Source organism: Microcoleus sp. N9_B4 (assembly GCF_036701635.1).
Taxonomy (GTDB): domain Bacteria; phylum Cyanobacteriota; class Cyanobacteriia; order Cyanobacteriales; family Microcoleaceae; genus Microcoleus.
The window spans coordinates 18,795-123,993 of record NZ_JAUBRC010000019.1 but is presented as its reverse complement, the minus strand read 5'-3'; the positions used below and the strand labels follow the sequence as shown (position 1 = coordinate 123,993).

91 protein-coding genes, 2 tRNA genes and 2 pseudogenes are annotated in these 105,199 nt (G+C 44.9%); 53 read left to right on the top strand and 42 right to left on the bottom strand.

What is annotated here, in order from left to right:
• Positions 1-712 precede the first annotated feature (712 nt).
• The 12 genes from QUA43_RS14955 to QUA43_RS14900 all read right to left on the bottom strand — a co-directional run bounded on the left by QUA43_RS14955 (position 713) and on the right by QUA43_RS14900 (position 17,470).
• On the bottom strand, positions 713-6,205 hold the full coding sequence (locus QUA43_RS14955) for a response regulator (RefSeq protein WP_333374912.1): 5,493 nt from the start codon (positions 6,203-6,205) through the stop codon (positions 713-715).
• Complete coding sequence (locus QUA43_RS14950) at positions 6,205-6,459, bottom strand: hypothetical protein (RefSeq protein ID WP_333374911.1); 255 nt, start codon at positions 6,457-6,459, stop codon at positions 6,205-6,207. The genes QUA43_RS14955 and QUA43_RS14950 overlap by 1 nt, the downstream gene beginning before the upstream one ends.
• Before the next feature lie 295 nt (positions 6,460-6,754).
• Positions 6,755-8,197, bottom strand: a complete 1,443-nt coding sequence (locus tag QUA43_RS14945; RefSeq protein WP_333374909.1) for a hypothetical protein — start codon at positions 8,195-8,197, stop codon at positions 6,755-6,757.
• Positions 8,198-8,221: 24 nt separating this feature from the next.
• Positions 8,222-9,448, bottom strand: a complete 1,227-nt coding sequence (locus tag QUA43_RS14940) for an acyltransferase family protein (RefSeq protein WP_333374907.1) — start codon at positions 9,446-9,448, stop codon at positions 8,222-8,224.
• Positions 9,449-10,256: 808 nt separating this feature from the next.
• The gene (gene hemB / locus QUA43_RS14935; protein WP_333374906.1) at positions 10,257-11,291 is read right to left on the bottom strand and encodes a porphobilinogen synthase; all 1,035 of its coding nucleotides are present in this window, start codon (positions 11,289-11,291) and stop codon (positions 10,257-10,259) included.
• Between the two features lie 33 nt (positions 11,292-11,324).
• On the bottom strand, positions 11,325-11,681 hold the full coding sequence (hisI, locus tag QUA43_RS14930) for a phosphoribosyl-AMP cyclohydrolase (RefSeq protein ID WP_333374904.1): 357 nt from the start codon (positions 11,679-11,681) through the stop codon (positions 11,325-11,327).
• A gap of 188 nt (positions 11,682-11,869) precedes the next feature.
• On the bottom strand, positions 11,870-12,520 hold the full coding sequence (gene folE, locus QUA43_RS14925; RefSeq protein ID WP_333374903.1) for a GTP cyclohydrolase I FolE: 651 nt from the start codon (positions 12,518-12,520) through the stop codon (positions 11,870-11,872).
• 241 nt (positions 12,521-12,761) lie between these two features.
• Positions 12,762-13,838 carry a GTP-binding protein gene (locus QUA43_RS14920; protein ID WP_333374901.1) on the bottom strand — a complete coding sequence of 359 codons (1,077 nt, stop codon included), beginning with the start codon at positions 13,836-13,838 and terminating at the stop codon, positions 12,762-12,764.
• Between the two features lie 247 nt (positions 13,839-14,085).
• Positions 14,086-14,655 (bottom strand): Crp/Fnr family transcriptional regulator, encoded by a 570-nt coding sequence (locus tag QUA43_RS14915; protein ID WP_333374899.1) that lies wholly within the window; start codon positions 14,653-14,655, stop codon positions 14,086-14,088.
• 102 nt (positions 14,656-14,757) lie between these two features.
• Positions 14,758-15,486: a metallophosphatase gene (locus QUA43_RS14910; protein ID WP_333374897.1), complete on the bottom strand. Its 729-nt coding sequence runs from the start codon at positions 15,484-15,486 to the stop codon at positions 14,758-14,760.
• 392 nt (positions 15,487-15,878) lie between these two features.
• Positions 15,879-16,694 (bottom strand): metallophosphoesterase family protein, encoded by an 816-nt coding sequence (locus QUA43_RS14905; protein ID WP_333374896.1) that lies wholly within the window; start codon positions 16,692-16,694, stop codon positions 15,879-15,881.
• A 5-nt stretch (positions 16,695-16,699) separates the two neighbouring features.
• Complete coding sequence (locus QUA43_RS14900; RefSeq protein WP_333374895.1) at positions 16,700-17,470, bottom strand: GTP-binding protein; 771 nt, start codon at positions 17,468-17,470, stop codon at positions 16,700-16,702.
• A gap of 278 nt (positions 17,471-17,748) precedes the next feature.
• On the opposite strand from QUA43_RS14900, the gene QUA43_RS14895 reads away from it, so the two are divergent.
• Entirely contained in the window at positions 17,749-17,967 is a 219-nt protein-coding gene (locus QUA43_RS14895) for a chlorophyll a/b-binding protein (protein WP_333374893.1), read from the top strand.
• A gap of 227 nt (positions 17,968-18,194) precedes the next feature.
• Here QUA43_RS14895 and QUA43_RS14890 read toward each other — a convergent pair whose 3' ends face one another.
• Entirely contained in the window at positions 18,195-19,067 is an 873-nt protein-coding gene (locus QUA43_RS14890) for an alpha/beta hydrolase (RefSeq protein ID WP_333374892.1), read from the bottom strand.
• A gap of 108 nt (positions 19,068-19,175) precedes the next feature.
• On the opposite strand from QUA43_RS14890, the gene QUA43_RS14885 reads away from it, so the two are divergent.
• Positions 19,176-19,670 carry a GAF domain-containing protein gene (locus QUA43_RS14885; RefSeq protein ID WP_333374890.1) on the top strand — a complete coding sequence of 165 codons (495 nt, stop codon included), beginning with the start codon at positions 19,176-19,178 and terminating at the stop codon, positions 19,668-19,670.
• A gap of 37 nt (positions 19,671-19,707) precedes the next feature.
• Here the strand turns inward: QUA43_RS14885 and QUA43_RS14880 are convergent, their stop codons facing one another.
• The 6 genes from QUA43_RS14880 to QUA43_RS14855 form a co-directional block, all read right to left on the bottom strand.
• The gene (locus QUA43_RS14880; protein ID WP_333374889.1) at positions 19,708-19,836 is read right to left on the bottom strand and encodes a hypothetical protein; all 129 of its coding nucleotides are present in this window, start codon (positions 19,834-19,836) and stop codon (positions 19,708-19,710) included.
• A 97-nt stretch (positions 19,837-19,933) separates the two neighbouring features.
• Positions 19,934-20,491 (bottom strand): DUF6429 family protein, encoded by a 558-nt coding sequence (locus tag QUA43_RS14875; RefSeq protein WP_333374887.1) that lies wholly within the window; start codon positions 20,489-20,491, stop codon positions 19,934-19,936.
• A 234-nt stretch (positions 20,492-20,725) separates the two neighbouring features.
• Positions 20,726-23,686 carry an excinuclease ABC subunit UvrA gene (gene uvrA / locus QUA43_RS14870; RefSeq protein ID WP_333374885.1) on the bottom strand — a complete coding sequence of 987 codons (2,961 nt, stop codon included), beginning with the start codon at positions 23,684-23,686 and terminating at the stop codon, positions 20,726-20,728.
• A gap of 73 nt (positions 23,687-23,759) precedes the next feature.
• Positions 23,760-24,203: a retroviral-like aspartic protease family protein gene (locus QUA43_RS14865; protein ID WP_333374884.1), complete on the bottom strand. Its 444-nt coding sequence runs from the start codon at positions 24,201-24,203 to the stop codon at positions 23,760-23,762.
• Between the two features lie 224 nt (positions 24,204-24,427).
• Positions 24,428-25,054 (bottom strand): 7-carboxy-7-deazaguanine synthase QueE, encoded by a 627-nt coding sequence (locus QUA43_RS14860; protein ID WP_333374883.1) that lies wholly within the window; start codon positions 25,052-25,054, stop codon positions 24,428-24,430.
• A 358-nt stretch (positions 25,055-25,412) separates the two neighbouring features.
• A complete protein-coding gene (locus QUA43_RS14855; RefSeq protein ID WP_333374881.1) occupies positions 25,413-26,111 on the bottom strand; it encodes a class I SAM-dependent methyltransferase in 699 nt (232 codons plus the stop codon).
• A gap of 721 nt (positions 26,112-26,832) precedes the next feature.
• Between QUA43_RS14855 and QUA43_RS14850 the strand changes: the two genes are divergently transcribed.
• On the top strand, positions 26,833-27,603 hold the full coding sequence (locus QUA43_RS14850; RefSeq protein ID WP_333374880.1) for a hypothetical protein: 771 nt from the start codon (positions 26,833-26,835) through the stop codon (positions 27,601-27,603).
• A gap of 318 nt (positions 27,604-27,921) precedes the next feature.
• A complete protein-coding gene (locus QUA43_RS14845; protein ID WP_333374878.1) occupies positions 27,922-28,368 on the top strand; it encodes a hypothetical protein in 447 nt (148 codons plus the stop codon).
• A 221-nt stretch (positions 28,369-28,589) separates the two neighbouring features.
• On the opposite strand, the gene QUA43_RS14840 is transcribed toward QUA43_RS14845, so the two are convergent.
• Both QUA43_RS14840 and QUA43_RS14835 read right to left on the bottom strand, forming a co-directional pair.
• Entirely contained in the window at positions 28,590-29,144 is a 555-nt protein-coding gene (locus tag QUA43_RS14840; protein WP_333374877.1) for a cyclic nucleotide-binding domain-containing protein, read from the bottom strand.
• Between the two features lie 330 nt (positions 29,145-29,474).
• Positions 29,475-30,458, bottom strand: coding sequence for a DUF1517 domain-containing protein (locus tag QUA43_RS14835; protein ID WP_333374875.1), 984 nt, complete (start codon positions 30,456-30,458; stop codon positions 29,475-29,477).
• A gap of 440 nt (positions 30,459-30,898) precedes the next feature.
• Here QUA43_RS14835 and hemB (QUA43_RS14830) point away from each other — a divergent pair, with 440 nt between their 5' ends.
• The gene (hemB, locus tag QUA43_RS14830; RefSeq protein WP_333049296.1) at positions 30,899-31,882 is read left to right on the top strand and encodes a porphobilinogen synthase; all 984 of its coding nucleotides are present in this window, start codon (positions 30,899-30,901) and stop codon (positions 31,880-31,882) included.
• Positions 31,883-32,519: 637 nt separating this feature from the next.
• The gene (locus QUA43_RS14825) at positions 32,520-33,008 is read left to right on the top strand and encodes a GNAT family N-acetyltransferase (protein ID WP_190656314.1); all 489 of its coding nucleotides are present in this window, start codon (positions 32,520-32,522) and stop codon (positions 33,006-33,008) included.
• Between the two features lie 190 nt (positions 33,009-33,198).
• Here the strand turns inward: QUA43_RS14825 and QUA43_RS14820 are convergent, their stop codons facing one another.
• The 7 genes from QUA43_RS14820 to QUA43_RS14790 all read right to left on the bottom strand — a co-directional run bounded on the left by QUA43_RS14820 (position 33,199) and on the right by QUA43_RS14790 (position 38,011).
• A complete protein-coding gene (locus QUA43_RS14820; RefSeq protein WP_333374873.1) occupies positions 33,199-34,134 on the bottom strand; it encodes a sensor histidine kinase in 936 nt (311 codons plus the stop codon).
• Positions 34,135-34,159: 25 nt separating this feature from the next.
• Complete coding sequence (locus QUA43_RS14815; RefSeq protein WP_333374872.1) at positions 34,160-34,753, bottom strand: L-threonylcarbamoyladenylate synthase; 594 nt, start codon at positions 34,751-34,753, stop codon at positions 34,160-34,162.
• A gap of 60 nt (positions 34,754-34,813) precedes the next feature.
• Positions 34,814-35,794: a HemK/PrmC family methyltransferase gene (locus QUA43_RS14810; protein ID WP_333374870.1), complete on the bottom strand. Its 981-nt coding sequence runs from the start codon at positions 35,792-35,794 to the stop codon at positions 34,814-34,816.
• 127 nt (positions 35,795-35,921) lie between these two features.
• The gene (locus QUA43_RS14805) at positions 35,922-36,740 is read right to left on the bottom strand and encodes a Tic22 family protein (protein ID WP_333374869.1); all 819 of its coding nucleotides are present in this window, start codon (positions 36,738-36,740) and stop codon (positions 35,922-35,924) included.
• A gap of 152 nt (positions 36,741-36,892) precedes the next feature.
• Positions 36,893-36,966 (bottom strand) — tRNA-Pro (locus QUA43_RS14800).
• 182 nt (positions 36,967-37,148) lie between these two features.
• Positions 37,149-37,475, bottom strand: coding sequence for a hypothetical protein (locus QUA43_RS14795; RefSeq protein ID WP_333374868.1), 327 nt, complete (start codon positions 37,473-37,475; stop codon positions 37,149-37,151).
• The gene (locus QUA43_RS14790; RefSeq protein ID WP_242725747.1) at positions 37,460-38,011 is read right to left on the bottom strand and encodes a GNAT family N-acetyltransferase; all 552 of its coding nucleotides are present in this window, start codon (positions 38,009-38,011) and stop codon (positions 37,460-37,462) included. The genes QUA43_RS14795 and QUA43_RS14790 overlap by 16 nt, the downstream gene beginning before the upstream one ends.
• Positions 38,012-38,257: 246 nt before the next feature.
• On the opposite strand from QUA43_RS14790, the gene QUA43_RS14785 reads away from it, so the two are divergent.
• The 12 genes from QUA43_RS14785 (at position 38,258) to QUA43_RS14730 (ending at position 53,451) form a co-directional block, all read left to right on the top strand.
• Entirely contained in the window at positions 38,258-38,434 is a 177-nt protein-coding gene (locus tag QUA43_RS14785; protein WP_190274376.1) for a hypothetical protein, read from the top strand.
• 85 nt (positions 38,435-38,519) lie between these two features.
• Positions 38,520-39,245 carry a hypothetical protein gene (locus QUA43_RS14780; protein WP_006631881.1) on the top strand — a complete coding sequence of 242 codons (726 nt, stop codon included), beginning with the start codon at positions 38,520-38,522 and terminating at the stop codon, positions 39,243-39,245.
• A 1,056-nt stretch (positions 39,246-40,301) separates the two neighbouring features.
• Positions 40,302-41,171, top strand: a complete 870-nt coding sequence (locus QUA43_RS14775) for an alpha/beta hydrolase (protein ID WP_333374867.1) — start codon at positions 40,302-40,304, stop codon at positions 41,169-41,171.
• 224 nt (positions 41,172-41,395) lie between these two features.
• Positions 41,396-42,538 carry a heat-inducible transcriptional repressor HrcA gene (gene hrcA, locus QUA43_RS14770; protein ID WP_445301973.1) on the top strand — a complete coding sequence of 381 codons (1,143 nt, stop codon included), beginning with the start codon at positions 41,396-41,398 and terminating at the stop codon, positions 42,536-42,538.
• 420 nt (positions 42,539-42,958) lie between these two features.
• On the top strand, positions 42,959-43,093 hold the full coding sequence (locus QUA43_RS14765; protein ID WP_333374865.1) for a hypothetical protein: 135 nt from the start codon (positions 42,959-42,961) through the stop codon (positions 43,091-43,093).
• 280 nt (positions 43,094-43,373) lie between these two features.
• Positions 43,374-44,981 (top strand): methionine--tRNA ligase, encoded by a 1,608-nt coding sequence (gene metG, locus QUA43_RS14760; protein ID WP_333374864.1) that lies wholly within the window; start codon positions 43,374-43,376, stop codon positions 44,979-44,981.
• A 90-nt stretch (positions 44,982-45,071) separates the two neighbouring features.
• Complete coding sequence (locus QUA43_RS14755) at positions 45,072-45,677, top strand: LabA-like NYN domain-containing protein (RefSeq protein WP_006631885.1); 606 nt, start codon at positions 45,072-45,074, stop codon at positions 45,675-45,677.
• Between the two features lie 197 nt (positions 45,678-45,874).
• Entirely contained in the window at positions 45,875-47,071 is a 1,197-nt protein-coding gene (gene lptC / locus QUA43_RS14750) for an LPS export ABC transporter periplasmic protein LptC (RefSeq protein WP_333374863.1), read from the top strand.
• Between the two features lie 85 nt (positions 47,072-47,156).
• Complete coding sequence (locus QUA43_RS14745) at positions 47,157-47,459, top strand: Uma2 family endonuclease (RefSeq protein ID WP_333374862.1); 303 nt, start codon at positions 47,157-47,159, stop codon at positions 47,457-47,459.
• A 3-nt stretch (positions 47,460-47,462) separates the two neighbouring features.
• Complete coding sequence (locus tag QUA43_RS14740; RefSeq protein WP_333374861.1) at positions 47,463-47,738, top strand: Uma2 family endonuclease; 276 nt, start codon at positions 47,463-47,465, stop codon at positions 47,736-47,738.
• 1,011 nt (positions 47,739-48,749) lie between these two features.
• Positions 48,750-51,545, top strand: coding sequence for an ATP-binding protein (locus QUA43_RS14735; RefSeq protein ID WP_333374860.1), 2,796 nt, complete (start codon positions 48,750-48,752; stop codon positions 51,543-51,545).
• Between the two features lies 1 nt (position 51,546).
• On the top strand, positions 51,547-53,451 hold the full coding sequence (locus QUA43_RS14730) for an EAL domain-containing protein (protein ID WP_333374859.1): 1,905 nt from the start codon (positions 51,547-51,549) through the stop codon (positions 53,449-53,451).
• Positions 53,452-53,624: 173 nt separating this feature from the next.
• Here QUA43_RS14730 and QUA43_RS14725 read toward each other — a convergent pair.
• Positions 53,625-54,331, bottom strand: a pseudogene (locus tag QUA43_RS14725) (IS1 family transposase).
• A 598-nt stretch (positions 54,332-54,929) separates the two neighbouring features.
• On the opposite strand from QUA43_RS14725, the gene QUA43_RS14720 reads away from it, so the two are divergent.
• The 3 genes from QUA43_RS14720 to QUA43_RS14710 all read left to right on the top strand — a co-directional run bounded on the left by QUA43_RS14720 (position 54,930) and on the right by QUA43_RS14710 (position 57,626).
• Positions 54,930-55,724, top strand: coding sequence for an ABC transporter permease (locus tag QUA43_RS14720; protein WP_333374858.1), 795 nt, complete (start codon positions 54,930-54,932; stop codon positions 55,722-55,724).
• 224 nt (positions 55,725-55,948) lie between these two features.
• Positions 55,949-56,812: an aldo/keto reductase gene (locus tag QUA43_RS14715; RefSeq protein ID WP_333374857.1), complete on the top strand. Its 864-nt coding sequence runs from the start codon at positions 55,949-55,951 to the stop codon at positions 56,810-56,812.
• Positions 56,813-56,948: 136 nt separating this feature from the next.
• Positions 56,949-57,626, top strand: coding sequence for a GIY-YIG nuclease family protein (locus tag QUA43_RS14710; RefSeq protein ID WP_333374856.1), 678 nt, complete (start codon positions 56,949-56,951; stop codon positions 57,624-57,626).
• Positions 57,627-57,778: 152 nt separating this feature from the next.
• Here QUA43_RS14710 and QUA43_RS14705 read toward each other — a convergent pair whose 3' ends face one another.
• Positions 57,779-58,627, bottom strand: coding sequence for a DUF3598 family protein (locus QUA43_RS14705; protein ID WP_333374855.1), 849 nt, complete (start codon positions 58,625-58,627; stop codon positions 57,779-57,781).
• Between the two features lie 18 nt (positions 58,628-58,645).
• Here QUA43_RS14705 and QUA43_RS14700 point away from each other — a divergent pair, with 18 nt between their 5' ends.
• A complete protein-coding gene (locus tag QUA43_RS14700) occupies positions 58,646-59,446 on the top strand; it encodes an SAM-dependent chlorinase/fluorinase (protein WP_333374854.1) in 801 nt (266 codons plus the stop codon).
• Positions 59,447-59,462: 16 nt separating this feature from the next.
• Here the strand turns inward: QUA43_RS14700 and QUA43_RS14695 are convergent, their stop codons facing one another.
• The 3 genes from QUA43_RS14695 to QUA43_RS14685 all read right to left on the bottom strand — a co-directional run bounded on the left by QUA43_RS14695 (position 59,463) and on the right by QUA43_RS14685 (position 64,050).
• The gene (locus tag QUA43_RS14695; RefSeq protein ID WP_333374853.1) at positions 59,463-60,350 is read right to left on the bottom strand and encodes an alpha/beta hydrolase; all 888 of its coding nucleotides are present in this window, start codon (positions 60,348-60,350) and stop codon (positions 59,463-59,465) included.
• Between the two features lie 71 nt (positions 60,351-60,421).
• Positions 60,422-62,980 carry a leucine--tRNA ligase gene (gene leuS, locus QUA43_RS14690; protein ID WP_333374852.1) on the bottom strand — a complete coding sequence of 853 codons (2,559 nt, stop codon included), beginning with the start codon at positions 62,978-62,980 and terminating at the stop codon, positions 60,422-60,424.
• Positions 62,981-63,348: 368 nt separating this feature from the next.
• Complete coding sequence (locus QUA43_RS14685; protein WP_333374851.1) at positions 63,349-64,050, bottom strand: Uma2 family endonuclease; 702 nt, start codon at positions 64,048-64,050, stop codon at positions 63,349-63,351.
• A gap of 406 nt (positions 64,051-64,456) precedes the next feature.
• On the opposite strand from QUA43_RS14685, the gene QUA43_RS14680 reads away from it, so the two are divergent.
• Together QUA43_RS14680 and QUA43_RS14675 are read left to right on the top strand one after the other, a co-directional pair.
• Positions 64,457-64,819 (top strand): papain fold toxin domain-containing protein, encoded by a 363-nt coding sequence (locus QUA43_RS14680; RefSeq protein WP_333374850.1) that lies wholly within the window; start codon positions 64,457-64,459, stop codon positions 64,817-64,819.
• A gap of 32 nt (positions 64,820-64,851) precedes the next feature.
• Positions 64,852-65,235: a hypothetical protein gene (locus QUA43_RS14675; RefSeq protein ID WP_333374849.1), complete on the top strand. Its 384-nt coding sequence runs from the start codon at positions 64,852-64,854 to the stop codon at positions 65,233-65,235.
• On the opposite strand, the gene QUA43_RS14670 is transcribed toward QUA43_RS14675, so the two are convergent.
• Both QUA43_RS14670 and aat read right to left on the bottom strand, forming a co-directional pair.
• Positions 65,221-66,783 (bottom strand): HEAT repeat domain-containing protein, encoded by a 1,563-nt coding sequence (locus QUA43_RS14670; RefSeq protein WP_333374848.1) that lies wholly within the window; start codon positions 66,781-66,783, stop codon positions 65,221-65,223. The two genes, QUA43_RS14675 and QUA43_RS14670, sit on opposite strands and share 15 nt — an antisense overlap.
• Positions 66,784-66,852: 69 nt before the next feature.
• Positions 66,853-67,431, bottom strand: a complete 579-nt coding sequence (gene aat, locus QUA43_RS14665) for a leucyl/phenylalanyl-tRNA--protein transferase (RefSeq protein ID WP_333374915.1) — start codon at positions 67,429-67,431, stop codon at positions 66,853-66,855.
• A gap of 64 nt (positions 67,432-67,495) precedes the next feature.
• On the opposite strand from aat, the gene QUA43_RS14660 reads away from it, so the two are divergent.
• The gene (locus tag QUA43_RS14660; RefSeq protein ID WP_190740107.1) at positions 67,496-67,825 is read left to right on the top strand and encodes a hypothetical protein; all 330 of its coding nucleotides are present in this window, start codon (positions 67,496-67,498) and stop codon (positions 67,823-67,825) included.
• 199 nt (positions 67,826-68,024) lie between these two features.
• On the opposite strand, the gene rpsN is transcribed toward QUA43_RS14660, so the two are convergent.
• From rpsN to rseP, 3 genes are all read right to left on the bottom strand, one after another.
• Positions 68,025-68,327, bottom strand: a complete 303-nt coding sequence (gene rpsN, locus QUA43_RS14655) for a 30S ribosomal protein S14 (RefSeq protein WP_333148712.1) — start codon at positions 68,325-68,327, stop codon at positions 68,025-68,027.
• A gap of 321 nt (positions 68,328-68,648) precedes the next feature.
• Positions 68,649-69,293 carry an endonuclease III gene (gene nth / locus QUA43_RS14650; protein ID WP_333374847.1) on the bottom strand — a complete coding sequence of 215 codons (645 nt, stop codon included), beginning with the start codon at positions 69,291-69,293 and terminating at the stop codon, positions 68,649-68,651.
• Positions 69,294-69,569: 276 nt separating this feature from the next.
• A complete protein-coding gene (gene rseP, locus QUA43_RS14645; protein WP_333374846.1) occupies positions 69,570-70,664 on the bottom strand; it encodes an RIP metalloprotease RseP in 1,095 nt (364 codons plus the stop codon).
• A 255-nt stretch (positions 70,665-70,919) separates the two neighbouring features.
• On the opposite strand from rseP, the gene QUA43_RS14640 reads away from it, so the two are divergent.
• The 6 genes from QUA43_RS14640 (at position 70,920) to QUA43_RS14615 (ending at position 78,281) form a co-directional block, all read left to right on the top strand.
• Positions 70,920-71,597, top strand: coding sequence for an ATP-dependent Zn protease (locus QUA43_RS14640; protein ID WP_333374914.1), 678 nt, complete (start codon positions 70,920-70,922; stop codon positions 71,595-71,597).
• A gap of 226 nt (positions 71,598-71,823) precedes the next feature.
• Complete coding sequence (locus QUA43_RS14635; RefSeq protein ID WP_333374845.1) at positions 71,824-72,378, top strand: hypothetical protein; 555 nt, start codon at positions 71,824-71,826, stop codon at positions 72,376-72,378.
• A 58-nt stretch (positions 72,379-72,436) separates the two neighbouring features.
• Complete coding sequence (locus QUA43_RS14630) at positions 72,437-72,589, top strand: hypothetical protein (RefSeq protein WP_333374844.1); 153 nt, start codon at positions 72,437-72,439, stop codon at positions 72,587-72,589.
• Positions 72,555-72,998, top strand: coding sequence for a Uma2 family endonuclease (locus QUA43_RS14625; protein ID WP_333374843.1), 444 nt, complete (start codon positions 72,555-72,557; stop codon positions 72,996-72,998). Before QUA43_RS14630 ends, QUA43_RS14625 begins: the two co-directional genes overlap by 35 nt.
• 454 nt (positions 72,999-73,452) lie before the next feature.
• A complete protein-coding gene (locus tag QUA43_RS14620; protein WP_333374842.1) occupies positions 73,453-74,883 on the top strand; it encodes an MFS transporter in 1,431 nt (476 codons plus the stop codon).
• 1,040 nt (positions 74,884-75,923) lie between these two features.
• Entirely contained in the window at positions 75,924-78,281 is a 2,358-nt protein-coding gene (locus QUA43_RS14615; RefSeq protein WP_333374841.1) for a polysaccharide biosynthesis tyrosine autokinase, read from the top strand.
• 393 nt (positions 78,282-78,674) lie between these two features.
• On the opposite strand, the gene QUA43_RS14610 is transcribed toward QUA43_RS14615, so the two are convergent.
• On the bottom strand, positions 78,675-81,134 hold the full coding sequence (locus tag QUA43_RS14610; RefSeq protein ID WP_333374840.1) for a CBS domain-containing protein: 2,460 nt from the start codon (positions 81,132-81,134) through the stop codon (positions 78,675-78,677).
• Positions 81,135-81,401: 267 nt separating this feature from the next.
• On the opposite strand from QUA43_RS14610, the gene QUA43_RS14605 reads away from it, so the two are divergent.
• From QUA43_RS14605 to QUA43_RS14535, 15 genes are all read left to right on the top strand, one after another.
• Positions 81,402-82,076, top strand: coding sequence for a HEAT repeat domain-containing protein (locus QUA43_RS14605; protein ID WP_333374839.1), 675 nt, complete (start codon positions 81,402-81,404; stop codon positions 82,074-82,076).
• A gap of 177 nt (positions 82,077-82,253) precedes the next feature.
• On the top strand, positions 82,254-82,508 hold the full coding sequence (locus QUA43_RS14600; protein ID WP_333330615.1) for a hypothetical protein: 255 nt from the start codon (positions 82,254-82,256) through the stop codon (positions 82,506-82,508).
• 99 nt (positions 82,509-82,607) lie between these two features.
• Positions 82,608-82,967 carry a metalloregulator ArsR/SmtB family transcription factor gene (locus tag QUA43_RS14595; protein ID WP_333374838.1) on the top strand — a complete coding sequence of 120 codons (360 nt, stop codon included), beginning with the start codon at positions 82,608-82,610 and terminating at the stop codon, positions 82,965-82,967.
• 116 nt (positions 82,968-83,083) lie between these two features.
• Entirely contained in the window at positions 83,084-84,112 is a 1,029-nt protein-coding gene (locus QUA43_RS14590) for a PstS family phosphate ABC transporter substrate-binding protein (RefSeq protein WP_333374837.1), read from the top strand.
• Between the two features lie 68 nt (positions 84,113-84,180).
• Entirely contained in the window at positions 84,181-84,891 is a 711-nt protein-coding gene (locus QUA43_RS14585; protein ID WP_333374835.1) for an MIP/aquaporin family protein, read from the top strand.
• A 7-nt stretch (positions 84,892-84,898) separates the two neighbouring features.
• Positions 84,899-85,567: an arsenical resistance protein ArsH gene (gene arsH / locus QUA43_RS14580; RefSeq protein ID WP_333374834.1), complete on the top strand. Its 669-nt coding sequence runs from the start codon at positions 84,899-84,901 to the stop codon at positions 85,565-85,567.
• Positions 85,568-85,603: 36 nt separating this feature from the next.
• Positions 85,604-86,671 carry an ACR3 family arsenite efflux transporter gene (gene arsB / locus QUA43_RS14575; RefSeq protein WP_333374832.1) on the top strand — a complete coding sequence of 356 codons (1,068 nt, stop codon included), beginning with the start codon at positions 85,604-85,606 and terminating at the stop codon, positions 86,669-86,671.
• 43 nt (positions 86,672-86,714) lie between these two features.
• On the top strand, positions 86,715-87,110 hold the full coding sequence (arsC, locus tag QUA43_RS14570) for an arsenate reductase, glutathione/glutaredoxin type (protein WP_333145636.1): 396 nt from the start codon (positions 86,715-86,717) through the stop codon (positions 87,108-87,110).
• 297 nt (positions 87,111-87,407) lie between these two features.
• A complete protein-coding gene (arsS, locus tag QUA43_RS14565) occupies positions 87,408-88,394 on the top strand; it encodes an arsenosugar biosynthesis radical SAM (seleno)protein ArsS (RefSeq protein ID WP_333374830.1) in 987 nt (328 codons plus the stop codon).
• Complete coding sequence (locus QUA43_RS14560; protein WP_333374828.1) at positions 88,391-88,552, top strand: hypothetical protein; 162 nt, start codon at positions 88,391-88,393, stop codon at positions 88,550-88,552. The genes arsS and QUA43_RS14560 overlap by 4 nt, the downstream gene beginning before the upstream one ends.
• Positions 88,549-89,274, top strand: a complete 726-nt coding sequence (locus tag QUA43_RS14555) for a TVP38/TMEM64 family protein (RefSeq protein ID WP_333374826.1) — start codon at positions 88,549-88,551, stop codon at positions 89,272-89,274. The genes QUA43_RS14560 and QUA43_RS14555 overlap by 4 nt, the downstream gene beginning before the upstream one ends.
• Before the next feature lie 288 nt (positions 89,275-89,562).
• Positions 89,563-92,121, top strand: coding sequence for an ATP-binding protein (locus QUA43_RS14550; protein WP_333374825.1), 2,559 nt, complete (start codon positions 89,563-89,565; stop codon positions 92,119-92,121).
• 237 nt (positions 92,122-92,358) lie between these two features.
• The gene (locus QUA43_RS14545) at positions 92,359-93,258 is read left to right on the top strand and encodes a methyltransferase domain-containing protein (protein ID WP_333374824.1); all 900 of its coding nucleotides are present in this window, start codon (positions 92,359-92,361) and stop codon (positions 93,256-93,258) included.
• 92 nt (positions 93,259-93,350) lie between these two features.
• On the top strand, positions 93,351-94,079 hold the full coding sequence (locus QUA43_RS14540; RefSeq protein ID WP_333374822.1) for an HAD family phosphatase: 729 nt from the start codon (positions 93,351-93,353) through the stop codon (positions 94,077-94,079).
• 120 nt (positions 94,080-94,199) lie between these two features.
• A tRNA-Ala gene (locus tag QUA43_RS14535) sits at positions 94,200-94,272 on the top strand.
• Between the two features lie 68 nt (positions 94,273-94,340).
• On the opposite strand, the gene QUA43_RS14530 is transcribed toward QUA43_RS14535, so the two are convergent.
• From QUA43_RS14530 to QUA43_RS14520, 3 genes and pseudogenes are all read right to left on the bottom strand, one after another.
• A complete protein-coding gene (locus tag QUA43_RS14530; protein WP_333374820.1) occupies positions 94,341-96,248 on the bottom strand; it encodes an ATP-binding protein in 1,908 nt (635 codons plus the stop codon).
• A gap of 148 nt (positions 96,249-96,396) precedes the next feature.
• A complete protein-coding gene (locus QUA43_RS14525; protein WP_333374819.1) occupies positions 96,397-97,287 on the bottom strand; it encodes a phosphate/phosphite/phosphonate ABC transporter substrate-binding protein in 891 nt (296 codons plus the stop codon).
• Between the two features lie 69 nt (positions 97,288-97,356).
• Positions 97,357-97,506: pseudogene (locus QUA43_RS14520) on the bottom strand (7-cyano-7-deazaguanine synthase); the annotation flags it as partial.
• A 76-nt stretch (positions 97,507-97,582) separates the two neighbouring features.
• Between QUA43_RS14520 and QUA43_RS14515 the strand changes: the two are divergent.
• From QUA43_RS14515 to urtE, 7 genes are all read left to right on the top strand, one after another.
• Positions 97,583-97,711 carry a hypothetical protein gene (locus tag QUA43_RS14515; RefSeq protein WP_333374817.1) on the top strand — a complete coding sequence of 43 codons (129 nt, stop codon included), beginning with the start codon at positions 97,583-97,585 and terminating at the stop codon, positions 97,709-97,711.
• A 502-nt stretch (positions 97,712-98,213) separates the two neighbouring features.
• Positions 98,214-99,530 carry an urea ABC transporter substrate-binding protein gene (urtA, locus tag QUA43_RS14510; RefSeq protein WP_333374815.1) on the top strand — a complete coding sequence of 439 codons (1,317 nt, stop codon included), beginning with the start codon at positions 98,214-98,216 and terminating at the stop codon, positions 99,528-99,530.
• A gap of 549 nt (positions 99,531-100,079) precedes the next feature.
• A complete protein-coding gene (locus QUA43_RS14505; RefSeq protein WP_333374813.1) occupies positions 100,080-101,234 on the top strand; it encodes an ABC transporter permease subunit in 1,155 nt (384 codons plus the stop codon).
• A gap of 27 nt (positions 101,235-101,261) precedes the next feature.
• Positions 101,262-102,404 (top strand): urea ABC transporter permease subunit UrtC, encoded by a 1,143-nt coding sequence (gene urtC, locus QUA43_RS14500; protein WP_333374811.1) that lies wholly within the window; start codon positions 101,262-101,264, stop codon positions 102,402-102,404.
• A gap of 190 nt (positions 102,405-102,594) precedes the next feature.
• Positions 102,595-103,317, top strand: coding sequence for a TIGR00266 family protein (locus QUA43_RS14495; protein WP_333374809.1), 723 nt, complete (start codon positions 102,595-102,597; stop codon positions 103,315-103,317).
• A 133-nt stretch (positions 103,318-103,450) separates the two neighbouring features.
• Complete coding sequence (urtD, locus tag QUA43_RS14490) at positions 103,451-104,197, top strand: urea ABC transporter ATP-binding protein UrtD (RefSeq protein WP_333374807.1); 747 nt, start codon at positions 103,451-103,453, stop codon at positions 104,195-104,197.
• A 79-nt stretch (positions 104,198-104,276) separates the two neighbouring features.
• A complete protein-coding gene (urtE, locus tag QUA43_RS14485) occupies positions 104,277-104,975 on the top strand; it encodes an urea ABC transporter ATP-binding subunit UrtE (RefSeq protein WP_333374806.1) in 699 nt (232 codons plus the stop codon).
• Positions 104,976-105,199: the final 224 nt, after the last annotated feature.

The window sequence follows — 105,199 nt, the reverse complement described above, 5'->3', positions numbered from 1 at the left end:
TCTATCCTTGCTCTTCGCTGTGCCTATCTCAACGGTCAACTTTCAATTTGATGTATTTGCCAAAGTGAGATGCACCCAATAGATGTTTGCTTACTTGGTATTTTAATTGTTAGTTTGGCATACCAAGTAAGGAAGAACCTTTTATTTTATCCAGAGTGATGAAAGAGCGATAGTTGCATCAATCTTGCTGGGTCTGGTCTACAATCTTGCAGGGCCTCGTAGACGCTCGACCACTCACGTCGAAACAAAGGACTGAGGGCAAAATCTCCTAAACATGAGACATGGCGGGTCGTCATCACTGCATCTACCAGCTCAAATGTGGCATATGCAGGCGTTGCCGAGGCATTGATAAGCAAGTTGACGAAATTCGTATAATTGTTCAAACAGAGATTGCAGGTAGATTTGAGATTTTTTGCTGAATTCTCAATTTTCTACCCTTACGCTGTCTGTTGAAACTATCGCAGACAGTTTTTTTCTCGAATTGCAAGTCTCCGAGAACGTCAACGGTCGCTGGCATCTATCGAGCGGGTTGAGTCTGATAGCTTGTCGCCAGCGACCATTGCCGTTTTTGAGAACTGTTCGCTAGTCTCACAGCGATCGCGCTTTTTGATCTGCTTAGTCTAAACTCCAATGGTAATCGGTAATCGGTAATCGCTAACGGCAATTCCCAATTGGCAATTTCCATTGGCAATTACCAATTACCAATTAGAAATTACCCTATTTGCGATCGCAACTTCCCCGTTTCCAATTCCGTCTCAAAAGCCGCCCGCACCTTTTCCCACTCCGCTTGAGCTTCCAAGAGACGATCGCGCGCCGTACTCACATCAAAAACCTGTTCCCCTCCAGACTCAACCGCCAGGCGACCCATATACTCCAACTCCTTACAAACAGCAGAAAAAGACACGGCTCCTAAATTGGCGCTGCTCGACTTCAGCGTGTGAGAAGCCAGCTTCAAACTATCAGCATCGCCGAGAAAAATAGCCTCCTTAATAGTTTCTAAATGTTGCGGTGCGTCTACCAAATATATCTTAATCAGCTCCCCCAAAAAATCGGGGTCTTCATCATCGTCTAGCTCGCGGAGATTTTGCAAAATATGAAAATCAATCGGCGAATCGGCTCCCGGTTGAACGCTCGAAGATCCCGCAGCATCACTGTCAACTTGATCGGAAATATCTTGATTTTTTTCCTCTGTTACCGCATCCAATTCATCCCGAATCAGAGGTGAGCACTTGCTCAAGGCGATCGCCAACTCTTCCCGGCGCACCGGCTTAGTAATATAATCGTCCATACCTGCTTCCAGGCACTTTTCGCGATCGCCCTGCATCGCATTAGCAGTCATCGCAATAATTCTGGGCTTCTTGTTAGCAGGCCATTCCTGACAAATGCGGCGCGTCGCTTCCAACCCATCCATATTCGGCATCTGCACATCCATCAGCACAACATCGTAAGATTGCCGCTTCAGGGCCTCCAAAACCTCCAACCCATTAGCCGCAATATCAGCCCGATATCCTATCCTGTCGAGTAAATGCGTAGCGACTTTTTGATTCACCACATTGTCCTCAGCCAGCAAAATCCGAATCTGACTAGAATTAGTTCCATCCTGTCCGGCAGAATTCGCCGCAACCTGCCTCAAAACAGCAGGCGTCCGCTGCACGCGGTGCTGTTCTTGAGAATTTTCAAAATACTTCAATCCCGAAGTCAAAGTCACCACATTTGAAAGTTCTCCCCTGCCACTTCTGCCAGTAACATATCCAAAAACTTGCAGCAACACATTATAAAACTGGGACTGTTTTAAAGGCTTAGTTAAAAAAGCAGAAAAATGTACCTCTGTAGTTTCAAGTTTTTTCCAAACTTCCGCCTTACTTAAATAAGTAAACAGCACCAAAGGTAGTGCTATTTTGCGAGGGTTTTTAACTTTGATGCCATTCGGATTTAGACCCTCGTCGTCCGACAAATTGCTTAGCTCAAATTTCCGAATCTCCACAGCCAAAGCCACACCGTCCATATCTGGTAGATTCATCGCCAAAATAGCTAAATCGAGCGGCGAGTTTCCTTTGATGATTTCCAAAGCCTCAGCACCCGAAGTTACAGCCACGGGTATCATTCCCCAAGACTCTGCCTGACGGATCAAAACTTGCCGATTAATGGCATGATGCTCAACAATTAACAAGCGCTTACCAGCGGCAAATTCGGGTCTTTTTTCTTCAGCCCGGATGTCATTCGCTTCAGCAGTCACCGTGAAATAAAAAATCGAACCCGAACCCGATATCAACGGCGGAGTAAATTCTGCAGGCGACCTTCCAGCGATACTTTGTCCGATCGCAGAAACTCCCGGTTGAGACTTAGAACTTCCCGGAGTAACCTGGCTGACAACCCACATTGTACCGCCCATCATATCGCTCAAACGCTGGCTGATAGCAAGTCCCAAACCCGTCCCGCCGTAATGTCGCGTTGTCGAAGCATCCACCTGCGAAAAAGCTTTAAACAGGCGATCCATCCGGTCTGGCGGAATGCCAATTCCCGTATCTTGGACAGCAAATTGAATCTCGTATTGTCTGCTACGTGCCAACTCTCTCTGGTTAATTGCTAGCGGTTGTGGCGCTAAAATATTAATTTTATCTGGTGAATTATTAGCAGCTACCTGTTCAATTTGCCTAGCCGTACAGCACACCACAATTTCTCCAGATTCTGTAAACTTAACTGCATTGCCCAGCAGATTTACCAAAATTTGGCGCAGTCTCGTGACATCTCCTAAAATATTTTTCGGAACAGAATCATCAATAAAGTAAGCCAGCTCTAAACCTTTTTCTGATGCTCTCGGAGCCAGTAACTCTAGAGATTCTTCTATACAGTTTTGCAGCTCGAAGGGGCTGCGTTCCAAATCCAATTTTCCAGATTCAATCTTGGAAAAGTCGAGAATATCGTTAATAATAGTCAGCAAAGCATCGCCGCTGGTACGAATTGTCTCCACAAAATCCCGCTGTTCAGGAGTTAGTTCCATATCCAGCAGCAAGCCAGTCATCCCGATTACCGCATTCATCGGAGTGCGGATTTCGTGACTCATAGTCGCTAAAAATTCGCTCTTAGCTCTATTAGCAACTTCCGCCGCTTGTCGCGCTTGATCCAAAGCTTCATTTTGCTCTGCTAACTGTCGCTGTCGCTGAACTTCGGTTTCTAAAAGTTCTGCTTGAGCTAAGGTAATGCCAACTTGAGCGGCAACATCTTCTAATAGTTCAATTTCGTCGGGATTCCACTGGCGAGTTGCATCGCACTGGTGCAAAGTAATAATTCCATTCGGTTCTCCTTGATAGGAAGTGCGAACAGCCAACATAGATTTTAATCCGATGCGGCGGCACATCGGCCCCGAAGATTCGAGCAAAGGATCGGCAAACACATCGGGAGATGCCAAGGCTATATCTTCAGCGAGGAGTTTTTCTGTGTAGGGGTTATAAGTGACAGAAAGTTCTAAATCTAAAGCCGATTCATGCCCGGGTTCTAAGTATTCCGCGACGCAAGGAAGGTGGGGATAAGGTTCGGAAAGATAGGTGTGAATTGTACAGCGATTGACACCAAATACGCGGCCGATTTGGGTGGCGGTAGTTTGAAAAATTTCTTGAGTGTCTAAGGTCGATCGCACTTTTTGAGTAATTTGTTTGAGTAGTAAAACGCGCTGGTACTGACGTTGCAAAGTTCGCTCTCGCTCTTCGCGGGCAATTTCTGCGCCGATGTAATTGCCCATCAACTTTAAAATCTCAAAATTCAGCGGTTTAAAAGGAGATTTAGTGGTGCGGGAAGTAAAGCTCAAAGTGCCAAAAATTCGCCCTTGCACTATTACCCTCGTCCCCACAAAAGCCTCCAACTTGCGGACGCTGTAAGCGGGGTGGTTGCGCCACTCAGTAGTGCCGGCTGATTCGACAGAAATAGGTTCGCTCGATCGCAAAACCTCTCGCTCAAAGGTTCTGCTCAAAGCAAAACCGTCTCCTTTAGCAAATCCAAAGGGAAAATCTTCCGGTACATAAGCCGCAATCACTTCGTAGCGATCGCCCAAAACCCTGCCCAACAGCCCGATATCCATCCCAAACTGACTGCAACCCATTGCCAGCAACCGGATCGTTCGATCGTCAAAAGAGCCTTCCGAGGTCACCATTACCTCGTAGAGCGATCGAATTGCCCGCTCGCTTTCCCGCAGTTCCTCCACTCCTTCGAGGCGGTTGCAGACATCGTGCAAAGTCCCGAAAATTCCCGCTATTTCGCCTTGGGAATTCCGCCGGACTTGGGCAAACATTTCCACGGAAACAAAGCCAGAATCACTGTGAATTCCCAAGGAGTTTTTCCCCGAAACCGACTTGGACTTAAATCGCAGTTCTCGCCGTTCAAATTCCGACTTCCCGGACAGCAAAGACTCCAATAAATTTGCACATTGGTCCCGCTCATCTGGATGCACCCACTCTAAAAAATTAGTTTGCAAACTTTCGGAAACCGCATAATTAGTAATTTCCGTCCAAGCGCGGTTGAGGAATTTCCAAACCCCCGCCGCATCTATGTGGAAAATTACTGTTGCTTTCAAAGAGTCAAATAGTTGGAATTCTTCTCGATCGCGATCGCGGTTTTTGACTTCAAACTCCTTGTTTAGAGTAATATCTGTATGAGTTCCTACTACCCGCAGCGGTTTGCCGGTAGCGCTGCGTAAAACTTGACCCCGGTTCAGCACCCAGACAGTGCTGCCGTCTTTACAGTACATCCGATATTCTGCTGCAAAATCCGGTGTTTTTTGGGCGAAGTGTTCTTCTAAAGCTGCCTTTACCGAGTCAATATCATCTCGGTGGATGCGACTCCACCATTCCGATCGGCGATTCGAGATTTCCCCTTCTTGGTAGCCGAGCATTTCTTGCCACCGCGCCGAATAAAAAAACTCATCTGTTTCGAGATTCCAGTCCCAAATCCCCTGATTGTTGACTGCAGGGGGGAGATTTGACCGCTCTACGAAACTGTGGTGAGAAATTTCAGCCATCTCGTGGCTATTTGCTGCTGTCCGCTGTATTTCTGCTGAGAGTTTTTTGTATTGAGCGTTGCTAGATTCTAGCTGGCGCTGCACAGCAATTAAGCCAGAATGCAGAGATTTTGAATCCAGCGCTTGTAAAAGGATAGTTTTAGGATTGATAATCCCGATCGGGTGATTGGTTTCGTTGATGACTAATAAAGGCAACTGGCAGTAGTGTTTTTGCAGCAGCGTGACGGCTGCTTCGAGGCTAGAGTGCGATCGCACCAGCGGCGGCGAACTGCTGCAAATTGCTCCCGCTTTAATTTTGTTAGAGTCTCTTCCCAGGGCTTGTAACTGCACAATATCCCGCGAACTTACCACCCCAACCAGTTTGTGAATGTTGGGATTTGTAAATTTGGAATTGTGAGCCGCACCAGTCGAGTGTTGATCGGGGGTTTCAGTGATTAAGACATAACTAACATTGTGTCTAAACATCAGTTGCGCCAAATAGCGAACCGAAGAATTAGAAGGAGCGTGAATTATTCTTGAAGCTGCTATTTGAGGGATTTGATAAAGTTTAATTAAACTTGCGGGCAGCTCTAATTTCTGATGCACAATTGGCAGCGGCGGAGGGAACGCGAAAGCCGCAGGTGGCGAAGTGCTGCTAATTGCTTTTGGTGTCGATTCCCCAATTCCCTGCAACATTTGCACCAAGCTTTGAGAGCTAATTAAACCGACAAGTTCTTCAGCCTCGCTGACGACGGGCAAATGGCTGATCTGATTTTTCTCCAGCAGATTTGCTAAGGCAAAAAAGTCGGGAATTTCCGATTCTCGGGCTACAGTTACGGTTCTGATCATGATTTGCTCGATCGCAAATCCCCTCAAAGCAGCGCCGATCGAATTTAGCTGTACGATATCTCGCGCTGTAAAAATCCCCAGCACTGTCTGGCTGCTCGGATAGAGAGCTTTTGAGCCGTTGAGAGGCAGCCCGTTGCCTCCTGCGTGTAGCGCACGCGGTACACCGTAGAAACCCGACTGTTCCCGCGATTGTGGGGAAGTCCCGTTCGTGGGATTTCCGAGTTGAGAATTCCCGCGCGGTTCTACCACGAGGACGTAACTGGCTCCTGTGCTACTCATCAGCTCGATCGCCTTTTCTACGGGCGTCTCAGGGGTGACGGTGAGGGGATTGCGGTTGATGACCTGACTGAGGGAGGGAATAAACATCAGGGGGCATAAAAGTGATATTTGTTGGAAAAACCCGATCGCGAGCAGGAGGTTGATTGAGAGGCTTTACCCGCGAGATTTCCAAGCGCCCTCAAAGTTTCTGTACGATTAGACTCACCCATACTTCCAGCATCTTGGCATTTAAAATTAATTCCGTGCCATATCCTGATAATTGACGGCTTCTGACTTTCAGAACCAATGCTATCTGCCAGAGGGCGGACATGAAGGCTGGCGGGCAATTCCTCGCTTAGCATAACTGCTGCGGGTTTACGAGCAAGAATTTCTGCGATTGTCTAGACTGCACCCTACTTTCTCGCCCTCAACGGAACTCTCGCTCGCATTCTGTTTGAGGCAAGATACCTGCACGCTACCAATTTACCAGCGACAGGAGGGGAATCACAACAGGACGACTTAGGAATGGCAACTGTGCAATTAGGGGTTCGAGGGTTCAAGGGTTCCAGGGTTCCAGGGCCAAACAGGCAGAAAATAAATAATTCTGAGCATAACTAATTCTATCGTATCGCAATTATGACCAAGAGGATTTGAGCTTCAATTCTGGCGATCGAACTTGATGAGAATAGCGCTGTTCCCCGCCAGTGCAAAACTCGCATTACCGCCCTTCAGCCTTAAGCTACCCACAACCTCATCCATTGTTTTATAACTGAACTCCCACACCGTGCCATTACCAGTTTTTATCAGCTCCGAAATATCAGCATTAACAGTGTAAGATGTTGCTTGGTCATTGACAACCAGCAAGTAAACATTCTTGCTAGCATCAAGAGTTGCAACTGTCATTAAATCCGAACTGTTAGTGATAGGAAAAAAGGTAGCTTTCCCGCCCTGCAAAGCCCTAATTCCCATCCGCAAAGCATAGTAGCCCGCGCGGCGTTTTCCCCCGTCCCCTAACAAACCTTCCGCCAGTCCCAGCTTTCCCCAGTCGTACAAACAGAATATGTGACTGCCGTCAATATAATTATCCCCCGGTTGGGAACCTCGAATCAAATTCTTAATCAAATTTAAAGCTAAAGATAAATCGCCGTAGCTAATTTCGTAAGTTCCCCATTCTCCTACCCAAAGCTGCGAGTTAGCGCGGACAGTACCGTTCATCCAGCCGCGCACTTTGCGGGTGTAGTTAGAAATATCTGCATCGTAGTTGTGGACATTGACTGTATCGAAATAATTCGGTATTTCCTGCAAAGCACTAGCCGGCCAATTGCTGCCGCCTACGGTTTTTGGGCCGTGGATGCGATAAGTGCGATCGGGCAAATAAGTTTTATAAACAAAGTCGATCGCATCTTTTGCCACCTTAACCAATTCAAAATAGTCAGCCCTAGTCCCGCCCCAACCCTGATCGCGATTATCCGGTTCGTTGTGAATTTCCCAATCATCAACGCGGTAATCATTGCGAACATTCAGCCAATAAACCGTCGCAAAAACGTGTTCCCACCACTCGTTCCAATCTTCTCCTGTGCGCGGCGGATTCAGTTGCAGCGCCCAACTCGGATTCCAGCTATTATCAACATTCCGAATACTCACCACCGGGCGAATATTTGCTTGTTTAAGAGTATTAAAAATAGTCCTGGCATTGCCTTGCCAAACCGTACCGGGTTGTCCCGACCACCAATAATCGCTACCCTGGGGCGGATTAGTCATAATCCGATCCCAGTGCGCCCAATTAATTATATTGGGATTTGTCTTAATTTCGTCAATAGATGGCCAACCGTATTTACCGTCGTCGTCTTCGGCTTCCCACCGCGACATCCCGCCGTAAATGCGGTAGGTATTAATTCCCAAATCTTGCAAATCTTTGATGTCGAAATTGATATTGCCCTCGACTGCACCGATATAGCGAGTGCTGACACCCGCAGCAGTACCGGAAATTTTAATTGTTTCGATGTTTTGAGCAAAAGTTGTCGTTCCGATGAACAACTCTAGGCTGAGGGCAATTAAAAGGCCTAGGAACAAATTCAGAATTCTAGTTTTTGATAACACTTGATTATTAACTACTAATTTAGGTTATTTTCTGCCCGATGTAAAGAGACCCATCGCTAATCTAACTCGACGGGCGATCGAGTTTGTTAGCTGTTGTAATAAAAAAGCATTAACTATACCAATTTCAATAATTAATACATAAAGTAAAATAGCACGGGTAGCACTCAAAAGTGAAGGTTCACCTCGAACAACCACAGTAAAATATTTCGGTATAACAATTAACCCTATAAATTGCGTTAAATATAGTTCATAGGACATATTAGAAATCCCTGTTAAAAATTTCGTTATTAAATCCGACAATGTTATTAAATTTCTACAAACATTAAAAACAATTACAAATATGCCAAATCCAATAAAAGCATCATAAAAAGACAGTCCAAAAGGTAAAATCACACCTAAAAATTTTATTTCATTTGAGAATGTGAAGGAACCCATAATACCCAATATTTCAAAAATTATTGCTAGGGCTATTGTGACGGGCTTAGTTAGGTAATTAATTAATAGAGTAGGATTACTTGCATAAATCTTCGCCATTTCCATTCCTAAACAAAACTCAAATAACCTTGAAATTGCTAAATAGCCGGGATAAATCATGTCGCCCAATATTGGTTTAAACAGGTTAAATCCTAACAGTAAAACTAAAAATGTATAGGTGAATTTAATGAAAAAAGAAGTTAAAATAAACTGTTTAATAGAAAGTTTTTCTAAAAATTTAAATATCAAAAAGAAACACAAATAAAATTGGATGAGGGGAAACATAAACCAAGAAAATGGTATGGCTTTATCGAGAATTATCCAACTTCTCCAAAATGACCACCAATCAAAATAGCCATAAAATAAATCCGCTCTTAACCGAGGAATTATCAAAGATACAGCTAAAAGTATCCAGTAGGTAGGGTAGAGCCGGAAAAATTTTTTCCTCATAAAATTAATCCAGCTTTCATCAGGTTTTAAAATTCTTGAATAAGCCAGTCCAAAACCACTGAGAATGAAAAAGATATGAACTCCCTGATATCCAAGCAAGAAAAATATATTCACTAAATCAAAAACTATATTGCCTACACTATTAAAGGGTAGGGGAAAAAACTTAGCAATCGTCGAGGCTGGACCTACTACTTTTGCATACTCGAAAAAGTGGTTGTATCCAAAAAAAGGAGGCAAGAAATTGAAATACCAAAAATGAACCCCCACTACCCAGCAGGCAGCAAAGCCTCTCATCATATCTAATTCTTGAAATCGATTATACTTCATAAATAAAAATATCCGTTTAACTCAAACTTATAGCAACAGTCAAAAAATTTACAAGGTCAAGCCTAGGACGTACTCGATCGCTCTTAGGATGCGGCGCGGCAAAAATTCTACTCTATGTTATAAGCGCCAGCCCTGTCAAGGTGGTGCAGAAGACCCTCAAACCCTTGAAATATCGAAGGCTGCGATCGTTAAATCTTCTTCTTTTAACAGGTGATTAAGAAGAAACTAGGTTTATTGCCGATCGCCAGTCGGTAGGATGAGGTAAAGTCGATCGATCGCACCAATACGCTATGAGGGGCAGTGTTCACCCACAAACTACGAGATTTCAAGCGTTGGAGGGAGTTATAGACCAGGCTCGGTACTTACGCCAGACAGGGCGGCTCATCAGCGTCAAGCCGATCGCATTTGCCGCATAACCGCAGCGTGAACCATCCCTAAATTGCGCGCTGCGGTTATGCGGCGATGTTTTTTGATCACGGATTATATCTGGTGTCAGAGGAGTAAATGTTGAGATTTATTTGGCTGTTCAGTCGTCTTTAGACGAATGCGAGCTGTGAGGCGGGGGTTTGATCACCCGACGGGCTATAGCAAAAAGGGCGTTGCTTAATACAGGGATGAATTGAATAGTTCGGAATTGCCATCAGCCAAGTATGGTGAGTTTTGTAACTTCCGACAAAATTTGGTTCATACCGTTAATCAGCAACGCCGCAAAAAGTTCTTTGCCGTGTAACTGGTCCCCAGGCTCTTCCTAGGGACGAGGAAAAATATCTGCGTTAATCTGCGTGCATCTGCGGTAAAAAAAACTCCCTTATTTCAACATTAAAGCAACTTCCTTAGCAAAATAAGTCAAAATCAAATCAGCACCAGCTCGTTTGATACTCGTCAAAGTCTCCAAAATAATCCGCTTTTCATCAATCCAACCTAACTGTGCCGCCGCTTTTACCATCGCGTATTCACCGCTGACATTATAAGCAGCTACGGGCAAATTAGTTGCTTCGCGCACTTGGCAGATAATATCCAGATAAGCCAAAGCAGGTTTTACCATCACAATATCTGCACCTTCTGCTATATCCAAAGCAACTTCTTTCAGTGCTTCTCGTGCATTAGCAGCATCCATTTGATAAGTCTTTTTGTCTCCAAATTTTGGGGCAGAATCGAGGGCATCTCGAAACGGGCCATAATAAGCAGAGGCATACTTTGCTGAATAAGCCAGGATTGCTGTATCGATGTATCCTGCGGCATCTAAGGCTTTGCGAATTGCGCCGATTCTGCCGTCCATCATGTCGGAAGGTGCTACCATATCCGCACCGGCGGCGGCTTGAGAAACTGCCATTTTTACTAAAACTTCAACAGTCGGATCGTTGAGAATTTTACCAGTTTCGTCAACTAAACCGTCGTGTCCGTGTGATGTGAAAGGGTCGAGGGCTACGTCGGTAATTACTACTATTTCGGGAATGTTTTGTTTGATGGCTTTGACTGTTTGTTGGACTAATCCTTCTGGGTTGTAGCTTTCGGTTCCGGTGTCATCTTTTTTGCTGTCTGAGATGACTGGGAAAAGGGCGATCGCACATATCCCCAAATTCCAACATTCAGCTATTTCTTTTAGCAATAAATCCAAGGAATAGCGATAACAACCCGGCATAGAAGCAATCTCAACTTTTTGCCCTTCCCCTTCCATCACAAACATCGGATAGATGAGGTCGTCAACTGTCAGGTGATTTTCCCGTACCATCCGCCGCAAAGCTGGTGTACGGCGGAGGCGGCGGGGACGGATGGTTGTGAGGGAGGGATTTTGATCGCTTGGAGTGGGAACGGCGGACTCGACGTTATTTACAGATGACATAGGAACTGGGTGCGATAATGATAATCATTATTATTACATTATTGCACCCAGTGGTAGCGCCACGGAATTGAAAAAACAACTCCTCACGCCTGTGTGACAAGCTATTTCACCAATCTGTTCTATTTTCAGCAGAATAGTATCGGCGTCGCAATCGTAAAATATTTGTTTGACTTTTTGGATGTGCCCGGATGTCGCGCCTTTGTGCCAAAATTCAGAGCGCGATCTGCTCCAATAGTGTGCTTCTCCTGTAGCTAGAGTCTGCTCGATCGACTCTTTGTTCATCCAAGCCATCATTAAAATGGTACCATCTCGATCGTCCTGGGCGATCGCCGGAATCAAACCTCGATCGTTAAATTTTAAAGCTTCAATCCATAAATATTTTTGATCCATATTCAGTTTACAGGAGTTGTATTTTCTCAAGTAAGATTTTTTACCGCAGATGGCGCAGAGGGCGCAGAGGGAGGAAAGGGAAAGAAAAGAGAGATAACAGGATGGAAATCAAATTCTGACTCTCTTTTCTTTTGTCAGCGCGGGCGGACGAAAGTTTGTATATCAGCGAATTTTATTCGCAGATGATTCTAGTGAAAGCTTGATTTGTGCGCGATTAAACTCATAAATTCTTGACGAGTTCTGGAATCTTCAGCGAACACGCCACGCATTGCTGAAGTCGCAGTCCAAGAACCTGGTTTTTGCACACCGCGCATTACCATACACATATGAGTTGCTTCGATTACAACTGCTACACCTTGAGGTTTTAGCAATCCTTGAAGTGCATCCGCAATTTGTGCAGTTAAGCGTTCTTGTACTTGCAATCTGCGGCCGTACATTTCACAAATTCGAGCAACTTTTGACAGTCCAATTACTTTCCCGTTGGGGATGTACGCAACGTGTGCTTTGCCAATAATTGGCAGGATGTGATGTTCGCAGGAACTGAAAATATCAATGTCCCGCACTAACACCATTTCGTTAGCATTTTCTGTGAATACTGCTCCGTTGAGCAGTTCGTCGAGAGATTGACGATAACCTCCAGTTAAGAACTGCAAGGCTTTCACAACTCGTTTCGGTGTATCTCGTAACCCTTCACGGTCTGGGTCTTCTCCCAATCCTAGCAGCAATGTACGCACTGCTTGTCTCATTTCTTCATCTGAAACAGGGGGTTGAGATTGGGTAGGAATTGATGACACTACACCATTTGGAGAAGTCAGTTCGGGGCGAGTAGATAAAGTCATGCTTGCAGTTTGTGAAAATCTTTAACAGTGGCTGTGGACTTTTTTTTGCCATTTGATTATAACAAAATTTAAAAAATCAAACATTAAAATATTTAGATTTTTTAAATGATTTTATAGATGAATATATGAAATTAACCGTTGGTAGTTACACGGTTTTTGCTGTCAAGAACTGCAACTACTAACGGCGTAGTTAAATCTAAAATCTCTTGGCTATGGACGTGATACTGAGATTGACGAAATCTTAAACTAAACAACTGTTAAGTTGTTCTCGAATTTGAGCGGTATCTAAGTTGCGACCGATGACTACGAGTTGATTCTTAGGTGGAGTCAACCATTCGTAAGCATTTAGTTCATAGCGCGCGCCGCTAAGTTGAAAAATGTGTCTCATCGGACTTTCTTTAAACCAGAGAATGCCTTTTGCCCGAAATACATCTAAGGGCATTTCTTCGGTGAGAAATTCTTGGAATTTGTGGAGATCAAAAGGTCGATCGCTCTGAAATGATAGTGAAACAAATCCGTCATTATCTAAGTGAGTCGAGTGATGTCCGTGATGGTGATGTTCATGATGATGCTCGTGTTCGTGATGATGCTCGTGATGGTGATGTTCGTGATGATTTTCGTGTTCGTGATGCTCGTGTTTTTCCTCAGTTTCAAAACTATCGAAAAGATCGGCTTGGGTCAAACCCACACCCAAAATTAAGGGTAAAGGAACTTCACCATATTCAGAGTGTAAAATTCTCGCTCCTTCTTTCACAGTGCGAATGTAAGCTTCTAATTCTTCTACTTTTTCTGAAGGAGCTAAATCGGTTTTGTTCATCAGCACGATATCTGCAAATGCTACTTGTTTTAAAGCTGCTTCGCTGTCAAAATGGTCGGTGGTGAATGTTTCGCTATCGACTACAGTGAGTACAGAATCTAGACTGGTTAAATCCCGCAATTCCGTGCCGAGAAATGTCAATATAATCGGCAGTGGATCGGCAACTCCGGTGGTTTCAATTACCATGCAATCGATGCGGTCTTCCCGTTCTAAAACTCGGTATACTGCATCAACTAAGCCTTCATTGATGGTACAACAAATACAGCCGTTGCTCAGCTCTACCATGTCATTTTCGGTAGAAATTAAAAGCTGGGAATCGATGTTAATATCGCCAAATTCGTTAACTAAAACTGCTACTTTTAAATCTTGGCGATTTTTGAGGATTTGATTGAGTAAAGTGGTTTTTCCGCTGCCGAGAAAGCCGGTAATTATGGTTACGGGCATTCCTCTTTTGGGAAAATCGGAAACTAAATCTGGGGTTTGTACAGTGAGATTAGTCATTGTCCCTCCTTGATTAATTGTAGAAGCCCTGCTGTCAATTTGGAACGCCGCTAAGCATCCCAAAGCTCTTGTGGATAGCACTTCCTAGCCAAAATTTAGGTGCGATCACCTGTATCGCACTGGATCAACTATGATAATCATTATCATAATTTAGATGTGCTTTAAGCGCAAGCCCTAGAATTATTGCTCAGCTAGCTGATGACTCATAAACACTTCACTGTCATCCCTTTTCCAGATCAATCCCATGTTACAAACGGGAATTTAAAACAATGTATTGAGGGCGAGTGCGATCGATAATTCCCTCCTCCTCCAGCCGACACATCAGGCGCGTCACCGTAATCCGCGTAATTCCCATCGCCTCAGAAATCTCCTGGTGAGTCAATCTCAGATCGATCAAAACTCCTTGTGCTACTTCCCGACCAAATTTTTTTGCCAACCAAGCTAATAGTTGCAACAGTCGATCGCGCAGACATTCGCTGCGAACAATGCAGAAAAATTCTTGAGTTTGCTGAAGATGTCTGAAAACTTCATCTAAGGATTGATAGCACAAATTTTGAGGAATGTAACTAATTTCTACATGAGTTTTGCTCTCAATTTGATAAGGTTGAACGCCTGACAACGAGTGACCGAGTACGTCTCCAACTCCCCAATATCCGAGGGTTATTGGTGTTCCCTGTTCGCTCCAAGTCATGGTTCGGACGGTTCCCCGCTCAACTCGCAGTAAGCCGTTAAAGGGCATGGGTACCAACTGACGGCAGGTGAAAGTCTGCTGTCTGAGATTAGGGTACAAGGCAGGAGTGTAGGTTAAAAGAGTCATAGGATTTAGGTTTAGCGTCACCGCTACTTTGGATAGAACGTACAGCTTAAGCTAATTGATAATCTATGTCAACTAGCTGGAAGTAATTGCAATGCCCGACTGCTAAGCTTGAAACCCTTTGCGCGTGGTGTAAGAGACGTTTCGGAACTTGACAGTATCCGTGTTTGGGTCGTAGAGAGTATAATTTGCTTGTCCGCTGAGCCGACCCACATTCCCGACTCCGATCGCCCTTCGCGCTGTTGCAGACACGGTTGCAGGCGGCTCTTGAGAGTCCAGAGTCTGCACCCAGTTATTGATAATACTTGGCTGTAGTTGATACTCAAATGCTAAGCCCGATCGCCCGCAAAACAAAGTATTGGCATCAGCGCGGATAACGCGATCGAGCATCACAGGCGGCGGAGTCTCCGGGGTAAGCTCATCAGACGCGCTAACCGTACTCCCGTGAATCAACAAACAATCCAATTCATGAAAACCAAAATTCAAAGAGCGCAACCACTCTACAGTTTTCCGGCTGACAGAATCCCAGAGCAACTTAATCGTATCTGCGCCGTATTTTTGTCGCAATTCTGCCGCATCAGGGCTAGAACCTATTCCGTGTAAGTTGAAACACTGTTCTTCCCACCACCCGATACAAATTTGAGGTTCGATTTCTCCTCGTTTGGGCGATCGGACTCGCTGCACTAATTTTTCGCAATCGGGATTCGGGCCGACTAAATCACCCAATATATACAACTCCTCAACACGAATTCTCAGGCGCTTGATGTCAGCTAGTACAGCTTCATAAGCAGCCAGATTTCCTTCGATTCCAGTTAGCAATGCCCAGTTTTTCATACTTTTTAATTGTTAGTAATGCTCAAGGTTTTTGCCTGGTGAGTTTGGATGTTTTTTTTCGGAGCGTGTTTTGAACGGATATCTTACACCCATGTCAAAAACTTGTAGGAGCGGGTTCACCAACAATAATCGCCAAAAACCAATAATCTTATAAACCCGCCCCCACCCAACGGTAAACCGCAATTTACCTCTTTAATGAACAGAAGTTGTTTTGAACTGATATCTTATACCAATATCAAAAAATTGTAGGGGCCGGTTTTACCAACAATAATCGCCAAAAACCAATAATCTTATAAACCCGCCCCCACCCAACGGTAAATCACAATCTACCTCTTTATTGAACAGTCAACAGTTAACTGTCTACTGTCTACTGTCTATTGTCTACTGTTTATCTATCTTTCACAAACATGAGTCGGATCGTCGGCTCTTTCTGCATATTCCAAACCTCTAGCCAAACGCCAAGCAAAAATCGGAGGTAAACCTTTTTCAATAATTGCAGCGCAAGTGGCTTGATAGTCATATTCGACTTCTCGCAATATCACTTGTTGAGCGTCAACATCGTAAATCACGTAGGTAGCATTCGGCCTCCCGTGGCGCGGTTCTCCCACGGAACCGACATTCACAATCCGCTTTAAAGGAACAGTAAAACTTAAATTTTTGTCTCCTTCGATGCTTGATCCACTGACTCGAACCTGCATATTTCCAGCATCTAAAGTGCGAACGTAGGGAACGTGAGTGTGACCGCAAAACAGCAGGTCAGCATCGGCAGAAAATACCCGCTCTAAGGCAGAAAAAGCATCCATGGTCGGCAGCAAATACTCATGATTGCTGTGAGGGCTACCGTGGACAAAACACATATTGTCTTCTCGCAAACTGTGCGGCAAAGTGGCTAAATATTCCCGCGTTTCCGGGAATATTTGACTGTTCGTCCATTCGTGAGCTAATTTGCCTCTTTTTTCGGCTAAAACTGAGGGATAGCTGCATTCGCAGGAGTTCAAACCTTCGACAATATCTTCGTCCCAGCAGCCGACGCAAGTGGGAATGTCGAGGGAGCGAATCATTTCTACTACGGCGTGGGGATGCGGGCCGTAACCGACTAAATCTCCAAGGCAAAAGATTTTTTCTGCTTGTTGTTCGTCAATGTCTGACAAAACGGCATTTAAGGCTTCGTAGTTGCCGTGAATGCAGGACATAACTGCTATTTTCATTCGGTTTATTCTTCTCCTAATAATAGTGCTTGTTTGACTTGCTGTTGGTAATTCAACAGAATTGTTTCGGACAGACAGCAATCTTCTAGGGTTTGTCCTAATGCTGTTTCATCGAGATTTTCGCCGACAATTTCTATGCCGCTAAATCTTTGGGGGCGGCCTTCGAGCCAGCGGGGAAGTGGCAATTCTTCGTGGGCGGTTTCTTTGAATTCGGCAGAGAAATCGAAGTAAAAAGATCGACCGTCGGCTATGTCAAAAATGCCTTTGGCTCTGTGAACCTTGCCGTAGGCTCCTTGGGTCATTTCTTGGTACCAAAACAGATCGAGGCTGGCTGGATCGAGGACTTGTCCGCTAGCGGGGCTGCGCCAAATTGATAGTTTTTCCGATTCGCCGCTAACGGCTATTCCCTCGACAATTACATCTGCCCATTGATGCCATTCGGTGTCTTTGATTTCTGGCGGCACTACAGCAAATCGGCGGCTGGGAAAGCTTTGGAGTAGGTTTTCTACTGCTGTCAGTTGCAGGTAAAATCCCAGTTCGATGTAGGCTGAAACGCCGTTGTTCAGGTGCTTCGCGAGCTCGGATTCTTGCCCGTCTGTCAGGGTGGTGATTTGCCCAAATTCGGCGGCGATGCACGTTTGGTCGATCGGCACATTGCCGCTTCCGGGGCAAAAATACAGCAGGGGCGGGGTTTGGGCTGCTAGCTGCTGTCGAATCCAGGTTGTTTTGCCGCTTCCGGGCGGGCCCGCTACGGCGGTGATGGTAGGTTGACTCATAAATATAATGATAATCGTTATCACCCAAGTTGGCTCTTATATATTTAGATTTAAGGTTTTGAACGGGCATCCTGCCCGCTCCACTCTTCGTGGCTATGCCTCTGGAACCAGTTACCGTGCAAGTTAGATCAGCGACAGCTTAGCGTTTCGAGGCCGCCCAAGTCTTAGTGCCAACGTTTGTGACTAGCATCACAAACTTTTATGCGCCCAATCACTGTAATATAAGTTAACAATTTGTTACATTTATTTACATAAAGCAACAAAACAAGGAAAAACACATGACTTCACGTAACATGATGGTCGATGACCAAGGTCTGCTCAACAACTTCGCGATCGAGCCCACGATGTATGTAGACGCCAACGTCAGCACCGGATTTACCGAGTATGCAGAGAAAGTTAACGGACGTTTTGCGATGATCGGATTTGTTTCTGTGCTGGCGATCGAAGTTTTGACTAAACAAAGCTTTATCGGCTTCATCAAAGATATTTTAGGATAGGGCGATTTATCAGCTTGAGATTTTATTCAGAAATAGGACAACTTTTCACCTACAGTCTAGCCGCCGTTGCTGTAAGAATTGCTTTCTGACTGTATATTTTAAAACTGTTTTAAATACAACTAATTAGATAATAAAGTCTCAGCAATTGTTGAGGCTTTATTTGTTACTTTTACATCCGTTACATCTTGTACACTGCTCGTTGCGGAACTTCCTTGTCCTATATTAATTCAAACAGCTTTGCTTGCCAAAAAATCTCTCATGTACCGATTCACTAACTGCGGCTGTTCCTGCTGCACCCAGTGGCTGCAATTAGGAATGTAATGAATCTGAAAATCCCGCACATAATCTGCGGTTCCATAGGTTAACTCTTTACCGAGGGCGACATCATTTTCTCCCCAAATCATCAGCGTGGGAACTTCCAGAACCCTCCAATTCTGGCGATCGACAAATCCGCGAGCAATATTTCGGTAATAATTGATAGTAGCAGTCAGAGCGCCCCGTTTGGCAGCGGCATCTTTGTAAGCTTCGATATCTGAGGGGCTAAAGGTGCTTTTGTTAACTGCCATACCTTCCAAAGCAGCAGAAATGGCTTGATAGTCGTCCCACTGAATTAACAACTCCGGCAAAACTGGCAACTGAAATAAAAAGATGTACCAACTTTTCAACAATTGTTGGGGAGTGCGTAACCCTTCAGCAAATTTGGCAGGATGCGGTAGATTCATCACTATTAATTTATCCACCATTTGGGGATAAGCATAAGCAAAGTTCCAGGCGATCGCGCCTCCCCAGTCGTGACCAACTAAGACGCAACTTTCGTATCCCAAACCCTGAATAATGCCCTTGACATCTTGCACAAACTCTGCCATCACGTAAGCAGATTGATCGTGAGGTTTGTCGCTGTCGTTGTAACCCCTGAGATCTACAGCGACGACTTGATAATCTGATGCAAATTCCGGGATTTGATGCCGCCAAGAATACCAAAATTCTGGAAACCCGTGCAGCATCAGCATCAGCGGGCCTTGGCCTTGAGTGACATAGTGCAGTTTGATGCCGTTTGTAGGGATAAATGCGTGTTTCCAAGCAGATTCTAGCACAGACATATTTGATGCTTCCTCTAGCTGTAAAGTTATCCTAGCAGTTGTTACCTTTAATAAAGCTAAACTTAAGACAGATATCAGTCAAAACTAGGAACTTAAGGAGTCTATACCATGTCTGGCGATCGCCTGCAAAACATTGTTAACCGCTTGACAGATCGTCTAAAGCGCGATGTATTAGTTGAACAATCCCTCTACGACATTCGAGAAGTTGTGCAGAGCGATCGCGCGGTGCTTTATCATTTTTACAAGCAGTGGCAGGGTCGAGTGACTTACGAGATGTTGAGTGCGATCGAACTCTCTATCTTGGGTTCAACGGGGCCAGACGAGTGTTTTAACGGCGAATACGCTGCTTTGTACGAAGCCGGCCGAGTTAGAGCAATTGCAGATATTGAAGTAGAAGCAATTAACCCATGCCACCGAGATTTTCTGCGTAGCCTGAAAGTTCGCGCCAATTTAGTCGTGCCAATTTTAACGAACAAAGGACTGTGGGGGCTGTTAATTGCTCATCAGTGCAGCGGGCCCCGCACTTGGTCGCGCTCGGACATTGAATTTATGCAGACACAAGCGCACCATATGGCAATGTCTCCGACAATTCAAGAGAGTTAATATCGCATCTACTATTAGTACATAATATACCAGGATTTCACCCTCGAATTACTGTAATCGATCGCCCCATTGGAGTAGTATGAATCTCAGTGTTCAACCGTTCTTCGAGTTCCGGTGCATTCTCGCGGCGATCGAATATTACCAACCAACCCGAATCTTGCCCCAATCGAGCTAGATATCCATCTAATTTTCCCCAACCTTTACTGAGAGGAGATGTTGTCAGAATGGCGTTCTATGGTTAAGCGGGGGTTTGTAGCGAATTCTTACTTTTCATCACCAAAATGCTCTTGATATTGTTCTAATCCATCGATTAAATCGTCGCGATTTTCCTGAGTCTGAAGAAACTCTTCAATACCCCCTAAATTCAAATTTTTCAGAATGTGCCTTGCTTGTTTAATACCTTTTGGTGTCAAAACTACTGATTTAATCTGCTGGGGATGACGTTGCTCCTCTAATAGACCATCTTCAGTCAGAAGATCCAAAATTTCAAAATCATGCCCCTTCCCAGCACGTCTGCCTCTAAAGCGAGATTGATGACCTAACTCGTATTCCTCATCCGATCCACATACATATAATAACGCAAGTGTCAGAGGTATAGCAATCCTATTGTATCGATTAGTTCGTTCTTCTTTAATTGCACGAGCTACAAGGTTGTAACCCTGTTGCCAAGCAGACCCTTTGTCATTACAAATTTCTGTACATAAAATAGTACCATTGGGCGAAATACACTCTGTATAAAACCCTACTGTTTCTGAGCCAACATAAATGGTTACAGACCAATTACAATAATTTCGAGTTTCTGGTTTGAAAGGTTTAGCCATAGAGCGCTCTCTTTCCTTGATTTCTTGAACGTCTGCTGTTTTTTTGCCAGTTCCTATTTTGAATCTGCCAATCGTTGTTGCTTTGCGATTTTGGCGATCGATCTGTGCTGTCTACTGTCCCAACTCAGTATTTTAATTGTATGGTGCGTCAGGTGAGTTTCTTAAACGATTATTGAAGGTTTAAATATCTGACGCACCTTACTAATTATGAGAATTGCGTAATTCCTGTTAGTATTAACTAGCAGCTACAGCCTCCCCCAAAGGATGCTGCTGCAAAACAGCTTGCAAATATTTCCCAGTATAAGAACGAGGATTTGCCGCCACATCCTCCGGCGTCCCCGCCACAATAATTTCGCCGCCCTTGTCTCCCCCTTCAGGCCCCAAATCGATCGCCCAATCGGAGCACCGAATCACATCTAAATTGTGTTCGATTACCAAAATTGAATTCCCCTTGTCCACCAATCTTTGCAGCACGTTTAACAAATGGTGAACATCATAAAACGACAAACCCGTCGTCGGTTCATCAATCAAATAAAGCGTTTTCCCAGTAGCGCGGCGCGACAGTTCCGTTGCCAATTTTACCCGCTGCGCTTCGCCCCCAGAAAGCGTCGGCGCCGGCTGTCCCAACTGAATGTAACCCAAACCAACATCAACCAAAGTTTGCAGTCTGACGCCAGCCCTGGGAATATTTTTAAACATCCCCAAAGCTTCCTCGACAGTCATATTCAAAACATCAGAAATCGACTTGCCTTTGTACTTCACTTGCAGCGTTTCCCGGTTGTAGCGCGCCCCCTTGCAAACCTCACACTGCACGTAAACATCCGGCAGAAAATTCATCGAAATCACATTCACGCCTTGGCCGCCGCAAGCTTCGCATCTTCCCCCTTTCACATTAAAAGAAAACTGCCCCGCTTTGTAACCTCTTGCCTTCGCTTCAATGCTTTCGGCAAACAAATCCCGAATCACATCAAAGACTCCCGTGTAAGTCGCGGGATTAGAACGCGGAGTACGGCCGATGGGAGATTGATCTATGACAATTACCTTATCAACCACATCCTCTAGAGAGCGTTCGCCCTTTGTTTTGAGGGCGTCCATATCGGGTGGTAAAGGCACTTTTTTGGTGATATAATGTTGCAGCGACGGGTACAGCAATTCATTGATTAAAGTTGATTTTCCAGAACCGGAAACCCCCGTCACGCAGACGAGTTTTCCGAGGGGAATTTCCACATCGATATTTTTTAAATTGTTGCGCGTCGCATTTATGATTGACAGAGCTTTGCCGTTGCCTTTTCTCCTTTCATTAGGCGTTTCAATTACTCGCTTTCCCGACAAATAAGCACCAGTCAAAGATTCCTCTGCCTTTAGCAAATTTTCTAAACTTCCTTCCGAGATAATTTTGCCACCGTGAACGCCGGCACCTGGCCCGATATCGACAATATGGTCGGCCGCTCGCATGGTTTCTTCATCGTGTTCTACGACAATCAAAGTATTGCCTAAATCGCGCAATTTTGTTAAGGTTTGCAGCAGGCGAAAGTTGTCTCTTTGGTGCAGTCCGATGCTCGGTTCGTCCAAAACGTAGAGCACGCCCGTCAAACCAGAACCGATTTGAGTCGCTAGCCGAATTCGCTGCGCTTCTCCGCCAGAAAGCGTCATTGCCGCGCGGTCTAAAGTCAAGTAATCTAACCCGACATCGAGCAAAAATTGCAGCCTTGCTTTGATTTCTCTCAGGGCTAAATCGGATATTTGGAATTGCCGATCGCTCAATCCCAAATTATTGACTCTTTCGCGGCATTCGCGTATCGAAATACTGGTTAAATCCACAATTCCGTACTGTCCCAACCGCACCGAAAGCGCCTCGGGTTTCAAGCGTTTGCCGTGACAAACCTCGCAAGAGCGATCGACCCGATACTGTTCCAACTTCTGCTTGATAAGATCGGAACCAGTATCGTCGTACTGGCGCTGCAACATGGAAATCACGCCATTAAAATCTCTCCTCAAATCAGTGCTGCCGTCGCGCTTTTTACTTTCTGCGCTGCGCTTTTGCTCATTGCCGTACAAAATTACCCGCTGGTGTTCGGGCTTTAATCGATACCAAGGAGTGTCGATATCAAACCCGCAAGTATCAGCAATACTGCAAAGCAAAGAAAGATAATAAGAATTGTCTTTGTCAGACCAAGGTGCGATCGCACAATAAAGAGGCGCTTTCTCGTCGGGAACTACCAACTCCGGCGCAAAAGTCCGCAAACTCCCCAAACCGTGGCAGTTCTGGCACGCGCCGTAGGGCGAATTAAACGAAAATAACCGGGGGGAAAGTTCTTCCATTACTGCGCCGTGTTCGGGACAAGCAAAGTTTTCGGAAAATACGATCGGCGGATTTGGTTCTGGATTTTCGTCTGTTGGTAATTCTTCAATTATCGCAATTCCCTCAGAATGGCGCAAACAAGTTGCCAGAGAATCAACTAAACGTTCTTCTAAACCGGGTTTTTTAATTAACCGATCGACAACTATCTCGATATTGTGCGTATGATTTTTATCTAATTCGATATTTTCCGACAGTTCTAAAATTTCTCCGTTAACTTTAACGCGAATAAATCCTTCGGAAGCTAAACTCGACAATAATTTGCGGTGAGTGCCTTTTTTTCCGCGCACAACTGGTGCCAGAAGATGAAAGCGAGTGCCGTCGGGAAGTGCCATGACTCGATCGCACATTTCATCAATTGTCTGCGGCGCAATGCAGCGATCGCAAATCGGACAGTGCGGTTCGCCAGCTCTGCCGTAGAGTAATCTGAGATAATCGTAAATTTCTGTAACAGTGCCAACAGTCGATCGCGGGTTGTGAGAAGTTGACTTTTGGTCGATCGAAATAGCCGGACTCAAACCTTCGATCGCGTCCACATCCGGTTTGTCCAACTGTCCCAAAAACTGGCGCGCGTAAGCGCTGAGAGACTCGACGTAGCGGCGCTGTCCCTCGGCAAAAATTGTATCGAAAGCTAGGGAAGACTTACCAGAACCGGAGACCCCAGTAAAAACGATCAGGCGATCGCGCGGCAGTTCCAGATCGATATTTTTCAGGTTGTGCTGTCTCGCACCGCGAACCCGAATCGTATTTTGGTTGTGAGAGTGAGCATTTGTCACATTATGCCCGTTGCGGGATGCACTTGGCTGGCTGTTTGAGGTTTCGGCGCGTTGGGACATGAGAGTAGTGCAAAACAGTGCTTAACCATCTTAGCGCTGCAGATCGAATAGCTGGCATCCAAACTCAAGAATATCAAAGAATTGTCAAATAAGTTTCCGTCGGCCCGTCGGGCAAAACCTTCAATCTTTGATTTTTCAAATCGACTTCAATTCCCAGCGCTTCCATCGGAATTACCCCTAAAAGTGGAGTTTTTCCCTCTGGCAATTCCAAACACTCAAAAGTCCCTTCGCGGCCGCATAGAGAAATCGAAGCATCCCGAAAAATCCTCGCCTCACTAATGCCCGTGGCTGTTTCCACAACTACTTGCTTGAGAATTTTCAAACCCAGTCTGGCGATGACATCTTTAGGCAAACACAAAGTTGTCGCGCCCGTATCCACCAAAACATTTTCTAGAGTAACAGACCTGACTTGCTCCAGTGGAATCAGACCATCTTCTGCTTTAGCTTCATCAATCCGATTCGTAATTACTAGGGTTGTGATAACTTTTCCCACTGGGGTTTCCGTAGTTGTTTCCATTACGTTCAACTTATCATAAATTGCGGCTTTAATTATAGCACATACTTATACGAATAGTAAGGCGATGTACTTTCTTTGCTTCACTCCGCACATCGCCTGCTATAGCAATCCTCGCATCATTTGTGAATTTCTTACTCCCTCCCCTTGATAAGGGGAGGGTTGGGGTGGGGTAAAAAGTTTACGACTCCTGCAAGGATTGCTATATCTGTGTCAAAATCATCAAATTATTGCACGCCAATAAACTTGTGAGTTTGCAAAGATAGCCTGTAACTAGGATTTTGTCTCAGCAATTCCAAAATAATGGGGATCGCTGACTTTTTAGAGTTCCATTCTGGTTGCAAGAAAACCGGAATATTCACATTACTTGCCAAATGCTTGTGATAAAATTCAACTTCTTCGCCAGTGCTAATTACCAACTTAATTTCATTAGCTCTAGTCCAGAAAAGCTCTTGCACCGGATATTTAGGATTGACGTGTTCTTTAGGAGAAAGAGTAATCCAAGCCTGCGGCGAAACTTCCTGCCAGCAAGCGCCCGAAGTTTCAATACTCACCTGCTTGTCAGCTTCTAACAAAGCTTCAACTAACTCCGGCAAATCCCGGTGAATGAAAGGTTCGCCGCCAGTAATGACAACTCTCGGAGACTGCAATTGAGCTAGCAATTGTGCGATCGACTGCGGCACCGATGGCAAACCTTTGCCCCCATTTTCGTAGCCTGTGTCGCACCAAGGACACCGCACAGGGCAACCGGCCAATCTGATAAAATCAACTAAAGTCCCCGTCCAGTAACCTTCGCCTTGAACAGTACACTGAAAAGTTTCGTGAATTGGTAATTTTAGTTGTAAATTAGACACCCGAAGTTACGCCTCAAATCAATTAATTACGTTGTTTAGATATAATATTCTTAAATTGTTATTTCTTCGCGGTTTGCAGCAAATAAAAACAGTCCTGAACCTATAAACGGGGTTTATGAAAAAAAATTATCCGTTTGATCCCAGAAGCTTGACCCAGCCCAAAAACGGATACCGTGCCACGTACTTAAGTCGTGGAAAGATAAAAATTTTAGACCAAAGTTCAAGCTTCCAGATTTATCTGTGGGGTAAATCTAAAATCTCAAATCTCAAATCTAAAATCGACTGACTCAGCAATCCGGTTTCTTCATAGCTTTGGTATGAGTCCCTTAGAAATCCACCACAAACCGCAAATAACTCTTTAATTATGCTGTTCAGGTTCCATCATAGTAGCCCAACGGCGTTTCAGGGCCAAAGTCAGTCCGTCAGCAATGGGGACAACACTGAGAGTAACTCTGGGATCGTTACGCAATTTGTCGTTAAAAGTACGAAGGGCGGTGGTGCTTTCGTCTTGTACTTGAGGATCAGCAACTCGTCCAGACCACAGAACATTGTCAATTACAATTAAACCGCCATTGCGTACAAGTTGTAGCGATCGCTCAAAATAAGTCTCATAATTTTCTTTATCGGCGTCGATGAAGGCAAAATCAAAGGTTCCAGCTTGTCCCTCGGCTATTAGTTTGTCGAGAGTATTTATTGCTGGGCCCAACTGCAAAGAAATCTTATTAGCAACGCCCGCAGCTTCCCAATAGCGTCGTGCGATCGCAGTATATTCCTCGCTGACATCGCAGGCAATAATTTGACCGTTAGGAGGCAGCGCTAAAGCTACGCACAGCGAGCTATAACCAGTAAAAACGCCAATTTCTAAGGTTTTGGTCGCTCCCATAAGCTGCACCATGAGCTCCATAAACTGACCTTGTTCGGGAGCAATCTGCATCCTACCCATAGGATGTTTAGCAGTTTCTTCCCGTAGTGAAGCGAGAATATCTGGCTCCCGCAGAGAAATAGATAACAGATAATCGTAAAGTTGATGTTCTAGGCCAAGAGTTGAGTTCGCCATCGGTTTGTCCTTGCTGCTCACTTTTGATTTTAGATTGTAGACGCCCTGTTAATGGAAATCGGAGAATGTAGAGTTAATTTAGGCATCTATTTTGCTGTGGCTGAGGGCAGGTTGCAGTAGCAGTGTCTCGGTTACACAGAGGCAACTTGCAAAACGCGCGCTCTACTTCCAAATCAGTTTATCTCAGCTACAGGTGATTTAGCAGCTCTGGAAAATAAAAATGGATAGAGGGAGCGTTTTGAGATTCCTGGTTTTCTAGCACCGCGTAACGCCGTTAGTGATACCAGTTCAAAAAATGAATGCAACTGTATACAAGTTGCAAACCCATACATAATCAGCCATTCCCTATCTCAAATCTCCAATCTCAAATGGTATGAGTCAAGGAGAATTTGACTTCATCCTGATTATTAACTAGATGAACTGGGAAAAACATAAGTATTACTAATCACTAATAAACTGGGTTCAATAGGACGATTTCTTAACTGTCACAGTTTATTACTCCATACCTAAACCACCTACCCCAAATCTCCACTACCTTCCACGATTGAGGTAGAGCAAGTATTTGTGGGAAAAAACAGGTCGATCGCAACCCTTGCCCTGCACTTTTACTCATAACTAATGAACCGGGATTAATAGGACGCTCACTTAACTGTCACAGTTTATTACTCCAGACCTAAAGCACCTACTCACAATCAAAACAACATTCCACCAAGGCATCGCTATGTATTACACTTTCGCAGGTTTTGGTGCCGCCACAGGCATATTTTTGCTGCTAGTTTTTGCCATTCTGCAATGGCTGCACGTCTCCGCCGGCAGTTTTATTGATTGGGTAATTGCCATTGCTATTTTTGAATGGCTGTTGCTGATAGTTACAGTTCCCTGGAATATCCATTTTGAAGCTAAAGAAGTTTTAGCGCAAGCTGCAGAATCGACTAAAAAAAACATTGCTGTCGATCAGGAACAAGTCAAATACGTTACTGTATTAGTTAGCCGATCGCTCTTGGTGGCGATCGCACTTCACCTGTTTAGCGCGATCGCACTTTACGGCCTAGCCGCCGCCGGAATTAGTGCTATTGGCTATCTCAGTTCCGCTGCTGCACTGCTGTTAACTGTACTGCGTCCAGCTATCCGAGGTTATCAGTATTTAGCCCAACGGCTGACAACTATCCGCCGCCAATTTTTGCACCCCCGCGAAGATATTGTCGAACTCCGCAGCCGCTTTGCCAACTTAGAATCTACAGTTAGAGATTTGAGCAATCAATTAAGTCCAGACAATCCGAATTCGTGGGTGGCTGTCCAAAATCGCGAACGGGAAGCTATCAGAAGAGAACTAACTACTTTATCCGCATCTCTACAATCTTTGCAAGCGACAAATCAGGCAGAACACACTCACCTGAGAAGAGATGCAGAAAGTGCGATCGCCCAACTCACCGATGACGGACAATTTCTCAACCACGTCCGCGAAATCATCCGATTCTTTAAAGAATCGTAAAGTCAGTTGACTGTTGACTGTTGACTGTTGTCTGTTGACAGTTGACAGTTGTCATTAGTTACCAATGCCCGATGCCCGATGCCCAATGCCCGATGCCCAATTCCCTATCTTTAGATAGATGCCAAATAGTCGCAGATAGTAAAAAGTTAAGTAAAAACAGAATTTTATCAGTCTTTAGGAAGACTCAATCAAGGTATTTTCCCTAACAGCAATTTTTAGCCAACTATAACCAAAGATAGTTTGTGAATGAGTTAGCTTTGGCCTAATATTTAAACATAACGCAAAGACCTTTTTGAAAAGATAACCCAGGAATAAATCATGACTAATCGCCAACCAATACCCCCCAAAGAAGAAGTTAGCAAATCAACACCGACCGACGAACAAATCGAAGCCAAGATGGAAGCCCCCCACTACGACAGGGGCATTACTCCTGCGGAGACAGCAGCGCGGCAAGAACGCGAAGGCGCTAACTTCATGCACGCAACGACAGAAGCGAAGCAGAAAAGTGCAAAAACTGATGACCAAACCGATGACGAAAGCATTCACACCACAGATGGTTATACAGTAGATCAAGAAGGTCTGGTTAACAATTACGCGATCGAACCGGAAATGTACATCAACGAACCGGGCGATTTGAGAGCACAAGAGGAAGCCGAAGCCGCAGAACGCGCTCGAATTCTCGCAGAAGTCAAAGATAAAAAAGGCGAGGAAGGAAAACTGACAATGGATGCAGACACCCGCGGCAAAGGGCCCGGCATTATCTAGATTGTCTGGTTGGTAGTTGCATTTCGGCGCGCGAGGTTGCAACGGCCAAGCACAGGGGCGGGTTTTTATAGTTCCGGCAATTATCGATCGATATTTCCGGTACAACCCGCCCCTGTTTTCTTTTCCACATCTGTTTTTTAAGTTGAGAGGTTACATCAATGATAAATTACCGTATGTATTGGCAACTTTTCACACCCAGCTCAAAAACGCCTTAAAATTCCTCAAGGTTTAACATTTTCCCTCAGCCAATTAAACTTAGCCTCAGCTAGCGCCAAATTTTCCAGGACGTTAGGATTGATATCCTCTCGTTCAAATTCTGGTTGATCTAATTCTATATTGCGACCGTATTCTATATGTCTGATCGTACCGCGCATCCTGTCTGCCAGACACAGTGAAATTCCATAATAAAAGCGGGAAGCAAAGCCCATATCGTTTTGAAGTTTGATTACTAACTGCCGCCTAGGAATTGCCAGCAAGTGAGTTTCTTCGATCGCCTTCACCGTTGCCAAAGGAGGGCGAGCATCAATGAAAGAGACTTCTCCCACCAATTCTCCGCTGGCTATTTTAGCGAGTTCTCTAGTCCGCTCAGCCTCGATTAAAACGCTCAAACTCCCCTTCAAAACAATGTAGAGCGCATCTATCTGTCTCCCTTCATGAATCAAAATCTCGCCCGGATCTAGAACTTCCTTTTTGCCTTTTTGGACGATCCAGTTGATATCGTCATTATTTAACTGGCTCAAAATAAAAAGTGCTTTTTTTCTGCTGCTGTCGGCCATAAGTTTTCGCTCTCGATCGCTTCTTCTTTATATAAAATTTAGATGGCGTGCGATCGCAACTTCTTCCGAAGCAGTCCTCGCTTAATACAGTTTTTTTTACCCTGCCTAACTTCTTCGCAAAACCCGTATCGGGCAGGCTTTGCCCATAGCAGATGAATCACGCTCAATCATAATCTCTCAATAGTAGCATTTGTTCAACAATCTTTTTTAACTCGATCAACCTTCCTAACATCCCGCGAAATGCCCGTCTCAAAAGCAATTTGGTTCCTCCGCACAGCTTTGGTACGGGATCGGGCGCGGGAAACCCTGCTCCGCGCCCAGTCTTGCTCACTAAATCGATCGCAAATCAGGATAGCCGGCCAACATATCGTCAGCAGTCAGAGTGTCCCCGTTCGCTTGAGGAGTCCACAGCACCTCAACCGCCAACAACTGCTCGCTCGATACTCCCCCAATCTGACGCAAAGCTTGGCGCAAATCTTCAGAGTTTTTCACTGCTGGCAATTGCAATTTACCTTGAGTACCGACAATTACCGTCACCACAATAAATTCCCCAGGCTCTGAATTCAAATCAGAAGCAACCAGCGCCCCATTTTCCTGCAAACCGGGCAGGATATTGCTGCTCCCTGCTTGGCGGAGCTGATTGTTATAATTCGAGAGCGTTTCTTCAGTAAATTTACTGCGTTCTGCCAAAGAAAGTTGATTAAACTTAGCTTCGGCTGCTTCCAAGCGAGTTTGCACAGATTCAGCGCCCGCGTAAACCCAGTATTCAGGATGCCGCAGCAGCGCCAAAGTAGATTCTTGCAGCACTTGAGCACGACCGGCCGCTGTATCGGTATCCGCTTTGCGCGCTAGGGTGTCGAGTTCGGCTTGCAAACCGCGGGCCTCTGCTAGCAAACCAACTTGCAAGCGGGCTACAGATACGGTAGTAGTGGGGGCGCTGTTGCCCAGTTCGTCAGTTCCGCCCCCGGCGCGGCGGAAGCTTTGGACGAGGAAATTAGCGATCGAGATAAAAATCAAAATCGAGAACAGGCCGCCAAACCCGCCCCCAAAGCCAAAAAACGGCAGCAAGAACGGGAAACCGAAGCCGCCTCCAAAGCCACCACCCGGATAGTAGCCTCCTCCCGACGGCGCGTAAGTGCGACTAGGAGACGAGTAACTGCGCGCCGGAGCTCTAAAAGATCCGCCCCCGATGCGTCCTCCGCTGCGGGCCGCCAGAGCTCCGTCAGCGTTACCGAGGGCTAGCGTCAGTACCAGACCGATCGCAAATAGTGATTTCAAAAGCGGTTTGATCTTTGAAATTAGTTGCTTGTACATAAGACCGTTACTATTCGATACATTTATAATTTACAGTTTATTCTCACGAATGGGCAGCCTGGTTATAGGTATGAAGCCAGCGAGATATCCGTACCAACCGATACAACCACAGTTAGGCCTGAGTCTGCAAACGAGAAAAGCTAGAAAGGACTTGCATTCCTTACTACTTAATTCTTGCACCCTTCTCAAGAGCCGGCTTTCGGGCCTGTTCCACAAAGACTGAATTTCCTGTGGGGATTACGGCTTGGGATCTTCTAGCCCGCCCCTAAAATGGTTATTGAGAATGGTGCAACATCTCAGTTACTACAAACAATCGACATCCTGGCTTTTACAGAACTTTACTTAAGTACAGGGCGATCGGCCAACAAGAAGCTTTAGACTTTTAAATAAACGCCGCCAGTCCTAGAAAGCAGGACTTAATCTACCGTAAAAAAAACATAATGTTTCCAACTCACCGCCCCCGCCGCCTCCGCAACCATCCCCAACTCCGCCGGATGGTACGCGAAAATATCTTGACAACCAGCGATTTAATTTACCCCCTATTTGCCGTACCGGGGGAAGCTTTTGCTAAAGAAGTCACATCGATGCCGGGAGTTTACCAGCTATCGGTAGACAAAATAGTAGAAGAAGCAAAAGAAGTCTACGACCTCGGCATTCCCGCTATTATTTTATTCGGCATTCCCGCAGATAAAGACACAGATGCTACGGGTGCTTGGCACGATTGTGGCATCGTCCAACAAGCGACGGAAGCAGTTAAAAAAGCCGTACCAGATTTAATCGTCATGGTCGATACTTGTCTGTGCGAATATACCAGTCACGGTCACTGCGGCTATTTGGAAGTCGGAGATTTAAGCGGCCGCGTCTTGAACGATCCGACACTAGAATTGCTGAAGAAAACCGCAGTTGCTCAAGCTAAAGCCGGTGCAGATATTATCGCACCTTCGGGAATGATGGACGGTTTTGTCGGAGCAATTCGCGAAGGATTGGACTCCGCTGGATTTGAAGATATTCCCATCATGTCTTACGCGGCAAAATACGCCTCAGCTTATTATGGCCCATTCCGGGATGCTGCAGATTCTGCTCCGCAATTTGGCGATCGGCGCACCTATCAAATGGACCCCGGAAACGGCCGCGAAGCTCTGAAAGAAATTGCTCTCGACATTGCCGAAGGCGCAGATATGCTCATGGTTAAACCCGCTTTAGCTTATATGGATATCATCTGGCGCGTGAAGGAAGCAACTAACCTGCCAGTTGCTGCTTACAACGTTTCTGGGGAATATGCGATGGTGAAAGCCGCCGCCCTCAACGGTTGGATAGACGAAGAAAGAGTAGTGATGGAAACTTTGACAGGATTCAAGCGTGCTGGTTGTGATTTGATTTTGACTTATCACGCCAAAGACGCCGCCCGCTGGCTGCAAAACTGATTCACTCGATTAGAGATTAGAGATTTGACTCCACAGCACAATCTTCGGGTGTTTTCGTGGAGTCAATACCTCTCTCGATAGGTGATTTTTGAGCAATTAGGCAACACACAAGCTATCGCTTACGCTTACCGATGGACGACGCAGCGAAACCGGGTTTTTACAGTTTCGGTGAGTTGTAACTGAGAGCTTGCACCATTCTCGCTTAACAGGCTTTTCGGCCTGTTCCACAAGAAAATTCACTCTTTGTGGAACAAGCCGAAAAGCCTGTTCATAAAAAGCTTATTGAGAATGGTGCAACATTTTAGTTGTAACGAAGTATTGCTATGAAAAAACCCGGTTTCTGTGTAGACAAACTCCAAACCCCTAAAAAATCAGTCATTCCCATCTTAGATCTAAAATCTAAAATCTCAAATGGTAGGAGTTATAAGTTGGGAATTTTGACTCAAAGACTTTTTTACAAAATTTACCCCAAAAAGGTATTAATAATCACCGAAATTAGTTAAAAAATATGTATGAATAAACATAGTTTTGTAAATAGGGAATTCAACCATTGATCGTTCCCAAGCAAAATCAAGTTTCACTCCTGTAAAACAGTAAAAGTAACACAGTTTAGATACAACTTGAAGGCAGATTGAGCATGACATCAACGACTAGGGATTCCAGTCACATTCAATTTTGTATAGGTCGCGATCGCGCAGACATCGCACAGATCCAAGAACTATTTAAAGCCGCCGCCTTTTGGGCGAGGGAACGCAAGATAGAAGATTGGGAAATTGCGATCGCCAACAGCGAACCAGTTGTTACAGTTTGGGACGGCTCACGGGCGATCGGCTTTGCCAGAGCCACCTCAGATGGGATCTATCGAGCTACCATCTGGGATGTCGCCATTCACCCGGATTACCAAGGTGCAGGACTCGGCCGCAAATTAGTGCAAACCGTCTTGAGTCACCCTCGGATGTGCCGAGTAGAGCGAGTTTACCTGATGACAACTTACAAACAAAGCTTCTACGAGCGCATCGGTTTTCAGCAAAACGCTAGCACCACCATGGTACTTGAAAATCAGCTTCTCGAAGAGAATCTCGAATTAGAAATTAGCAACGGCGAATTGCTAACTGCTAATTGTTAAATAATCACCCGATTGGCATCAAAATCTATAATATGTAGGGTGCGGAAGGGCGCACCTTACTCCCTATATAATTTCCTTCTTTCATCTTCCCTTTTCCATCTTCCCGCCCTCCGTTAAATCAGTTAAATCCCTTGCCCTCTTCCCCACCTGCGTTACATCCTGTAGATTGCTCGTGGGCGAACTTCCTTCATCACAAAGTTGCCAAAGGAATAGAACACTGAGTCCGGTTAAAATTGCACTCTTCGGACTCAGAAGGCACAGCCAGAACCTCCAACTTTCCGCTCATCAAACTTAAAAGAGTCTGATTCATCAATAACCTCATTCCAGAAGACACCTGAGAATTATCGCTGCTCTTAGTAGCATCACACTCCAAATCGTGCTTCAGCAAATCCCAAGACTCGCTCCAAGCACTAACTGAACGCTGATCGTCCACCCAAATGTGAACGCATCCAGATTCCGGCGAAGCATGGGCAGAAACAGAAATACTCCCCTCTTCCATCTGAGCAACAGCAGTATCTACCAAATTGACTAAAACTTGCCTAAACCTCGGCAAATCTGCCAATACATAAATACCCGGATCTGGCGGCAATATCTCCAAACGAATGCCGCGATTAGCAGCTTGCAAGTAAGTTAAATCATCAACCTCGTCAAAAACCTTAGCTAACTGAATCGGCTCAATATCCATCCTGTCAGTGCCGTGTTCAGTTTTAGCAACAGAGATAATTTCATCTATTAATTTCACCAGCTTGAGTGCCGCGGCGTGAGCTTGCTCGACAAACTCTCGTTCCTCAGCAGGATCGTCGCACAAATCCGAGAGAATTAATTGCAGCGTACCAATCATAGTGCTCAGGGGCGATCGCAACTCGTGAGAAGTTCGAGCCAAAAAACCCGCCTTAAATTGGCTCATCTCCGATGCCATCTGATAAGCCAATTGAGTTTGCTTAAGTTGGTCGGAAAGGGCATCAAACTTCTCTAAGTGAATTTCTTGAGGAGGTGGGGCTACTTTGGGCGCAGGTTCGGGCGGTTGCGAGCTTTTTTGCCGCAGGCGCCAAATCAAACTGCTTCCCAAACCCAGCCCCAGTCCCATACCTAAATATATAAAGTTGCTCCAGCCGATCGGCGCCATATTGCTTTGCCTTGGAGTTTAGCTTTTAGCATTCTAACTCGATCGCGCCTTGTCGCAATATTTCCCACTCGCTGCCCGTCCATTTAGCCACAGTCGAAGGCAAACTCGAAGCTGTTGTCGCTGTTGCTAATTCAGAAGGAAGTAATGTCAAGACTTCGGGAAACTGAACCTCAATTTCTGCCACCGACTCCAGAGGCGGTTGGCCGGATAAATTAGCACTGGTAGTAGCTAAAGGGCCTGTCTGCTCTAGAATCTTTAGGGCAAGGGGAAGGTTAGGGACTCGTATTCCGATTGTAGTCCGATCGATGGGATTGAGAGCCGCCGGGACTTTTGCCGAAGCCGGCAGCACCAAAGTTAACGCCCCCGGCCAATAGGATTCGGCTACTTGCTGCCACAAGTTTAACTCTGCTGGACTTCCCTGCACGTAGGGCCACAAAGCTTGGGCCGATGCTGCCATCAAAATCAGCGGTTTGTCTTGACTGCGGCGTTTAGCTGCAAAAATCAACTCCGAGCGATCGGGCCGCGCAGCCAAAGCGGGTACAGTATCTGTAGGAAAACTGACGATATGATTGCCAGAAATTGCCCCTTGAACTAGCGCATTTATCGAAACTTGTGTCATACCATTTTAGATTTTAGATTTTAGATTTTAGATTTTAGAATTGCGGCATATTCTTGAAACCTAAAGACGGTAGGCTAAGGCAAACCGATCGATTCCTGCTAAATCAGCAAATATCTGAACTCGATCGTAACTCCCGTGACTTTGCAGCATATCAGCTACCGCCGTTTCTTGTCCCGCCATCATCTCCACCAACCAAACTCCCCCGGATTCTAAATAATCGGGAGCCGTTTCTACCAAATGCCGGATGCAATCTAACCCGTCAAAACCACCGTCTAAGGCCAGATGAGGTTCGTGCTTCAAAACTTCCGGTTGTAGAGTCAGAACCGTGCTGCTGGGGATGTAAGGCGGGTTAGACACCATGCCGCTAACGCGACCTTTGAGAAATTCTAGCGGTTCCCACCACGAACCTTGATAAAAATTAATTCGCGATTCAAAGCCCAAATTCTCAGCATTCAGTCGAGCAACTGCCAAAGCTTCCGAACTGCAATCTACCGCATAAACCCTAGCATTTGTCAACGCAGAAGCCAAGCCGATCGCGATCGCCCCGCTGCCCGTCCCCAAATCCACCCAATGCGATTTGGCAAATTCTCCCCCCCGAAGCTGGGAGAAGTTGAAATCTTCTCCCCCCCTTACTAAGGGGGGGTTGGGGGGGGTAGATTTTTGATTGATATTTTCTGCTTCTAAACGGCTTTTAACAGCTTCTACAGCCAAATCGATCAGCAATTCCGTTTCAGGACGCGGAATTAGCACCGCCGGCGTTACTTGGAGCGAAAAATGCCGCCAATGTGCAACTCCCGTTAAATACTGCACCGGCACCCGTTCCTGTAAGCGCCGCTGCCACAATTGAGCAAGTTCCGATAAAGACAACTTTAATTCAATTTTTGGCAAATCTTTAAACGACTCCAAACGCAGAGCCAACCTATCCAAACCAGCCAGCTCTTGCAGCAGCCAGTCGATTTCTGCTAGAGGAATGTCAGAGGAGGTCGCCTCTGTTTTAGCTTGATTCACCCACTGCCAAAGGTCTAAACCAGAAACAAACATAAGACTTTTTGGTAATTGGGCATCGGGCATCGGGCATCGGGCATCGGGCATTGGTAACTAATGACAATGGTTAACAGTCAACAGTCAACTGTCAACTGTCAACTGTCAACTGTCAACTGACTAACTATTAGCGAGCCGGTCGAGCTGGAGCCGGAGCTGGAGCCGGAGCAACCTGTGGATTTTGGCCCGCACCTGCTGGTTGGAGCGATCGCACAAATTCCAGCGACTCCCGCGACGGAATCAAAATCATTTGGGTCAAAAACGGGTCGTTTTCAGTACGCAAAGCTTCCAAAACGCTCTCCAAGTTCACCACCTCAATCTTAATTGTGGCAGTCACGTTCGGCTGCTGCTGCTTAAAACGATCGACCATGCCCTGTAAATCCTCCTTGTTAAAAAACAAGGGAATCACCTCTTGCTGGCCTCGCTGAATCGTCAAATAACCATTTTCTGCGCCGCCTCTTGCCAAAAATAGAGGTACACCGTTGAACTCATTAACTTGTTGACCAGTCTGCTGAAGTACAGTTTTAGCCGACTGCACCTGCTGTGGAGCCGGAACGAAAGCAAATTGCACTTCCTCCGGCTTGCCTTTATTTGCTTGAGTGAGCTGATAAATTTCGCCCAGGGATACTGGCATCACGCGCACCGTGGCCGCCAACTGAGGATTTCTGGTTTTGAGTTGATCGACAAAAGCTTGAGCATCTTTCTGGCTGATGAAAATTCCCGCCACGGAAGCATTACCAGTTTGACCCTGACCCTGCTTGGGAACAGAAGCGATCAAGGGCGCACCCTGAGCGTCTGTAATCGTAAATACCGGCACCGAGCGCAATTTTTCCAAAATTTGCGGCTCCGGCAGTGCCAGTGCAGACATCTTGCCAATTGGGGAGGGGCCCAGCAGAGTGCTGCCGACAATTCCCAATATTGCGCCCAAACGAACTAATGATTTCATGTTTTTTCCATCAGGAGCGATCCTGAAACACATTAACGCAAAGACTCGCGACTTAACACGATCGGCAAAAACTGCCTCAATTTGTTTTCATTTTGAAGAAATGTAAACATCAGAGACAGTTTTGCTTCAATCTATTATTTAACATTGTGCGATCGGGATGACAGGATTTGAACCTGCGACATCCTGCTCCCAAAGCAGGCGCGCTACCAAGCTGCGCTACATCCCGGTGTTATAGTTAGCTAACCTCTAACCATTAACGCACAAAACCGCTTGCTTGTCAAGCTTTTTTAAATATTTAGCTATCGATGCAGCTAAGGCGAAGTTTTTTTCAGGTTGTGCGGTTTGACCCCACCCTAAAACCGATACCAGCCCCTGACTCCTATCGTGAGCTGCTCACAATTTTAGACCCTAGTTCAAGCTCCCAGATTCATCTGTGGAATAAATCTCAAATCTCAAATAGTTCCTTCGACTGAGGGCGACTCGACTGACGGGGACTTGACACCTCGACTGAGCGCCGATGGTCTGAGCACTCGCCGAATGTCTCGCCGCAGTCTCAAATTTCAAATCGACTGACAATACTTGCACAGCTTCATAACAGCCCTGATGCCGAGATACATCCCAGCCTAAATGACCGCAGCACACAGGTGCATTCGGTGTTGGCAGCGTCAATATTGTATTGTATATCCTCAACAAATCAACGCCGACCTGCACCTCGCTAGCTAATCTGGATACCAAAACATACCTTTAATCCCCTCTGGATCGGACATAAAGCCCAAATTGCGGTAAAAATCCACCACTTGAGGGTCAGCAAATAAGGTAATGTTGCTGATATCTTCACTGCGGAGTTTTTTAATGATGTATTTCATCAGCGCTTTGCCCATGCCTTTGCCCTGGTAGTCAGGATGAACTACCACATCCCAAAGCGTGGCATTAAAAGCATGGTCTGAAGTCGCTCTGGCGAAACCCACCAGCCGTCGCTGGCTGCCCCGCATCTCCCACATAGAGACGACTAGGAAGCTGTGCACAATAGCTTTTTTGACTTTACGCAGGGGACGGCGAGACCAACCCACTGCATTACAAAGTTCTTCGAGTTCGTAGAGGTCAATGTCCCGATCGCAACTGAAAAAGATGCGAGCGTTGCCGCTGGCGGGTTTGCGAAACGTTGGGGAAAGCGGATCGCCTAACCCAACAGCCACATCTTCCTCAAAATCCGCTGTTTGGGGTACAGAGGCAGACTCAGAACTACTAAATAAGTTTTTCCAAAAACCCATGCAGGCGCGGTTAAGGTAGTAGAAGTTGGACGACGAGAAAGAGAACCAGACAGATAAACCCACTCCAATCGGCGTAGGATCAATTGCCGGTAGCTTCTTGAGGAACAGTTTACGGTACACTCATCTTACGCCGAAAACAGGGATTTGTCGTCCAACATTGAGTCTGCGCTTTTTTGATTCTGTCAAGTTTGGTAGAACTGTTCTGCTAGCCAGTGCCCGGACAACCCGCTTTTAAGGTAAAATTTGTTGCCGAACCAGGACAGAGGCATTTTGGGAAATGCTTCTTTTGAGTGCCGCCGATCGCGCCGGAACTTATACCCTTGGTGGGAAATACCACTGGAATGGCGCAACGGTGACATTCTCGTGATAAGTTCTCAGACAGATTTGACTTTTGCTTTTAGTGAGGAGACGGGCACAATTTAAGTCGAATCGTCGAATCGAAAATCCCATTGCCATAAGGCATGGAAGAGTCAATACCTATTATATTTCCCGCACCTTCTCCTCAACTATGGCTTCGGGTTTAAAACCATCTACACTAGAACTTCTCAAGCGCTTTAACCGAGCGTTTCCGCAGTTTTATGAGCAATTTGTCAGCAGCGAAATCCAACTGCAAAACCTCAAATTAGCTTACCAGCTTTACAAAACTCGGCAAGCAGTCATCGAAATCCGAGCCGAAGGTAACAAAAGTGCCCTGCATTTTGCTTACCGGAACCAGTCTTTTCTACTGAGCGATATTTTTGGAGTGCTCGCCGCCTACGGACTGACGATTCACAGTCTGAGTCTGTACGGTCAAATTTACCCGCCCATGCTGGTATTTATCAAATTGGTCGTATCTCGCGGTGGCAAGGTACTGGCAGATAAAACAGCAGAAAACGTCTGTAGAGCCGTTCGAGAGGCATTGGCGGGGCATTTTGAGGTTGAAGAGATGTTGGCGGTAGAATTTAATTTAGACGCGGGTTTAGAAGATGTGGCAACTGAATTCTACGTCGATCCGGTTTTCCACTTGCCAGCTTTGCTGATTGAAGCAGATAATCAACCTGGACTTTTTTACAAAGTTATGTATGCCATCTGGCAAGAGGATTTGTTGGTAGTAAATGCTAATTTGCTGGTTTGGCGGGGGCGAACTCGCCTAATTCTCTACTTGTTGGGGCCCAATGAAAGTTTAATTCCCGAATATCTGGGGCAGAAAATCGCTGAGGGGGTGCGACAAAGATTGCTAGGCGAGCGATTTTAGGGCAAGCTACCGATGATCCCTAAATAACTAGATTGCTATAAGTAGACATTAGTTTGCAGAAGTTTTCCAGTGAGATAGGATAAAAAGCTCGGCAAAATTGTTCCTACAAACGAGTGTAGATAGCGGTTCTCATAAACATGGGACACGGGGAAACGATGTTGTCAAGCTTTTTAAGTTTGATGGCGTACTTTATCTAGAAAATAACCGCCCTAATAGAAAAGACGTGCCAGATAAATAGGGGAGTTTAACCAGCAATATAGCAATCCTTGCAGAAGTCGTAAATTTTTTACCCCACCCCACGAACCCGCTCTGAGGAGTAAGAAATTCACAAATGATGCAAGGATTGCTATAGTCCTGAGTATTTTTAGTTCGTAAAATAAGCTCGCGGAACTACACGCAAAAGTCGCAAGTATTCGCAAAAATTTCCTCCACAAAATTACGTATTACCTCGCTCAAAACTAGGTATAAGTAAGGCTAGCTAGCTAGAGAATTGATAGATTAAAGCATTGTTGAGTCATCACAATTTTGCTGGTTGAATAGTTGAATGTGGAAGGTACAAATTTAATCTGTGACTCGACTACCAAAATATTTTTGATCTAAATTGACACTGAGATCCCGATGGTTTACGATTTCTAAATCGGCTAAAACTGGGGAAATTTTTGCTGCAAAATGCCCTGAAAAAATCGCGCTGCTATATGTCCCTCTTGCGATCATACAGTAGACAGAAATTTGAATACTGCAAGAAACATAGAAAGCTGGTTTAAAGGAATATTTATTCTAGACCGATCGCATAAAAGGGCAAGCTATGCCAAGATTGCCCGTGCAGTGGACAAAAATCTTGTAGCGTCAGCTTAAGACCGCGCGTTGCAGCAGGAAGTAAGCGGTTAGTCGATAAAGTTGAGTCTTTTTGACTTAACTTATAGCGCTTCTTGGGTAGATGAGGTAAACAATTCAACTCAAAAAGCTTGAGAACAAAGGGTTTCGGCGTACTCTCTCTTTCTGAGAAAGGCTATACATAGGTTTACATAGGTCTTATGGAGCGGGTAGGATAAAAGTATGGCAACAATCGACATCCTAGGGGTTCGGCACGCTTACGATTTGACGGCTCCGACTGCAACTTCCCCGGTTCTGGTATTTGTCCACGGCTGGCTGTTAAGCCGCCACTACTGGCAACCTTTGACCGATCGCTTGGCATCAAACTATCAGTGCCTTACCTACGATTTGCGGGGGTTTGGCGATTCTCAATCCGACGCAGGCGACGATCGCCCATGTTCCGAACCGCTAAATTCATGCTACACTCCCGCAGCTTACGCTCGCGATTTGGAACTTTTACTCGAAAAACTCGATATATCTTCTGCTTGGCTCGTGGGACACTCTCTGGGCGGTACGATCGCTCTATGGGGAGCCAGCAAATTGTCCGATCGCGTTAAAGGCGTGGTCTGCATCAATGCAGGGGGCGGCATCTATCTTAAGGAAGAATTCGAGCGGTTTCGAGCGGTCGGCAAGCAGCTCGTAACAATGCGTCCCGGCTGGCTGCCTCGCTTGCCCTTAGCAGATTACGTGTTTGCCCGCGATTCTGTAGCCCGCTCGATCGGCAGATCCTGGGGACGGCAGCGCTTAATAGATTTCGTGGGAGCTCATCCAGAGGCAGCTTTGGGGGCTTTATTGGACTCCACCACAGAAGCGGAGATTCACCTATTGCCACAAATTGTGTCCCAACTTAAGCAGCCTGTTTATTTTATTGCCGGTACTAAAGACAAAATTATGGAACCAAAATACGTGCTGCATTTGGCTAGCTTTCACTGGATGTTCCAAGGTTGTGGCGAGAATGTCCTTCAGCTTCCCGATTGTGGCCATTTGGCAATGGTGGAACAGCCGGATGCAGTGGCTAGTTACTTGCAAAATATTCTGAAAAAACATGATTAGAGGGCATGGGGCATGGGGCATGGGGCATGGGGCATGGGGCATGGGGCATGGGGCATTAAAACTTACAAATAACCAATAACCAATAACCAATAACCAATAACAACTGACTTCTTCCTTAATCTAAAATCTGTTATGTTAAATAGATAAGTCTGCCCGCTCGCCCTCTTCGGACAGACGTTTCAATTAAATAGTGGCTTTCAACTCTAAATTCTAATTCTGCTTAAATATCTGTGCGCGTTAACCTCACCGATCGGCAACAACACATCCTTTGGGCAACGGTTCGCCACTACATAGCTACAGCGGAACCCGTTGGCTCAAAAGCTTTGGCTGACGAATTCAACCTCAGCGTCAGCCCAGCTACAATTCGCAATGCGATGGGGACTCTTGAAAAAGCTGGACTGCTTTATCAGCCCCACACTTCGGCAGGACGAGTCCCCTCTGACTCCGGCTACCGAATTTATGTAGACCAGTTGATTCAGCCGTCTGATACGCTGGCCCGCAAGGTGGAACAGGTACTAGACCAGCTCAATTGGTCGGATGGTCGCATGGACGCGGCACTCCGCGGCGCGGCTCAAATCCTGGCAACTATCAGCGGTTACATAGCCATGATCACCATACCGCAAACCAATATGGCTTGCTTGCGCCACTTGCAACTGGTGCAGCTAGAGCCGGGAAAGGTGATGCTGATCGTGGTGACGGATGCTTACGAAACTCAGTCGGTTTTGGTGCAGTTGCCGAGGGACGCAGAAGGTAACACGCCTGATGTCGAAATCGTCGATCGCGAATTGCAGATTTTGTCGAATTTTTTGAACAGCAAGTTGCGGGGACGATCGCTCTTGGAACTCTCGGCTGTAGACTGGAGCGAGTTAGACCGGGACTTTGAGCTGTACGCTGAGTGGATGGGAACCATGCTGACTGCTTTGAGCAGCCGCCAAAGAAATCCAACCTACACGCGGATTCTGATCGGCGGTTTGGCAGAAGCACTGCGCTTACCTGAGTTTTCGCAGTTGCAGCAAGTTCAAACTCTGGTGCAATTGCTCGAACAAGAGCAGGAACTGCTTTGGCCTTTGATTTTTGAATCGCCTGAGTTGGACACGCCAGGGAAGCGGGTAACGGTGCGTATTGGCTCGGAAAATTCCTTAGAACCAATTCGCGGCTGTACTCTGATTTCTTCGACTTACCGCCGGGGATCGGTGCCGGTGGGTAGTGTTGGGGTTTTGGGGCCGACGCGGATGGTTTACGAAAATGCGATCGCGGTTGTGGAAGCTGCGGCGGATTATTTGTCAGAAGCTATTGGCGGAAATCGAGTTAGTTTTCCTGATGGCGATCGAGGGCGATCGGATCATCCCTTGTTAGATGCACCCTAATGTGATAGCCCCAAGCTTAACGGGCTTGGGGTTTTATTGTCTGTGGACGTACTCGCAACCTTATCAACCGGGTTTTGTGACAAAAAACCTAGGCTTTTATCCCACATTCCGCACCCTGGGGTGTAACACAGCATAATTACGCAGAAAAATATATCTTTAAAGTAATAAATTATGCCTTTAAAAGGTTCTTTATCCGTTAATATACGGTATTATACTATGATTTATAGTTTTATTGCTTGATCAAAATAAGTAAAAACCGATAGTGACAGTTGAAGGTGCGGAATGTGGGTTTTATACTCTTTTTGGGGTAAGAAACTAAAGCTTCGCGCTTGACCAGAGAGTTTCGTAAACAACCCTGTTTCTGCGTCCATGAGCGGCTCGGAAAGTGGCAGGAGTTAGGGGGGAGCGAGTTTCCAGGGATTGGGAGAAAAAGATTGCGATGGCGAGCGATCGAGCATTTACAGAAAGTGGTCGCGGAGTGTTAGTCAAATGGCAGGTTTAGCAGCCGAACTGATGAGTTCTGTTGCAATCGGGGTGGGCGATCGCCCGCTCTAGGGATAGCGGCTGCGACAAATAAATTGAGGAGGCGCGAACCGCGCGATCGTCGCTCCCCAAGGCAGCAGAATGTCAAAATATTAAGACATTTTAGAGAGTTCGTCAAAAACAACTAAAAAAGATTAGTGTGGAGATGAAAGCAATATTTCTTTTGGGAATAGCCCAGGTTAGACAATTGCAAATAACTTGCAGTGAATTTGGCTTGATTGCCACTCCAAAAAAAAATTAACCGCTGAGTTAAGATCGAAACGAAATTTAGGGAATTTTCTTTTAGCATTCAATGAAATCGACTGATAAAACTAAAAATACCTTTGCGATAACAACGCCTCTGTATTATGTAAACGATTTACCTCACGTTGGCAGTGCTTACACGACTATGGCTGCAGATGCCCTAGCCCGATTTGAGCGGCTGCGGGGTAAATCTGTTTTGCTGGTGACGGGGACTGACGAACACGGGCAGAAAATTCAGCGGACAGCAGAGAGTTTGGGACGATCGCCCCAAGCTCACTGCGATTCAGTGGTTCCGGCGTTTGAGGCGCTGTGGGAGCAACTCGACATCCAGTACGATCGCTTCATCCGCACAACTTCGCGGCGCCACGAGTACATTGTCAAAGAATTTTTCCAGCGCGTCTGGAACTCCGGCGACATCTACTTGAACCAGCAACAAGGCTGGTACTGCGTCTCCTGTGAAGAATTTAAGGATGAACGGGAATTGTTGCCGGGAAATCGGTGCTCCGTCCACACCAGCAAGGAAGTTGAGTGGCGCGACGAGGAAAATTACTTTTTCCGCCTGTCACGGTATCAAGACCAACTGCTGGCCTTGTACGCAGAACGTCCCGACTTCATCGCGCCGGAAAGCCGACGCAACGAAGTTCTCAGTTTCGTCAACTCTGGACTGCAAGACTTTTCGATTTCTAGAGTGAATCTCGAATGGGGTCTGCCAATGCCAGTTGACCCCAGTCACAGCATCTACGTCTGGTTTGACGCTTTGCTGGGATACGTCACCGCCTTGCTAGATCCGGACAGCGAACCGATTTTGGAGAATGCTTTATCTAAATGGTGGCCGGTTGACTTGCACTTGATCGGCAAAGATATTCTTCGCTTTCACGCAGTTTACTGGCCGGCAATGCTGATGTCCGCGAATCTATCGGTGCCGGGTCGCGTCTTCGCACACGGGTTTTTGACCAAAGACGGCAAAAAAATGGGGAAAACGGAGGGTAATACTTTAAACCCTGTCGAATTGGTCAACAAATACGGCGCTGATGCAGTACGTTACTATTTCCTCAAAGAAATTGAGTTCGGAGAGGACGGCGATTTTAACGAAACTCGGTTTATCAATATATTGAATGCTGAGCTAGCAAACGATTTGGGAAATTTGCTTAATCGTACCCTAAACATGGCTCGCAAATATTGCGGTGGCTCCGTACCGAATGTGTTGGCAGAAAACATTGAGGGCGACAACCTTCTCAAGGCTATGAGCCGGGATTTGGGCGATCAAGTAGCGGGTTTTTACGAAGACTTGGCTTTTAGCAAGGCTTGCGAAGCCGTGCTTGCATTAGTTCGAGCCGGGAACAAGTTTATTGACGTGCAAGCACCTTGGAGTTTGTACAAGCAGGGACAGATCGAAAGTGTCGAACAAGTGCTATATTCTGTTCTGGAATCTGTTAGACTAGCATCTTACCTTTTATCGCCGATTATTCCTAATATCAGCAACGCTATCTATCAGCAGCTAGGTTTTTCAATTGACTTTAACGATCGAGTTACAGTTAACAGTTTAGCGAATTTTTCAGATCATGCTGCCTGGGGCGCTTTGCCGCCAAACCAAACTCTGGGGGAACCCCAACCTGTTTTTAAGCGGCTCGAACTGCTGGAAACAGTACCTTCATAGTTGGCAGCCAGCGCTCTGGGTGTGATGACAGACTACGAATTAGCAGTTATTTCCTTACCAATCTTTCATAAAAATTGAGGCATAACAATCATGTTGAATAGAATAGAAAGCAACGACCTTTTTACGCCGGAACAGGTTCTAGAAAATCGGGGTAGAGTGGCAATTTTTATTGACGGTTCTAACCTTTTTTACGCGGCTTTGCAGTTAGGAATTGAGATTGATTACACTAAGCTTCTGTGTCGTTTAACTGCGGGATCGCGGCTGCTGCGCTCTTTCTTCTACACGGGTGTCGATCGCACTAACGAGAAACAGCAGGGGTTTTTGCTGTGGATGCGTCGCAACGGCTACCGGGTGATTTCTAAGGATTTGGTACAGTTGCCAGATGGTTCTAAGAAGGCGAATTTAGATGTAGAAATCGCTGTGGATATGATGGCTTTAGTGGGGTCTTACGACACGGCGGTTTTGGTCAGCGGTGATGGCGATTTGGCTTATGCTGTGGATGCTGTGAGCTATCGCGGTGTGCGGGTGGAGGTGGTGAGTTTGCGATCGATGACGAGCGACAGTTTAATTAATGTAGCCGATCGCTATATCGATTTGGAAATGATTAAGGACGACATCCAAAAAACATCGCGCCCTAATTATGCTTACCGCCCTTTGTCGGGTCTGAGCTTGATGGAGGAACACGACGACAGATAGGGATGTGGTAATGGGTAATGGGTAACAGGTAATGGGTGATGGTTAATGGGTTGAATCATTGAGAATTAAAAGTTAAAAATTTAGACCAAACATGACACATTTTTAATTTTTGATTAAATGTTTTCCAATAGCCAATTATCAATTACCAATTCCCCATTCCCCATTCCCAATTACCGATTACCAATTCCCAATTGCCCATGATTAATCTCAAATCCCTAATTCCCAATCTCAAATCCCCAAAATTGGTGCTGCTATTTTTACCAGCACTGATTTTGGGGATTGCTGCTTGTGCGGCTCCCCAAGAGGCTCCAAAGAACAAATTAGCGGAGGATCTCAAAACTGCTCAACAGTCAAACAGCACTTTAACTTTGAACAAAGTAACCCTAGAACAAGCAAACGAAAAGGGCGAGACGTTCTGGAAAGTAAACTCGCAAAATGCCGTTTACAGCAAAGACAAAAAAATAGTTAACGTTCAGAAACCTGTGGGCAAATTGTTTCAGGACGGCAAAGAAATTTATGACATTCAGGGAGAAACCGGGCAGGTATTTCAGGAAGGAAATCAGGTTTTTCTCAAAGGTAACATAGTCGCTACAGACCTGAAAAATGGAGTCGTCTTGCGCGGAAATGAGTTGGAGTGGCGACCAAAGGAGGATATTTTAGTTGTCCGTAACAATTTGACGGGAGAGAACAAACAGGTAACTGCTTCAGCGAAGGAAGCGCGGGTTTTCAGCAGGGCTAAGAGGATGGAGTTATTCGGCTCTGTGGTGGCGAATGTTAAAGATCCGGTTTTGCAATTGCGAACCGAGCACTTAGTGTGGTTTGTGGATCAACAAAAGGTAAACAGCGACCAACCGACTCAAATTGACAGATACAAAGATAAAATAGTAACAGATAGCGGTTTTGCCGACCAAGTAGATGTAGACTTAAAAACCAAGATTGCGACGCTGACAAAAAACGCTCAGTTGATGCCATCAGACCCGCCGCTGCAAATAGAAAGCAGTTTGATGAGTTGGAATTTTCCGGCGCAATCTGTGGTATCGCCTGGGCCTGTGAAGGTTTTTCACCGCGTGGAAAAGGTGACGATGACTGGGGATACGGGGCGGGGAGATTTAGAGAAAAAAATCTTTTATTTGACTGGGAATGTGGTAGGAATTGGGGAAAAACGTCAAGCTCAATTAAATACCGATCGAGTAACGTGGTATTTAACTAATCAGACTTTTGATGCAGAAGGAAATGTGGTATACCGGCAGTTAAATCCGGTGTTTAATTTGACTGGGCCGAGGGCAGCGGGAGAGTTGAAAAATCAAACTGTGATTGTCAAAGGCGACGGTGGCGGCGGCCAAGTGGTTACGGAATTTGTACCGGACGAGTACAAGGGAACTTTGGGAGAGTAGATGGGATTGCAACCCCAGATGTCGGCAGATGAACGCTGATGAACGCAGATATAATGAAGATTGGATTGAGTAAGGAGGGGTTGGGATGACGACAACTTTAGAAAAGTTAGAGCGGCTCGATGAACCTATCTTAATTGACGAGTTGAGTTGGAGAGAGTTTAAGGCTGTTGAACAGTTGCTCTCACGCCCAGGGGTGAGATTATCGTTTTTAGATGGGGTGTTGGAGATTAGACGTATGCCTGGAAGAAAACATGAAACTGCCAAACAGCGGATTTCAACGCTGGTGGATATGTATTTGGAATACGCAGGGATTGATTTTACGCCAACTGGCTCGGTGACGCTCGAAAGTGAAACTGGAAGGGTGAAGCGAGAAGCGGATTTGTCTTAGGAATTGGGATCTAACCGAGAACTTCCCGATTTGGCGGTGGAAGTGGTGGTGACTAGCGGCGGTATTAACAAGTTGGAAGCTTACAAACGCCTGGAAATTCCTGAAGTTTGGTTTTGGGAAAATGGCGCACTTCGTATGTATTCCTTGGGGGATGATGGATATGCAGAGGTCGATCGCTCTCAAGTTCTGCCAGACTTAGATATTGTATTATTGGCGCGGTGTATCAAGATAGAAAATCACCTTCAGGCAATGCGGGAATTCAGGCAAGCTATTCAATAGAATTTGATTGTGAAATTAATTTTGTAATAATGATTTCTGTCTTTTCTTAAAGCTGTTAGTTACTAAAGACTAAAGTTCCTGAATACAACACATCCCAACGGGCAGCATACACTGCAATAGCGGAGCGAAGTCGATCGTCCGAGATAGTAGTAAGTAAAAATATTTGGCGGGGTGACAACGCCTGTGAAACCTTGATGGTAAAAGCATTAAAGCCCCTGAGCATCAAAAAAGATCGGGGATTATTGACAGGCTTATTGACTCATAAGATCGTCGAAGGTCGCCTTGAACTTGATTCAAGGGATCTCGCCACTCTCTTTTATTGACTCACGCCTGCGAAGATTTTTTTGTTTACTCAATCAACTCAACACCTTGACGCAGCTTTGCTTTAGGCACTATGCACGATAGACTATTAAGTTATTGTGCATCTAGGTTCCCATTTCCTCTATTTGAGAATCCTTGTGGGACGGGCCAGAGAGCCCGTTGAAAAAAAAAGCGCAATTTAGCTGGCGTAAGCTTAGGACTTACGCATAGAACCCCCAAACCCTTTTTCCAAGAGGGCTTTCAAGTGTCCGGTTTTTTAAAGCGGTTCCCCCCCTTTTTTAAGGGCAGCACGGGGAAGCTGGGTTTCAGACCCTATAGTTCGTAAGTCCTGACTAGAGTTGTATGCTTAGATCAATTAGTATTGAGGTCAAGACCTACAAGTGAATAAAGGTGTACTCAATATCCATGAAATCGGCAGGTAGGCTTACACTGCAACCCCAAGCAAAATATAGCGCATTTGACATTTATGGAGATTCCGTCTCAAATGGGGGAGCTGTTTTTTTTCATAAATTTGCCAACTGTATCAGTATTAGCAACTCATTTCAGCTCGGTTATTCAACAATAAGATATCATTAAACCAATTGGCGTTTAAGAGAGATGGAATCAATAATTTCCTAGAGCTGACTTTAAATGACCAAGGGTGAGCGACTGTTATTATTTAAATAATCCAAATACTAAAATGACTCCGCCATGACAGTAATCGCAAGTGAGAATGAACTTGCAAAAAGCCCTCAAAAAATCCCGCTGCGCCTCGTCTTAGTCGTACCCTTCGTGCTGCAAATCTTTCTCGCTGTGGGACTGACAGGTTGGCTCTCGCTACGCAACGGCAAAACTGCCGTCAACAACGTTACTACCCAATTACGAACGGAGGTAGTCGCCCGCATCAATCAACAATTAAACACTTACTTGGAAACGCCCCATTTGGTCAATGCCATCAGCGTCGATGCCATTGGCCGCTTTGGGTTGTGGAATCCCGACAATATGGGTTATATGAGAAGCTACTTCTACTGGCAGCTCCAGCAATTTCCCACCGTTAGTTACATCAGTTTTGGCGGGGAAAGAAAAGAATATGCGGGTGCTGGATATAAGGATGATGGCAGTGTAGTTATTGAAATAACCGATCGCTCTACTAATTTTCTCAATACAATTGTCACCGTAGATAGAGAGGGCAACCCGACTCAGTTTAAGGAAACCCACCCAGACTACGATCCCCGCATTCGACCCTGGTATAAAGCCGCAAAAGTTGCAGGCAAACCCCAGTGGAATAAAATTTATCAATATTTTATTCAACCTAGCCTGGGAATCTCCGCTAGTCAGCCTGTTTACGATCGAAATGGCGCTTTTCGAGGAGTTGTAAGTACCGATCTGTTTCTCTCAAAAATCGGCGACTTTCTCCAAAGTTTAAAAATTGGTAAATCGGGAAAGACTTTCATTATCGAACGATCGGGCTTGCTAGTGGCTTCTTCCACCGCCGAGAAGCCATTTATCAACAGCAAAAATCGCCAAAAAACGCAACGATTAAAAGCGATTGAAAGCAGCATACCTTTGATCAAGGGTACAGCGCAACATTTAATAGAACGCTTTGGTAACTTTACCGAAATTGACAGCAACCAGCAACTAGACTTCATGCTAGATGGTCAGCAGGAATTCGTGCAAGTATCCCCATTCCAAGATGGTAGAGGTCTGGATTGGCTGATTGTTGTAGTCGTTCCAGAAGCCGACTTTATGGAGGAAATCAATGCCAATACCCGTAGCACTATCCTACTCTGCATTTTAGCGTTATTGCTAGCGACGTTCTTAGGAATCCTCGCCTCCCGCTGGATTACCCATCCTATTTTTCGTTTGAGTAAAGCGAGTAGAGCGATCGCTAGCGGTCAATTAGACCAAAAAGTAGAGGTAAATGGCATAGATGAACTGGGAATTCTCGCTCAATCTTTTAACCAAATGGCACAGCAATTGCGCGAGTCTTTTGCTGCTTTAGAAAAGACCAACTTAGAGCTAGAAAATCGAGTAGAAGAACGGACAATTGAGCTAAAAGAGGCAAAAGTTGCCGCTGATACTGCTAACCAAGCCAAGAGCCAATTCCTCGCCAACATGAGCCATGAACTCCGCACTCCCCTGAACGGAATCCTAGGATACGCTCAAATTATGGAACGCGATAAAACTACCACTCCTAAACAAAAAGATGCTATCCAAATTATTCACCAGTGTGGTTCCCACTTACTCACTCTGATTAACGATATTTTAGATATTTCTAAAATTGAAGCAAGTAAAATGGATCTTTACAGTTCAGCTTTTAATTTTCCTTCTTTTCTGATGGGCGTTGTGGAAATGTGCCGCATCCGAGCTGAACAAAAAGAAATTACATTTAGTTATCAAGTATTAAATCAACTTCCTAATGCAGTCAATGCTGATGAAAAACGACTGCGCCAAGTTTTGATTAACCTTTTGGGCAATGCTATTAAATTTACAGAAAAAGGTGGTGTTATTTTTAAGGTAGGCGTAATAGGTGAGGGGGAAGACTCCGACCAATCACCACTTACTAAAATTCGTTTCCATATCCAAGATACTGGGGTTGGAATGGCACCAGAACAGTTAGAAAAAATATTTTTACCGTTTGAACAAGTCGGAAATAGCGAGCAGAAGTCAGAAGGCACTGGGTTAGGATTAGCGATCGCACAGAAAATTGTTCAAATGATGGGAGGCGAAATAAAAGTAGAAAGTATAGTCGGTCAAGGCAGCATTTTTTACGTGGATTTAGAGTTGACTCATTCCTCGGAATATATTGAGTACAGTTCGAGGGATGCTTCAATCAATTTAACGGGATTTAAAGGAAATAAAAATAAAATTCTGCTAGTAGATGATCGATTTGAAAATAGAGGTTTTCTTATAAATCTTTTAGAGCCACTAGGTTTTCAAATCATGGAAGCTTGTGATGGAAAAGAGGGCTTAGATAAAGCTGCTGAGTTTAAACCCGATCTGATTATCACAGACTTAGTGATGCCAGTAATGGATGGATTTGAAATGTCACGGCGCTTGCGGAAATCACCAGAATTTAAAGATGTAATATTGATAGCATCCAGCGCCAGCGTGTTTAACTTCGATCGGCAAAATAGCCACGAAGCAGGTTGTAACGAGTTTCTAGCAAAGCCGATCCAAGTAGAAGAATTGTTAGAAGTATTAAAGATTTACTTGCAAATAGAATGGATTTACGACCAACCTGCTGATTGGGCGAACCAGCAGGTTGGTTTCACTAATATATTAAATACTCAGAGTGTTGAGCTTGTAATACCGCCATCCACAGAGCTTGTAGCGCTGTTTAATGCGGCTCGGATCGGCGATATTGAAGTGGTTGAGCAGGAAGCCAATAGACTCAAGCAGATAGATGGCAACTATCTACCATTTGCTAATAAAATTTTGCAATTTGCGAACAATTTTGAAGAAAAAGAACTACTAGCTTTTATGAAGGCACATTTTGGAAAATAAAATGCTTAACAAAAACGAAAATGTAATTTTAATTGTTGACGATAACCCGAATAACCTCAAACTTTTGTTCGATTTTTTGAAGGAGTCAGGCTTCAAGGTTTTAGTAGCTAAGGATGGGGAAAGTGCGATTGAGAAGCTACAACAAGTTTTGCCAAATATCATATTGTTAGATGTGATGATGCCGGGGATAGATGGGTTTGAAACCTGCTACCGCTTAAAAGCATCGGTGGCAACGAAAGATATCCCTGTGATTTTTATGACAGCTCTTACGGATCGCGTGGATAAGGTTAAAGGTCTGTCAATGGGGGCAGTAGATTATATCACCAAACCCTTTCAGCAAGAGGAAGTCCTAGCCCGCGTGCAACTACACCTGAGACTGCGAAATTTGACCAAGACGCTGGAAGAGCAAAATGTGGTTCTAAAACAGGAAATTGAAGCGCGAAAAGAGGTGGAAGCGGCCTTGCAGAAACTCACTTCTGAGTTAGAGGAACGGGTGGCTTCTCAAACGGCTGAACTTAGACAAGCCTGCAACGAGCTTCAACAGGCTCAAGTTCAGTTGTTGGAAAGAGAAGAAAAATTAGGACATGATGCTTTTCACGACGCACTAACGGAGTTGCCTAACCGCGCTTGGTTTATGAATCGGCTGCAACAGGCGATCGACTTGTCATACAGACGTGAAGATTATCTATATGCGGTGCTATTTATTGATCTAGATCGCTTTAAAGTAGTGAATGATAGCCTCGGACATTTGGTTGGGGATCAATTACTAAAAAGCGTTGCTAGTCAACTACAAGTTTGTTTACGCCATACAGATGCAGTTGCGCGGTTTGGAGGAGATGAATTTGTGATCTTGCTGGAAGATATTAAAGATATTGATGAACCAAACACGGTGGCTGAACGCATCCAAAATCAATTAAGGCAGCCCTTTAATTTGAATGATTATGAAGTATTTACCGAGATCAGCATTGGAATTATCGTTAGCACCATGGGTTACGATCGCCCAGAAGACGTGCTCAGAGATGCAGATATCGCAATGTATTATGCTAAAGCTCAAGGTAGAGGGCGTTACGAAATTTTCGATCCAGCTATGCAAACTGTTGCCATGACGCGCTTGCAGTTGGAGAACGACTTGAGAAGGGCGAGCGCGCTACAAGAATTTTGCGTTTACTACCAGCCAATTGTCTCCCTTTCTACGGGGCAACTGAGTGGCTTTGAAGCTTTGGTGCGCTGGCATCACCCATCTGGCATCATCTACCCGCCTGCTGAGTTTATCCCTGTCGCTGAAGAAACTGGTTTGATCAATGAATTGGGGTGGTTTGTTTTGCAGGAAGCTTGTCACCAGATTAGTATTTGGCAGCAACAGTTTCCCCAAACACCTCCCTTGGCGATTAATGTCAATCTTTCCCCCGTGCAGCTCAAGCAAGCAAACCTACTCAATCGAATTGAGGAGATTTTGCAGCAGACTGGCTTTCCCAGCTACCGTCTCAAACTAGAGATTACTGAAAGTTGCATTTTAGAAACAGTATCCAGGGAAGAAAAGATGTTGAAGCAGCTAAAAGCTCTAGGCATTCTGTTGTGTATCGATGACTTTGGGACGGGCTACTCTTCTTTAAGCCGCTTACATGAGTTTCCCATTGATACCTTAAAGATTGACCGGTCTTTTGTGAGCCGCATTGGGGCAGACAACAGCGGCGTAGAAATTATCCAGACAATTGTGACGCTGGCTCGCAGCCGAGGTATGGATATCGTTGCAGAAGGCATAGAAACGCCAACACAGCTACAGAAACTGCAAGAGTTGGGGTGTGAGTTGGGGCAAGGATATTTATTTTCTAGACCTGTAGACAGCGAAAAGGCAACCGAACTATTAGGCATAAAAGTAGCGGTAGTAAGCTGGCCTCCCATCTAGTTTGACCGCAATAAATTTTATGAAACTCTTGTGGGAAAGGCGCAAAAGCCTACTCTCATCATCCTGCGAACTCAATTCTGCTGGGAATTAATAGTTAGTTTGGGTGGGATTTTGGATATTTTATGAATTAATACAATTTACCTCATGCCCGAACGTTAATTGGCGTTGCTGAATCAAGGTATGAATGCCCCAGGAATGGGAATATCGTGAAATTTCAAGTAATGTATTAATAACTTAATAGAATGCTTGAGCATTTTCTCACATTTAGAATAACAAAGAGTCTTGCGATGTAGTCTGGCTATCCGGATGTCTTAGTCTTGTATTTTCTCCTTCTAAGGAGTGTCATATAAGTTTTACTGATAATATGATCCCCATCAGGAATAAACATGGGATATACAGACTATCCATCCGTTACATAAAAGTAGCATTTCCATGCACTTACTTGCTCCCATAATGATTCAAATGTCTTAGCACGCTAGATCCCCTAATACCCATCCTAAAATTCCTGGTCGAAAGTGGTCAACCGCTGTCCAGAACCAGATTTTGTCTGTTTTTTTTTACATAAGTTTGTAATTCATCGAGCTCCCCAACTTCTGGAATGACTTCAGGGTCATAAACATCTGGTAACAGTTTTCCGACTTGTTTTACCCAATTTATTACCGTGGTATGATGAACTCCCTTAGCTCGTTCTATCGCCCGTAAACCCATACCATTGACGTACATTTTGAGGCAATCACGTTTGATGCTCTCGCTATAACCAAGGGTGGGGTTCATACTGATTAATGAATTGACGACCACATTGGACACAAATGTGATTCTGTTTTCCTTTCTTCTTGCCGTTTTTACGGATATGGGTTGATTTACATTCTGGGCATTGCATAAATTATTCCTCCTATTCATACTCTAACTCAGCAACGCCCGATTAAATAGCAACCCGATTTTTTTCCTCCCGCTTCATCCCTTCACCGCGACGATTATCTGGAGTTTGCTTTTCGGTTTAATATTCAGCCTGCTGATACTGGGTATCCTAATCACTGGCGAGAAAAATATCCCCCAGAATCCTGTCGCTGGTAAGAAAAATATTGCCTTGGTAAAGCGGTGCGTGAGAGTCAATAGTAAACGGCTGCGGTACAATGATGAGTCACCGTCACGCACCCTATGGTTAGATATTTGTCAAATCTTTATAAGATTAAGACTTGTAACATATTAGTATTTTCAATCAATCAAGCGATTCTTGGTGTAAAAACATCAATAATTCTTAATAATTGCCAAAAGATACTGGGTGACAATGGACTGAAATTAATAATTGTAATTTTTGTTTAAATATTGTTAGATAAATTAATACTGCGTATTAGTAAAACAACTTAACTAAGCGGTCTAAATAATTTAAAATTATAGTTAAATAAGCAGCCCGTACAGCAGTTAACTTCACACAAGCTTTACAATAGGATGAAATCTAAGTATTTCAACGGCAAAAAATGGCGACAAACATGGGACGATATTTGCAGGTACTGAAATTGTTCTGGGGTGCGGCGATCGCAGCGGAACTAGAATACCGAATCAACTTTGTCCTCGCGGCCCTCAGCAGCCTCGGAAATCTTGCTGGCAGCTTGTTTGGGCTGTTTTTGTTCTACCGTACCGGTTACAGGTTTTCGGGCTATTCATGGGAAGAGGCTTTAGTTGTACTCGGTATTTTCACGATTTTGCAGGGGTTTTCGTCAACTTTTCTAGCACCTAATCTCAGCCGTATTGTCGATCGAGTCCAGCAAGGTACTCTCGATTTCGTACTCCTCAAACCCATCAGTTCCCAATTCTGGCTATCTGCAAACACAGTTTCGCCTTGGGGAATGCCAGATTTAATCTTGGGCACCGTATTGCTGCTGTATGCTGCTAACAAATTGGGAGTAGAAATCGGCAACTATTTTTTAACAGTAATACCGCTGTTCTTCGGAACTATTACTCTTTACAGTATATGGTTTATGTTAGGGGCCACCAGCATTTGGTTTGTCAAAATTTACAATGTTACCGAAGTTCTCGAAGGATTGTTAGAAGCGGGTAGATTTCCAATGGCAGCTTATCCCGCGGCTTATCGATTTTTCTTCACTTTCGTAGTTCCCGTTGCCTTCTTGACGACTGTGCCTGCAGAAGCCATGCTGGGGAGAGGTGAAATCGTTTGGATCGCAGGGGCGGGAATATTGGCGATCGGGCTGTTATTTTTCTCCCGCTACTTCTGGCAATTTGCACTCCGCTTTTACACCAGCGCTTCCAGCTAGTTAAGTAGTTAGGTAAGCTGCTGCACATCTAGAGTGTCTATTAGGTTTGAGAGGGAGAGGATTTGACACGAGGGGAATAGGGAATTGAAATATACATTTTCAAGGCAAAACAGCTTATCTAAAAAATATTTTTTTCTATTTACTTAGATAGTTAAATAAGGTAAGATTTCAACCTATCCTGGAAATGTAAACTGGAAATAAACCACGCAAACGAAGGCAAACCAATGAAAAGAAAAAAACTGGGTAACAGTAATTTTACTATCAGCGCGATCGGTCTTGGAGGTATGCCAATGTCCTTAAGCGGCCGGCCGCCCGAATCGCAATCAATTGCGGTAATTCACCGCGCCCTCGATTTGGGTGTCACCCTAATTGACACCGCAGATTCCTACTGCCAAGATCAATCCGACAAACACCACAACGAGCACCTGATTGCCAAAGCTTTGGAACAGTACAGCGGAGATGTTAGGGCCGTTACTGTGGCTACTAAAGGCGGCTTAATGCGGCCTCAAGGTGCGTGGACGCGGAACGGCAACCCCCACCATTTACGCAAGACAATTCGCGAAAGTTTTGAAGCATTGGGCGGCAAGGAACCGATCGACCTTTGGCAATATCACTCGCCCGATCCCGCTTATACCATCGAAGCAGCCCTAGCACCTGCAAAAGAAGCAGTAGAAGCAGGAATGATTCGATTTATTGGAGTTTCCAACTTTTCTGTAGAGCAGATAAAACGCGCCCGCGATACAGTAGAAATTGTCTCTGTTCAGAATCAGTACAATCCGTGGCACAGACAGCCGGAATCAGACGGCGTACTGGAATATTGCGAAACCGAAAAACTGACATTTTTTCCTTGGAGCCCTTTAGGAGGAAGCCGCCGCGCCACAAGCTTGCAAGATATGCCCGCGATCGCCAAATTAGCAGCAGAAAAAAACGTTTCAGTTTACTGTATAGTATTAGCTTGGTTGATAGCCCAATCGCCCTGCATCGTTCCGATTCCCGGTGCGACCAAAGTATCGAGTATTGAGGATTCTGTGCGGGCGCTCGAAGTTAAATTGACTGACGAGGAATTGCAACAAATTGCCGTAAGTTAAGTATATAAGGGCAAAAAAAACAATTGAACAGGCAAGATGCCTGTTCCACGAGAACTTGATTGTGGGTGGGCATCTTGCCCGCCCTTGAAAGTCGGATTAATGAGTAAAGTTGACATTTTTTGAGGAATTGAATTTAATGGAAGCTAATCAAGTGAATGCCGATCGAGACGTAGCAATTGAACATCAAAACGTACCTGTCGCCCATGAAGGACTGCACAACTTTTTATACAGTTCCGACTCAGAACACAGCGCAGCAGCGACTATTTCTGAATTAGAAAATGACGGCACGCAAGTAATGTCGATCGATACATGGCGCGATTTGGCAACTAACGCGAAAGTCGCCGGCGTTTACGCTGTAATGGACACTTCACGCAACACTCAGTTTATAGGTTATTCGCGAAATATCCTGCTTTCAATCAACGGTCACATCGCCCAAAATGGCGTCGAAAACTGCGCTTTCCTGCGTGTGCAAACTTTCAAATTCCCGAAGCGGGAAGAAATGGAAAGTTTGCGCGATGCTTGGATAGCAGAAAGTGGCAGCATTCCACCTGGAAACGGTGCTGAAAGCGAAATGTGGGCGGCTACGGTAGGCCAAGCAGCGCGCGCTGCTATGTCTGCTGAGGAACAAAAAGCTTATGAGGAAAAGAAGCTGAAATTGCGGAAAGCAATGGCAGATTCTACTCTTACCAAAGAGTTAGAAACAGCCGCCAAAAGTGATGGCGAACGACACCAACATCTGGAAGCTGCTGTTAACAATGATGATTGGAGTGCGGTGATTCACTCGCAAACCCAGGAAACAAAATCCGGTTCCTAAATCGGAAAAATGTTTGTAATTCTGAGATGTTGTACTATTTTTAGAACGGGCAAGATGCCCGTTCCACAATACATTAAGTTTATTGTGGGGAGTAGGGTTGGGCTTATAGCCCGCCCAAAAAACTCAATCTTAATCATCAACAACTGATCGGATTAATGACTAACTTTGCGTTCAGTAACTAAAGTCAAACTTACCCATTCACCCCGCTCATTGTAACTGCGAATCATCCGAAACCGCAAGTCAGGTTCTACCAACCAACCAGCCTCGAAAAATATAGGTTTTCTGGATTCAATCTTGACAGGTAAAGTACAAGAACCGCCGTCAGGAAGCAGCAAAACTTGCACGGGCATAGCACCTTCGTTAAAGTGCAGAACTGAACCGTCAATGCGGGCGCTAGAACTGATAACAGTAGCATTACTGCCAAAAGTAATTTTCTGCACTAGGCGATCGCCACTTTCCAAATGCAATTGCAGTTTGGTAGAATAAAATTCAGGAGAACGCGAATCTGGATACATTGTCACAGCCTCGCCCTGCCATTCTCCCAGCAAATCTTCAACAGTCAAAGGCGGACGTTCGGGGACATTTTTATCAAGCTGCTTTTCCCGAATTAAGGTAAGGTTTGATAAATTGCCGTCGGTATTGTATAGCTGAACGAAGCGCAACCGGCGATAATTGTAGATAAAACAAAACTCTGCACCGCACTCAGAATAAGGCGCTAGTTGAATAGTTCCCTGACAAAAAGCTCCATTCTCAAAAAACAAGATATCTCGTCCCAAACCCTGATATTCTCGAACAAGTTCGCTCACTTCAGGTTCGCCGACACCGCTAGGATTTGGGGAAAACCGACGGAGTTTCAATCGCACAGTTTTGTTGTCATTGAAACCTTCGAGAGAAATAATGCTAGGAGTATCTTGAAGTACCTCTCCTCGCGTTGATAGCTGAGTGAAGGAACCGTGCCATTCTCCCAAGTTTTGCAGAAAATTTTCCCACTGCGCTACCATATTCTTACCTTTGGATATATGTCTAAAAATAGAATTATAACTCTACTGACGGATTTTGGATTAAGCGATGTTTATGTGGGAGTGATGAAAGGTGCGATCGCCCAAATTAACCCGCAGTTAAAAGTCATTGACATTACGCACCAAATACCATCTCAAAATATTGCGGCGGCGAGGTTTTGTTTGATGACTGCTTTTGCTTATTTTCCGCCGGAAACCGTACATATTGCTGTCGTCGATCCGGGTGTGGGAAGCAAGAGACGCGGGGTTGCGATTAAATGTGCTAATTGCTTCCTTGTTGGGCCGGATAACGGTTTGTTTAGCGGGGTGTTGAGTCGGGAAAGTGCGATCGCATCTGTCGAACTGACCAACCCCAAATACTGGCGCACACCTCAACCCAGCAGCACTTTTCACGGTCGCGATATTTTTGCAGCAGCGGGCGCTCACTTGGCGAATGGGGTGGCTTTGGAAGACTTGGGAGGGGCGATCGACCCTGCAAGTTTAGTGCAGTTAGAGATACCAAATTGTGCCGTTACAGCCACAGGTCCAGCAGGCTGCATTCAATATGTCGATCGCTTCGGCAATCTCATTACTAATATCCCGAATAATTGCATTATAGGTAACAATTGGTCATTGACAATTAGCAATAGTTCTGATGCAATTCGCATCCCCAGCGGTAAAACCTACAGCGACAGCCAACCGGGCGATTTAGTTGCCCTAACTGGTTCTGACGGTTGGGTAGAAATTGCCGTTAACGGCGGCAGCGCTCAATCAGTATTGCAGCTAGAATTTGGAGATCAAGTACAAGTAATTTACAGATAGAGAGGGTAATCTGCATTCATCTCCTTCTATATTTATCTGCAAAATCAACAATAGTTTCGCGGTATTCGCTAATGTTAAAAAAAAGATCTCCATTATTGTGCTTAGCATTAGGAACAAGTAAAATTTTCTTAGGTTCAGGAGAAGCAGCATACAACTTTTCACTCATCCCACTGGGAATCAAAGGGTCAGCAGTCCCGTGGGCGAACAAAACCGGAATTCGCAGCAATTTAACCTTAGTCAAAGAATCAAATTTTTGCGTCAGCAGCAGCCGCAGCGGAAACAGTCGCATTATACTGTAGCGTTCTACCATATCAAGCATTGAAGTGAACGAACTTTGAACAATTAATCCCGCAGCTTCCGGATGTGCGATCGCTAATTCCACAGCAACAGCACCTCCAATTGAATGACCGTACAAAAAGATTTCGCTGGGCGACAATTGCCGCTGTTTCACTAAATAATTATAAGCTGTTTCCGCATCTTCATATACCCGAGCTTCGCTGGGAAAGCTGCCTTGACTGCGACCGTAACCCCGGTAATCAATCAGCAATACCGAAAAACCCAATTGCCGAAAGCGGTAAGATTGATTGATATTCGCACCGATGTTAAAACCCCTGCCGTGCAGGTACAATAGAGTTCCTAATGATGGTCGATTTGCGGCGGGCAGCCACCAACCGTGCAGTTTTTCAATTTTGGGCGATCGAGCCTTAACTGGCAACCAAACTTCTTGGTAAGGGATGTTAAAAGCATCCGGTGTTTTGGCGATTGCAGGTGTTGGCTGAAAGATCAAACGAGTTTGGAGAAAAAACAAGAGTATACAGAAACCAATGTAGGCGATCGCCCAAAGTTTTCCTAAACACAATAGCCCTCTCAAAAAACTTTTTTTGGTCTTGTTTAGCTTGCTCATTTTTGGCAGGGATACTTTTTAACTGAAAGTCTCAGAAACCCGGTTTCTTTAATAAACCGGGTTTCACATCTTTATCCAGCTACCACGAAATTCACCAACTTTCCAGGCACCACAATTACCTTTTTAATCTCCTTACCTTCCAGGTGACGCTTGGCCAATTCTGACTCGCGAGCAAACTTTTCCAAAGCAGCTTTATCAGCACCAGAAGGCACTTGAATTGTGCCGCGAGTCTTGCCCATAACTTGAATTACCAGCGTAATTTCATCGGTAATTAAGGCAGAAGCATCCACACTCGGCCAAGTTTGCGTATGCACCGATTCAGTGTTACCAGTATTGTGCCACAATTCATCAGCAATATGCGGCGCAAAAGGCGCTAACAATCGAATCAAAGTGTTAATTCCTTCTGCATAAATTGGCGAATCTTTACATTTAGCATCATTCAAAGCATTGCTGAGTTTCATCATTTCCGAAACAGCAGTATTGAACTGATAATCACCCTCCAAATCGTCGCTAACTTCCTTAATTGCAGTGTGAATCGCCCGCCGCAAATCCTTCTCAGGTTTACTTAACACCTCTTTCTCCCCCCCTTGGCAAGGGGGGGCAGGGGGGGGTGAACCAAACTCTGTCACCACGCGCCAAACGCGATTTAAAAAGCGAAATTGCCCTTCCACATCGGCATCGTCCCACTCCAAATCCTTCTCTGGCGGCGCTTTGAATAAAATAAACATCCGCGCCGTATCTACCCCATATTTGCCCATAACTTCCAAGGGGTCAACACCGTTATATTTTGATTTGGACATCTTCTCGTAGAAGACTTCCAAAGCTTCGCCCGTTTGAGGATCTTTGGGATTTGCGGGGTCTATATCTGCTGGGGGAACATATTTGCCAGTAACAGGATTTTTATATGCCATTGCTTGCACCATGCCTTGAGTTAACAGGCGTTTAAATGGTTCGTCACAATTGATCAAACCCCGATCGCGCAAAACCTTGGTAAAGAACCGCGAATACAGTAAGTGCAAGATGGCGTGTTCGATGCCGCCCACATATTGGTCTACCGGCATCCAATCATTTGTCTTCGCCGTATCGAAGATTTGCTCTTGATTTTGAGCATCGGGATAGCGCAAGAAATACCAGGAAGAATCGATAAAAGTATCCATCGTATCTGTTTCTCGCTTCGCCGGAGTGCCGCAACTCGGACAAGGAACGTTTACCCATTCTTCCATCTTTGCCAAGGGCGAACCTTTGCCAGTAAATTCTACATTTTCCGGCAACAATACGGGCAAATCCGATTGGGGTACGGGGACTGTTCCGCAGGTGGGACAGTGAATTACGGGAATCGGAGCGCCCCAATAACGCTGTCTGGAAATTAACCAATCTCTCAAGCGGTATTGGACTCGGGCTTTGCCATAACCTGAATTTTCGGCTGCTCTAATAATTGCTGCTTTGCCTTTTATTGAATCCATGCCGTTGAAGCTTTCGGAATTAATCATAATTCCTGGTTCTGTGTAAGCTTCGGTCAGCGGCAGCTCATCATCATCCACAATTACTACTTTAATTGGCAGTTGATATTGATTGGCAAATTTGAAATCTCGCGTGTCGTGGGCGGGTACTCCCATGACTGCGCCGGTGCCGTATTCGTACAGCACATAATCGGCAATCCAAATGGGAATTTCTTCGCCGTTGAAAGGATTGATTGCTTTGCCACCTGTGGGGATGCCGCGCTTTGGTTTGTCTTCGGCTGTGCGATCGATCTCGCTTTGGGCGGCGACTTCTTTGATGAAGGTTTCTACGGCGGCTTTTCTGTCTGCGGTTGTCACGCGCTGAGTTAGTGGATGTTCCGGCGCTAAAACAAGGTAACTGACGCCGTAAACTGTATCGGGACGTGTGGTGAAAACGGCGATTTTTTCATCCATCCCGACAATGGGAAATTCTAAGTAAGCGCCGACTGATTTGCCGATCCAGTTGGCTTGCATTAATTTGACTCTTTCAGGCCAATCTGGCAATTTGTCTAAGTCGTTTAATAACTGTTCGGCATAATCGGTAATTTTGAGGAACCACTGCCGCAATAATTTGCGCTCGACTTTGGCACCGGAACGCCAGGAACGACCTTCGTTATCTACTTGTTCGTTTGCTAAGACGGTTTGATCTATGGGGTCCCAATTAACTGCGGCTTCTTTTTGATATGCTAATCCGGCTTCTAAAAATTGCAAGAAAATCCATTGAGTCCACCGATAATAATCGGGAGAACAAGTTGTAACTTCTTTTGTCCAGTCGAAAGAAATACCCAGCCGGCGAAATAAGCCTTTCATTTGGGCAATGTTTTGATAAGTCCATTGTGCGGGGGGAATTCCGCGCTCGATGGCGGCATTTTCTGCGGGCAAACCAAAAGCATCCCATCCCATCGGATTCAATACCCGATAGCCTTGCATTCGCTTGAGTCTGGCAATTACATCGATGATTGTGTAGTTGCGGACGTGTCCCATGTGCAGGTTTCCCGACGGATAGGGGAACATGGATAAGGCATAAAATTTAGGCTTTTGGGTATCTTCTGGCATCTGGTCTAAGTTTTGCTCAGCCCATGTCTGCTGCCATTTTTCTTCTATGGATTGGGGGTTATATCTGGAATCCACAACAATTTCTCCTTGTATAATTTACTAATGTTTGCTTGAATATTTTTGCACATTCAAGGGGCCTCGATTAGGATTTTTCTGAGCTCCAAGGATTTTGGCTCAAATATCTGTATTATTTATTGTAGTATATGTAATTTGAGCTGGGGGGCGATCGACCAAATATCCCGGTTCGCCCTGAAAAGAATAAGACTTACGCACGGGCGGTCAGAAACCGGGTTTTTACCTGAGAAGACGCGTTACCGTCTGCAAAACCGCAAAAAACCCGGTTTCTTTTGTCTTGATTAGTCCTGGACTAAAAGAATAAATAACCGCAATCGTCAGAAACCCGATTTGTTTGAGAAATCGGGTTTCTTAGCATTTATTCCGGCTTAAATGCTATCTGGATCGATGTTCAGTTCCCGCAGTTTGGCGGCTAAACGTTCGGCTCTTTGAGATTCTTGTTCGGCTCTTTGAGATTCTTGTTCGGCTCTTTGAGATTCTTGTTGTAAACGCTGGCGATATAATCCCCGCTGTTCTTCTAATTCCGCATAGGAAAGAAACTGTTCGCCATCAGGTCTATAAATTTCTAACCCATCTTCTCCCAACTCAAATCGCACACCTAATCTCGGACTTATCCATCCCTCCATCGGCTCAATTACTTCTAAATTTCCCTCAATTCTTTGCCAACCTTGCAACTCATTTCTTTCTGGATCGTAAAGGTAATATTCCTCAACTCCATGACGCTGGTAAAATGCCAATTTTTTATTCATTTTAGTTTGGCTGTCGTTGTGGGAGCGAATTTCAAAGGCGACTTGAGGAGCAATATTGTCCTCTCGATATTGTATGTAAGAAGGCCGATCGCCCTTTGGTCTGCCAAACACCACCATCGTATCAGGTGCTTGAGAAATATCGGGTCTGCCCTCAAGGGGATACCAGAGTAAATCGGCTGCTACAAAAACGTTTGGGTCATTCTTAAACAGCGATTCGCAACCTTCTTTAATTTTGACAATTAATTCGTATTGAATGGTGCTTTCTGCCATCGGCTGACCGTCGCTGGAAGGATAAATGATTTCTGCGGTTGTGACTTGCATAGTGGTTGTCTCCGAGAAGTATCTCAGCTTAATTATACTATTTATAATAGCGATTTTAAATTTTTCAAAAGTTAAGATATATCACTCAATTATTATGTTGATAAATTAGGTCAGCGATATGTTCTTTGGCTTCTTCGGATAGTTGAAAGTTGATAATGCTTTCGGGATTTGTGCCGGCGGCCGAGAACTCAACTATTTCGGCGTAGGCTTGGGTATTTTAGTGGCTACAGTCATAATTTTGTTTTTCCTTTTTTTATTTATATCACATCAAGAGCGAGCGAGCGCTATTTTATGCTAGAGTATTATATTATTAGACATCTAGTGAACAGCCAGTCAAGGGCAGGCAAGATTTCTACCCCACGGGAATTGTTGGAGATGTCTATTTGTCTAAGATCTTGGTAAAGAGATGAGCTATTTGTCAAGTTTAGAGATTTATCGAGAGATTGGAAATATAGTCAGTCAATTTAAAATTCTTGAATGCGATCGCTGTGCTGCTGCTGTTATGGAATGGCTAGAACAACAAGGGATTCAGGGAAAGATTCTGAGACTGAGAACAAAGTATCAGGATGAGGATTATATCATCAGCGAACGTCTAGAAAGTCAGGGAGTTACAGAATCGATTACAGTTAACGGCAAACATTACGGGGTTGAAGTTCGAGGTCTAGTGTTTGATAATCTCTCAACAGATGGAATGTTAAAAGAAGAGTGGGTTAAGGATTTTCACTCTCCGAGCGACCAATTTGTTGTCGAAGAAATAGAAAATTTGTAAAATAGAACTGTTGGTTAAAATCAGAGGTAAAAATGAGTGGATTATTTGATGTTCTAGAAAAGATCAAAGCTAGACCGGGGATCTACATTGGGAAATGTTCAGTTAGCGATTTGTTTGTGTTTTTGGCTGGCTATAAAACAGCTAGGCGAGAATTTGGGATTGAGCCAAGTGAACAGGAAAATGAGTTTTATGGGGAGTTTCAGCCTTGGTTGCAGAAACGCTTTAATGTACAGTCGGTGAATTCTTGGGCGAAAATTATCATGCTTTATTCAGTAGACGAAAGGGAGGGATTTGAGTATTTTTTTCAGTTGCTGGATGAGTTTTGGCGGCGGAATGAAAGTTTACAGGTTGATGAGGTTGATGTTAATGCAGAAAAGGCGATCGCTAATAAAGGCGATCGCTCATTGGCCCTCTAATTCTGCCAATTTTTCCTGGGCAAATTCGCGGAGTGTTTCGTCAGAATCGTTCTGAGCGCGATCGCGCACAAGTTCTAAAGTTTGAGGGCGATCGGGATATAGTTCGATCGTAGCTGCAAGAGCTGTTTGCCGGGGATTCTCTTGCCACTGATCCTCGCGATCGAAGGGGTCATTGATAGCAACATCGCACAATAACTCAAATAATTCTGGGTCATCTTTCCACCCCCGTGCTAATTGTTGTACTGCTGCTTGTCGCACATCCGAATCATCGTCTGATTGAGCCAGTTGTTTGAGAATGGGTAAGGTTTCCGGGTCATCTTTCCACCCCCGTGCTAATTCTTGTACTGCTGCACGTCGCACATCCCCACGATCGTCTGATTGAGCGCGTTGTTTGAACCAAGGTAAGGTTTCTGGGTCATCTTTCCACCCCCGTGCTAATTCTTGTACTGCTGCTTGTCGCAGATCCCAATCATCGTCTGATTGAGCGCGTTGTTTGAGAATGGGTAAGGTTTCTGGGTCATCTTTCCACCCCCGTACTAATTCTTCTACTGCTGCACGCCGCACAGCCCAATTATTGTCTGATTGAGCCAGTTGTTTGAGAATGGGTAAGGTTTCTGGATCATCTTTCCACCCCCGTGCTAATTCTTGTACTGCTGCACGTCGCACAACCCTATCATCGTCTGATTGAGCCAGTTGTTTGAGAATGGGTAAGATTTCTGGGTCATCTTTCCACCCCCGCCCTAATTCTTGAACTGCTACTTTTCGCACATTTCTATCATCGTCAAATTGAGCGATTTGTTTGAGCAAATATAAGTATTTTGGGTCATATTTCCAGCCGCGTGCTAATTCTTGAACTGCTGCTTCTGGCAAAATCCAATCATTGTCACACTTAGCAACTTGTTTAAGCAAAGATGAGGTTTCGGGGTCATTTTTCCAGCCGCGCGCTAATTCTTGAACTGCTGCTCGTCGCACAGCCCAATTATTGTCCAATTGAGCGATTTGTTTGAGCCAAGGTGAGGTTTCGGGGTCATCTTTCCAGCCGCGCACTAATTCTTGAATTGCTGCTTGTCGCACAGTCCAATGATTGTCAAATTGAGCGACTTGTTTGAGCCAAGGTGAGGTTTCGGGGTCATCTTTCCAAGTTGCTGCAACTGCTGCTACTGCTTGTCTGCGAATTTCATAAACTAGGTTGTCATATTCTTGAGGTGTAGAAGCACTGCTATTTTCGTATTTAGTTAACTCTTTGACTCGATCGCGCAACTTACTAGCAATAGCAGCAATATCATTTCTATTCTTGACTTCTGAAACACACTGCGCCGCCAAAAACAGATTACTAAAGTTTTCGGCTTCCCCATTTTCATCAATCAAGTATTCCAGGATGTTACCTGTAAAATTAGCATCCAGCCTTCCCGCCATTAAACGTAACACTTCATGCCAAGACTCATCTCGCCAGTATTCCCGAAAAATTTGAATCAAACTATCTAATTCAATCGTTTTTTGTTTCTCAAATTGCCGCAAAAACTCCCAAGCACAAAGAGATAATATCATGTCAGGTTAATTATCCATAATAAAAGTCGTTTGCAGTCGCGTAATTGAGTCCTGATTAGCTCAAAGCTTTCAAAATAGGGAACAGCGGCGCTTCAAAGCTGCTTGCAAAAGAGTGTTGTACAGTTTTTCCTTAACAGTATAAGCGCCGAATCTTTCCAAGTGCGGGTTGTTCATTTGAGCATCGAAAAGCAGATAAGATCGATCGCGCAATCTCTCCACCAACTTCACCATCGCCACCTTAGAACCCTCGGGAATTCGGTAAAACATCGACTCCCCAATAAACGCACCGCCGATCGACAATCCGAGAATACCGCCCGCCAATTCGTCGCCACACCAAGTCTCGAAGCTGTAAGCCCAACCGGCCTCATACAAACCCCAGTAAATCTTCTTGAGCTCCTTAGAAATCCAAGTCGTTTCGCGATCGGCACAACCCTCAACCACCGCCCCAAAATCGCGGTTCACAGCCACCGAAAATCGATTTTGATTGAGTTGGCGGCGCAGCGATGTGGGATAGGTAAATCTTTCATCCAGGGGAATCAGCGCCCGCTGACGGCTCGAATACCATCCCAAACTTTCCTCGCCGTCATTTGCCATCAAGAAGTAGCCTTGCGCGTATCCTTGTATAATTGACGGTATATCATATTGCATATATTTATCAGTTGTCATTTGTCAGTTAACTTTTCAAAGTCAACATTAGCAATTAGGAATAATCATGTCTGAAACCATCGAACCTATTACCTTACCGCCCGCCAAAAACCCCGAACAAGAAGGCCAATGGCTCCAACAAACGCTGCTGGCATGGCTAGACTCCGAGTTTATCCCAGAAGCAGCCAACCAGCAAATAGCTAAAAGAGCTGCCCAAATCTATGTCCGCCAGCGCATGGAAGGCGAAAATGACGTGGGCAGCCTCGTAATTGCGATCGTCACCGAAATGCAGGCTTATGATTTTTCTAAAAGCTTCTACGGCGAATTTGCGATCGCCAATGCCGTCAGCGACTTGTTACTCGAAAGTCTCGGCATCGATAAATGCTGCGGCCAGTGAAGCAAGAAGGAGGAAAATTTAACTCATAAGTCTGAAACAAGAATCAACCCCAAACATAATCTTGCCGATTATTTATAAGTTTTTTTCCTTCTTCCTTCTTCCTTTTTCTTTAGAATAAATCTCCAGAAACACGACAATTTCAGAAAAACATCATCCGTGTATCCGTGTCATCATCCGTGTCGTGCCTTCCTTCTTTCTGCTACCAGCTAGACTTCACAACACCGGGCAAAAGACCTTCGTGAGCCATTTCTCGCATCATGTTGCGAGACAGTCCGAAGTCACGATAGTAACCTCTGGGCCGTCCAGTTGCCCAGCAGCGGTTCCGCAAGCGAGTCCGCGAACTGCTGCGGGGTAGCTGTTGCAGTTGGCGGTGAATCGCCATTTTGTCCATCTGATTGCTAGCTTGGTCAAACTGGTCTTTCAGGTCTTCCCGCTTGTCGGCGTACTTGTCTACGAGTCTCTGGCGCTTTTTCTCGCGCTCGACCATGCTCTTTTTAGCCATAATCTGTTGATATCCTTAGATAAATCACAATCTACTATTTTACTATATTTTGGTCATTTCGGATCGCTTTTATTTGAATTATTTCTTTTGTCAACAAGATTTTTAGCAACAGGCAAGATGCCTGTTCCACAATTATTCAAGATTTTTAGCAACAGGCAAGATGCCTGTTCCACAATTATTCAAGATTTTTGTGGTACAGGCATCTTGCCTGTACTTAACATTTGTGGAAAACCTAACTATTAGCAGAAGGGCACAAATCTGCAATAACTCAAGATTTTTGTGGTACAGGCATCTTGCCTGTACTTAACCTTGGCGCAACACCTAACTATTAGCAGAAGGGCACAAATCTGCAAGTTCGCAAATATTGCAAGCCGGATTTCTCGCATTACAAACGGCCCTGCCGTGATAAACCAACCGAATCGACCAATTTTCCCAATCCGGCTGCGGCAACAATATCATCAAATCCCGCTCGATCCTTATAGGATCGGTATGTTCGGTCAATCCCAACCGCTGACTCAAACGCTTGACGTGAGTGTCTACGGTCACGCCCATATTAATACCAAAAGCGTGGGCGAGAACGACATTAGCCGTTTTGCGGGCAACTCCGGGCAATTCTAGCAGGAGTTCCATCCGCTGCGGTACTTGATTGTTAAATTTATTGACGATCGCCTGACAAGCACCTTTAATGTTTTTAGACTTATTGCGGTAGAAACCAGTCGATCGCACCAGACTTTCCAATTCTTCTATATCAGCATTTCCCAAAGCCACCGCATCGGGAAAACGCTCAAACAAAGCCGGCGTTACCAAATTTACCCGATCGTCCGTACACTGAGCCGAGAGAATCGTCGCCACCAGCAACTGCACGGGAGTTTCGTAGTTCAGAGTGCAAGGAGCTTCTGGATAGAGGCGTTTGAGCCGAATCAGAATTTCGAGTGATCGTTGTTTTAAACTTAACTTTTTAGTCATTAGTCATTAGTCATTAGTCATTAGTCAGTAGTCATTTGTCATTAGTCATTTGTCATTTGTTATTTATTTTTAACTTCCAGGCTCTGCCCGGGAATCGATATCCAGAGGCTCTGCCTCGCTTGCGGAGGAAAAAAAGGAGAGGGAAAAATAGGAAAATAGGAAAAGGGAAAAGTAGGGATAATTCTTCCTTCTTCCTTCTTCCTAACATCCGTTACATCCGTTACATCCGTTACAGAATCCGTTGCCGAACTTCCTTCTTCCCTCTTTCTTCATTTACTATTGCATGAAATTTCGCAAATCAAACCCAGCCAAATTAGCAGTATCGCGAATAATCAAGAACACTCCCAAACCCAGCAACAACACCAAACCAGTCTGCATAACATTTTCCTGAATACGGTTCGGTAAAGGTTTGCCCCGCAGTCCTTCGATTAACAAAAAAGCTAGCTGGCCGCCATCTAAAGCAGGTAAAGGCAAGATATTAATCACAGCCAAATTGATACTAATTAGCACAGCATACTGAAACAAACTCGCAGCATCCGATTTGGCAATCCCTGCACCAATCGCCACAATCGCCACAGGCCCGGACAACTTGTCGGCAGTCTGGCTGAAATTGCTAAGTAACTGCCCAAAACCTTGAACTGTCAGCACCACAATCCGCTCAAATTCTTTGGCGGCCTTGCTAAACGCCTCTACAATTCCGGCCCTCTGCCGCACCACAGTGCCGTTAGAAGTTAGCTGCACGCCAATGCGACCTTTGCCGTCGGGCGACTCTTCAGGAGTTACTGTCACCACAAATTTTTGTTCTTGGCGCTGAATTTCCAACGCTAGGGGTTGGTTGGGATGATCTTGGATTGCTGTGACCAATAATTTGATTGCTTCGCGGGAAGCGCCCAATTCCTTGCCGTCAACAGACAGAACAACGTCGCCCGATCGAATTCCGGCTTGTTTCGCGGCCGAACTGACTTCGGCGGCGACCTCCGGGACTTTAACTCCCGGTAGGTAGTTCATTTGTGCAGCGCCGACAGTGCTCAATTGCACCACCAGCAGGAAATAAGCAAAAATTAAGTTGGCAATTACCCCTGCACTAATGACGATCGCCCGATCGAGCACGGGGCGATTTTTGAGCAAATTCGGGTCATTTGGGGGAATTGTACTGTCGGGATCGTCGTCCGGGAAACCCACGAAACCTCCCAGGGGAAAGGCGCGGAGGGCGTATTCAGTTTCCGGGCCTTGGTACTTCCAGAGGATGGGCCCGAAACCGATGGAGAAGCGGTTGACGTGGATGTGTTGAAGTCTCGCCGCCAGGAAGTGGCCGAGTTCGTGAACGACAATCAAGATACCTAAAACTGCGATCGCTGCCAAAACTGACATGAAGGATTCCACTAACACTTTTACTGGACTTTGATTTATTTTAATATCTTTTTAATATCGGTGGCTTCGGAGGGACAATTTTCCGTCAAACTGGAAGCAAGATGGCATTTTAAGCCAAAGTCCAGGCCGGTACGCGATCGGGCTGATGTAAATTTTCGCCTTTCTGAAGGAAGAAGGAAAAAAAATAATTCAACCGATGCCCGATGCCCGATGCCCAATTCCCAATTCCCAATTCCCAGTTACCAATTCCGCATTATGAAAGACACTTCTTTGAATATTATCGCTATTTCTATCTTTGCCATCACCGTTTCAATATTGTTGGGGCCCCTATTCAACTTGCCAGAAGCCGTACCTGCGATCGCCACTTTTTGCCTGTTGGGGCTTGCTACCCTCGACAGTTTCCAATGGCAAGGTCAAGGCGGTACTATTTTATTAGATTGGCTGGGGGGAACTTCCAAACAAAAGCGCGATCGTATCCTTCACCACGAAGCCGGACACTTCCTAGTCGCCCACCTGTTAGGAATTCCCGTAACCAGCTACGCCCTCAACGCTTGGGAAGCATTTAAACAAGGTCAAACAGCCCAAGGTGGCGTCCGATTTGAAGACGAACAATTAGCATCTCAACTCCAAACTGGCACTCTTTCCGCCCAACTTTTAGACCAATACTGCACAGTGTGGATGGCTGGAATAGTCGCAGAAAAATTTGTTTACGGCAGTGCAGAAGGAGGAGCAGAAGACCGCACCAAAATTAGTGCAATTTTAACACAACTGCGCCGTCCAAGTTCCGAGATTCAACTCAAACAAAACTGGGGTTTGCTGCGAGCAAAAAACCTGATAGAAAGCCACAAATCAGCTTATGAAGCTCTAGTAGTAGCAATGGAAAAAAGAGCACCTGTTGCCGAATGCTGCGACATAATTCAGCAAAAATTATAGGATAAAAAAGATTACGCACTCTTGCCTTCTACACCCGGCTTCTCTCTAGATTTGTCACTAAGCTGTTCTGGATTTAAATTGTCTGTCAAAAAAACTTAAATTATTGTGGGGAGTAGGGGTTGGGCGTCCCGCCCGCCCTGAATATACAATTTAAATGCGCGACAGCTTAAAACAAAAAATTGCGTAGAAACCGAGTTTAAGAGCGTATTATAGGGATTAAAAATTCATGTCAGAACCAAAAATTTTCCCAACAACACTGCAAACAGCGAACCCAAATACAGAAAAATTGTTGTGGCTGTTCGGTTTCCGGATCGACCCCAGCACCGAAATACCAAATCTATATACTCTAATTGTCTATGGAGAACAAGAGCCGCCCTTAGTAGCCGGCGGTCAACTTGTATTTTTTACCCGTCCAGAACTAGCGATTAACGCTCTCCAATTGTGCAATATTGATGTCAGCGAACTGGGAAAGCCACCCACACAAATAGACGCTATTTGCGACATTGCAGAAACGCTGTACTTGCTCGATGCCGAAGATTTTGACGAGTCAGCTACTATCCTCAACTGTTTGAACGCGCTTTTCGATTTAGTGAAAGCTACTTTAATACCGATGCCAACTGAATACAAGCGCATACTTTATGATTTTGCAGACCATTTGAATATTGAGGAAGAGTTTGCAAGTTTTTTAGACACAGAAGATATTCAGCGATCGGAAATTGTCAATGCCATTTTGTGGTGTGTGGGAGCAATTACAGCTAAATCGAGATTGTTGACCGAGTAATTTAAGAAAAACTAGAATGTGAATTGATAATAGATAATATCGCCCAAGGAAATTGTGCATGACTGTAACTGATTTACAATTGTGGACTGTAGACGAATACCGCCGCATGACCGAAACAGGCATTCTCAATCCCGATGGACGAGTCGAATTAATTGACGGTCAAATTATCTTAATAAGTGCAAAAAATCCTCCCCACGCAGCAACTAACTAACCTCTGTGCAGCCGACTATCTCATAAATCTGCTGGCAGGACTCGCTTTAATTCGCATCCAAGACCCGATCGCTCTAAGTTATAATTCAGAACCAGAACCGGATATTGCTGTAGTGCAAATCGACCCTCGGCTGTACCAAGATTTTCATCCCGCACCCGACAATATTTTCTTATTAATAGAAATAGCTGACACGACTTTAGAAACAGACCGCAAGCGGAAAGCACCAGCTTATGCTAAGGCGGGAATTACTGATTATTGGATACTTGATGTTAACACGCGGCAAGTTTATGTTTTTCGCGAACCGGGCGAGGCAAACTACCGACAAGAAACAGTATTTAATGAAGATGATGTTTTGTCAATGCTGGCCTTTCCAGAAATAGAAGTTCAGGTAGGGCGATTGTTTCCTTAAGGCTGTGGGCGGCGGGTTTATCAATATCTTTAGCTACGGATCGATATTTCGGGTAAAACCAGCCCCTGGTATGGTGCGTAGCTGCTACGCTATCTACGGGTATTGTGTATATTGACATCGCTCGAATTACCACAACGTTGTAGGGGCGGGTTCACAAACCATACATAACAATGACCGACAATTCATATAAACCCGCCCCCACCCCACCGTAAATTTGAACGTAAATTTGGCTTGTTTGTTGGGTTGGGGCGGGTTTTTGAGATTGTTTGTTTTGGGGCGATTATTGTTGGTGAACCCGCCCCTACAAATCTATCAATTCCCAATTCCCAATTATCAATTACCAATTCTTCAGAATAATCCCGATCGCTACAAAAAACTTAGTATTAGGGCGTAGCGTGAGTTATACTCCTACTGGAAAGACTGTGACTGCCAAAAAATCTCGAAATCAAAGTTTATGAGCAACACTTCCCCGCCTCAACCAGCCGCCAACAATCCCGCAACACAAAAACTCAGTCTCTCGACAAAATTAGCTTACGGTGCCGGCGACCTCGGCCCGGCAATTACCGCTAATGTTTTGGCATTTTACCTCCTAGTTTTCTTTACCAATGTCGCTGGTTTACCTGCCGGCTTAGCCAGTAATATTTTGGTAGTTGGCAAGATTTGGGATGCCATAAATGACCCGATTGTGGGGGTTTTGAGCGATCGCACTTCTCACCCTTGGGGCCGCCGATATCCTTGGATAATATATGGTGGCATTCCCTTCGGCATATTCTTCTTATTGCAGTGGATTGTACCTAGCACGAATCACACAGTGTTATTTTGGTACTATGTTGCGATCAGCATTTTGTTCAACACCGCCTACACGGCTGTCAATCTTCCCTACACTGCCCTGACTCCAGAACTTACTCAAGACTACAACGAACGCACTAGCCTTAATAGTTTTCGCTTTGCTTTCTCCATTGGTGGCAGCATCTTTTCATTAATCTTAGCTCTAATTATCTTTCGTGTATTTGAAAAGGACCCGAATCAACAATATTTAGTATTAGGTGCAATCTGTGCAGTTATCTCTGTCTTGCCTTTGTACTGGTGCGTTTTGGGAACTCGCAAGCACGTCGCAGCCCAACTATTAGAAAACGCCGAACTAGATAATTCTACATCCTTGCCACTAAAAGAACAGTTGCAGATTGCATTTAGCAATCGCCCTTTTTTGTACGTCATTGGAATTTATCTTTTTTCTTGGCTGGGAGTGCAGTTGACGGCTACTATTATTCCCTACTTTGTTGTTAACTGGATGCAACAGCCACAGTACGTTTTTAGCTTGGTTGCGATCGCAGTTCAAGGCACTGCATTAATCATGCTATTTGTTTGGAGTAAAGTCAGCGAGAGATACGGCAAAAAAGCCGTATATTTTATGGGCATGAGTTTGTGGATTATTGCCCAAGCTGGACTATTTTTCCTCCAACCAGGACAAGTATTGCAGATGTACCTATTAGCAGTCATGGCAGGTGTAGGAGTTTCCACAGCTTATCTAATACCTTGGTCGATGATACCGGATGTGATCGAACTCGACGAACTGCAAACAGGAGAAAGACGCGAAGGCGTTTTCTATTCGTTTATGGTACTGCTGCAAAAAATCGGATTGGCAGGGGGTTTGTGGTTGGTAGGCCAAGCGTTAGAAGGAGCTGGATTTCTATCTACAGTTCCGGGACAGCCTGCACCCGTACAGCCAGAGTCTGCACTATTTGCGATTCGAGTTGCGATCGGGCCGCTGCCCACAATTGCTTTAATTGCTGGCATGATTCTTACATATTTTTATCCCATAACCCGCGAAGTTCATGCAGAAATATTGTTGAAACTGCGAGAAAGAAAAGCACAAAATCAGTAAGCGCTAATAAGGAGTAGTTGGTAATTAGTAAAATCAAAAAACAATAACTACCGATAGCTAATCCGATCAAGATCAATAGCAATCCTCCCATCCTGTGCGAACTCTTTTTTTTCTTTGACAATGTGTCATCTTCTTATGGCATCGGTTAATTCAAAAAAAAGCCCGTTGCGCGTTTACCGAAAGGATTGCTATAGCTTGCTCGGAAGACGAATCAAAGCGATAGTTTTAGTAATAGCCCCGGAACCCAGAAATCTAGTTTTTTTACGAAAATACATAAATCGCGCCACGCCATCTGCCCCGGTAGACAAACCCACCAGGCTTGAGTTGTTCGAGATGTCGATCGGGCTTGAGAACACAAATTATTAAATTTTATGTCTGTAGCACGCTATAGAGATGAATTTGTGATATTATCCCCAGGGGAAACTAAGTATATACACTTAATCAGTCATCCAGCTCCTCAAAAGTTTATAATTAAAAGAAGAAACAGATTTTTCTCGGAAATTGATTCGATTAGTTGCCGTTCCCAAAAATCTGCTGAATGTGGCTAATTATATCTACATGGGAAATGCAAAACCTTTTAGCCGGTCAGTTAGCGCGTAAGTTAACAAGTGCTTCTGCCGTGGACTCCGAACCGAAAAATGGCATAGATGACAAATCAATACCAGCGCAAGCGGAGGCTGAGGTGTTACGGTCAATTGTAAAAGTTTGGTAAAGTTATGGAACCCCCTGTGGGGAAGCTGAGCGACACCTGAAAAAGTTTGCTTCGTCGCCCGGAAACCCGAAATACAAGCACAACGCAGCAGAGCCAAATGCAGTCTGATCTAACTCTCCAGCACTTGTAAAAGAACTTTTACCGCCGACATAGCATAGGGATTTAGTTATTTTTGTATACTATGTGAAAGTAGTGAGAACTATTAGAAGGAAGTGGGTTCGACCAACCAATAATTTCGTGTGATATCCTTAAGCCAATGCTCAAAGTATCAACCTGAAGGCTCGCAGAAGAAAGCTGATTTTACCCACAAAATATCCAAGAGGTCAACATGGAAAGAGAACAGGACGCTCATATCGTACCCATTAGCAACCAGAGCCGACAGGTGCAGCAATTTTCCGTTGACGAGGGAGAAGAGTTAAGCGCGCAGCCTCAGAAAGGATTGAATCTAAAGCCGTTTTTGAGGACTTTTCAGCGACAAGCCCTAATCATTATTGGGATTATAGGTCTAGTAGGCGGTGGAGTTGTTTATCAAATCAAGGGAAGCAAGAAAACATATCAAGGCGATTTTCGGATGCTAGTGGAACCCGTGACAACGGAGGCCAGAATTGCTGATCCCTCTGCCCTAGCCAATCGCAGCGAGGGGGGAGGAGTACCTAGTAGAGATTTTTTTAGTTTGGACTATGCAACTCAACTTCAAATTCTCCAGAGTCCTCAGATGCTGTCAGCTATTGTTCAACAAGTCCAAAAACGATATCCAAAATTTACCGAAAAAATTCTTCAAAAAGAATTAGTCGTTTTGCGGATGGGAGAAGATCTGATGACGATGACTAAAATTTTGGAAGTTCGCTTCATGGGGAACGATCCTAAATTAGTTGAGTTCGTTTTACAAGAAACTAAAAAGAAATATTTAAAGTACAGTCTTGATGAACGCAAGACTCGGATTGGTGAAGGTGTTAAATTTATTGAAGACCAGCTTCCGGGACTCAATAAGCGCGTAAACGACCTGAAATCGGAGTTACAGGTGATACAGCAGCAGCAAAAGATTACCAACCCTCAAGAACAAGGCGCGCAATTAATAGCGCAAGTTCGTACCGTAGAAACTTTAGAGTTAGAAACTCAAAGGCTACTGCAAGAACAGAAAACGCTGTACGCTAACTTGCAAAAACAATTAGATTTTACACCAAATGAAGCTATTGCCGCTTCAGCTTTAAGCGAAGAACCTCAATATAAAGAGTTGCTGACCAAGGTTAAGGAAGTAGAAGGTCAGATTGCTGTAGAAACAGCTCGTTTTAAATCTGCTAACCCTATAGTGGAAGCTTTAGAGCGCAAGCGGGCAAATTTAGTAGCTTTGCTCAACCAGCAAACTGATCGAATTTTGGGGCAAAATTTAGTAGGCACCCAAGCTAATTCTAAAGTTCAGAATTTTCAAAATTCTATTCGCATAGGCTTGATTAAACAATTGGTTGATACTGCTAACCAAGTTGAAGTCTTAGAAGCTCGCCTTCAAGCAATCACCCAAACTAAAAACAATTTAAACAGACAAGCAACAGAATTCCCCAGCATAGCCCGCCGCTACAACGAACTGCAACAGCAATTAGAAGTAGCCGCCCGCACCCGCGATCAACTTTTAAGCCAGCGGGAAACTCTGCGCGTCCAAGCAGCTCAAAGCCAAGTACCTTGGGAAATAATTTCTGAACCACGGATACCGCGAGATGAGAAGGGCCAGTTGATGACAGTTCCATCGAAAGCTAAAAACAAATTAGTGATGGCAGTTGTTGGAGCCCTAGTTTTGGGTCTGGGAGCTGCTATCCTCATTGAAAAGTTCCGCAATATTTTCTACTGTGCTGATGACGTGAAAGATGCGGTTGATGCGCCTTTATTGGGAGCAATTCCTCTTGACAAAAATGCTAGAAAATTGCCGCCTTCTATTGCTAATGCCTATGCTTATCTTGAAGGAAAAGAGGGTAATAAGAAAATTGCTGCGGAATTTATAGAAGCTTTTGACTCTCTTTATACTAATATCCGCTTTCTTTCTTCAAATCGAACGATTAGCTCTTTGGCAATTGGCTCGGCTACAGTTGGCGAAGGCAAATCTACCGTTGCTTTAAACTTAGCTTACGTGGCAGCGCTGGCGGGTCAGCGAGTGTTGTTAGTAGACGCCAATTTGCATGCGCCCAGCCTGCACTTGCTGTTGGAACTGCCTAATGTCAAGGGATTGAGCAACTTGCTCGACCATAAAAACGAACCCAATGAAATTATCCAACGATCGCATCTAGCAGATAATCTTTTTGTATTAACTGCCGGTCTCCCTGTTCCCGGTACTGCCAGACGGTTGGCATCATCTCAAATGCAGTATTTAATGGAAGAACTTCAGGCAAAATTTGACTTAGTTATCTACGATACGCCACCGCTGGCGGATAGTAAAGATGCGAATTTTTTAGCGGCGCGCACCGATGGCATACTGATGGTTGTAGCAATTCGCCAGGTTCCCTTTTCTTTAGTCCAAAAAGTTTTCAGTCAATTAGAAAATTTTGGCATACCATGCTTGGGTACAGTTGCGAATCATGCCTCTAAACGCAAGAAGTATCCAGTATCTAGATCATCAGTTGTTGAAGATAAAAATGAATATTTGAATTTGGCACCAGCACCGTCTCGTATCCGCAAACTAGCTCCTAAAAAAGAGTGATATCATGTCCGATCGATTAACCATAATATCCCGGTCGGGGCGGGTTTTTGAGAGGGTCAATTATTGGCAGGTATTGTTGGTGAACCCCCCCTACAAAAATCGCGGTCACTCGACTGGACATGATATCATACCCAAAAAAGCTGACACCCAAAAAAAAGGATACAAGCCCCCGACAGTAGTCATGGAAATCCCAAAATTTTAGACTCTTGTTCAAACTCCCAGATTCGTCTGTGGGGTAAATGGAAAATCTAAAATCGTTCGACTGAACGCGACTTGACTAAGCGCTTGGCGAACCTCTTAGGCGGAAATCTAAAATCTAAAATCTAAAATCTAAAATCTAAAATCTAAAATCTAAAATCTAAAATCTAAAATCTAAAATTGACTGATGGCGGACTAATTTCCATCCGGGTTGGTAGGAAATGTGACTATAAAATTAGTCCAGCCATTCCTGCTTTCAACCTCAATTTTTCCCTGCAACTGTTCGACAAGTTTTTGAACCAAAGCTAAACCCAAACCTGTACCTCCTTGCTTCCAAGGATCGGCGTTGGGAACTCGATAAAATTTCTCAAAAATTCGAGGCAATTCCTCTATGGAAATCGACGATTGATTGCTGAGTGTAAATTGGATTTGTGAAGCCATAGCACTTGCTTGTCGCGAATTTTTCCTTTGTCCTCTTTGTTCGCCGTCTCCGTTTTTGCACTCGACTTTCAGAGAAATTTCGCCGTCATTGGCCGTATATTTGCAGGCATTGTTGAGGAGTTCGGCTAAAATTCGTCCCAAACTAGCGCGGTTGGAACTGATCGTGGGGAGGTGGCGATCGCACTCTACTCGCAAATCCTGGTTGCGGTCGTGGGCCCGGGTGTAAAACGGGTCGATAATAGTAGGCAGCCAGACTTCTAAGTTTACTGGTTCGAGGTCGATCGGACAAGTTGCGGCTTCGAGCCGCTGCAAATCTAGCAAAGCATTAATCAAATCTGTTTCTCTAGTACATTCTGTTTCTAAAATTTGTAGATAAATCTGGCGTCGCTCTGGTGTGGGAGAAACTCTCAGCATATGAATAGCCATTTTTATATTAGCTAAAGGCGTCCGCAGTTCGTGAGAAACTGTGCTGAGAAATTCATCTTTGAGGACGTTTAAATGCTGGAGTTCGTGAACTTTTTGCTGCAATTCGGCGGTGCGTTCTTGGACTTGGCGTTCGAGGTCGGTGTTGAGATTTTGGACTTGCTGATAGAGTTGGGCTTGCTGAATGGCGATCGCGATTTGAGTTGCCAGTTGCAGCAGCAAATCCACTTCCGAAGGCTGCCACTGACGGGATTGGGAACACTGATGGACACACATCATCCCCCACAAATTGCCGTCTTGCAAAATTGGTACAATCAAATAAGCTTTGATTTGCGCTTGCTGGAACCGCGCATATTTTTCGGCGCTCAAACAGGCTTGGTCGATGTCGGGGACGGCATAAATTTCCTGTTCGATCACCGAAGCAGATTCTTGCCAAATATTATCCGGCATGATTTCTCCCAAGATTGAAGGCCAATTTTCGGCAACGGATTCTGCCACTACAATGCCGTAATTGCTGGACTCTAAATGCAGGATTGCTACTCGGTCAGCTTGCAAAACTTGGCGGACTTCATCGACGCTGGCGTGGAGAATTTCTTCGAGGTTTAAGGATTGATGAATCCGCAAGGAAATGTGAGTTAACAGCCGATCGCGCTGCAATTGTTCGTGGAGTTTTGCAGTCCGTTCCCGCACCTGCTGTTCCAGTTTGGCGTTCCGGCTTTGCAACAGTTCCACTTTTTCGGCTTGGAGTTGATAAACCGACTGCTGCAACTGTTTGACAACTCGGTACATTTCCGTGGGGTCGAGGACTCTGAGCAAGCTGGTCTGAGTAATAATTCCCAACAGTTCTCCGCGTCCCCCGCATACGACCAACCGCTGCACTTGTTGCTGATCCATTTCTTTGTGCGCCGTCCATAGGGAATCGGAAGGTTGAAGAAATTGCAGGGGAGTTCTCATGACTTTTTGAGCTGGGGTTTGCTGGAAATTTAGTTCAAGAAACTGTGCCTGCACAATGTCATATTCGGTAATAATTCCCAGGGGTTGGTGAAAGGAATAGTGAAAAATGGAGGTATAGTCATCTTTGGGCTTCTCCATTGTTAATTCTTTGTTTTTTGTAATCACTACACAACTGACTTGATGTTCTGACATCAGTTCGGTTATGCTCAGCAGTGAGGCGGTGTGGGGCGCTGTAATTGGCGTAGTCATTAATTCTGCTACCCGCCGCAATTTAAGAATGTTTGAAGGCTGCAATACTTGGCGAATTCTTTCCCGTGTCAGCACTCCTACCAAGTGGCGAAATTGATTGACGATCGGCAAATAGCGAATCTTGTGCTGGCGAAATAAGGATAAGGCGGTAAACACGTCTTGGTCATCGGATTCTGTGAGGGAGACCGACACCGGGGAAATCACTTCGGAAATCGGTATTTTGTGCAGGCCTACTTTGTCCTGGCCGTCTATTGTGCCAGAAGCTATCAGCCTCACTAGGTCGGCGGGAGTTAATATGCCGATTAACAGCCCGCGGCTGGGGTTGTCGGATAAGTGGCCTGTGGTAATAGTCTGCTGGTTCTGCACGACGAACACGCACCGGGCCCGCATCTTTTCCGGCGCGGATGTTTCGGTGATCGCCCCCCGGTCTGAGGGTACAGGTGTTTTGACTAGGGGACAACTGTTTTGCAACTGACTCATCAGGGCGATCGCCACTGCTAAGGAAGTTTCTGGCCCGGCAGTGAGGGGGTAGCGATCGATCGCTTGTTCTAAGGCTGAGGAGTAAAAGGGCGGGTGGTAGAACGGCATAGTTGATCAGGTTGTCAGAGGGCGGCTAACTATCGGGCAAAGCCTTAGGGAACGGCAGAAACACCTCGCCTGTGCTTGGGATTTAAATAATAAACTTTCTCATTGATTATTTCCACGCAATCTGAGCTTTAGATTAATCGTCTCACTAATCCGCAATCTTACTCATCTCAAATACGCAGGGCGGTTTTTACTGCCTGCTTTTCCCCTGAGACTCCCCTATAATCAAAATAACCCGAATGTAAAGTTTTACTACAAGATTTATCCATAATGACAACTTTAAGCTTAGAGCAAATTGCAGCCAAGTTAGAAAGCGAAAATTCCGCCGATCGAATGGTGGCTTTGGCCAACTTGCGGAATGTGCCTGCTGCAGAGGCGGTGCCTTTGATTAAAAAGGTGTTGAACGACGAAAGTTTGCAGGTGCGATCGATGGCTGTGTTTGCTCTCGGGGTCAAACCGACAGCCGAGTGTTATCCCATTCTAGTCAAATTGCTAGAAACAGACCCGGATTACGGCATTCGCGCTGACGCTGCGGGTGCTTTGGGCTATCTGGAAGATATCAGAGCTTTTGATGCTTTGGTGCGGGCTTTTTACGAAGATACTGAATGGCTGGTGCGCTTTAGTGCTGCTGTTTCTCTGGGGAATCTCAAAGATCCCCGGGCCCGCGATGTGCTGCTGAAAGCTCTCGACAGCGAGCAAGTGGTGATCCAGCAGGCGGCAATTTCGGCTTTGGGGGAAATTAAAGATCTTGGGGCGATCGATCGCATCCTCAATTTTGCTCAGTCGGAAGATTGGCTGATCCGTCAGAGGCTGGCTGAAGCTTTGGGCAATTTGCCGAGTGTTAAGAGCGTTTCGGCTTTAAAATACTTAGAAAAAGATAGCAATTCTCAAGTATCTGAGGCGGCAACAATTTCTCTCGATCGTTTGTCAAAAGCAGAAGCGTGACATAAAACTTTTAGTATGTTGAAAAACCCGGTTTATTCAATAAACCGGGTTAATCCGTATGTTAGCAATCTTAATAAAATTTATAGAGTATTCAGTAAAACCAGAATGTATTATTTAAGCTGCGAGGCTAAATCGCAAGTTAAAATAGTTGTCGATCTCCTTTAACCCAAACTAACCATGAATCAAGCGCCCAATCCCTTTAACTCAAATCCCTCCAATCCGCTAGACCCCTTGGAGCAAGAAGTTGACGAGCAAGGTGAAGCATTGCCGAAACAGTACCACCCGGCAACTAAAAAAACTCTGCAAAAAGTCTTTATTATCCTGGTAGTTGTCGGGGCAATTATTGGGGGAATTCTATCTATAGGGGTGATTTCGCTGATGCAAAAAGCCGGACTCACTGATGTGCCGGCCCGGGTACAGACTCCGAAGTAATATCCACTCCGAAGGATCTGTCGATGCTGAATACAGTGATTTTCTGGGATGAAACTTGAGAAACTATGATGTTTTGTATGGATGTTTTCAAAATAATTGATGCTTAAAAATTCTACGACTGCACCCGATCGCATTTCACAGCGACAGATTTCGGAAAAACTTGTCTCCGCAGGCTTTCACGCTCTTTCTGACCCCCTGCGGATTCAGATTCTGGAGTTGCTGCAGCAACAGGAGTTGTGCGTTTGCGAATTGTGCGATCGGCTTTCTGTCCCTCAGCCTAAACTCTCTTTCCACCTCAAAACCCTAAAAGAAGCCGGTTTAGTTCGCAGCCGCCAAGAAGGTCGCTGGATCTACTACAGCCTCAATTTAGCTCAGTTTGTCGCCCTCGAACAGTACCTCGCCGAATACCGCCGCTTCAGCCAGATCCTGCCGGCGCGCCCTTGTTCTGACGCAGATTAACCCATCAACATTTCTTAATGTGTTTATTGCCTGTTTGTCTTCCCTCATACTTGACATATCAAGTTTTATTGATATGATTCCAATGTACCCCTTAGTTATGGCATTGGGTGAGGTCAATGAACTCAGCAGAAAAGCCCAAGGTTTTCGCACTAAGTATAGTTGCTTTGACCATAGGTGCGATCGGGCTTCTCAACTCCTGCGGACAAGTCCAGTCGCCAGAATCGCAAAGCATTAAAATAGACGGTTCCAGCACCGTGTATCCAATTACGGATGCGATCGCCAAAGAATATCAAAATACCAATCCCCAAAAAGCATCAATTACTGTTGAATTCTCCGGTACTGGTGGAGGATTTAGAAAGTTTTGTGCTGGCGAAACTGACATCAGCAACGCCTCGCGCCCCATCAGCGCAGGGGAAATGGAAGCCTGCAACAAAGCAGGCATCCGCTACTACGAATTACCTGTCGCATTTGACGCACTCACAGTAGTAGTCAATCCCAAAAATAGCTGGGCAAAAGACATCACAGTAGCCGAACTAAAAAAACTTTGGGAACCCGCCGCCCAAGGAAAAATTACCCGCTGGAATCAGATTCGACCCAATTGGCCGAATCTACCTCTCACCCTTTACGGTGCAGGCAAAGATTCCGGTACATTTGACTACTTCACAGAGGCAACAGTAGGTACTGCGAAAGCCAGCCGTACCGACTATACAGCTAGTGAAGACGACACAGTTTTAGTGCAGGGAGTTATTAAAGACGAAAATGCTTTGGGTTACTTTGGATTGTCCTATTACGAAGACAACCAAAGTCAATTGAAAGCTGTAGGTATTGACAGAGGCAAAGGAGCAGTGTTGCCATCCCGCGAAACTGTAGAAAAAGCTCAGTATCAGCCCCTGGCACGACCTCTATTTATCTATGTCAACTACAACTCGGCTCAAAATAAAGTAGAACTACGCAACTTTGTAGAATTCTACATGAAGAAAGCTCCGAACTTAGTTAGTTCTGTGGGTTATATTCCTTTACCAAAAGAAGGCTATCAACTAATTTATCAGCACTTCTACAATGGGAAGGTGGGCACAGTTTTTGGTGGCAAAGCTCAGCTTGACTTGACTATTGGCGAGTTATTGCGACAGCAGGCAACTTTTTAGGTATAATTGTGAACCTTCTGGATTGCAACTATAATCTAACAACAAAGCTAAAGTTATCAAGAGATTCAATGTTCAAGTCAGTTTCTAAGACAGCGGGCAGCTTGTTTTCACCGGAGTGCAGCAGAGAAGCGATCGCAGAATTTCTAGGTACATTTATTTTGGTTTTTGCAGGCACGGGTGCGGTGATGGTTAACAAAACTAGCGCTGGTTCCGTAACTCATTTAGGCGTCAGTTTTGTATTTGGTGCAGTAGTAACTGCGATGATTTACGCCCTAGGACACATCAGCGGTGCACACTTTAATCCGGCCGTAACTTTAGGGTTCTGGGCGAGCGGTTTTTTCCCAAAATATAAAGTTTTGCCTTACGTTTTAGGGCAGTGTGCGGGTGCAATCGCAGCTTCTAAACTGCTGCTAATTACTTTAGGTGAAGTGGCAAATCTCGGTGCAACTATCCCTCTCAATGGTAACTGGTTGCAGTCTCTAATTTTAGAAACTGTTTTGACCTTTATCTTAATGTTTGTTATCCTCGGTTCAGGACTTGATAGACGCGCTCACATCGGCTTTGCCGGGATAGCAATTGGGTTAACTGTAGGGTTAGAAGCTGCATTTATGGGGCCGATTACCGGAGCGAGTATGAATCCGGCACGCTCTCTCGCCCCAGCTTTAGTTGGTGGCATTTGGGAACACCACTGGGTTTACTGGGTTGCTCCGATTTGGGGAGCACAATTAGCAGTCGCAGTTTATCGAGAACTGTCTAACGGATTTCGGGATTTTAATTAAAAGCATCATGGCAAATTTTACGCACAAACCGAGAATTCTGTTTTTATACGGATCGTTAAGAGAGCGTTCTTACAGCCGCTTGTTGGCGGAAGAATCGGCTCGAATTATTGAGGGCTTCGGTGCCGAAGTTAGGTTTTTTAATCCTCTAGAATTGCCGATTTATGGTAGCGTTCCCGATACGCATCCGAAGGTTCAGGAATTGCGGGAATTGAGCCTGTGGTCGGAGGGTCAAGTCTGGTCGAGTCCAGAAATGCACGGCAATATTACCGGCATTATGAAAAACCAAATTGACTGGATTCCTTTAAATATTGGGGCTGTCAGACCGACTCAAGGCCGAACTTTGGCGGTGATGCAAGTCAGTGGCGGTTCGCAGTCTTTTAATGCTGTGAATACTTTGAGAATTTTGGGCCGCTGGATGCGGATGTTTACGATTCCGAATCAGTCTTCGGTTGCGAAAGCTTATCAGGAATTTAATGATGATGGGACGATGAAGGATTCGCCTTATCGCGATCGCGCGATCGACGTAATGGAGGAACTGTACAAGTTTACCTTGCTGTTGCGGGAGCAAGCCGACTATTTGACCGATCGCTACAGCGAACGCAAGGAACAAGCCGCTAAAGAGGTGATCGCCGTCGCAAATCGCGCCCTTGAGGTTAACTCTGCTAAGAGTATCTAAAGTTGGCATATCCCTTGGAGGTATCCAAAATAACTGATGAAAAATTCAACCATTTTAAAGCAACTTTCCTTTTTAGACCGTTACCTAACCTTATGGATTTTTCTGGCAATGGTCATCGGCGTTGCCTTGGGAGTTTTCATCCCAGGTATCGAAGGATTTATCAACCAATTTCAAGTTGGAACAACTAACATCCCGATTGCCATTGGCTTAATTCTGATGATGTATCCACCCCTTGCCAAGGTGCGATATGAAGAGTTAGGGGATATCTTTCGCAATCCTAGAATTCTAGGTCTCTCGTTATTGCAAAACTGGGTAATCGGGCCGATTTTAATGTTTGTGTTAGCCATCACTTTTCTACATGATTACCCTGAATATATGGCCGGCTTGATCATGATTGGAATAGCCCCCTGTATTGCGATGGTAATTGTCTGGAGCGAGTTAGCTAAAGGAGATACTGAATATACCGCAGGACTTGTGGCATTCAACAGTATTTTTCAAGTTTTATTTTACAGCGTTTATGCCTGGTTTTTTCTCACAGTTTTACCGCCATTATTTGGCTTAAAAGGCAGCGTTATTAACATAGGAATTGGAGATATTGCCCAAACTGTTTTAATTTATTTAGGGATTCCATTTCTGGCAGGCTTTTTAACCCGCATCGCGTTGATAAAAGCCAAAGGAAAGCGTTGGTATCACAGCGATTTCATTCCTAAAATCAGTCCACTTACACTGATTTCTCTTTTGTTTACCATCGTAGTCATGTTTAGCTTAAAGGGAAATTTAATTGTTCAGATTCCTAGGGATGTGGTGCGGATAGCGATTCCGTTGCTGCTCTACTTTGTGCTAATGTTCTTAGAAACTTTCTACATGGCATGGAAAATAAAAGCTGACTATGCGAAATCAGCAAGTTTAGCTTTCACTGCTGCTAGCAATAACTTTGAATTAGCCATTGCTGTCACCATTGCTGTGTTTGGTATTAACTCCGGTGCTGCCTTTGCTGCGGTGATTGGGCCCTTAGTAGAAGTTCCTGTGCTGATTAGTTTAGTTAACCTGGCACTGTGGTTTGAGAAGCGATTTTTTAGACGTAATACGCCCGGGTCTGTCTAGCCTAGTCATACAATTTTCCGACAACCAACAACTAACAAAAACCATGAAAAAAGTAATGTTTGTTTGCAAAAGAAACTCCTGCAGATCGCAAATGGCAGAAGGATTTGCTAAAACCATCGGAGCCGGCAAGATTGGAGTCACCAGTTCCGGGTTAGAATCAAGCAGAGTTCATCCGACAGCAATTCAAGTCATGTCAGAAATCGGCATTGACATCACCGATCAAACATCCAACCCATTAAACGAATTCAATGCAGAAGACTACGATGCCGTAATTTCTCTCTGCGGCTGCGGCGTGAATTTACCCGAAGCGTGGGTATTGCGAGAAGTGTTTGAAGATTGGCAACTCGACGATCCCGACGGACAACCCATCGAAACTTTTCACCGCGTTCGAGATGAAATTAAAGCACGAGTTGAGAAATTAGTGGACTCTCTAAAGTAAGATTAGTGTCAAAATGAGAATTCTTGCCTTGTCGGTTTTAACTCAGCTCTTGCAGTATTGTCAATAAGCCTTTTAGGAACAGGCTTTTCGGCCTGTTCCACAACAAAATTCCTCTCCTGTGGAACAGGCATCTTGCCTGTTTTCAATAATGGTGCAAGATGTGAGTTTCAATTAACTTTGTAGCGACCCGTTAAAATTTGTCGCTCTCGCATCCAAAGAATTAGTGCTAAATTATGAGAGGCGTTCCCCCGGAACGCCTCTAAATCCGTTGCGAGCAGAGACTAAAAAGTTTAGCACATGATTCAGACCGCAGTCACCCCTTTCAAAAACAAACTTCACTCAGCTTTAACTAAAAAGCAGATTACAGTTTTACAAATAAATCTCGGCAAACGCTGCAACCTCGCTTGCACTCACTGCCATGTAGAAGCTAGCCCGACACGAACAGAAGAACTTTCCCCGGAAATTTGCGACCAATTAATTGAAATCATTCGCCGCTTTCCTCAAATTCAAACTGTTGACCTCACCGGTGGTGCTCCCGAAATGCTTTACGGTTTTAAACCGCTGGCAGAAGCTGCCAGGGCTGCAGGCAAAGAGGTAATTGTTCGTTCTAATTTGACGATTTACTTTGAAAAAGGTTTTGAAGATATTCCCGAATATTGCGCGCAGCAGCAACTCAGAATTGTGGCGTCGCTTCCCTGCTACCAAGCTGACAATGTGGACAAAATGCGTGGCAACGGTGTTTTTGACAGTTCGATTCGGGCGCTGCAAAAGCTAAATCAGTTGGGATACGGGAAAAACCCAAATTTAATTCTGGATTTGGTGTACAATCCACAAGTGCCGGCAACAGATAAGTTTTCGCTAACACCGGAACAAGGCAAGTTAGAGGAAGATTACAAGGTTTATTTAGCCGAACATTTTGGGATTTGTTTTAATCAATTGTTCGCGATTACTAATTTGCCGGTGGGACGAACTAAGTTTCATTTGGAACATAAGAAACTTCACAAGCCTTATCTGGGGTTTTTGGAGGATAATTTTAATCCCGGTACTCTGGAACATTTAATGTGCCGTAACGAATTGTCGATCGACTATTTGGGCAATGTCTACGACTGCGATTTTAACCAAATGGAAAATCTGCCGGCGAAAACTGGCAGTGGGGAAAAGATAAATACTGCTAAATTGCTCGCATCTGGCAGTTTAGATGTGATTCAAGAGGTGCAAACGGCTGCTTATTGTTACGGCTGTACGGCGGGTAGCGGTTCTAGCTGTGGCGGTACTTTGATTTGAGAAGGAAGAAGGAAGAAGGAAGAAGGAAGAAGGAAGAAGGAAGAAGGAAGAAGGAAGAAACTATGCTCTTGGGCCCGATTCCCGATTCCCGATTCCCCATGCTTTTGGGCCCAATGCCCCATGCCCATATTATTGAGAATGGAGATTTTAAGCAATGAATGATTCGCGATCGCCCGATGAAAATCCGCCGCCATCAAATAGGTGGAAACTGATTTTAGGGATTGGTTTAGCTGTGGCTTTGATTGCAGCGAGTAGGTTTTTCAACTTCCAAGGAATTCTGACAAATGCCTTGGAGTCGATCGCGAGTCTCGGCCCTTGGGGCCCGGCAGCTTTTATTCTAATTTACATTGTCGCAACGGTTCTATTTATCCCCGGTTCTTTGCTGACTCTCGGTTCTGGCGTTTTGTTTGGAGTCGTTGGCGGTTCGGTTTGTGTTTCCATCGGCTCGATTTTAGGCGCAACTTGCGCTTTTTTGGTAGGGCGGTATTTAACTCGCGACTGGGTTTCCAAACAGATAGAAGGCAATCAAAAATTTAAGGCGATCGACTCCGCAGTTGCCTCTGAAGGATGGAAAATTGTGCTGCTGACGCGACTTTCTCCCATTTTTCCGTTTAATTTGCTTAACTATGCTTTTGGAGTCACGCAGGTATCTCTAAAAGACTATTTTTTGGCATCTTGGATCGGTATGATTCCCGGAACAGTCATGTATGTTTATATCGGTTCCCTGGCCGGGAGTTTGGCTGCACTCGGATCTAGCGGGCGATCGCGCACTGCTGCTGAGTGGGCTCTCTACGGCATTGGTTTGGTAGCAACGATCGCCCTCACCGTTTATGCAACTCGCTTGGCTAAAAAAGCTTTAGACGAAAAAATTTACCCTTGAAACCACAGCGCAAATTAGTAAAATTGTCAATAAGTATTTACCTATACCTTATAATACATTGCTAATTTAAAAAACTCCGTGTTTTCTCTGTGTTATTTATAATTATTTTGTTATACAAACGAGATAGATATTAAAGATATCGTAAAGCAGTTACCTCAATTAGGTAAACCGAAGGTCAAAATATCAAGCTGATGCCAAAATAGAAGGCGAGCGTGCGATCGGAATAAGAATTGTTTGCAGTCAGGAATGCAAGTCATACCATTTTAAATTTGAGATTGGGAATGACTGATGCCTACCAGGGTTGGGATAACCAGCCTACAGTTGCATTATTTTTCTGAAACTGGTTTCACGACTTGGCTGATATTAATTCTGCCGAATGACCAATACCGTTTGATGAATTTGATTCGGAGAGAACATTTGATGATGCAAAACCCAGCAAATCAAGCCGGATCTGTGTCTGCGCCGCCGCCACACCAAGCAAAAAACCTGCGCCACTTTTGGGAAAACATCAGCAATTCTGCTCAATCAGGGTGGCAGCAAGCGCACAGTCTTTGGCAACACAGACGGCAGCGCCGCCATTTGCTGACCCTGCTAATTCTGGCCACCACCGCTTTAACGATTAGCACAACTGCTTGCATCAGCTATTTTTTTGTGCGCGGACTAATCCTTGACAATTTAAAGCAAATAGCACTATTAAAACTAGAAAAAGGTACCGATGAAATCGACCGCTGGCTCAGCAGCCGCAAAGCAGAAATAGAAACCATTGCTTACGATCCTACGGTTGGCACTCTCAATTGGCAATTAGTCGAACCTCGGTTGCAAGGAGAAATATACAGATTAAAAGAGTATTTCATCCTGTCCTTAATTCAACCCGACGGCTCATTTATCAACACTCTAGGCAACCGCGCGAACGCCAAAGACCGCCAACACTTTCAAAAAGCAATGGCCGGGCAGCTCAACGTTTCCGACCCGCTGATCGGCCGCAGTACAAAAGTTTCTACGATTATTATTTCAGCTCCTATTTGGGCTTTACCTCCCGCTCCCAATCAAGTAATTGGAGTCCTATCGGGCAGCATTAAATTAGACCGAGTAACATCTGTCGCTAACAGCTTGCTGTACGGTTCCGACAGTTATGCTTTTGCGCTCAATTCACAAGGAGTGCCAATTGTTCATCCCAACAATAACTTAATCGGAAATATCGACCGGGAGGCCCCAAGCTTTTTACAGTCAAAGGACCCCGCACTCTCCACAATTGCGCGGCAGATGATCGACCGCCAGACGAACATCGAACTGGTAAAAATAGATAACAAATGGGTGTATGTGGCCTATGCTCCCCTCAAGGAAGTTAACTGGTCTATGGCTTTAGTAATTCCCCGCGAAAATATTGAATCCAAACTGCAAGCATTAAATTTGCTGACATCCGTAGTCGCCGGACTGCTCATCCCGGCAATGCTAGCAGCAATTTGGCTAATTTACTCCTCCGAAAACAATCGCGCTCAAGCGGAGCGAGAAGCCATGCTCAACCGGATTGCCGGACGCATTCGCGCTTCCCTGGAATTAGACAAAATTGTGCAAAGTACAGTCGAAGAAATAGTAAGTTTGCTGCACCTAGAACGGGCGGCTTTTGGTTGGTACAAACCGCAAGAAAAAATGTTACAAATCCTGTGGGAATTTTGCCCCTCTGATTCTGCGACACAAGGCATAAAGTTTGAGCCTTACTTTCTCGAAAATGTGTTAGTACGGAGTGGTCAAGGCGAACCAATTATTCTTTCGAGCGACACTTGGGCTAAGGGTGTAACTCAACCGCCGGAACTTAAAGCTAATAGCTATTTAGCCGTACCTGTCCAGACTCAGAATCAACCGCAGGGTTATTTAATTTGTAGCCACGCTACTCATTGGCTTTGGAGCCGGGAGGAAATCCAACTGTTAAAAGCTGTAGCAGACCAATTGGCGATCGCCATTACTCAAGCTCACCTTTACAGTCAAACCCAAGACCAAGTAAAACTGCTTAATAGCGCCTTAAATGAACTGAAAAAAACTCAAACTCATTTAGTGCAGAGCGAAAAAATGTCATCCCTAGGTCAAATGGTGGCTGGGATAGCGCACGAAATCAACAACCCCGTTAACTTCATTTCGGCTAATTTGCCTCACACCAGCAAATATACTAAAGATTTATTAGAATTGGTGAGTTTATACAAAGAAGCCTTCCCAGAGGTTCCCCAGGAAATCGAAGATTTTACCGAAGAAATTGAGTTAGAATTTATCGAGGAGGATTTGCCGCATATATTGGATTCTATGAAAATAGGAACCGAACGCATTCGCAGCATAGTTCTTTCTTTGCGTAACTTTTCTCGCCTTGATGAATCTGACAAAAAGCAGGCGGACATTCACGAAGGTATAGAAAATACCTTGCTGCTGCTCTCCAACCGCATTAAAAATAGAATTTATATAGTCAAGAAATACGGCAAGGTCCCTTCAGTCGAGTGCTATCCGTCTCAGCTCAATCAGGTGTTTATGAACTTGCTGAGCAATGCGATCGATGCCTTGAACGAGATCGCTCGCCTGGATAAAATTATTACTATTTCCACGGGGGTAGTTCGCGAACATGGCGCTAAATTTCTGAAAGTGGCGATCGCCGACAACGGCCCCGGCATTCCCGACAGCGTTAAAGACCAAATTTTTAACCCATTTTTTACTACTAAAGAGGTGGGCAAAGGCACTGGTTTGGGATTAGCAATTAGCTACAAAATTGTAGTGGACGGACATGGGGGCAGCATCACAATTTCTAAACCTTCGGGTGGGGGTACGGAATTTTTGGTAAAAATTCCTATTAGTAACGGGAAGTAATACGATTTTAGATTTTAGATTTTAGATTGGGGAATGACTGATAAAATAAGTGTTTAGAGCGTGTCTATAGTTGCATTTTTTAAATTTGTATCAGCAGGAAGTGGGAAAGGAAGCCCACGGAGTTTGTAACGGAGGTAAGGGATAGAGGGAAGAGGGAAGAGGGACTAAACAGTTTTAATTAATGCTAAGTTGACGGCCGTTGGCTAAAATTAGAAGAGTTTTTGTTAAAGGTGTTTTATGGCTGTTGGCAAGGATACAATTTTCGAGCGCTTTTTGTCGCCCCTGATGCGACTGGCGATCGACGAACAAGCACTGAAACGACTCTACGAAGGTATCGACTGGGAAACAGCGGGCGATCGCTACCGACAACCCAACTTAGTTTACCCCGAATATTACAGCAGCCAAAACTTTCACGGCATTAAACGCGGCTACCTCAACCCCAGTGCCGCCGTTTCCTACGATCCCATCACGCAATATGTTTTGCCTCCCCACGAAACAGTCGTCAGACAAGGCTTAATTGACGCTGTGCGGGTGAAACCGCGCCGAATCATCGATTTGGGATGTGGCACGGGTTCGACAACGCTCATGCTCAAGCAAGCTTTTCCCGAAGCGGAAGTTGTCGGGCTGGACTTGTCGCCTTATATGCTGGTAGTTGCCGACATGAAAGCGCAAAAAGCCGGCTTAAATATCCAGTGGTTGCACGGAAATGCCGAAAGCGTTGCTTTTCCCGATGCCAGCTTCGATTTAGTCGCAGCTTCCTTGCTGTTTCACGAGACGCCACCTGCTGTATCGCGGGCAATTTTGCGAGAAAGCTTCCGACTGCTGAAGGTTGGGGGACAAGTGGCAATTTTGGACGGAAATCAAAAAACTTTGCGGCAGACAGAGTGGCTGACTGATATCTTTGAAGAGCCTTATATTAAGTCTTACGCCGCTGGCAGCCTTGATGCTTGGGCGGGGGCGGCTGGATTCGCGGCGGTGCAAACTCACGAACACTGGTGGGTGAATCAGGTGACGCAGGGCGTGAAACCTTTGCCTGGGGAAGATTTGGAACAGGCAAAGGTGGCGACGGGGTGGAATTGGGGCGATCGAACTCCTGATTTTGATGGCGATTTACCAGGCATTCCAGCTCCTGCTTGATGTATTAACTGTTGACTGTTGACTGTTGACTGTTGACTGTTGACTGTTGACTGACTAATGACTAATAACTAATGACTAATGACTCATGACTAATGACTCTAAAAGCTGTTTTATTTGATTTTAATGGCGTGATTGTTAATGACGAGCCGATTCACGAGAAAATCATCTATCAATTGATGCTCGATGAAAATCTCCAGCTTAAACGTGGGGAGTTTCGAGAAATTTGTTTGGGAAGGAGCGATCGCGCTTGCATTACCGAACTACTCAAGCGCCGAGGACGATATCTAACAGAAACATATCTCGATCGACTGCTGCAGCGCAAGGCCCAAGCTTACAAAGCTCAAATAGATACTTTGGAGAAACTGCCGATTTATCCGGGTTTGGCAGAATTTATTGACAAAATTCGGGCCGCCGGACTGAAAATGGCCATAGTTAGCGGGGCAATGCGATCGGATATAGAATTGGTGTTAGATCTGGCCGGTTTGGCGGCAAACTTTGAGTTAATTGTCGCAGGCGACGACTTGACGGCGAGCAAACCAGCACCCGACGGCTATCTATTGGCTGTGGAACTTCTCAACCAGAAATATCCCGACTTTAACCTGCAACCGATCGAGTGTTTGGCGGTAGAAGATACTTTTGCGGGAATTGAAGCGGCGAAAAAAGCGGGGATTCAGGTTGCGGGTGTGACTCACACTTACCCGTTTCACATGATCCAGCGCCAAGCTAATTGGACGGTGGACTATTTTGCTGATTTAGAGTTGGATAGAGTGGCGGCACTTTGCTCGATCGCCCCCACTGAGCCGGCTGCGGAAAACACTTGACCTTTTGAGCAGTTACGTGCTAGTGTAAGTGACGGTCTGCGAACGTGAGAGCCAGCAAGACCTGTAAGCCTTTTAGATTCGGCAATCCGGCATCTAAAATGCTAAATTAAAACTCAATCAGGGGAATTAGCTCAGTTGGTAGAGCGCTGCGATCGCACCGCAGAGGCCAGCGGTTCGAGTCCGCTATTCTCCATATGTCAAATAACAAATTATGTGTCGTCGTTAACACATTAATGTCCTCATAATAGACAATATCTAGCTTCAAGTTTGAGAGGAGGCAGGAAGTGCGATCGCAAACTCTGCTCCCGCTCCCAAAGATGAAATTACCTCTATTTTCCCCCCATGTTTTTCCACAATCTGGTAGCAAATTGCCAGGCCAATACCAGTGCCTTTTCCTGGTTCTTTAGTTGTAAAAAATGGGTCAAATAGCTTACTGTGGATTGCGGGTGAAATGCCCGGGCCGTTATCGCAAATTCGCACCAGAATTTGGCTACTGTCCAACTTTTGCGTCTGAATTAAAATCTGAGGAATTTTACTTTTTTTAGAGTTATCCCCTGACTCTTCTAGTGCATCTATCGCATTTACTATAATATTCATAAATACTTGATTTAGCTGCGCTGGATAACACTCTATTTCTGGCAATTCTCCATAGTTTTTGATAACTTCAATTCCATGCTTGAGACGACTGTTCAAAATCAATAGTGTATTCTCAATGCCTTCATGGATATCAACTAATTTCATTTGAGATTCATCTAAGCGAGAGAAGTTTCGCAAAGACAAAACTATTTGCCGGATGCGTTCTGAACCTATTTTCATAGATTCAAGCAGTTTTAGTAAATCCTCTGCGAGAAAGTCTAGTTCTATCTCTGCGATTTCTTGTGCGATCGCCTCTGTGGGTTGCGGGTATTCCTGCTGATAGAGACGAATTAACTTTAACAAATCTATAATATACTGGTTGGCGTATTCTAGGTTGCCGTAAATAAAGTTAACAGGGTTGTTTATTTCATGGGCTACCCCTGCCACCATCTGCCCTAAACTGGACATTTTTTCGGTTTGAATTAACTGGGTTTGGGTGTGTTTAAGTTGGTGAAGCGCTGCTGTAAGTTCTTCTGTTCTTTCTTGTACTCGCTCTTCCAAATTATGGCGAGCCAGCTCTAATTCATGGGTGTATTCTGCTACCCACTGAACTAATTGATTGATGGATTTTGCTAAGGTTCCTACTTCATCTTCTGTAGTGACAGGTGCTTGCAAATCAAAATTTGCTTGTTGAGTAATAGTTTTAGCAACCCTGGTTACCGCTTGGAGAGGAATGGCGATCGCGCGACTGGTACAGATGGCTAGAAAAGTAGCGATCTGGACTGATACTAACATACTCACTACGATGATTTCCACTCGCAATTTCTCAGCTCTATTAAAATTAATGTAGGCTTGTCTCTGCTGTGCCTTAGCTACTTGTGTCATCAAGCTCAAACTCTCTGACAGCCGCTCAAACTTAACATCAAGCTTAACGGATCTCTCCCCTCTGATTAAATCCAATACTTGCTGCTGTGCCTCTTTAACTTCCTCTGGTTTTAGTGAGGAGGGAGCTATTTGTTGCCAAAAAGATTGGATAACTTGAGAGTAGGAATCTGTCGCAGTTGTGTAACCGTTTAACAATTCTTTTAACTCAGCAGAATTTACTGCTAATTCTCTGGAATTTTCTTCACTAAAAAAAGCTATTTCAGCAATTATTTTTTTTACTACATTAACATCTTTCAAGAAATTAGCAGTTTCATATTCAAACCAGATTGAATCTCCCAAGACAGATATTAACCGTTTGGGATGTGACTGCACTGCCTGCACGGAATATTCTAAATCCCTGAGCAAATCTTGTTGCTCATCGGCTAAGGTTAGAGCTTGGAAAGCTTGCTTTTGGTAATAGTCTCCACAGATCATTCCCCCTGTGGTTCCTAGTACGGCTATTCCAATTGCTAGGGAGTAGCCATAATTAATTTTTTTGGCAATGCTTAAGCGAGAAATGAAGCGGTTAATTGCAGTGAAAGGAGTTTTTTTGAGAGGATTTTTGATGTTGCGATCGCCTTCCGTCACCGCAACCTTATTTTTTCGTCTATTGAGGGTAAGATTGTGGAATTTTACAGATCCACTCTCCCTCTGTTCAAATTTCTGCATACTGGCAACCCGAGCTAACTTTTAACAAGTTTATTTAGTAAATGCACATAAATCAAGTCTCTTATTCGTAGTACGACACTATCCCCTAGATTTTATGGATTAAGGGCTAAAGCTCTACTACAAACTCGGCATTAGATAAAATTTAACCTTAAAAGACATTCCCCTGACCAATAGCTTTATAAACTTCGCGAATCATGTTATAATCAGTGTCGTTTGCTGCCATCATTTTAGCTCCTTTATACTTGGCATTGGCTTGGCCAACCAAAAGCGCTTCAATCAATTTATCTTGATTTTTTATTAGGCGATCACGCATTTTTTCAACAACAGCAGTAGGCAGATTGCTACTAGCTACCAACAAATCATTAGGCAGGGGTTGCCCTGTGGCGATTAGACGAAACTCACTTTCAGATAAACCGTCGCTCTTAAGTAAATCTTGGTATCTTGTAGCACCAATTCCTAAAGCATCAACTTCACCCTTTTTGAGAGCTTGTAAACCCTTTTTACCCAACATTAAAATTTTGAAGTCAGACTGAGGATTTAATCCAGCTTCGAGTAGAAGTTTACTAGGCCCTAAATGACCGCTAGTTGCACCTACTTCCCACATTGCTATTGTTTTACCTTTCAATTGTGATGCTGACTTAATCTCGCTATTGGCACGAACAGCAATAATTGAGTGATAGTCGGGGCGGGTGATGGCCATGATGGGAACAGCATTTGTCCGCGCCCGCATAATCACATATTCAGAGGGCCCTGTTAGAGCTAATTTTAGCTGACCGGACTGGAGAGCTACGGCTGCTGCTATATAGTTATCTACTGGAAACAATTCAATTTCTTTCTCTAAAACTTCTCCAAGAACAGTCCGAAATGCTTGATAATTTTGCTGCAATTCTTCGGCTCCCTGAATATCAGTTACTGCAAATTCAAGGGTTTCGGGTTCACTTACGGTCAAATTGGAAGAACTACGATTAGATTGATTTACTGTTGTAGAACAGCTTGCTACAAACAATAGGGAGAATCCAACAAAATGCCGCCGCTTCATGATTTTTAGGATTTTTAGTGGCAGTTGAAAATTGCATTACTATCATAAGCTACTTGGAATAAGCTTTGATTAAGGCGGTGTTAAGATAGAGAGTGCATCGCCTTCTCTCCCTGGTTTTGGCCCTAGCCGAAATACTTCTTGCATGGCTTGAATATAATCGGGGCGAAAGTCTCGATCGCCAGAATAATCTAAAACGTTGACGCCAATGTAAACGCGATCGCCATTGAGAGTTTCGACTCAGGCGAGGCCTAAACTTAGAAAAATTGTATTGCGATCAGCAACGTAGGTGATGGGGATGCTTTCGGAGATTCGATCGAGGGTGCGATCGCACTTCACAGTCTGGCTCTCATGCAACGGTTCCGAAGCGAGCGATCGCCTCAACGGAGCTCGATCGAGTACAATCTCCTATTACCAGTACACCTGAAGAGGACTTTGATTTTCTAATCAACAAATTAAGCTGTTTTTTCCAAAAATCAAGCTTAATTTGTTAGACGCTGCCGTAATTTTTGCAAGTCCCGTTTTTTAAGAAGCGACACAGAAGTTGTCAAAAGTTTAAATAGCGACAACCAGCGTGTTCAAGTGACTGCTGTAATTTCGGCGTGAAAAAAGCTGCTCTAATCCTTAGATAGCAAGGACTTCAGCTCATCGTAGTCAGACGACATTAACTTGTTAAAGCGACAAATAGTTTGTTATTCGACAATCAGGGTGATTGACACAAGTCCGATCGTACTCAAAGCGCAGTGCGATCGCCACCATTTTGAGAGACTGTACTGTAAATTGTTGAAAATTCTCCTTAAACTTTAATTTACTTAATAAATTTTGTATCCAAAAATACAACTATCTTATTAAGGGAGTCTTAATATCAAGTCGCTATGTGTTATTATTCTCAATCATCTGACTCATCTATTCAAGAGTAACCAGAAAAAATGGCAAAGCGATTCGATCGGCGGAAATTTCTTTTATACGGTTCTGCTACCCTAACATCAAGTTTATTTCTGAAAGCTTGTAGAACTCCCACTCCAACCGCAACTCCAGCCACTTCTCCCACATCAACAGGAACTACACCAGCAGCAAGCAGTGGAAACACGATCAAAGTAGGAATTTTGCATTCCTTGAGCGGCACGATGTCAATCAGCGAAAAAAGCGTTGTCGATGCCGAACAATTAGCGATCGAAGAAATCAACAAAGCTGGCGGCGTCCTCGGCAAACAAATCGAAGCAGTAATAGAAGATGGCAACTCAGACTGGCCGACTTTTGCCGAAAAAGCCAAAAAATTGATCGACCAAGATAAAGTTGTCACCGTCTTTGGCTGCTGGACATCCGCCAGCCGCAAAGCAGTATTGCCAGTATTTGAAGAAAAAAATCATATGCTCTGGTATCCCGTACAATACGAGGGTCAAGAGTGTTCCAAGAATATCTTTTATACCGGGGCGGCGCCGAACCAGCAAATCGAACCAGCAGTTGACTGGCTGCTAGAAAATAAAGGCAAAAAATTCTTCTTGGTCGGGTCGGACTACGTTTTTCCCCGCACGGCAAATACCATTATCAAGGCACAGCTAGCAGCCAAAGGCGGCGAATTAGTTGGGGAAGATTACATTCCTTTGGGCGGGACAGAAGTCACACCAATTATTACTAAAATCAAGGCAGCTTTGCCAGACGGGGGCGTCATTTTCAATTCCCTCAACGGCGACAGCAACGTAGCATTTTTTAAACAGTTGCAGGGCGCAGGTTTGGGGCCAGACAAATATCCGTCAATGTCTGTCAGTATTGCAGAAGAAGAAGTAAAGGCGATCGGCGTAGAATATCTTAAAGGTCATTACGCCGCCTGGAATTACTTCATGACTGTGGAATCTCCGGCAAATACAAAATTTGTGGAAGCTTTCAAGGCAAAATACGGCAAAGATAGAGTGACCAATGACCCGATGGAAGCAGCTTACATCATGGTTTACCTGTGGAAGCAAGCCGTCGAAAAAGCAGGGACAGCCGACGATTTGGAAAAAGTGCGGGCAGCAGCTTTGGGTCAAACCTTTGACGCGCCGGGGGGCACAGTAACGATGGAAGTTAACCATCACCTTTCTAAATTTGTGCGTTTGGGCGAAGTGAGAGAAGACGGTTTGTTTAACATCGCTTTTGCTACACCAGAAGCAGTGAAGCCGGTGCCTTGGAATCAATTTGTCGCTGAAACAAAAGGCTTTGCTTGCGATTGGTCAGACCCCGCAAAAGGTGGCAAATTCAAAGCTTGATAAGTAGGTAATACCAATTTTGTTAACGTTGATAACGTATCTTCGATTCCCCTAGGGCGTGTCTTTAAACCCGGAGATCCCCCCCGGCCCCCCTTAATAAGGGGGGAGTAAGAGCATTCTTTCCTCAATCCCTACTCCCTTAATAAGGGGGAACTGGAGTCTTCAAAGTCACCCTTCTTAAGGGGGATTTAGGGGGATCTAGACTAGGCTACAAGGGAAATATACAGAGGGTTTTAGTTCTAAGTTGACACCAAGGAGATCCCCCCCGGCCCCCCTTAATAAGGGGGGAGTAAGAGCATTCTTTCGTCAATCCCTACTCCCTTAATAAGGGGGAACTGGAGTCTCCTTGCGTCACCCCCTACTCCCCTTAATAAGGGGGAACAGGACTCTTCAAAGTCCCCCTTCTTAAGGGGGATTTAGGGGAATCCAGATACTGAATCTAAGCATTTTTTATAGAAAACTTGACGTTTAAGTTGACACTAATGGGGTAAAAGCCGCCCCTAATTATCCGCGAACAAAGTTAACCGAATTAATGCAGGAGTAACAAAAGTGGCGATATTAGACGGTTTATTTAATGGCATTAGCATCGGCGCTGTTCTACTAATTGCAGCCTTGGGATTAGCCATTATTTTCGGGCTGATGGGCGTGATTAATATGGCTCACGGCGAGTTGATGATGCTGGGGGCTTATACAACTTTCGTGGTGCAAAATGTCTTCAAAGGTATTGGAGGATTTGCCTTTGAAACCTATATTTTATTTGCAATTCCCCTAGCTTTTTTAGTAGCTGCACTGGTAGGATTAATTCTCGAACGCGGAGTGATTCGCTATCTTTACGGGCGGCCGCTAGAAACTCTGCTGGCAACTTGGGGCGTAAGTTTAATTTTGCAGCAGTTTGTCCGCAGCGTTAGTTGGGTTCTGGTAATTGGGATTGCGGTGTTTTGTTTGCTGTTTTTTGGCGGTTTGCGGTTGCTGAAATCTCGCCTGGATTTCGATCGCATTCGCAACAAAATTATCGCCCTAATTTTGCCTTTATCTTTGGGTATTTCCTGGGCGGTGAGCGCCTTTTTAGGGCAAACTTACAAACTGGCAGTAACTCAACCTTGGTTTGGCGCTCAAAATGTGGACGTAACAGCACCGCAATGGTTGCGGGGTGGCATACCGCTGGGCAATTTTCAGTTGCCCTATGCCAGAATTTTTATTATTGTCCTGACCGGAATTTGTTTGGCGGGAATTTACCTATTTTTGCAAAAGTCTGTGTGGGGATTGCGGATTAGATCCGTGACGCAAAATCGCAGCATGAGTGCGTGTTTGGGAATTCCTACCGAACAAGTAGACGCGCTGACTTTTGCTTTGGGTTCGGGGTTGGCTGGTGTCGCTGGGTGCGCGATTAGTTTGATCGGTTCCGTAGGGTCAAATACCGGACAAAATTATATAGTCGATACCTTTATGGTGGTGGTTGTGGGCGGTGTCGGCAAGATTGTGGGTAGTGTCGTTGCTGCGATGGCGATCGGCACTGCAAATTACCTGATTGGTTCGGGAACACTAGCAATAATGTTCGCTCCTGTCAAGCCTTTAGCCGACTTTTTCACATTTTTCGCCACAACCAGCATGGCAAAAGTAATGGTATTCGCTTTAATTATGGCTTTTCTGCAAGTGAAGCCGGGAGGGATTTTCCCGCAAAAAGGACGGACTGTAGAAAATTAAAAATTACAACTGCGAGTGTAGCGAAAAATGCAGAACAAACATCAAAAACCCTGGCTAAAAGAAGCGGCAATTGTCAGCGCGATCGCCCTCACATTCATCTTACTCCTCCCAGGAATACTCCCCGATGTTAGGCTCAATCAATTGGGGCGATTTTTAGCACTAGCAATTGCCGCCCTCGGCATAGACTTGATTTGGGGATACACCGGTTTGCTGAGTCTCGGACACGGCGTATTTTTTGCGATCGGCGGCTACGCCTTCGCCATGCACCTAAAACTGCAAATTCCCCCAACCGCCAGCAGTCAATTGCCAGAATTTATGAACCTCTACGGCGTTACCGAACTCCCCTGGTTTTGGCAACCATTTTATTCATTTCCCTTCTCAGCATTGGCAGTAGTTCTCATCCCCGCCATCTTGGGCGCACTTTTAGGCTATTTAGTATTCCGCAATCGAATTCGAGGCGTTTACTTTTCAATTCTCACCCAAGCAGCAACCATTGTATTTTTCAACTTCTTTAACGGCCAGCAAAAACTCATTAACGGCACCAACGGACTCACCGACTTTAAAACCCTGTTCGGAGCCACAATAAATGACCGAGATACTCAATATATTTTCTACATTCTCACCATACTATTTCTAGCAGCAACTTACGCCCTCTGCCGGTGGCTGACAAGCGGGCGTTTCGGTCGCCTGCTAGTAGCAATTCGCGACGACGAAATACGCCTGCGTTTCTCAGGTTACAATCCCACAGGATATAAAGTTTTAGTTTTTGCAATTTCCGCCGGTTTAGCCGGGATTGCAGGCGCATTATTTACCGTACAAACCGGAATTATTTCCCCAAAAGCAATGGATATTGCCTTTTCCATTGAAATGGTAATTTGGGTCGCAGTGGGAGGTCGTGCCACATTATCGGGAGCAATATTGGGAACACTGCTAGTCAACTTTGGTAAAAGTTTCTTAAGCGAACAATTTCCCGAAGTTTGGCTATTTTTCCAAGGCGCGCTATTCCTAATAGTAGTCACAGTGCTGCCCGACGGCTTAGTCGGATGGCTGCAACATCAAGGTTTCGACCAAATCCGCAGCTTGTTCAGAAGACCGAAGTACGCATCTACTTACCCCAGTCTGGAACAAGACCCCCAAGTGCAGCTTGAAAAAGAAGAACTTGAACATTGAGTGCAAAAATATCGTGTAATTTATAAGTAGACTGACATAAATAAATGTCACCTACAACACACAAACAAAGCAATCGCAATAAACTTGGAAAATGCTGTGTTTATCTCTGTCTGAGGAAACGTAATATAGATGTCCACCTACTTAGATATTCGTAGCAAGTAGCTTCGTTCTTTAACTTGAGGGGCAACATATGGCAGATATTATTGACTACAAAATCTACGGCGACGATTTGCAACTCATCGAGATTGAACTCGACCCCAAAGAAGGCGTCAGGGCTGAAGCTGGAACCATGACATACATGGAAGGCGACATCCAAATGCAAACATCCACAGGCGGCGGCTTATTTCAAGGTTTCAAACGAATGTTGACAGGAGCGGGTTTTTTCATTACCACCTTTGTCAACGCCGGAAATCGCAAGGCCCGCGTCGCTTTTGCCGCCCCCTATCCGGGTAAAGTAATTCCCCTTGATTTAGGTCAACTTGGCGGGAAATTTTTGTGTCAAAAAGACTCATTTCTCTGTGCGGCCAACGGCATTGAAATTGAGGTAGCTTTCACCAAGCGGCTCGGTGCCGGTTTCTTTGGCGGAGAAGGTTTTATTCTGCAAAAATTGCAGGGTGACGGGCTAGCTTTTGTTCATGCGGGAGGAACAATAGTTGAAAAAAATTTGGGATCTGGTGAAGTTTTGCGAGTAGACACAGGCTGTTTAGTAGCTTTTGCTCCCACAGTAGACTACGATATTCAGTTTGTTGGAGGGTTTAAAAATGCTCTATTTGGCGGCGAAGGCTTGTTTTTGGCAAAGATGACGGGGCCTGGAAAAGTATACGTGCAAAGTTTGCCACTCTCGAAGTTAGCTGAACGCATTTTAGCTGCCACTCCACCTCCAATTTCGAGCAGTTCTAGCAGTTTTAGTTGAGAGTAAACTGCCAGAAAAAGTATAAAATATGGTGCCGCGGCAGGGTGAAAAATCGGCTTAATAATGAGAAGATTTGCGCTCCGCACCTACAAGAGGTATCGGTTGTTGTCCATTAGTGAGTTAATTACTAATTATGAATGGCAAAGTATTAGAAATAGAAAACTTGACTGTTAGTTTTGACGGTTTTAAAGCCATCAACGGTTTAAATTTCAGCATGGATGCGGGCGAACTGCGAGTTATCATTGGTCCCAATGGTGCGGGGAAAACAACTTTTCTCGATTCGATTACCGGGAAGGTGCAGCCGACAGAGGGCCGAGTGTTATTTAAGGGACAAAATTTACGCAAGTTGTCGGAAGATAGGATTTCGCGCTTGGGAATTGGCCGCAAGTTTCAGACGCCGCGAGTTTACTTGAATTTAACGCCGCGCGAAAATTTGGAATTGTCTTGCAGCCGCCATAAAAATGTTTTTTCGACTTTGTTCAAGCCTGCTTCTACTGCGGAAAAACGCACGGTTGCCGGTTTGTTAGAAACAATTGGTTTAGTTGCTAAAGCTGATGTTTTGGCTGGTTTGCTTTCTCACGGGGAAAAGCAATGGTTGGAAATTGGAATGTTAGTGGCTCAATCTCCTGATTTGTTGTTGGTAGATGAACCTGTGGCGGGTTTGACTGATGAGGAAACGGTGTTAACTGGAGATTTGCTGATTTCGCTGGCCGAAAGTCATTCGGTGTTGGTAATTGAACATGATATGGAGTTTGTGCGGCAAATTGCGCGGCAGGTTACGGTGTTGCATCAGGGTTCGGTTTTGTGCGAGGGGACTATGGATGAGGTGCAAAATGACGATCGGGTAATTGAGGTATATTTGGGAAAACCTGAAGAATAGTTATTAGTCAACAGTCAACAGTTAACAGTTAACAGTCAACAGTCAACCGTCAACAGTGAACAGTGAACAGTAAATAATTATGCTACAAGTCTCTAATTTGAATGTTTATTACGGCGAAAGTCACATTTTGCGCGATGTCGATTTAAGCGTAAATGCGGGGCAAATGGTTTGCTTGATCGGCCGCAATGGTGTGGGCAAAACTACTATGCTAAAAACGATTATGGGGTTGCTGCAACCGCGCAGTGGCACTATTGCTTTTGGCGGAGAATCTATTGCTTCTAAGTTGACTCACCAGCGGGCTAGATTAGGAATTGGTTATGTGCCTCAAGGGCGCGAAATTATTCCACGTTTGACGGTGAAAGAAAATCTATTGTTAGGTTTGGAAGCGAAACCAACCAAAATCAAAAATCCTGAAGTTCCTGATGAAATTTTTGATTTATTTCCTGTTTTGAAAACTATGCTCGATCGCCTGGGAGGTGATTTGAGCGGGGGACAGCAGCAGCAGTTAGCTATTGCTAGGGCTTTGATGGGTGAGCCGCAGTTGCTGGTTTTGGATGAACCTACGGAGGGGATTCAGCCATCGATTATTTTAGATATTGAAGCTGCGGTGCGCCGTGTGGTTGCGACTAGGGGAATTTCTGTTTTGTTGGTGGAGCAACATTTGCATTTTGTGCGGCAGGCTGACTGGTATTATGCTATGCAAAAAGGGGGGATTGTGGCTTCTGGAAGCACTAGCGAGTTAAGTGATGAGGTGATTCAGAGGTTTTTGGCTGTTTGATTCAGAAGGAAGTTCGGCAACGGATTCTGTAACGGATGTAACGGATGGAAGGAAGAAGGAAGAGAGAAGAGGGAAGAGGGAAACGAGGCAGAGCCTCTCGATATTTATTCCCAGGCAGAGCCTGGGAACAAGGAATCAAAAAACTTGTATTCAGTCCCCGTAGACGGACAAAAGTTTGACAATAAGCGATTTCAATCGCCCAGGAAACGAGGCATTTTCCTTCT

Excerpts from the sequence above, each read along its gene's own strand:
- QUA43_RS14955 (WP_333374912.1), bottom strand. The coding sequence starts at position 6,205 with ATGTTTATTCCCTCCCTCAGTCAGGTCATCAACCGCAATCCCCTCACC.
- QUA43_RS14950 (WP_333374911.1), bottom strand. The coding sequence starts at position 6,459 with ATGCTAAGCGAGGAATTGCCCGCCAGCCTTCATGTCCGCCCTCTGGCA.
- QUA43_RS14940 (WP_333374907.1), bottom strand. The coding sequence starts at position 9,448 with ATGAAGTATAATCGATTTCAAGAATTAGATATGATGAGAGGCTTTGCT.
- hemB (WP_333374906.1), bottom strand. The coding sequence starts at position 11,291 with ATGTCATCTGTAAATAACGTCGAGTCCGCCGTTCCCACTCCAAGCGAT.
- hisI (WP_333374904.1), bottom strand. The coding sequence starts at position 11,681 with ATGGATCAAAAATATTTATGGATTGAAGCTTTAAAATTTAACGATCGA.
- folE (WP_333374903.1), bottom strand. The coding sequence starts at position 12,520 with ATGACTTTATCTACTCGCCCCGAACTGACTTCTCCAAATGGTGTAGTG.
- QUA43_RS14920 (WP_333374901.1), bottom strand. The coding sequence starts at position 13,838 with ATGACTAATCTCACTGTACAAACCCCAGATTTAGTTTCCGATTTTCCC.
- QUA43_RS14915 (WP_333374899.1), bottom strand. The coding sequence starts at position 14,655 with ATGACTCTTTTAACCTACACTCCTGCCTTGTACCCTAATCTCAGACAG.
- QUA43_RS14910 (WP_333374897.1), bottom strand. The coding sequence starts at position 15,486 with ATGAAAAACTGGGCATTGCTAACTGGAATCGAAGGAAATCTGGCTGCT.
- QUA43_RS14905 (WP_333374896.1), bottom strand. The coding sequence starts at position 16,694 with ATGAAAATAGCAGTTATGTCCTGCATTCACGGCAACTACGAAGCCTTA.
- QUA43_RS14900 (WP_333374895.1), bottom strand. The coding sequence starts at position 17,470 with ATGAGTCAACCTACCATCACCGCCGTAGCGGGCCCGCCCGGAAGCGGC.
- QUA43_RS14895 (WP_333374893.1), top strand. The coding sequence starts at position 17,749 with ATGACTTCACGTAACATGATGGTCGATGACCAAGGTCTGCTCAACAAC.
- QUA43_RS14890 (WP_333374892.1), bottom strand. The coding sequence starts at position 19,067 with ATGTCTGTGCTAGAATCTGCTTGGAAACACGCATTTATCCCTACAAAC.
- QUA43_RS14885 (WP_333374890.1), top strand. The coding sequence starts at position 19,176 with ATGTCTGGCGATCGCCTGCAAAACATTGTTAACCGCTTGACAGATCGT.
- QUA43_RS14875 (WP_333374887.1), bottom strand. The coding sequence starts at position 20,491 with ATGGCTAAACCTTTCAAACCAGAAACTCGAAATTATTGTAATTGGTCT.
- uvrA (WP_333374885.1), bottom strand. The coding sequence starts at position 23,686 with ATGTCCCAACGCGCCGAAACCTCAAACAGCCAGCCAAGTGCATCCCGC.
- QUA43_RS14865 (WP_333374884.1), bottom strand. The coding sequence starts at position 24,203 with ATGGAAACAACTACGGAAACCCCAGTGGGAAAAGTTATCACAACCCTA.
- QUA43_RS14855 (WP_333374881.1), bottom strand. The coding sequence starts at position 26,111 with ATGGCGAACTCAACTCTTGGCCTAGAACATCAACTTTACGATTATCTG.
- QUA43_RS14850 (WP_333374880.1), top strand. The coding sequence starts at position 26,833 with ATGTATTACACTTTCGCAGGTTTTGGTGCCGCCACAGGCATATTTTTG.
- QUA43_RS14845 (WP_333374878.1), top strand. The coding sequence starts at position 27,922 with ATGACTAATCGCCAACCAATACCCCCCAAAGAAGAAGTTAGCAAATCA.
- QUA43_RS14840 (WP_333374877.1), bottom strand. The coding sequence starts at position 29,144 with ATGGCCGACAGCAGCAGAAAAAAAGCACTTTTTATTTTGAGCCAGTTA.
- QUA43_RS14835 (WP_333374875.1), bottom strand. The coding sequence starts at position 30,458 with ATGTACAAGCAACTAATTTCAAAGATCAAACCGCTTTTGAAATCACTA.
- hemB (WP_333049296.1), top strand. The coding sequence starts at position 30,899 with ATGTTTCCAACTCACCGCCCCCGCCGCCTCCGCAACCATCCCCAACTC.
- QUA43_RS14825 (WP_190656314.1), top strand. The coding sequence starts at position 32,520 with ATGACATCAACGACTAGGGATTCCAGTCACATTCAATTTTGTATAGGT.
- QUA43_RS14820 (WP_333374873.1), bottom strand. The coding sequence starts at position 34,134 with ATGGCGCCGATCGGCTGGAGCAACTTTATATATTTAGGTATGGGACTG.
- QUA43_RS14815 (WP_333374872.1), bottom strand. The coding sequence starts at position 34,753 with ATGACACAAGTTTCGATAAATGCGCTAGTTCAAGGGGCAATTTCTGGC.
- QUA43_RS14810 (WP_333374870.1), bottom strand. The coding sequence starts at position 35,794 with ATGTTTGTTTCTGGTTTAGACCTTTGGCAGTGGGTGAATCAAGCTAAA.
- QUA43_RS14805 (WP_333374869.1), bottom strand. The coding sequence starts at position 36,740 with ATGAAATCATTAGTTCGTTTGGGCGCAATATTGGGAATTGTCGGCAGC.
- QUA43_RS14790 (WP_242725747.1), bottom strand. The coding sequence starts at position 38,011 with ATGGGTTTTTGGAAAAACTTATTTAGTAGTTCTGAGTCTGCCTCTGTA.
- QUA43_RS14780 (WP_006631881.1), top strand. The coding sequence starts at position 38,520 with ATGGCTTCGGGTTTAAAACCATCTACACTAGAACTTCTCAAGCGCTTT.
- QUA43_RS14775 (WP_333374867.1), top strand. The coding sequence starts at position 40,302 with ATGGCAACAATCGACATCCTAGGGGTTCGGCACGCTTACGATTTGACG.
- metG (WP_333374864.1), top strand. The coding sequence starts at position 43,374 with ATGAAATCGACTGATAAAACTAAAAATACCTTTGCGATAACAACGCCT.
- QUA43_RS14755 (WP_006631885.1), top strand. The coding sequence starts at position 45,072 with ATGTTGAATAGAATAGAAAGCAACGACCTTTTTACGCCGGAACAGGTT.
- lptC (WP_333374863.1), top strand. The coding sequence starts at position 45,875 with ATGATTAATCTCAAATCCCTAATTCCCAATCTCAAATCCCCAAAATTG.
- QUA43_RS14745 (WP_333374862.1), top strand. The coding sequence starts at position 47,157 with ATGACGACAACTTTAGAAAAGTTAGAGCGGCTCGATGAACCTATCTTA.
- QUA43_RS14735 (WP_333374860.1), top strand. The coding sequence starts at position 48,750 with ATGACAGTAATCGCAAGTGAGAATGAACTTGCAAAAAGCCCTCAAAAA.
- QUA43_RS14730 (WP_333374859.1), top strand. The coding sequence starts at position 51,547 with ATGCTTAACAAAAACGAAAATGTAATTTTAATTGTTGACGATAACCCG.
- QUA43_RS14720 (WP_333374858.1), top strand. The coding sequence starts at position 54,930 with ATGGCGACAAACATGGGACGATATTTGCAGGTACTGAAATTGTTCTGG.
- QUA43_RS14715 (WP_333374857.1), top strand. The coding sequence starts at position 55,949 with ATGAAAAGAAAAAAACTGGGTAACAGTAATTTTACTATCAGCGCGATC.
- QUA43_RS14710 (WP_333374856.1), top strand. The coding sequence starts at position 56,949 with ATGGAAGCTAATCAAGTGAATGCCGATCGAGACGTAGCAATTGAACAT.
- QUA43_RS14705 (WP_333374855.1), bottom strand. The coding sequence starts at position 58,627 with ATGGTAGCGCAGTGGGAAAATTTTCTGCAAAACTTGGGAGAATGGCAC.
- QUA43_RS14700 (WP_333374854.1), top strand. The coding sequence starts at position 58,646 with ATGTCTAAAAATAGAATTATAACTCTACTGACGGATTTTGGATTAAGC.
- QUA43_RS14695 (WP_333374853.1), bottom strand. The coding sequence starts at position 60,350 with ATGAGCAAGCTAAACAAGACCAAAAAAAGTTTTTTGAGAGGGCTATTG.
- QUA43_RS14685 (WP_333374851.1), bottom strand. The coding sequence starts at position 64,050 with ATGCAAGTCACAACCGCAGAAATCATTTATCCTTCCAGCGACGGTCAG.
- QUA43_RS14680 (WP_333374850.1), top strand. The coding sequence starts at position 64,457 with ATGAGCTATTTGTCAAGTTTAGAGATTTATCGAGAGATTGGAAATATA.
- QUA43_RS14675 (WP_333374849.1), top strand. The coding sequence starts at position 64,852 with ATGAGTGGATTATTTGATGTTCTAGAAAAGATCAAAGCTAGACCGGGG.
- QUA43_RS14670 (WP_333374848.1), bottom strand. The coding sequence starts at position 66,783 with ATGATATTATCTCTTTGTGCTTGGGAGTTTTTGCGGCAATTTGAGAAA.
- aat (WP_333374915.1), bottom strand. The coding sequence starts at position 67,431 with ATGCAATATGATATACCGTCAATTATACAAGGATACGCGCAAGGCTAC.
- QUA43_RS14660 (WP_190740107.1), top strand. The coding sequence starts at position 67,496 with ATGTCTGAAACCATCGAACCTATTACCTTACCGCCCGCCAAAAACCCC.
- rpsN (WP_333148712.1), bottom strand. The coding sequence starts at position 68,327 with ATGGCTAAAAAGAGCATGGTCGAGCGCGAGAAAAAGCGCCAGAGACTC.
- nth (WP_333374847.1), bottom strand. The coding sequence starts at position 69,293 with ATGACTAAAAAGTTAAGTTTAAAACAACGATCACTCGAAATTCTGATT.
- rseP (WP_333374846.1), bottom strand. The coding sequence starts at position 70,664 with ATGTCAGTTTTGGCAGCGATCGCAGTTTTAGGTATCTTGATTGTCGTT.
- QUA43_RS14640 (WP_333374914.1), top strand. The coding sequence starts at position 70,920 with ATGAAAGACACTTCTTTGAATATTATCGCTATTTCTATCTTTGCCATC.
- QUA43_RS14635 (WP_333374845.1), top strand. The coding sequence starts at position 71,824 with ATGTCAGAACCAAAAATTTTCCCAACAACACTGCAAACAGCGAACCCA.
- QUA43_RS14630 (WP_333374844.1), top strand. The coding sequence starts at position 72,437 with ATGACTGTAACTGATTTACAATTGTGGACTGTAGACGAATACCGCCGC.
- QUA43_RS14620 (WP_333374842.1), top strand. The coding sequence starts at position 73,453 with ATGAGCAACACTTCCCCGCCTCAACCAGCCGCCAACAATCCCGCAACA.
- QUA43_RS14615 (WP_333374841.1), top strand. The coding sequence starts at position 75,924 with ATGGAAAGAGAACAGGACGCTCATATCGTACCCATTAGCAACCAGAGC.
- QUA43_RS14610 (WP_333374840.1), bottom strand. The coding sequence starts at position 81,134 with ATGCCGTTCTACCACCCGCCCTTTTACTCCTCAGCCTTAGAACAAGCG.
- QUA43_RS14605 (WP_333374839.1), top strand. The coding sequence starts at position 81,402 with ATGACAACTTTAAGCTTAGAGCAAATTGCAGCCAAGTTAGAAAGCGAA.
- QUA43_RS14600 (WP_333330615.1), top strand. The coding sequence starts at position 82,254 with ATGAATCAAGCGCCCAATCCCTTTAACTCAAATCCCTCCAATCCGCTA.
- QUA43_RS14595 (WP_333374838.1), top strand. The coding sequence starts at position 82,608 with ATGCTTAAAAATTCTACGACTGCACCCGATCGCATTTCACAGCGACAG.
- QUA43_RS14590 (WP_333374837.1), top strand. The coding sequence starts at position 83,084 with ATGAACTCAGCAGAAAAGCCCAAGGTTTTCGCACTAAGTATAGTTGCT.
- QUA43_RS14585 (WP_333374835.1), top strand. The coding sequence starts at position 84,181 with ATGTTCAAGTCAGTTTCTAAGACAGCGGGCAGCTTGTTTTCACCGGAG.
- arsH (WP_333374834.1), top strand. The coding sequence starts at position 84,899 with ATGGCAAATTTTACGCACAAACCGAGAATTCTGTTTTTATACGGATCG.
- arsB (WP_333374832.1), top strand. The coding sequence starts at position 85,604 with ATGAAAAATTCAACCATTTTAAAGCAACTTTCCTTTTTAGACCGTTAC.
- arsC (WP_333145636.1), top strand. The coding sequence starts at position 86,715 with ATGAAAAAAGTAATGTTTGTTTGCAAAAGAAACTCCTGCAGATCGCAA.
- arsS (WP_333374830.1), top strand. The coding sequence starts at position 87,408 with ATGATTCAGACCGCAGTCACCCCTTTCAAAAACAAACTTCACTCAGCT.
- QUA43_RS14555 (WP_333374826.1), top strand. The coding sequence starts at position 88,549 with ATGAATGATTCGCGATCGCCCGATGAAAATCCGCCGCCATCAAATAGG.
- QUA43_RS14550 (WP_333374825.1), top strand. The coding sequence starts at position 89,563 with ATGCCTACCAGGGTTGGGATAACCAGCCTACAGTTGCATTATTTTTCT.
- QUA43_RS14545 (WP_333374824.1), top strand. The coding sequence starts at position 92,359 with ATGGCTGTTGGCAAGGATACAATTTTCGAGCGCTTTTTGTCGCCCCTG.
- QUA43_RS14540 (WP_333374822.1), top strand. The coding sequence starts at position 93,351 with ATGACTCTAAAAGCTGTTTTATTTGATTTTAATGGCGTGATTGTTAAT.
- QUA43_RS14530 (WP_333374820.1), bottom strand. The coding sequence starts at position 96,248 with ATGCAGAAATTTGAACAGAGGGAGAGTGGATCTGTAAAATTCCACAAT.
- QUA43_RS14525 (WP_333374819.1), bottom strand. The coding sequence starts at position 97,287 with ATGAAGCGGCGGCATTTTGTTGGATTCTCCCTATTGTTTGTAGCAAGC.
- QUA43_RS14515 (WP_333374817.1), top strand. The coding sequence starts at position 97,583 with ATGCTTTCGGAGATTCGATCGAGGGTGCGATCGCACTTCACAGTCTGG.
- urtA (WP_333374815.1), top strand. The coding sequence starts at position 98,214 with ATGGCAAAGCGATTCGATCGGCGGAAATTTCTTTTATACGGTTCTGCT.
- urtC (WP_333374811.1), top strand. The coding sequence starts at position 101,262 with ATGCAGAACAAACATCAAAAACCCTGGCTAAAAGAAGCGGCAATTGTC.
- QUA43_RS14495 (WP_333374809.1), top strand. The coding sequence starts at position 102,595 with ATGGCAGATATTATTGACTACAAAATCTACGGCGACGATTTGCAACTC.
- urtD (WP_333374807.1), top strand. The coding sequence starts at position 103,451 with ATGAATGGCAAAGTATTAGAAATAGAAAACTTGACTGTTAGTTTTGAC.
- urtE (WP_333374806.1), top strand. The coding sequence starts at position 104,277 with ATGCTACAAGTCTCTAATTTGAATGTTTATTACGGCGAAAGTCACATT.